This window comes from Terrabacter sp. Ter38 (genome assembly GCF_024519435.1).
Lineage (GTDB): Bacteria > Actinomycetota > Actinomycetes > Actinomycetales > Dermatophilaceae > Terrabacter.
Window position 1 is genome coordinate 1 of record NZ_JALJRZ010000002.1, and the last position, 110,797, is coordinate 110,797.

Annotated in this window: 115 protein-coding genes, 1 pseudogene and 1 riboswitch (1 of these 117 cut by a window edge); of the genes and pseudogenes, 54 read left to right on the forward strand and 62 right to left on the reverse strand. The window is 71.2% G+C overall.

The window, feature by feature from the left end; all coding sequences use genetic code 11:
- Positions 1-144 precede the first annotated feature (144 nt).
- Positions 145-1,020: a CPBP family intramembrane glutamic endopeptidase gene (locus NR112_RS04865; RefSeq protein ID WP_256792862.1), complete on the reverse strand. Its 876-nt coding sequence runs from the start codon at positions 1,018-1,020 to the stop codon at positions 145-147.
- 389 nt (positions 1,021-1,409) lie between these two features.
- Here NR112_RS04865 and NR112_RS04870 point away from each other — a divergent pair, with 389 nt between their 5' ends.
- Entirely contained in the window at positions 1,410-1,802 is a 393-nt protein-coding gene (locus tag NR112_RS04870) for a hypothetical protein (protein WP_256792863.1), read from the forward strand.
- Positions 1,803-1,821: 19 nt separating this feature from the next.
- Here the strand turns inward: NR112_RS04870 and NR112_RS04875 are convergent, their stop codons facing one another.
- Together NR112_RS04875 and NR112_RS04880 are read right to left on the reverse strand one after the other, a co-directional pair.
- The gene (locus NR112_RS04875; protein ID WP_256792864.1) at positions 1,822-2,145 is read right to left on the reverse strand and encodes a hypothetical protein; all 324 of its coding nucleotides are present in this window, start codon (positions 2,143-2,145) and stop codon (positions 1,822-1,824) included.
- Positions 2,146-2,438: 293 nt separating this feature from the next.
- A complete protein-coding gene (locus NR112_RS04880) occupies positions 2,439-3,281 on the reverse strand; it encodes a uracil-DNA glycosylase (RefSeq protein WP_256792865.1) in 843 nt (280 codons plus the stop codon).
- 351 nt (positions 3,282-3,632) lie between these two features.
- Here NR112_RS04880 and NR112_RS04885 point away from each other — a divergent pair, with 351 nt between their 5' ends.
- Together NR112_RS04885 and NR112_RS04890 are read left to right on the forward strand one after the other, a co-directional pair.
- Positions 3,633-4,121 carry a sigma-70 family RNA polymerase sigma factor gene (locus NR112_RS04885; RefSeq protein ID WP_256792866.1) on the forward strand — a complete coding sequence of 163 codons (489 nt, stop codon included), beginning with the start codon at positions 3,633-3,635 and terminating at the stop codon, positions 4,119-4,121.
- On the forward strand, positions 4,118-4,810 hold the full coding sequence (locus NR112_RS04890) for a zf-HC2 domain-containing protein (protein ID WP_256792867.1): 693 nt from the start codon (positions 4,118-4,120) through the stop codon (positions 4,808-4,810). Before NR112_RS04885 ends, NR112_RS04890 begins: the two co-directional genes overlap by 4 nt.
- Positions 4,811-5,028: 218 nt before the next feature.
- On the opposite strand, the gene NR112_RS04895 is transcribed toward NR112_RS04890, so the two are convergent.
- The 6 genes from NR112_RS04895 to NR112_RS04920 are packed head-to-tail and all read right to left on the reverse strand — an operon-like array spanning position 5,029 to position 13,087.
- Positions 5,029-6,063: a glycoside hydrolase family 43 protein gene (locus NR112_RS04895; RefSeq protein ID WP_256792868.1), complete on the reverse strand. Its 1,035-nt coding sequence runs from the start codon at positions 6,061-6,063 to the stop codon at positions 5,029-5,031.
- Positions 6,060-8,381, reverse strand: a complete 2,322-nt coding sequence (locus tag NR112_RS04900) for a family 43 glycosylhydrolase (RefSeq protein ID WP_256792869.1) — start codon at positions 8,379-8,381, stop codon at positions 6,060-6,062. The genes NR112_RS04895 and NR112_RS04900 overlap by 4 nt, the downstream gene beginning before the upstream one ends.
- 9 nt (positions 8,382-8,390) lie before the next feature.
- Positions 8,391-9,218, reverse strand: a complete 828-nt coding sequence (locus tag NR112_RS04905) for a carbohydrate ABC transporter permease (RefSeq protein ID WP_256792870.1) — start codon at positions 9,216-9,218, stop codon at positions 8,391-8,393.
- Entirely contained in the window at positions 9,215-10,186 is a 972-nt protein-coding gene (locus NR112_RS04910) for a carbohydrate ABC transporter permease (protein ID WP_256792871.1), read from the reverse strand. Before NR112_RS04910 ends, NR112_RS04905 begins: the two co-directional genes overlap by 4 nt.
- A gap of 4 nt (positions 10,187-10,190) precedes the next feature.
- Complete coding sequence (locus NR112_RS04915) at positions 10,191-11,555, reverse strand: ABC transporter substrate-binding protein (RefSeq protein ID WP_256792872.1); 1,365 nt, start codon at positions 11,553-11,555, stop codon at positions 10,191-10,193.
- The gene (locus NR112_RS04920; RefSeq protein ID WP_256792873.1) at positions 11,552-13,087 is read right to left on the reverse strand and encodes an alpha-N-arabinofuranosidase; all 1,536 of its coding nucleotides are present in this window, start codon (positions 13,085-13,087) and stop codon (positions 11,552-11,554) included. Before NR112_RS04920 ends, NR112_RS04915 begins: the two co-directional genes overlap by 4 nt.
- Positions 13,088-13,382: 295 nt before the next feature.
- Here NR112_RS04920 and NR112_RS04925 point away from each other — a divergent pair, with 295 nt between their 5' ends.
- Positions 13,383-14,399: a LacI family DNA-binding transcriptional regulator gene (locus NR112_RS04925; RefSeq protein WP_256792874.1), complete on the forward strand. Its 1,017-nt coding sequence runs from the start codon at positions 13,383-13,385 to the stop codon at positions 14,397-14,399.
- A gap of 9 nt (positions 14,400-14,408) precedes the next feature.
- On the opposite strand, the gene NR112_RS04930 is transcribed toward NR112_RS04925, so the two are convergent.
- The 4 genes from NR112_RS04930 to NR112_RS04945 all read right to left on the reverse strand — a co-directional run bounded on the left by NR112_RS04930 (position 14,409) and on the right by NR112_RS04945 (position 16,704).
- Positions 14,409-15,059 carry a hypothetical protein gene (locus NR112_RS04930; RefSeq protein WP_256792875.1) on the reverse strand — a complete coding sequence of 217 codons (651 nt, stop codon included), beginning with the start codon at positions 15,057-15,059 and terminating at the stop codon, positions 14,409-14,411.
- A 153-nt stretch (positions 15,060-15,212) separates the two neighbouring features.
- Positions 15,213-15,794, reverse strand: a complete 582-nt coding sequence (locus NR112_RS04935) for a DinB family protein (RefSeq protein WP_256792876.1) — start codon at positions 15,792-15,794, stop codon at positions 15,213-15,215.
- Positions 15,795-15,843: 49 nt separating this feature from the next.
- Entirely contained in the window at positions 15,844-16,011 is a 168-nt protein-coding gene (locus NR112_RS04940) for a hypothetical protein (protein ID WP_256792877.1), read from the reverse strand.
- A 9-nt stretch (positions 16,012-16,020) separates the two neighbouring features.
- Positions 16,021-16,704 (reverse strand): alpha/beta fold hydrolase, encoded by a 684-nt coding sequence (locus NR112_RS04945; protein ID WP_256792878.1) that lies wholly within the window; start codon positions 16,702-16,704, stop codon positions 16,021-16,023.
- A 53-nt stretch (positions 16,705-16,757) separates the two neighbouring features.
- Here NR112_RS04945 and NR112_RS04950 point away from each other — a divergent pair, with 53 nt between their 5' ends.
- Positions 16,758-17,006 carry a DUF2630 family protein gene (locus NR112_RS04950; protein WP_020141871.1) on the forward strand — a complete coding sequence of 83 codons (249 nt, stop codon included), beginning with the start codon at positions 16,758-16,760 and terminating at the stop codon, positions 17,004-17,006.
- Between the two features lie 16 nt (positions 17,007-17,022).
- Here the strand turns inward: NR112_RS04950 and NR112_RS04955 are convergent, their stop codons facing one another.
- From NR112_RS04955 to NR112_RS04990, 8 genes are all read right to left on the reverse strand, one after another.
- A complete protein-coding gene (locus tag NR112_RS04955; RefSeq protein WP_256792879.1) occupies positions 17,023-18,849 on the reverse strand; it encodes a glycoside hydrolase family 3 protein in 1,827 nt (608 codons plus the stop codon).
- Between the two features lie 40 nt (positions 18,850-18,889).
- Positions 18,890-20,515, reverse strand: coding sequence for a glucoamylase family protein (locus NR112_RS04960; protein WP_256792880.1), 1,626 nt, complete (start codon positions 20,513-20,515; stop codon positions 18,890-18,892).
- A gap of 34 nt (positions 20,516-20,549) precedes the next feature.
- Positions 20,550-21,449, reverse strand: coding sequence for a carbohydrate ABC transporter permease (locus tag NR112_RS04965; RefSeq protein ID WP_256792881.1), 900 nt, complete (start codon positions 21,447-21,449; stop codon positions 20,550-20,552).
- A 1-nt stretch (position 21,450) separates the two neighbouring features.
- Positions 21,451-22,461, reverse strand: a complete 1,011-nt coding sequence (locus NR112_RS04970) for a carbohydrate ABC transporter permease (RefSeq protein ID WP_256792882.1) — start codon at positions 22,459-22,461, stop codon at positions 21,451-21,453.
- 4 nt (positions 22,462-22,465) lie between these two features.
- Entirely contained in the window at positions 22,466-23,719 is a 1,254-nt protein-coding gene (locus NR112_RS04975; protein ID WP_256792883.1) for a sugar ABC transporter substrate-binding protein, read from the reverse strand.
- Positions 23,720-23,852: 133 nt separating this feature from the next.
- Entirely contained in the window at positions 23,853-24,884 is a 1,032-nt protein-coding gene (locus NR112_RS04980) for a LacI family DNA-binding transcriptional regulator (protein ID WP_256792884.1), read from the reverse strand.
- A 314-nt stretch (positions 24,885-25,198) separates the two neighbouring features.
- Positions 25,199-25,729, reverse strand: coding sequence for a pyridoxamine 5'-phosphate oxidase family protein (locus NR112_RS04985; RefSeq protein WP_256792885.1), 531 nt, complete (start codon positions 25,727-25,729; stop codon positions 25,199-25,201).
- Positions 25,726-26,064: a VOC family protein gene (locus NR112_RS04990; protein ID WP_256792886.1), complete on the reverse strand. Its 339-nt coding sequence runs from the start codon at positions 26,062-26,064 to the stop codon at positions 25,726-25,728. Before NR112_RS04990 ends, NR112_RS04985 begins: the two co-directional genes overlap by 4 nt.
- Positions 26,065-26,180: 116 nt before the next feature.
- On the opposite strand from NR112_RS04990, the gene NR112_RS04995 reads away from it, so the two are divergent.
- From NR112_RS04995 to NR112_RS05015, 6 genes and pseudogenes are all read left to right on the forward strand, one after another.
- The gene (locus tag NR112_RS04995; protein WP_256792887.1) at positions 26,181-27,101 is read left to right on the forward strand and encodes a sigma-70 family RNA polymerase sigma factor; all 921 of its coding nucleotides are present in this window, start codon (positions 26,181-26,183) and stop codon (positions 27,099-27,101) included.
- A 54-nt stretch (positions 27,102-27,155) separates the two neighbouring features.
- Positions 27,156-28,175 (forward strand): patatin-like phospholipase family protein, encoded by a 1,020-nt coding sequence (locus tag NR112_RS05000; RefSeq protein ID WP_306216836.1) that lies wholly within the window; start codon positions 27,156-27,158, stop codon positions 28,173-28,175.
- Between the two features lie 82 nt (positions 28,176-28,257).
- Positions 28,258-28,683 (forward strand): annotated as a pseudogene (locus tag NR112_RS23165) (DNA polymerase IV); the annotation flags it as partial.
- 374 nt (positions 28,684-29,057) lie between these two features.
- Positions 29,058-29,327 (forward strand): hypothetical protein, encoded by a 270-nt coding sequence (locus NR112_RS23170; RefSeq protein WP_374511521.1) that lies wholly within the window; start codon positions 29,058-29,060, stop codon positions 29,325-29,327.
- A gap of 33 nt (positions 29,328-29,360) precedes the next feature.
- Positions 29,361-30,185 (forward strand): arylamine N-acetyltransferase, encoded by an 825-nt coding sequence (locus tag NR112_RS05010; RefSeq protein WP_256792890.1) that lies wholly within the window; start codon positions 29,361-29,363, stop codon positions 30,183-30,185.
- A 31-nt stretch (positions 30,186-30,216) separates the two neighbouring features.
- Positions 30,217-31,815 carry an MFS transporter gene (locus tag NR112_RS05015; RefSeq protein ID WP_256792891.1) on the forward strand — a complete coding sequence of 533 codons (1,599 nt, stop codon included), beginning with the start codon at positions 30,217-30,219 and terminating at the stop codon, positions 31,813-31,815.
- Positions 31,816-32,034: 219 nt separating this feature from the next.
- Here the strand turns inward: NR112_RS05015 and NR112_RS05020 are convergent, their stop codons facing one another.
- The 3 genes from NR112_RS05020 to NR112_RS05030 all read right to left on the reverse strand — a co-directional run bounded on the left by NR112_RS05020 (position 32,035) and on the right by NR112_RS05030 (position 35,797).
- Positions 32,035-32,445 (reverse strand): VOC family protein, encoded by a 411-nt coding sequence (locus NR112_RS05020; RefSeq protein WP_256792892.1) that lies wholly within the window; start codon positions 32,443-32,445, stop codon positions 32,035-32,037.
- 282 nt (positions 32,446-32,727) lie between these two features.
- Positions 32,728-34,224 (reverse strand): HNH endonuclease signature motif containing protein, encoded by a 1,497-nt coding sequence (locus NR112_RS05025; RefSeq protein WP_256792893.1) that lies wholly within the window; start codon positions 34,222-34,224, stop codon positions 32,728-32,730.
- Between the two features lie 151 nt (positions 34,225-34,375).
- Positions 34,376-35,797, reverse strand: a complete 1,422-nt coding sequence (locus tag NR112_RS05030; RefSeq protein WP_256792894.1) for a triacylglycerol lipase — start codon at positions 35,795-35,797, stop codon at positions 34,376-34,378.
- Between the two features lie 207 nt (positions 35,798-36,004).
- Here NR112_RS05030 and NR112_RS05035 point away from each other — a divergent pair, with 207 nt between their 5' ends.
- On the forward strand, positions 36,005-36,637 hold the full coding sequence (locus tag NR112_RS05035) for a hemerythrin domain-containing protein (RefSeq protein WP_256792895.1): 633 nt from the start codon (positions 36,005-36,007) through the stop codon (positions 36,635-36,637).
- Here the strand turns inward: NR112_RS05035 and NR112_RS05040 are convergent, their stop codons facing one another.
- The 3 genes from NR112_RS05040 to NR112_RS05050 are packed head-to-tail and all read right to left on the reverse strand — an operon-like array spanning position 36,638 to position 40,267.
- On the reverse strand, positions 36,638-37,855 hold the full coding sequence (locus tag NR112_RS05040; RefSeq protein WP_256792896.1) for a benzoate/H(+) symporter BenE family transporter: 1,218 nt from the start codon (positions 37,853-37,855) through the stop codon (positions 36,638-36,640).
- Between the two features lie 7 nt (positions 37,856-37,862).
- Entirely contained in the window at positions 37,863-38,663 is an 801-nt protein-coding gene (locus tag NR112_RS05045; RefSeq protein ID WP_256792897.1) for an inositol monophosphatase, read from the reverse strand.
- Positions 38,664-38,692: 29 nt separating this feature from the next.
- A complete protein-coding gene (locus tag NR112_RS05050) occupies positions 38,693-40,267 on the reverse strand; it encodes a hypothetical protein (RefSeq protein WP_256792899.1) in 1,575 nt (524 codons plus the stop codon).
- 455 nt (positions 40,268-40,722) lie between these two features.
- Between NR112_RS05050 and NR112_RS05055 the strand changes: the two genes are divergently transcribed.
- The 4 genes from NR112_RS05055 to NR112_RS05070 all read left to right on the forward strand — a co-directional run bounded on the left by NR112_RS05055 (position 40,723) and on the right by NR112_RS05070 (position 44,176).
- Entirely contained in the window at positions 40,723-41,943 is a 1,221-nt protein-coding gene (locus tag NR112_RS05055) for a GNAT family N-acetyltransferase (protein ID WP_256792900.1), read from the forward strand.
- Between the two features lie 108 nt (positions 41,944-42,051).
- On the forward strand, positions 42,052-42,606 hold the full coding sequence (locus tag NR112_RS05060) for an SRPBCC family protein (RefSeq protein WP_256792901.1): 555 nt from the start codon (positions 42,052-42,054) through the stop codon (positions 42,604-42,606).
- On the forward strand, positions 42,603-43,634 hold the full coding sequence (locus tag NR112_RS05065; RefSeq protein WP_256792902.1) for an NAD-dependent epimerase/dehydratase family protein: 1,032 nt from the start codon (positions 42,603-42,605) through the stop codon (positions 43,632-43,634). The genes NR112_RS05060 and NR112_RS05065 overlap by 4 nt, the downstream gene beginning before the upstream one ends.
- Before the next feature lie 176 nt (positions 43,635-43,810).
- Positions 43,811-44,176: an antitoxin gene (locus NR112_RS05070; RefSeq protein WP_256792903.1), complete on the forward strand. Its 366-nt coding sequence runs from the start codon at positions 43,811-43,813 to the stop codon at positions 44,174-44,176.
- 88 nt (positions 44,177-44,264) lie between these two features.
- On the opposite strand, the gene NR112_RS05075 is transcribed toward NR112_RS05070, so the two are convergent.
- A complete protein-coding gene (locus NR112_RS05075; protein WP_256792904.1) occupies positions 44,265-45,146 on the reverse strand; it encodes a DUF4097 family beta strand repeat-containing protein in 882 nt (293 codons plus the stop codon).
- A 207-nt stretch (positions 45,147-45,353) separates the two neighbouring features.
- Between NR112_RS05075 and NR112_RS05080 the strand changes: the two genes are divergently transcribed.
- The 5 genes from NR112_RS05080 (at position 45,354) to NR112_RS05100 (ending at position 48,497) form a co-directional block, all read left to right on the forward strand.
- A complete protein-coding gene (locus NR112_RS05080) occupies positions 45,354-45,788 on the forward strand; it encodes an NINE protein (RefSeq protein ID WP_256792905.1) in 435 nt (144 codons plus the stop codon).
- Positions 45,789-45,975: 187 nt separating this feature from the next.
- A complete protein-coding gene (locus tag NR112_RS05085) occupies positions 45,976-46,527 on the forward strand; it encodes a DoxX family membrane protein (RefSeq protein WP_256792906.1) in 552 nt (183 codons plus the stop codon).
- Positions 46,528-46,611: 84 nt separating this feature from the next.
- Positions 46,612-47,067, forward strand: a complete 456-nt coding sequence (locus NR112_RS05090; RefSeq protein WP_256792907.1) for a hypothetical protein — start codon at positions 46,612-46,614, stop codon at positions 47,065-47,067.
- Between the two features lie 48 nt (positions 47,068-47,115).
- On the forward strand, positions 47,116-47,826 hold the full coding sequence (locus NR112_RS05095; protein ID WP_256792908.1) for a dienelactone hydrolase family protein: 711 nt from the start codon (positions 47,116-47,118) through the stop codon (positions 47,824-47,826).
- A 224-nt stretch (positions 47,827-48,050) separates the two neighbouring features.
- Positions 48,051-48,497 (forward strand): hypothetical protein, encoded by a 447-nt coding sequence (locus NR112_RS05100; RefSeq protein ID WP_256792909.1) that lies wholly within the window; start codon positions 48,051-48,053, stop codon positions 48,495-48,497.
- A 21-nt stretch (positions 48,498-48,518) separates the two neighbouring features.
- On the opposite strand, the gene NR112_RS05105 is transcribed toward NR112_RS05100, so the two are convergent.
- The 6 genes from NR112_RS05105 to NR112_RS05130 all read right to left on the reverse strand — a co-directional run bounded on the left by NR112_RS05105 (position 48,519) and on the right by NR112_RS05130 (position 53,485).
- Positions 48,519-49,214: a phosphodiesterase gene (locus NR112_RS05105; protein WP_256792910.1), complete on the reverse strand. Its 696-nt coding sequence runs from the start codon at positions 49,212-49,214 to the stop codon at positions 48,519-48,521.
- Positions 49,215-49,223: 9 nt separating this feature from the next.
- Positions 49,224-49,844 (reverse strand): isopentenyl-diphosphate Delta-isomerase, encoded by a 621-nt coding sequence (idi, locus tag NR112_RS05110; protein ID WP_374511536.1) that lies wholly within the window; start codon positions 49,842-49,844, stop codon positions 49,224-49,226.
- Entirely contained in the window at positions 49,841-50,956 is a 1,116-nt protein-coding gene (locus tag NR112_RS05115) for an NAD(P)/FAD-dependent oxidoreductase (protein ID WP_256792911.1), read from the reverse strand. Before NR112_RS05115 ends, idi begins: the two co-directional genes overlap by 4 nt.
- Complete coding sequence (locus tag NR112_RS05120) at positions 50,953-51,504, reverse strand: isoprenylcysteine carboxyl methyltransferase family protein (RefSeq protein WP_256792912.1); 552 nt, start codon at positions 51,502-51,504, stop codon at positions 50,953-50,955. Before NR112_RS05120 ends, NR112_RS05115 begins: the two co-directional genes overlap by 4 nt.
- A gap of 12 nt (positions 51,505-51,516) precedes the next feature.
- Positions 51,517-52,587, reverse strand: a complete 1,071-nt coding sequence (locus NR112_RS05125) for a 3-oxoacyl-[acyl-carrier-protein] synthase III C-terminal domain-containing protein (protein ID WP_256792913.1) — start codon at positions 52,585-52,587, stop codon at positions 51,517-51,519.
- A gap of 82 nt (positions 52,588-52,669) precedes the next feature.
- On the reverse strand, positions 52,670-53,485 hold the full coding sequence (locus NR112_RS05130; RefSeq protein WP_256792914.1) for a UbiA family prenyltransferase: 816 nt from the start codon (positions 53,483-53,485) through the stop codon (positions 52,670-52,672).
- 122 nt (positions 53,486-53,607) lie between these two features.
- Between NR112_RS05130 and NR112_RS05135 the strand changes: the two genes are divergently transcribed.
- From NR112_RS05135 to NR112_RS05155, 5 genes are read left to right on the forward strand one after another with little or no spacing between them, the layout of a single operon-like run.
- A complete protein-coding gene (locus tag NR112_RS05135; protein ID WP_256792915.1) occupies positions 53,608-54,903 on the forward strand; it encodes a hypothetical protein in 1,296 nt (431 codons plus the stop codon).
- Entirely contained in the window at positions 54,903-55,349 is a 447-nt protein-coding gene (locus NR112_RS05140; RefSeq protein WP_256792916.1) for a hypothetical protein, read from the forward strand. Before NR112_RS05135 ends, NR112_RS05140 begins: the two co-directional genes overlap by 1 nt.
- Before the next feature lie 9 nt (positions 55,350-55,358).
- Positions 55,359-56,060 (forward strand): hypothetical protein, encoded by a 702-nt coding sequence (locus NR112_RS05145; RefSeq protein WP_256792917.1) that lies wholly within the window; start codon positions 55,359-55,361, stop codon positions 56,058-56,060.
- Positions 56,057-57,016 (forward strand): hypothetical protein, encoded by a 960-nt coding sequence (locus NR112_RS05150; protein ID WP_256792918.1) that lies wholly within the window; start codon positions 56,057-56,059, stop codon positions 57,014-57,016. Before NR112_RS05145 ends, NR112_RS05150 begins: the two co-directional genes overlap by 4 nt.
- Positions 57,017-57,027: 11 nt before the next feature.
- Positions 57,028-57,822 carry a hypothetical protein gene (locus NR112_RS05155; protein ID WP_256792919.1) on the forward strand — a complete coding sequence of 265 codons (795 nt, stop codon included), beginning with the start codon at positions 57,028-57,030 and terminating at the stop codon, positions 57,820-57,822.
- On the opposite strand, the gene NR112_RS05160 is transcribed toward NR112_RS05155, so the two are convergent.
- From NR112_RS05160 to NR112_RS05170, 3 genes are all read right to left on the reverse strand, one after another.
- Positions 57,761-58,945 (reverse strand): NAD-dependent epimerase/dehydratase family protein, encoded by a 1,185-nt coding sequence (locus tag NR112_RS05160; RefSeq protein WP_256792920.1) that lies wholly within the window; start codon positions 58,943-58,945, stop codon positions 57,761-57,763. The genes NR112_RS05155 and NR112_RS05160 overlap by 62 nt on opposite strands.
- A complete protein-coding gene (locus tag NR112_RS05165; RefSeq protein WP_256792922.1) occupies positions 58,942-60,927 on the reverse strand; it encodes a hypothetical protein in 1,986 nt (661 codons plus the stop codon). Before NR112_RS05165 ends, NR112_RS05160 begins: the two co-directional genes overlap by 4 nt.
- A gap of 79 nt (positions 60,928-61,006) precedes the next feature.
- Positions 61,007-61,408, reverse strand: coding sequence for a PPOX class F420-dependent oxidoreductase (locus NR112_RS05170; protein WP_256792923.1), 402 nt, complete (start codon positions 61,406-61,408; stop codon positions 61,007-61,009).
- A 180-nt stretch (positions 61,409-61,588) separates the two neighbouring features.
- On the opposite strand from NR112_RS05170, the gene NR112_RS22420 reads away from it, so the two are divergent.
- Positions 61,589-63,790 (forward strand): ATP-dependent DNA ligase, encoded by a 2,202-nt coding sequence (locus NR112_RS22420; RefSeq protein WP_308336358.1) that lies wholly within the window; start codon positions 61,589-61,591, stop codon positions 63,788-63,790.
- Positions 63,791-63,823: 33 nt separating this feature from the next.
- Here the strand turns inward: NR112_RS22420 and NR112_RS05185 are convergent, their stop codons facing one another.
- Positions 63,824-64,165: a hypothetical protein gene (locus NR112_RS05185; protein ID WP_256792924.1), complete on the reverse strand. Its 342-nt coding sequence runs from the start codon at positions 64,163-64,165 to the stop codon at positions 63,824-63,826.
- A gap of 127 nt (positions 64,166-64,292) precedes the next feature.
- On the opposite strand from NR112_RS05185, the gene NR112_RS05190 reads away from it, so the two are divergent.
- Positions 64,293-65,309, forward strand: a complete 1,017-nt coding sequence (locus NR112_RS05190; RefSeq protein WP_256792925.1) for an acetylserotonin O-methyltransferase — start codon at positions 64,293-64,295, stop codon at positions 65,307-65,309.
- A gap of 38 nt (positions 65,310-65,347) precedes the next feature.
- Here the strand turns inward: NR112_RS05190 and ptsP are convergent, their stop codons facing one another.
- The 5 genes from ptsP to NR112_RS05215 form a co-directional block, all read right to left on the reverse strand.
- Entirely contained in the window at positions 65,348-67,066 is a 1,719-nt protein-coding gene (gene ptsP, locus NR112_RS05195) for a phosphoenolpyruvate--protein phosphotransferase (protein WP_256792926.1), read from the reverse strand.
- A 5-nt stretch (positions 67,067-67,071) separates the two neighbouring features.
- The gene (locus tag NR112_RS05200; RefSeq protein ID WP_256792927.1) at positions 67,072-67,341 is read right to left on the reverse strand and encodes an HPr family phosphocarrier protein; all 270 of its coding nucleotides are present in this window, start codon (positions 67,339-67,341) and stop codon (positions 67,072-67,074) included.
- A gap of 76 nt (positions 67,342-67,417) precedes the next feature.
- Positions 67,418-69,493 carry a fructose-specific PTS transporter subunit EIIC gene (locus NR112_RS05205; RefSeq protein WP_256792928.1) on the reverse strand — a complete coding sequence of 692 codons (2,076 nt, stop codon included), beginning with the start codon at positions 69,491-69,493 and terminating at the stop codon, positions 67,418-67,420.
- Between the two features lie 58 nt (positions 69,494-69,551).
- Positions 69,552-70,496, reverse strand: coding sequence for a 1-phosphofructokinase (gene pfkB, locus NR112_RS05210; RefSeq protein WP_256792929.1), 945 nt, complete (start codon positions 70,494-70,496; stop codon positions 69,552-69,554).
- The gene (locus NR112_RS05215; protein WP_256792930.1) at positions 70,493-71,254 is read right to left on the reverse strand and encodes a DeoR/GlpR family DNA-binding transcription regulator; all 762 of its coding nucleotides are present in this window, start codon (positions 71,252-71,254) and stop codon (positions 70,493-70,495) included. The genes pfkB and NR112_RS05215 overlap by 4 nt, the downstream gene beginning before the upstream one ends.
- Before the next feature lie 255 nt (positions 71,255-71,509).
- Between NR112_RS05215 and NR112_RS05220 the strand changes: the two genes are divergently transcribed.
- Positions 71,510-72,436 (forward strand): alpha/beta hydrolase, encoded by a 927-nt coding sequence (locus NR112_RS05220; RefSeq protein ID WP_256792931.1) that lies wholly within the window; start codon positions 71,510-71,512, stop codon positions 72,434-72,436.
- Between the two features lie 80 nt (positions 72,437-72,516).
- On the opposite strand, the gene NR112_RS05225 is transcribed toward NR112_RS05220, so the two are convergent.
- A complete protein-coding gene (locus tag NR112_RS05225) occupies positions 72,517-74,301 on the reverse strand; it encodes an alkaline phosphatase (RefSeq protein WP_256792932.1) in 1,785 nt (594 codons plus the stop codon).
- A gap of 492 nt (positions 74,302-74,793) precedes the next feature.
- On the opposite strand from NR112_RS05225, the gene NR112_RS05230 reads away from it, so the two are divergent.
- Positions 74,794-74,982: a hypothetical protein gene (locus tag NR112_RS05230; protein ID WP_020141819.1), complete on the forward strand. Its 189-nt coding sequence runs from the start codon at positions 74,794-74,796 to the stop codon at positions 74,980-74,982.
- A gap of 35 nt (positions 74,983-75,017) precedes the next feature.
- On the opposite strand, the gene NR112_RS05235 is transcribed toward NR112_RS05230, so the two are convergent.
- The 3 genes from NR112_RS05235 to NR112_RS05245 are packed head-to-tail and all read right to left on the reverse strand — an operon-like array spanning position 75,018 to position 78,546.
- On the reverse strand, positions 75,018-76,634 hold the full coding sequence (locus tag NR112_RS05235; protein ID WP_256792933.1) for a DUF4389 domain-containing protein: 1,617 nt from the start codon (positions 76,632-76,634) through the stop codon (positions 75,018-75,020).
- A gap of 5 nt (positions 76,635-76,639) precedes the next feature.
- The gene (locus tag NR112_RS05240) at positions 76,640-77,125 is read right to left on the reverse strand and encodes a hypothetical protein (protein ID WP_256792934.1); all 486 of its coding nucleotides are present in this window, start codon (positions 77,123-77,125) and stop codon (positions 76,640-76,642) included.
- A complete protein-coding gene (locus NR112_RS05245; RefSeq protein WP_256792935.1) occupies positions 77,122-78,546 on the reverse strand; it encodes a cyclic 2,3-diphosphoglycerate synthase in 1,425 nt (474 codons plus the stop codon). The genes NR112_RS05240 and NR112_RS05245 overlap by 4 nt, the downstream gene beginning before the upstream one ends.
- A 186-nt stretch (positions 78,547-78,732) precedes the next feature.
- Between NR112_RS05245 and rocD the strand changes: the two genes are divergently transcribed.
- Entirely contained in the window at positions 78,733-79,953 is a 1,221-nt protein-coding gene (gene rocD, locus NR112_RS05250) for an ornithine--oxo-acid transaminase (protein ID WP_256792936.1), read from the forward strand.
- A 109-nt stretch (positions 79,954-80,062) separates the two neighbouring features.
- On the opposite strand, the gene NR112_RS05255 is transcribed toward rocD, so the two are convergent.
- From NR112_RS05255 to NR112_RS05265, 3 genes are all read right to left on the reverse strand, one after another.
- Positions 80,063-80,638, reverse strand: coding sequence for an SRPBCC family protein (locus NR112_RS05255; protein ID WP_256792937.1), 576 nt, complete (start codon positions 80,636-80,638; stop codon positions 80,063-80,065).
- A gap of 321 nt (positions 80,639-80,959) precedes the next feature.
- Positions 80,960-82,108 (reverse strand): hypothetical protein, encoded by a 1,149-nt coding sequence (locus tag NR112_RS05260; protein WP_256792938.1) that lies wholly within the window; start codon positions 82,106-82,108, stop codon positions 80,960-80,962.
- 93 nt (positions 82,109-82,201) lie between these two features.
- Positions 82,202-82,726: a 2'-5' RNA ligase family protein gene (locus NR112_RS05265; RefSeq protein ID WP_256792939.1), complete on the reverse strand. Its 525-nt coding sequence runs from the start codon at positions 82,724-82,726 to the stop codon at positions 82,202-82,204.
- 249 nt (positions 82,727-82,975) lie between these two features.
- On the opposite strand from NR112_RS05265, the gene NR112_RS05270 reads away from it, so the two are divergent.
- From NR112_RS05270 to NR112_RS05295, 6 genes are all read left to right on the forward strand, one after another.
- Entirely contained in the window at positions 82,976-83,137 is a 162-nt protein-coding gene (locus tag NR112_RS05270; protein WP_256792940.1) for a hypothetical protein, read from the forward strand.
- Positions 83,112-83,501, forward strand: a complete 390-nt coding sequence (locus NR112_RS05275; protein ID WP_256792941.1) for a hypothetical protein — start codon at positions 83,112-83,114, stop codon at positions 83,499-83,501. The genes NR112_RS05270 and NR112_RS05275 overlap by 26 nt, the downstream gene beginning before the upstream one ends.
- Entirely contained in the window at positions 83,498-84,850 is a 1,353-nt protein-coding gene (locus NR112_RS05280) for a hypothetical protein (protein WP_256792942.1), read from the forward strand. Before NR112_RS05275 ends, NR112_RS05280 begins: the two co-directional genes overlap by 4 nt.
- A 72-nt stretch (positions 84,851-84,922) precedes the next feature.
- Positions 84,923-85,318, forward strand: a complete 396-nt coding sequence (locus NR112_RS05285) for a PPOX class F420-dependent oxidoreductase (protein WP_256793330.1) — start codon at positions 84,923-84,925, stop codon at positions 85,316-85,318.
- Between the two features lie 61 nt (positions 85,319-85,379).
- Complete coding sequence (locus tag NR112_RS05290; protein ID WP_256792943.1) at positions 85,380-86,342, forward strand: oxygenase MpaB family protein; 963 nt, start codon at positions 85,380-85,382, stop codon at positions 86,340-86,342.
- A gap of 111 nt (positions 86,343-86,453) precedes the next feature.
- Positions 86,454-86,972, forward strand: coding sequence for an ACT domain-containing protein (locus NR112_RS05295; RefSeq protein ID WP_256792944.1), 519 nt, complete (start codon positions 86,454-86,456; stop codon positions 86,970-86,972).
- 318 nt (positions 86,973-87,290) lie between these two features.
- On the opposite strand, the gene NR112_RS05300 is transcribed toward NR112_RS05295, so the two are convergent.
- From NR112_RS05300 to NR112_RS05310, 3 genes are read right to left on the reverse strand one after another with little or no spacing between them, the layout of a single operon-like run.
- Positions 87,291-87,722 (reverse strand): type II toxin-antitoxin system VapC family toxin, encoded by a 432-nt coding sequence (locus NR112_RS05300; protein ID WP_256792945.1) that lies wholly within the window; start codon positions 87,720-87,722, stop codon positions 87,291-87,293.
- Positions 87,719-87,979, reverse strand: a complete 261-nt coding sequence (locus tag NR112_RS05305; RefSeq protein ID WP_256792946.1) for a type II toxin-antitoxin system Phd/YefM family antitoxin — start codon at positions 87,977-87,979, stop codon at positions 87,719-87,721. Before NR112_RS05305 ends, NR112_RS05300 begins: the two co-directional genes overlap by 4 nt.
- Positions 87,980-88,014: 35 nt before the next feature.
- Positions 88,015-88,521, reverse strand: a complete 507-nt coding sequence (locus tag NR112_RS05310; protein ID WP_256792947.1) for a hypothetical protein — start codon at positions 88,519-88,521, stop codon at positions 88,015-88,017.
- 166 nt (positions 88,522-88,687) lie between these two features.
- On the opposite strand from NR112_RS05310, the gene NR112_RS05315 reads away from it, so the two are divergent.
- From NR112_RS05315 to NR112_RS05360, 10 genes are all read left to right on the forward strand, one after another.
- A complete protein-coding gene (locus NR112_RS05315; protein WP_256792948.1) occupies positions 88,688-89,191 on the forward strand; it encodes a hypothetical protein in 504 nt (167 codons plus the stop codon).
- 29 nt (positions 89,192-89,220) lie between these two features.
- Positions 89,221-91,149, forward strand: a complete 1,929-nt coding sequence (locus NR112_RS05320; RefSeq protein WP_256792949.1) for a glycoside hydrolase family 15 protein — start codon at positions 89,221-89,223, stop codon at positions 91,147-91,149.
- Between the two features lie 67 nt (positions 91,150-91,216).
- Complete coding sequence (locus NR112_RS05325) at positions 91,217-91,771, forward strand: RNA polymerase sigma factor (RefSeq protein ID WP_256792950.1); 555 nt, start codon at positions 91,217-91,219, stop codon at positions 91,769-91,771.
- The gene (locus tag NR112_RS05330) at positions 91,768-92,706 is read left to right on the forward strand and encodes a hypothetical protein (protein WP_256792951.1); all 939 of its coding nucleotides are present in this window, start codon (positions 91,768-91,770) and stop codon (positions 92,704-92,706) included. The genes NR112_RS05325 and NR112_RS05330 overlap by 4 nt, the downstream gene beginning before the upstream one ends.
- Positions 92,703-93,602, forward strand: a complete 900-nt coding sequence (locus tag NR112_RS05335; RefSeq protein ID WP_256792952.1) for an ATP-binding cassette domain-containing protein — start codon at positions 92,703-92,705, stop codon at positions 93,600-93,602. Before NR112_RS05330 ends, NR112_RS05335 begins: the two co-directional genes overlap by 4 nt.
- Complete coding sequence (locus tag NR112_RS05340; protein WP_256792953.1) at positions 93,602-94,555, forward strand: hypothetical protein; 954 nt, start codon at positions 93,602-93,604, stop codon at positions 94,553-94,555. The genes NR112_RS05335 and NR112_RS05340 overlap by 1 nt, the downstream gene beginning before the upstream one ends.
- Complete coding sequence (locus NR112_RS05345; RefSeq protein ID WP_256792954.1) at positions 94,552-95,154, forward strand: hypothetical protein; 603 nt, start codon at positions 94,552-94,554, stop codon at positions 95,152-95,154. Before NR112_RS05340 ends, NR112_RS05345 begins: the two co-directional genes overlap by 4 nt.
- Before the next feature lie 96 nt (positions 95,155-95,250).
- A complete protein-coding gene (locus NR112_RS05350; RefSeq protein ID WP_256792955.1) occupies positions 95,251-95,865 on the forward strand; it encodes an isochorismatase family cysteine hydrolase in 615 nt (204 codons plus the stop codon).
- A 97-nt stretch (positions 95,866-95,962) separates the two neighbouring features.
- Positions 95,963-96,517 carry a hypothetical protein gene (locus NR112_RS05355; protein ID WP_256792956.1) on the forward strand — a complete coding sequence of 185 codons (555 nt, stop codon included), beginning with the start codon at positions 95,963-95,965 and terminating at the stop codon, positions 96,515-96,517.
- A gap of 193 nt (positions 96,518-96,710) precedes the next feature.
- Positions 96,711-97,304, forward strand: a complete 594-nt coding sequence (locus NR112_RS05360) for a cysteine hydrolase family protein (protein ID WP_256792957.1) — start codon at positions 96,711-96,713, stop codon at positions 97,302-97,304.
- Between the two features lie 43 nt (positions 97,305-97,347).
- Here NR112_RS05360 and NR112_RS22845 read toward each other — a convergent pair whose 3' ends face one another.
- A complete protein-coding gene (locus tag NR112_RS22845; protein ID WP_256792958.1) occupies positions 97,348-97,545 on the reverse strand; it encodes a DUF4177 domain-containing protein in 198 nt (65 codons plus the stop codon).
- A gap of 440 nt (positions 97,546-97,985) precedes the next feature.
- Between NR112_RS22845 and NR112_RS05370 the strand changes: the two genes are divergently transcribed.
- Complete coding sequence (locus NR112_RS05370; protein WP_256792959.1) at positions 97,986-98,246, forward strand: response regulator transcription factor; 261 nt, start codon at positions 97,986-97,988, stop codon at positions 98,244-98,246.
- A complete protein-coding gene (locus NR112_RS05375) occupies positions 98,246-98,656 on the forward strand; it encodes a response regulator transcription factor (RefSeq protein ID WP_256792960.1) in 411 nt (136 codons plus the stop codon). The genes NR112_RS05370 and NR112_RS05375 overlap by 1 nt, the downstream gene beginning before the upstream one ends.
- Positions 98,657-98,798: 142 nt before the next feature.
- Here NR112_RS05375 and NR112_RS05380 read toward each other — a convergent pair whose 3' ends face one another.
- From NR112_RS05380 to queC, 8 genes are all read right to left on the reverse strand, one after another.
- Positions 98,799-99,272: a PASTA domain-containing protein gene (locus tag NR112_RS05380; RefSeq protein ID WP_256792961.1), complete on the reverse strand. Its 474-nt coding sequence runs from the start codon at positions 99,270-99,272 to the stop codon at positions 98,799-98,801.
- A gap of 125 nt (positions 99,273-99,397) precedes the next feature.
- Positions 99,398-99,706 carry a hypothetical protein gene (locus tag NR112_RS05385; RefSeq protein WP_256792962.1) on the reverse strand — a complete coding sequence of 103 codons (309 nt, stop codon included), beginning with the start codon at positions 99,704-99,706 and terminating at the stop codon, positions 99,398-99,400.
- Complete coding sequence (locus NR112_RS05390; protein WP_256792963.1) at positions 99,703-101,724, reverse strand: DUF3293 domain-containing protein; 2,022 nt, start codon at positions 101,722-101,724, stop codon at positions 99,703-99,705. The genes NR112_RS05385 and NR112_RS05390 overlap by 4 nt, the downstream gene beginning before the upstream one ends.
- Positions 101,721-102,212: a cyclic-phosphate processing receiver domain-containing protein gene (locus NR112_RS05395; RefSeq protein WP_256792964.1), complete on the reverse strand. Its 492-nt coding sequence runs from the start codon at positions 102,210-102,212 to the stop codon at positions 101,721-101,723. Before NR112_RS05395 ends, NR112_RS05390 begins: the two co-directional genes overlap by 4 nt.
- Before the next feature lie 36 nt (positions 102,213-102,248).
- A riboswitch (SAM riboswitch) is annotated at positions 102,249-102,366 on the reverse strand.
- Between the two features lie 98 nt (positions 102,367-102,464).
- The gene (folE2, locus tag NR112_RS05400; RefSeq protein ID WP_256792965.1) at positions 102,465-103,250 is read right to left on the reverse strand and encodes a GTP cyclohydrolase FolE2; all 786 of its coding nucleotides are present in this window, start codon (positions 103,248-103,250) and stop codon (positions 102,465-102,467) included.
- Entirely contained in the window at positions 103,247-103,618 is a 372-nt protein-coding gene (queD, locus tag NR112_RS05405) for a 6-carboxytetrahydropterin synthase QueD (protein WP_256792966.1), read from the reverse strand. The genes folE2 and queD overlap by 4 nt, the downstream gene beginning before the upstream one ends.
- Positions 103,615-104,250 carry a 7-carboxy-7-deazaguanine synthase gene (gene queE, locus NR112_RS05410; protein ID WP_256792967.1) on the reverse strand — a complete coding sequence of 212 codons (636 nt, stop codon included), beginning with the start codon at positions 104,248-104,250 and terminating at the stop codon, positions 103,615-103,617. The genes queD and queE overlap by 4 nt, the downstream gene beginning before the upstream one ends.
- A complete protein-coding gene (gene queC, locus NR112_RS05415) occupies positions 104,247-104,942 on the reverse strand; it encodes a 7-cyano-7-deazaguanine synthase QueC (protein WP_308336372.1) in 696 nt (231 codons plus the stop codon). Before queC ends, queE begins: the two co-directional genes overlap by 4 nt.
- 513 nt (positions 104,943-105,455) lie before the next feature.
- On the opposite strand from queC, the gene NR112_RS05420 reads away from it, so the two are divergent.
- The 5 genes from NR112_RS05420 to dpdE form a co-directional block, all read left to right on the forward strand.
- A complete protein-coding gene (locus NR112_RS05420; RefSeq protein WP_256792968.1) occupies positions 105,456-105,917 on the forward strand; it encodes a hypothetical protein in 462 nt (153 codons plus the stop codon).
- Positions 105,914-107,047, forward strand: coding sequence for a DGQHR domain-containing protein DpdB (gene dbpB, locus NR112_RS05425; RefSeq protein ID WP_256792969.1), 1,134 nt, complete (start codon positions 105,914-105,916; stop codon positions 107,045-107,047). The genes NR112_RS05420 and dbpB (NR112_RS05425) overlap by 4 nt, the downstream gene beginning before the upstream one ends.
- Positions 107,044-108,282, forward strand: a complete 1,239-nt coding sequence (gene dpdA, locus NR112_RS05430; protein ID WP_256792970.1) for a tRNA-guanine transglycosylase DpdA — start codon at positions 107,044-107,046, stop codon at positions 108,280-108,282. The genes dbpB (NR112_RS05425) and dpdA overlap by 4 nt, the downstream gene beginning before the upstream one ends.
- Complete coding sequence (gene dbpB, locus NR112_RS05435) at positions 108,275-109,381, forward strand: DGQHR domain-containing protein DpdB (RefSeq protein ID WP_256792971.1); 1,107 nt, start codon at positions 108,275-108,277, stop codon at positions 109,379-109,381. The genes dpdA and dbpB (NR112_RS05435) overlap by 8 nt, the downstream gene beginning before the upstream one ends.
- Before the next feature lie 298 nt (positions 109,382-109,679).
- Positions 109,680-110,797, forward strand: the start of a protein-coding gene (dpdE, locus tag NR112_RS05440) for a protein DpdE (RefSeq protein ID WP_256792972.1). It continues 2,095 nt past the right edge of the window; the window shows 1,118 of its 3,213 coding nt (coding positions 1-1,118); its start codon is at positions 109,680-109,682; its stop codon lies off the right edge, out of view.

A 110,797-nucleotide genomic window follows, 5' to 3' on the forward strand; every position in this document is an offset into this window, starting at 1 on the left:
CGGCGCAGACCACCAGCCCGACTCGGGCGCCGCTACCCCGCGCCCTCCGGTGGCACCCTGCACCCGCACCTCGTCGACTTCACCCCGACCTGAGGGCGTGGTCGCCTCGCCTGACGCAAACGGGGGCTCAGGCCCACATCGGCATCAGGCCTGTGTGGCGCCGATCCGCTCGGCGGCCGTCACGTCGGTCCGCTCCCCGACGCGTCCTCGGACGAACCACACGAGGACCAGGCCCGCGACGATGATGATGAAGCTGAACGACCCCGCGACGGTCAGCAGGGTGTTCTGGGTCCCGTTCGTGCCCACCTCGTCGATGCCACCCGTCGACAGCAGGACGAAGGGGTCGGTCAGCCCGTGGAGCACGATCGCCGGGATGATCGATCGCGTCACGCGCATCGTGAGGTACATGCAGACACCGAACCCGAAGGTGTAGGCCATCGTGACGCCCACGGTCGAGACCGCTTGACCGCTCAGCAGGTTGACCGAGTGGAGCGCCGCGAAGACCAACGAGGAGACGAGCGCCACGACCCGCTCCGAGTGACCCGCATCGCGCAGCATCTTGACGGCGATGCCGCGCGTCAGCACCTCCTCGACGAGTCCGACGAGCAACCCCGTCACGATCGTGAGGACGATGACGGCGATGCCGTACTTCCCGTAGTCCGGGCCGATCACGCGCAGCACGATCGGGATCGTCACGAGGAGCGGGCCGATCCACATCCACCGCGACCCACCGATCGGCTGCGGGCCGAAGATCTCGCGCGTCCAGCCCATCGCCCACAGGAAGACGCCGAGGACGACAGCGCCGACGATGAGCGCGAAGGTGACGTCGACGAAGACGCTGCCGACGGTCGTCAGCAGCTCCTCCTCACTCTGTCGGGCGAAGACCGTCGACGCGAGCAGGCCCGCGCCGAGGTAGATGGCAAGGTAGACGACGACGAGGGGCACGAGCCGCCAGAAGCCGCCCCGGTCGAAGAACGAGCGCAAACGGCCCCTGAGTGCTGTGGCTGAGACGTCGGACATGTGGACCTCAACTCCCCTGTCGCGCGATGAGGCTGACACGTCGGCGGGTCAGCGAGTCACCACGATCATCGCGCATCGCTTTGCTCGATGCCATGCGGGATCGTCACGCCGCGGCGCCCGCCTGCGCCATGCTCCCCACGTGACAGGGGAGGAACTGCGGCCCGCCGTGCGCGCCCGGACCGGCTGGGTGCTGGCCGGTGGGTAAGCCCCGAGGCCGCCGGTTCTACGAGAGGCACGGCTGGCGGCCGACCGGCGAGAGCAGCAGGAGCTCGTTCGCGCCCTGCCCCGAGCTCCTCGGCTACGCGCGCTCGCTCTGAGCACGCCTGACCGCCCAGGTCGAGTACGCATACGGACGCAGGCCACGACAGGGAGCCGAGAGGATGGCGGCCATGAGCGCGGCTGATTCGCAGGAGAGTCGGTGGGGACTCAGCCTGCCGTGGTGGTCACTGGCCATCGGCGTCCTGACGACGGTGTTCCTCGTCGGTCTGACCTTCGCGCTGCTCGTCCTGCACGCCCTGACCTACGGGTTCACCTCTGTCGCCGGTCTCGGTTCGGTCGACGAGCCGGACGTCGGCCGCTACGAGCTGGTGCTGGCGATCGGCATCGGTGTCAACGTCTTCGGCGCACTGGGCCTGTCGCGACTGGCCCTCCGGACGCGGGCCGCCGCGTGGCCCCGGGTGCTGACGGCTCTGCTGATCGCCGCGGTCACCGGTCTGCTGGCCACGGCCGGGATGTTGGCCGTCCTGGGGATCGACCCGCGGCTGCTCGTCGACGGCGTCTGACGCCGGAGCACGGCCAGCGTCAGCCCTGGGGGTCGCCGGCCTCGCGGCTCTCCGCGGCCGCGGCATCGTCGCGCCCGGCGGCGCGTCGGTCTCGGTGGGCGCGGACGACGGCGATGACGAGGCAGGCCACCATGCCGAGGAGGAAGAGCGGCAGGGCCGCCAGGTAGCCGAGGAAGAGGACGGCGTCCGAGGGTGCCGGGGCGCAGCCGAAGCCGAGACCGGTGCACTGCCCCGAGGCGTTGTAGTCGGGGAGGGTCAGGTGCAGCACGAGCACGAGGACTGCCGGGACGACCCAGAGCAGGCCGAGCGCGATGATGTACGGGCGAACGCTGCGTGGCTCCACGCCCCCAGCCTCGCCCATGACCGCCAGTCGCGCATCGTCGCCCCTACTCAGTGCCGCCGACTACCGCCTCGCCTCGCCTCGAGGTCACCGGAAATCCGCCAAGAACCGGTTGCACAGGGACATCCGGGTCGCGGGGAGGGTCCGTGGGACCCCGCGGAGCGCTAGCGCCTCATCCGCGCCAGGGTGCCCGAGCTCGTCGCCCTCGGCGCGACCGCCGTGCGCGAGGAGACCCTTGGGTGCGGAGTCAGGTCCGCGTGTCCGACCCACGCACCCATGGCCCGGTCGCGCCGCGCTCAGAGGCGCGCGATGACCTCGTCCAGCATCGCCTCGGTGAGCTTGCCCGTGAAGGTGTTCTGCTGGCTCACGTGGTAGCTGCCGACGAGGCGCACCTGCCGCCCGGCGGCGGTCGCCAGCACGGCCTCGGCGCCGTGGCCGAACCTCGGCTTGGGTCTCGGCACGTTCCATCCGCGGCGGCGGGCTGCCCCGAGTGCCGCGTCCCAGGCGATGGACCCGAGGGCGAGCATCGAGCGCAGCCGCGGCTCGGAGAGCTCGAGGTCCCGGTCGAGCCACGCCGCGCACGTTGCCTTCTCCTCGGTCGTGGGCTTGTTGGCGGGCGGGGCGCACCGGACGGCGGCGACGATGCGCAGGCCCGTCAGCACGAGCCCGTCGCCCGAGGCCACCGACATCGGCTGGCTCGCGTACCCACCCCGGTGGAGGGCGGCGTACAACCAGTCGCCGGAGCGGTCGCCCGTGAACATCCGACCGGTCCGGTTGGTGCCGTTGGCCGCCGGAGCGAGGCCGACGACGAGCACCTCCGCGTCTAGGTCCCCGAAGGAGGGCCCGGGCCGCCCCCAGTACGGCTGGTCCGCGAACGCCGCGCGACGTCCCTCCGTCGCCACCGACTCGCGCCATCCGACGAGCCGCGGGCACGCGCGGCACACGCTGATGCGGGCATCGAGCTCGCGTATGCCGTCCGCACCCCGGGCGAGCCGGCGCACCTGCGCCGGGGTGGCCGCGACCGGCGTCTCGGGCGTCGCCGGGTCACCCGGCCAGCCCGAGCCCGCCGGCACCGGCGACAGGAAGAGGCCGCCGGTGACGGGGTGCTGGGCCGGGTTCGGCAGGTCGGCGGGGCACATGGTCCCACGCTAGGCCGCCGGAGCCCCGTCCGTCGGTTCCAGGGCTTGGTCCTGATCGGTGATCCGGCCCAGGGGTAGAGCGGCCGTCCACCCAGGGTGAGCTGCTTCTTGCCGTGACGATCGTCCCGAGTGACGAGCTCGCCGTCGTGAGCGCGCACCTCGGCGGCGAGCGCCGTCGTGCTGATGGATCGGGTTCGCATCGTGATGACCTCCTCGATCTCGACGCCCGGGTGGCGTCCACCTCGGACACGTCTCCCGGCGTGAGACGGTTCAGGGGTCGACAGAGTGAACCGGACGCGCCCGGCAGGCGTCTCTGGACGGTGGAGCACCACGTGAGGAGGTGGCTGCGGGATGCCGCTCGACGACGAGGCGGTCGCTGAGATCTACCGCGAGCACGGGCCGATGCTCCGACGCGTCGTCTGGCGCGCGACGAGCGACGCCAACCGGGTCGAGGACATCGTCCAGGAGGTCATCCTGCGCGTCTGGAAGCAGGCGCCCGAGGCCGACAACCTGCGCGCCTACCTCATCACGACCGCCCGCCACCTCATCGTCGACCAGCACCGTGCCGCCGGCCGGCGGCCCCAACAGGCGCAGCTCGTCGACCTGGCCGAGGCGGACTCCGCCCTCGACCGCGCCCTCGACCAGGTGCTCGTCGAGGAAGCCCTCGGCCGCCTCCAGACCAACCACCGTGAGATCGTGCGCTACCTCTACTTCGAACGCCTGACCGTCGCCGAGACATCCGTCCGCGTCGGGGTGCCCGAGGGCACCGTGAAGTCGCGGGCCTACTACGCCGTGCGCAACCTGCGCGTCATCCTCGACGAGATGGGAGTGACGAGATGACCACCGGATCGGACGACCTGCACGTGCTGCTCGGCGCGTACGTGCTCGGTGGCCTGTCCGACGACGACCACCGTGCCTTCAGCGAGCACCTGCGCGCGTGCCGGCAGTGCCAGACCGAGCTCGGCCAGGTCTCCGGGATGCCGCGTCTGCTCGACCTCGCCGGCCCCGAGGGTGGTCCGCACCTCAGCGACACCCCCGTCGCCGTGCCCGCTCCCCTCATGACCGACCACGACGACGAGCACCTCGTCACCCTGCTCGGCGAGGTCGGCCGACGCCGCCGCCGACGTCGCACGTGGATGTCCGTCGTGGCCGCCGCGGCCGCGGTCGTGCTCTTCGCCGCCGGCGCCTGGCTCGGTCCGCAGCTGCTGACATCGACCACGCCCACACTGCCGACGACGCATGTCGCGGCGGCCGCCGTCGCGGGCAGCCAGGTCCGCATCGACATCGCCCTCGTGACGCGCGGCTGGGGCACCCAGCTCGACGTCAACTGCGAGGACATGCCGACCGACGGTGAGCTGGCCCTCTGGGTCATCGACCGGAGCGGCAAGGCGACGAGCGCCGCGTCGTGGCGGGCGACGACCACCGGCTACTCCCGCGTCACCGGGGCGACGGCGCTGCGGCCCAACGAGATCAAGGCTCTCGAGGTGCGCACCGGCACCGGGCAGGTGCTCGCCTCGGCCCGCACCTGAGACCACGTGGGGCGATCACGTCGCCGTCCGGGGACACGCCTGAGGGCCCGGCTCGCGACTGATCAGGTCTGCGATCCCGGGCCCTGATGGCGGTTAACGTACCTCAACGGGCCAGCCGCCCAAGCGATTCGGGGTGTGGTGCGGGGCAGCCCCCCTGCCCCGCACCGTTTCCCCTGACACTCAGAGCCGCGCTCACGGTGGTTGATACACCGCAGACCTCACAACCCGGGCGGCAGCCGCGTCGCCGGTGGTGTCACCGAGACCGTCTTCCCGTCGATCGTGACCTCGCTGAGCCACATCGTCCGCCCGGGCACCTCCGAGCCGATCGAGTCGGGCGCCCACGCGTGGTAGACCATGAGCACGCGCCCGTCCTTCTCGAGGAGCGCGCAGTGGCCCGGGCCCGCCGCGACGTCGCTGCTCGTCAGCACCGGAGCGGGGTCCTTCGTGAACGGCCCGGTCGGGGACGCCGCGGTGGCGTGCCCCACGGCGTACCGGTCGCTGCCGTAGTCGTTGGCGGAGTAGAAGAGGTGGAAGACGCCGTCCCGCTCCCAGACGAAGGGCGCCTCGACGAGCTGACCCTCCCACGGGAGGTCCTGTCGGACCAGCCGCTTCGGTTCGCCCTCGAGTCGCAAGCCGTCGGCCGAGAGTCGCTGGACGGAGATCCACGTGTCCCTGCCGACCGCGTTGCCGTCGTTCTTCCAGTAGAGGTATGCCGTGCCGTCCGTCGCGACGAAGGGTGACGCGTCGATGGACCCGCCCTCGTCCTGCTCGCAGACGAGGGGTTTGGTGCTCGTGTCCCGGTAGGGGCCCTTGGGGTCGTCGGCGACGGCGAGACCGATGCACTGGAGGGCGGGGTCGGGCGCCATCGTCGTGTAGTACATGACCCACCGGTCACCGAAGCGGTGCGCCTCGGGCGCCCAGACCTTGCCGGGCGTCGTCCACGACGCGAGCTCGGGCAGGGCGTCACTGCCCTGGGTCCACGTCGTGAGATCGTCGCTGACGAGGGTCTGGACGTTCATCCCGTTGCCGTTCGTGGCGATGGCCACCCAGCCGTCGCCGTCCGGGAGGATCTGCGGGTCGGGGAAGTGGTTCGGCCAGACCGGGTTCGTCGCGGCCGGTGCTGCCTGCGTAACGGGGGTGGTCACGGTGCCTCCGGGGTTGGTGGACAGGCTGGTCGGGGTCCCGCCCCCGCAGCCGGCGAGGAGCACGGCTGCGAGGGCGACGGTCGGGGTGCGGGCGAGGACGCGCCTCATCCGGCGCCCGGGTCGGCCGGCCAGCTCGACGCGTAGAACCGCAGGTGGTCGACCGCCGCCGTGACGGCCGGGCTCGCACCACCGTGCGCGACGAGCCCGATGCGCGGGTGCGTGTCGGCGCGGAAGGTCCACGTCGCTCCCCACGTCCAGTGCACGCCGTCGCGGCTCGTGCCGGCCCGGTAGAGGTGCTCGCCGGCGGCGTTCCGGTGGTGGGCGAGGCGCAGCCACAGGGTCGGGGTCGAGGTGCCGATGACGGCACCCCCGTAGCTCGTCGGGCCGTCGGGCGCGCCCGGGTCGGCCGCGGTCTCCCGACCGAACTCGGTCTGGCGCGTGTTCCAGATCGCGACGTTCGAGAGGCGCGCGAAGTCGTCGTCGTCCTCGTAGGCGACGAGCCCGACCTGCTGGTAGTTGCGCACGGTGTCGACCCCGAGGTCGAGCGTCGTCTTCGCCTCGGCGATCCAGTCGCCGTCGCCCGGGGTGTCGTGGAGCAGCACGCTTGCGGTGTTGCCCCCACCGACGAGGTCGGACCCCTCGACCGGCCAGCGCAGGCTGCCCCCCGAGACGGTGACGGCCGGGTTGCGCCGCACCCACGTGAAGCCGGTGAGGCTGGGGTCGTCGAAGTCGTCGGACTCGAGCAGGGCGCCGGCGACGGGCACGGGAGCGAGGGACGTGGCATCCCGGGCGGCCGGGTTGACGACGACGTTGTCGACGACGGCGCGGCTGCTGCTGAGTCGCACCGGGGCGGCAGCCGGCGTGACGTCGCCGGGCACCGTCACGCGCGCGACGACGTCGGCGAGGTCGCTCTCGGTGACCTCTGCGGTCAGGTCGTCGGCCGTCGCCTCGACCGTCAGCGTGCGCCACGCCCCGGCAGGGAGGGGTGGCAGAGTGGTCGAGGACGAGCGCACGGTGCCGTCGCGGTCGACCTGGGCGGTCAGGCGTGAGCCCCTGGGGTCGAGCGAGACCTTGATCGACGGGTCGCGACCGAGCAGGACCCGCAGCGGCTCGGTGCCGCGGTGGTCGAGGCGCACGTGGAGCGGGCCGGTCGGCGCCGAGGCGGTCGTGGAGGCGGTGCCGTGGACGAGCGCCGTCCGGCCGGCCACCTGATCCGTCGGCCCTGCGTCCAGACCCCTGAAGCCGCTCGCAGACGGGTCGGTCGTCGTGATCCCGAGCCCGGAGGCCAGCGATGGCGCCGGCTGGGGCGTGTCCGACGGCCCGGCCCCGGCACGGGTGCGCGGCCAGCCGTCGACCCAGTCGAGGCGGTCGAGGAGCATCGGTCGACGGTTGATGCCGAAGGTCGTCGTCAGCCACGGGTTCGTCCGGTCGATCGCGTGGTAGGCGATGAAATCACGCCCCTCGGCATCCGTGACGACGGCGTGGTGACCGGCGCCGACGAAGCGGTTGCCGTTCTGCGTCAGGACCGTCGTGCCGCCGACGCGCGACGTGAGGAGCGAGGTGCCCTCGGCGTCGACGAACGGCCCGAGCGGCGACCGCGAGCGACCGGCGAAGACGGAGTAGCCGGTCGTCGGACCCGCGCAGCAGTTCGCGGCCGAGCCCATGAGGTAGTAGAAGTCGCCGTGGCGCACCACGTAGGACCCCTCGTAGCGGTTGTCGACGGCGACCTGCGTGGCCGGGCCGACCGGGGTCAGTCCGTCGGCCGACATCCTCGTCACCCAGAGGCCGCCGAAGTAGCTGCCGTAGTAGAGGTAGCGCTGGCCGGCGACGTCCGTGAAGCCCGCCGGGTCGAACGTCCAGAGGAACCCGCCACCCGACGCCGGCCGGGGTGGGACGGCCGGCGCGGGGGCGGGAGTCCAGGGACCTGCCGGGGTGGGCGCCGTCGCCGCACCGATCGCGGAGTCGTCACCGGGGTTGAGGGTCGTGTCCGTCACGGTGAAGTAGAGGACGTACCGGCCTGCGACATAGCGGACGTCGGGCGCCCACAGACCCGACGTCGCGGTTGCCCACGAGGGACGGTTGCCGGCGTCGAAGACCGTGCCGAGATACTCCCAGCTCGACCAGTCCCGGGTGCGCGCCAGGTGGATCGCGCCCGGAGCGTCACCCGCGCGCAGCGGGTCCGACGTCGCGTACGCGTACCACCAGCCGTCGCGTCCGCGGATGACGGACGGGTCGGCGAAGGTGTCCGAGAACGCGTCCGAGACCGCGTTGTCGTAGGTCGCTGGGGCCGCGGCGGACGGCATACGACCGGCGGACGCGGAGGCCTCAGGGACCGCGGCGCTCACGCCAACGGCAGCGAGGAACGCTGCGAGACAGGCGGTTCCGCGGCGAAAGGCTCGGCCACGCAGGAAGGTCAGGGGACGCATACGGACTCCTCAGCCCTTGACGCCGCTGCTGGCGACGCCCTCGATGACGTAGCGCTGCACGAAGACGTAGAGCGCGAGGACGGGGATCGCGGCGAGCATGGCGCCCGCCATGACCACGGGGTAGTCGATCGTGTACGCGCCCTGGAGGCGGCTCAGGCCGGCGGGAAGGGTGAGCCGCTCCGGCGAGAAGAGGACGTAGATCGGCCAGATGAAGTCGTTCCAGTTGGCGAGGTAGCTGAGCACGCCGAGCGTGACGAGCGCGGGCCGCGCGTTGGGCAGCACGATCGACCACCACGTGCGGAAGGGCCCGGCGCCGTCGAGCCTGGCGCTCTCCTCGAGCTCCCTGGGCAGGCCCAGGAAGAACTGCCGCATGAAGAAGACCCCGAACGCCCCCGCCGCCCCGGGCACGACGAGCGCCCAGATCTGGTCGAGCCAGCCGAGCTTGTCGAGGAGCAGGAAGTTCGGCATGAGGAAGATGAAGCCCGGCACGAACAGGGTGAGGATGATGGCGCCGAAGATCGCCTTCTTGAAGCGGAACTCCATGCGGGCCAGGGCGTAGCCGGCGAGCGAGCAGACGACGAGGACGAGCGCGGCGTGCATCGTCGCGGCTGCCATCGAGTTGAGGAACCACCGCAGCACCGGGCTCGCAGCGTCCTGGAAGAAGAGGACGTCGAAGGCGCGCAGGCTCCACTCGGACGGGAAGTACGTCGGCGGCACGGTGCGCGACTCGCTCTGCGACTTGAACGCCGTGAGCAGCACGAGCAGCAGCGGCCCGATGAAGATGACGCTGAGCACGCCCATGCCGAGCCAGAAGAGGGGTCCGTTGCGGCGCTTCACGACTTCTTCTCCCTCAGGGCCCAGACGTTGACGAGGGAGACGAGGGCGAGGAAGACCGCGAGCACGTAGCTCATCGCCGAGGCCTGGCCCATCCGGTACTGCGAGAGGCCGAGGTCGGTGATCTCCATGATCGCCGTGCGGGTCGAGTCGCCCGGTCCGCCCTTGGTGATGAGGTAGCTCTGGCCGAACATGTTGGCGCTGGCGAGCACCGTGGTGACGACGACGAAGACGAGCACGGGCCGCAAGCCGGGGATCGTGATGTAACGCAGCTTCTGCCAGGCGGTCGCTCCGTCGATCTCGGCGGCCTCGTAGTGCTCGGCCGGGATGTCGGCGAGGCCTGCGAGGTAGATGACGGCGTTGAAGCCGATGGTCCACCAGACGGTGACGGCCGCGAGCGAGATCCACGCCCACGGCTGCTCGGTCGTCCACGCCGTGTCGCCCGGCAGGCCGAGCGCGGAGAGCACACCGTTGACCATGCCGAACGACGGGTCGAGCAGGTAGCGCCACATGAGGCCGACGACAGCGACCCCGAGCACGAACGGTGCGAAGAAGACCGCCCGGAAGAACGTGCGTCCGGGGAACCGACGATTGAGCAGGATCGCGAGCAGCAGCGGCAGCACGACGAGGAACGGCACGCTGATGACCACGAAGATGCCGGTCGCCTTCATGCCGTTCCAGAACGGCTCGAACTGCGGCGACCCGCTGTCGAAGAGGTCGGCGTAGTTCTGGCCCCCCACGAACGGCTTTTTGGGCAGCAGGAAGTCCCAGTCGTGCAAGGAGATCCAGATGCCGAGGAGGCCTGGGACGGCGACGAAGGTGATGAAGAGGAGCAGGAAGGGCGACAGGAAGAGGTAGGGCGTCCACCGGGACCCGTGGATGCCGGATGTCGCTCCCCGGGAGCGACGCGCACCCGGCGCAGGCGTCGCTCCCGAAGGCGGTCTCGTGGGCTGTGTCGTCGTCACAGCCATGGCGTCAGCCGCCGTACTTCTTGGCGTTGGCCTCGAGGATCTTCGTCGCGCGGCCGGCTGCTTCGGACAGCACCGTCTTCGGGTCCTGCCCGCCGAGCACCGCGGCGTTGACGGCCTTGTCGAACTCCGGCATGGCGTCGCCGATGCCGGCGACGGCCGGCGTGAAGTGCAGGTCGTCGATCTGGCTGGCGAGCGTCGCCTGCTCGGTCAGGGCCTTGAACTCGGCCGACTCGCGGACGGAGTTGCGGGCCGGCACCTGGCCGCCCTTGGCCCACTCGAGGCTCTTCGTGCTGATCCAGTTGAGGAAGACACGGGCCGCGACCTGCTTGTTCGGGTCGGGCGTGCGCATCGTCGGCAGGACGAACTGGTGGGAGCCGGCCCAGGCGGCCTTGGTGCCACCGATGTCGGGCAGCGGCGCCACGCCCCACTGCAGGCCGGACTTCTCCTTGAGGGTGTTGATCGTCCAGATGCCGTTCCAGTTGAAGGCGGTCTTGCCGTTCTGGAGCGCGACGATGTCGGCGTCCTGGGCGATCTTCCCGGCCGAGTATCCCTTCGTGACGAGGTCCTGGAACCACGTGAGCGCCTTGACGCCGGCGTCGTCGGCCCAGAGCACCTGCTTGCCGTCGTCGGAGAAGAGCGAGCCGCCGAACTGGTAGATGAGCGACTGGATCGACAGGCCGCCGGTGAAGGGGAACGGGCTGGCCCAGTGGCCCTCGATGCCCTTGCCCTTCATCGTCTCGAGGGCCGCCATGTAGTCGTCGGCCGTCATCGGCGGCTTCTCGGGGTCGAGGCCGCCCTGCTCCATGACGCTCTTGTTGTAGAAGAAGCCGAGCGGGTGCACGTCGAGCGGGATCGAGTAGCGCTTGCCGTTGTAGACGCCGGCCTTCCACGGCACGGGCGCGAAGTCGCTCTCGTCGAGCTTGAGGGCGGTGGCGACGTCGTCGAGCGGCTGGACGACGTTGCGTGCGGCGTTCGTCGCGACCGAGTCGACGTGCATGATGCCGATGTCGGGGCCCTTGCCGGCCGCGACGGCGGCCGGGAGCTTGGCGTAGTAGTCGGCCCACTGCATCGTGTTCATGCTGACGGCGATGTTGGCGTGCTCCGTGTTGAACTGGTCGACGAGGCGCTTCATGTACGGGCCGTCGCCACCGGTGAAGCCGTTCCAGAACTGGAGGGCCACCTTCGGGCCGCTGTAGCCGGTCGCTCCCCCGCCGGCCGACACGGCAGGAGCCTGGCCGGGGACGCCGCTCGAGCCGGAGCCGCACGCGGCGAGGCCGGCGACGCCGGCGATCCCGAGCGCTCCCGACAGGATCGTGCGCCGCGAGAGCGGGGTGAGGGGTGACTGCGGGCGGGGCGTGGTGTTCGTCATTGAACGGTCCCTTCGGTGAGGCGGATGCAGTGCCAGGAGGTGGGCGGCAGGGTTGCCGTGAGGGTGGTGCCGGTGGTGACGTCGACCGCGGCGTCCCCGGGGCGCGGGGTCACCCGGTCGGGGTGGTCCTCGGTGTTCGTGGCCGAGGGATCGTCGTCGTGCACCTGCAGGTGCTCGACGAGGGCGTATGCCGTGGGGTGGCCCCCCACGGCGGCCGCGACGTCGAGCGTCAGCTCGGCCGTCTCGGTGCGGCTCCGGTTGACGACGAAGACGGTGAGGTCTCCGGTGTCGGGGTCGTGGGTCGCGGTGACGACGAGCGCGTCGACGGGCCCGAAGGCCTGGGTCGGGGTGGCGTCGCAGACGACGGCGGGGCGCAGCACGGTGCCACGGGCATACCTCGCCGTGAGCGCGAAGGGGTGGAAGATCGTCTGCTTCCACGCGGCGCCGCCGGGGCGGGTGGCGATCGGGGCGATGACGTTGACGAGCTGCGCCTGGCAGGCCATCGAGACGCGGTCGGTGTGCTGGAGCAGGGTGATGAGCAGGCTCCCCACGACGACGGCGTCGGTGACGTCGTAGACGTCCTCGATGAGCTCGGGCGCCTCGCGGATCTCGAGCGAGCTCTCGCCGTGGAAGCGGTCCTGGAACCACACGTTCCACTCGTCGAAGGAGACCATGATCCGCTTGTCGGAGCCCCTGACCGCGGCGACGTGGTCGGCCGTCGCGACGACCGACTCGATGAAGCGGTGCATGTCCTCGCCGCTCGCGAGGAAGGACTCGACGTCGCCGTCGACGGGCTCGTAGTAGGCGTGCGCCGAGATGTGGTCGACGAGGTCGAAGCAGCGCTCGAGCACGACCCGCTCCCACGTGCCGAAGGTGGGCATGCCGCGGTTGGACGAGCCGCAGGCGACGAGCTCGAGGCCGGGGTCGACCCGGCGCATGGCGCGCGCGGCCTCCTCGGCGACCCGGGCGTACTCCTCGGCCGTCTTGTGGCCCATCTGCCACGGACCGTCCATCTCGTTGCCGAGGCACCAGACGCGGATGTCGTGGGGCTCCGTGTGGCCGTTCTTGGCGCGCCGGTCGGGCCACGACGTGCCGGTCTCGGCATTGCAGTAGAGGAGCAGGTCGATGGCCTCCTGGACGCCGCGCGTGCCGAGGTTGACCGCCATCATCGGCTCGACGCCGACGCCGCGGGCCCAGTCGACGAAGTCGTCGGTGCCGACCTGGTTGGTCTCGACGGAGCGCCAGGCGAGGTCGAGCTGGGTGGGGCGGTCGGCCTTGGGCCCGACGCCGTCCTCCCAGCGGTAGTTCGAGACGAAGTTGCCGCCCGGGTAACGCACGACGGTGACCCCGAGCTCGCGGACGAGGTGCGCGACGTCGGTGCGGAAGCCCAGCTCGTCGGAGTCGGGGTGGTCCGGCTCGTAGATGCCGGTGTAGACGCACCGGCCCATGTGCTCGACGAAGGACCCGAACGTCCTCGGCCGCACGGGGCCCACCGTGTAGGCGGGGTCCAGCCGCACCGTCGCTCGTCCCATGCGGTCCTCCTTGACCGTCGGTGTTCGGGTCGCACCGTCTTTGCAACGGTTACCCATTTGCGTCTGGCCTGAAAATTACAACGGTTACCGAAAAGTGTCCAGAGGTGTCCGGAGGTCATCACGCCACGCGTCGGCGGGCGCTAGCCTGTTCCTCGACGGGGGCCCACCGAGGGCCCACCGGGGCCCACCGAGGGCCCACCGGGGGCCATCGGAAGCCCACAGGGCATTCAGGGCATTCAGGGGCCGGCAGGGCTCCGCACGGACGGAGGCACGGTTGGCGGCGCGGCTGCGGGACGTGGCGGAGCGTGCGGGAGTGTCGGTCAAGACCGCCTCCAACGTGCTCAACCACCATCCCCACGTGAAGGCGAGCACGCGCGAGCGCGTCGAGGCCGCGATGGCCGAGCTGCACTACCGGCCCAACCTCTCGGCGCGCAGCCTCAAGCACGGTCGCGCCGGGTTCCTCGCCCTCGCCGTGCCGGCGATGGACTCCCCCTACTTCGCCGAGCTCGCGGCTCGCATCACCGAGGAGGCAGCCACCCTGGGCTTCATCGTCCTGCTCGACGTGACGGGCGGCGATGCCGACGCCGAGCGGGTCGTCCTCGAGGGGATGCGGTCGCACGTCATCGACGGCGTCATCTTCTCGCCACTCGCCCTGTCCCCCGACGAGATCAGCCGACGGGCCGACAGCCTGCCGATGGTGCTGCTGGGCGAACGTCCCGTCCCCACCGGCTTCGACCACATCGCGGTCGACTCCGTCGCAGCCGCGCGCGCCGCCACGGAACACCTTGTGGCACAAGGGCGCCGACGCATCGCTGCCGTCGGGCGCGAGACGACGAGGGGCACTGCGTCCATGCGCCTGCGCGGCTACCGCCAGGCCCTCAAGGCGGCCGGGCTCGCCTACGACGCCGACCTCGTCATCGGCGTGCCCCACTTCGAGCGCGCCGACGGCCACGCCGCGATGCAACGGCTGCTCGCGCTGCCCGAGCCTCCCGACGCCGTCTTCTGCTTCAACGACCTCATGGCCATCGGGGCCCTGCGCGCCTGCGTCGAGGCCGGCGTGGACGTGCCGGGCGAGGTCGCCATCGTCGGGTTCGACGACATCGCCGAGACCCGCTACTCCAACCCGACGGTCACGACGATCTCGCCTGACCTCACCGCCCTGGCGCGTGCCGCGCTCGAGCTGCTGTCACGCCGCATCGACGGCGACCACGGTGACGCCGAGGAGGTCGAGGTGGCGTGGACGCTCGAGGCGCGCGAGACGACGCTCGGGGTCCCGGCCCGCCAGCACCGTGAGACGTCGGCGCCGGACTGAGGCGACCGTTCAGCCGACCGGGTCCGACGCCGGCGCAACGGGTTCGGCGAGGGCGGCGGCGGGCGCGGCAAACGGTGGCTGCACCGGGAGCGTCACGCGGTAGGTCCGGGTGACACTCGTGCCGACACAGGCCCTCGCGGCCTGGCCGACGCCGCTCGAGGTCGCCGTGTAGCTGGCCGTGACGTCTGCCGTGACGACCTTCGCGGAGGAGAAGGCGGGCACGAGGACGCGCACGGCCGTGTAGTCGCGCACGGACGCCGCGAGACGGTCCTGGCGGTAGAAGGACGAGTAGGCGCCGGTGTTGACGGGGTAGCCGACGTCGGCGCCGACCGCCGCCACCGTGACGGAGACGGAGCAGACCGGCGCATCCGTCGTCCACGGGATCCGCACCCACGACTGCTGTCCGGCGACGACGGCTCCCAGCGCCCGAGTGACGGGGCGCAGGCCGGTGGAGACGCCGGCGTCGACGAGGTCGCTCTCGGGGACGAGCGTCGTGACCGGTGCGGCCGGCACGTTGCTCACCGGTGCCGCGACGCGAGGCGTCGGCGTGGTTGCCGGGCCCATCGACTGGGCGCCGAGGACGACGGCGCCGGCACCCACCGCGACCAGGGCGACCCTGCCGAGCAGCGTCCGGCGTGGGGCCTGGGCGGGGGCAGACATGGGCGGTCCTCCGGGGACGGTCGGTCAGCAGTGGCGCCGGGACCGGCGCCACGACCCCAGTGTGTCGACGCCGCCGCAAGGCCGGGCGCCGGAAGCAGCAGGAATCCCGCAAGGTCGGCGCAAGAGCAGCTGGTCGCGCGGTGAGCGCCTCCGTCAGCCGCCGGATCCCGCTGCGCGTGCCGCCAGCTCCACCCTCTCGCGATGGGCGGCCCAGTCAGCGGCGTCGTCGCTCGTCGAGACGGCGCCGTCGCCGACGACGCCGTCGACCTGCTCCCGGAGGATGTCCGCGTGGCCGACGTGGCGGCTGGTCTCGGTGAGGACGTGCACCATGAGGTTGAAGAGCATGACGTCCGGTCGCGGCCACCACGGGACGTGGCCGGGGGCGTCGATCGGAAGCGCCTCGATCGTCGCGTCGGCATGGGCGCAGGCACGGCGGTAGCGCTCGACGACCTCGGTCCGCGACTCGTCCGCCTTGACCCACAGCTGGTCGCGGCTCACGAAACCCGGGTCGTCGAACTGGGGCAGCGGCTCGGGGAAGGGCCGTCCCACGATGCCGCCGAGGTAGCGCGCCTCGGACAGCGTGAGGTGCTTGACGAGTCCGAGCAGGTTGGTGCCCGTCGTCGTCAGTGGCCGGCGCGCGTCGTACTCCGAGACCCCGTCGAGCTGCTGCAGCAGGGACGTCCGGACCCATCGCAGGTTGTCGTGGAGGTATGCCTTGGCGACGTCGTCGATCACGGACCCAGCCTCGCACGCAGGCCGGCCGCGCACCCGCCGTGCGGCGCGGTCACACGGACCGGAAGAACCTCAGGTAGAGGGCCCCGAACACGAGGACGATGCCCACGTTGACCATGAGCCGCGCCCACGCGTGGTCCCTGAAGAAGAGGACGTCGACGGCCACGACCACGGCCACCATGACGAGCGCGTAGAGCACGCCGAGCCAAGGCCTTCCCATCCCCCAGTCCTACTCCCGATGTCCGCCGAAAGCCATGAGGTATGCCGTGAGCTCGGCCGGGTGCGAGAGCGCGGCCAGGTGCCCGCCGGGCACGACGTCGAGCTCGAGTCCCAGCCGCTCGCGGGCCACCCGACGTTGGAGGTCGACCGGGAAGAAGCGGTCGTCGGCACCGGCGACGACACGGGTCGGCACGTCGGGCCATGCGTCGATGGCGCACGGTGTCTCGAAGGCGCGCTCGGCCTCGGGTCGCTGGTGCTCCTCGCCGCTCGCCGCGACCGCGGGGTCGACGTCGTGGAGGAAGTAGGTGTCGAGGTCGATCTCCTCGGTCCACCCACCCGCGCGGGCCGCCGCGACCCGCGCCTCCTCGGACCGCACGGCGTCCCACCATCGGCCCGCGGTCTCGCCGGGGAGCGGGACCATGGCGTTGAGCAGCACGATTCCGGCAACCGGCCGCCGCGCCGCGACCATCGGCACCGTGAAGCCGCCCATGGACTGGCCGACGACCACGACGTCGTCACGCCCCTCGACCGCGGAGGTCACGAGGGCGGCATACTCCGGCAGCCCGGCGTCCGGGTCGTCGGCGGGCAGGTCGACGGCGACGGCCTCGTGGCCGGCCTCCTCGAGGAGCGGCACGACCCGGTGCCAGTACCAGGCGGCGCCGCCGGCGCCGGGGACGAGCGCGAATGTGGTCACTGTCCACATGCTAGCCCTCGACGGCACCCACGGGGCCGTGCGATCGTGGCCCCATGGCTGACGACCCCTCGATCCAGGACCGCATCGGCTCGCTCATCGACGAGGAGCACCGGCTGCGCTCGGCCCTGCAGGCCGGCGACATCACCGTCGACGAGGAGCACGCCCGACTGCGCAGCGTCGAGGTCGAGCTCGACCAGTGCTGGGACCTGCTGAGACAGCGACGGGCCCGGCGCGAGTTCGGCCAGGACCCCGACGGTGCCGAGGTGCGCTCCGAGCGCACCGTCGAGGGCTACACCGGCTGACCGCTCCGATCGCGCGTCAGATCGTGAGGCCGTGACCGAAGGCGAAGAGCGGGTCGTCGTAGCCCGGCACGTCCTCCCCGTGCGCGCGCACCTGGTCCATCGACCGCGGGAGGTCGAAGGGCAGTCGGCCCTCGGGGGCGATGGTGCCGGTGACGGCGTCGAGCAGGGCGTCGTCGCTGCTGCCGTAGCTGCCGACGACGGCCGACGCGAAGCGCAGCAACGGGGTGACGACGGCCGGCCGGTCGAGCACGACGTCGACGACGAGCGGGCACACCGCGGCGATCCGCTCGAGCCGGGCGATGAGGCCGGGTGGGAAGTCGAGCGAGCCCTGGTGGAACCACGACTCGAGGAAGAGGTCCGAACGCGGCTCGAACGGGGCGGTGAGCCGCACGACGGCCACGTCGGCGTCCTCGGGCCGGTCGACGAGCTTGCCGTGCCGCACGACCGCCTCGGGTGAGATGCGCTCGGCGTAGATGCGCAGGCCCTGGTCGAGCGGGAGCCGACCGTCCTCGTTGTGCAGCACGGTCACCGAACGTGCCTGGGCGGCATACCCCTCCTCGCGGAAGTCAGCCCGACCCACGGTCGTGGCGGCGGCGTCCTCGTCGACGTAGGGGTCCTCGAACAGCCCGAGCCGGAACTTCACCGCCAGGATGCGGCGCGCCGACTCGTCGACACGGGCCTCGGTGACCCGACCCGTCGCGACGAGGTCGAGGAGGATGTCGACGCACTCCTCCCCGCCGAACTGGTCGGCACCGGCCTGGAGGATCAGCTCCATCCGACCGTGCGGGTCGAGGTGCTCGACGCCCCACGCGCGCGCGGGGAGCACCTGGTCGCCGACGTGATTGTCGTTGACGAGCTCCCAGTCCGTGACGACGACGCCGTCGTAGCCGAGCTTCTCGCGGAGCAGCCCGGCGACGACCTGCTGGTTGTAGCCGAAGCCGATCGGCTCGATCGGGGCGCCGTCGACGACGAGATCGACCGGCATGCCGTAGTACGGCATGATCCCCGCGGTGCCGGCCTCGATGATCGGCGGGAACGGCTTGAGGTGGTCGGCGAACCGCCCACCGGGATAGACCTGCTCGCGGCCGTAGGGGAAGTGCGCGTCCTCACCGTCCTTCTGCGGACCGCCTCCGGGGAAGTGTTTGCTCGTGCACGCGACGCTGCCCGGGCCGAGCGAATCGCCTTGGAAGCCCTTGAGATACGCCACTCCGAGCTCGGTCACGAGGTCCGGGTCCTGGCCGAAGGTGCCGGCTTGGCGCGCCCAGCGCGGCTCGGTCGCGAGGTCGAGCGTCGGGTGCAGGGCGGCACGGATGCCCACGGCGGCATACTCCTGGCGGGCGATGTCGGCGAAGCGACGCACCGCGTCCGCGTCGCGGAGCGCCGCGAGCCCCAGCGGCTCGGGCCACTGCGAGAACGCCCCGGCGGAGAACGACACCCCGACGTTCTCGATGAACGCGTGCCGCGGGTCGGTCGACACCGTCACGGGTATGCCGTGCGGCGTGCGCTCGGCGAGCGCCTGCAGGGCGTTGCTCCAGCGGGCAGCCATGCGGGGGTCGTCGAGGGCGTGGACGTTGAAGTGGGTGAGGTGCTTGTCGAGCACGACGGTGCTCGTCGGGGACTTGCTGATGGTGCCCGGGCGCTCGAGCACCGTGCCGTCCGCGCCTGTCTCGATGACGGTCTGGAACATCAGCCCGACCTTCTCCTCGAGGGACAGGCGCCCGAGGAGGTCCTCGACGCGTGCCTCGACGGGCAGCCGTGGGTCCTCGTAGGGGTCCATCCGGCCGTTGCCGTTGAGGTCGCGGTAGGCGACGCCGTCCTCGGTGGTGCGAAGCTCCGGGCGCACGAGTCAGGCCTTTCGTCGATGAGGGAGGTTCTGAGGCGTCTCAGGCGATCGGGCTGGCGCCGAACTCCTCGATGCCGATGACGGGCTTGAGCGCGCGCGTCACGGCCGGGGTGCTGAAGCCGCGACGGATGACGTCGTTGCCGAGCACGTTGCCGATCGTGCCCATGACCATGGCCTGGTCGAGCGAGAGGTAGCGGCGCGCCACGGTCCCCGACCGGACGGCGACGGCGTCGAAGAAGCCACCGCGGTCGTAGGAGTGGAAGTCGGCCTTGAGGTTGGCCAGGTTGGTGAAGGCCTCGTCCGGCTCGTGCATCATCGCGAGGAACGCCGCGTGCGGCGTGGCGACGCCGTCGCCGTAGGTCGGGTTCGGGTTCGTCGCCGCACGGCAGTCGCCGAAGCCCGGGTCGTAGTTCGTGCTCTCCTGGTCGGACATGTAACCGGTCGGGTTGAGCCCGAGCGCGTCGACGCCGTACTCCCGGTAGCCGCCGGCCGGGTTGCTCGACGGGCTGAAGCCCCAGTAGCCGTAGCCGGCGTCGACGAGCCCGTGCTCACGCTGGGCCCGGACGTGGAGCGGGTGGTTGCGACCCCACGAGCGGGGGGCCCAGGCAGCCTCGTCGACGAAGACGTCGGGCATGAGCTCCTCGAACATGGAGCCACCCCAGCCGGGCACGATGTGCATGCCGCGGTAGGTGTAGGCGCCCTCGTAGACGTCGAGGCCGTAGTACGTGCGGTTCTCTCCGACGGGCTGCATCTCGTGCCATGACCAGTCGCACGTCGCGGGGAAGGTGCGCCACATCGCGAAGTACTGCTTCGCGGGGACCTGACCGGTGATGATGCCGAGGTAGCTCGTGATGCGCGTCTCCGACACCGTCGTGTCGTAGTGGTGCGTCGTGAGCCAGACGGGGTCGCCGCCGATGTGGGTGCCCTGGTAGGTGCCGCCGGGACGGCCGTCCTCGTAGGGGTAGAAGCCGCCGTGGATGAGGCCGCCCGGGCGCACCTGGTGCGCGGGGTCGCTGTTGTCGTTGTAGAAGGAGTCCCAGCGCATCCGGTCGAAGATCCGCCTGGCCCACGGGGCGGCGGCCCGGTCGGAGCCGGCCACGACGAGCAGCGCCGCCCCGAGCCAGCCGTTGTCGACGCTCGAGGCGAACGCGTAGACCTTGTCACCCGAACCCGGCCAGGACGTCAGGGCCTTGCCGGTCTCCTCGTCGTACCAGTTGTAGTACATGCCGCTGGGGACATGGTGCTCCATGCGGTAGAGCGTCTTCAGCGTGCGGATGAGCCGCGCCGTGGCCTCACCGCGGCTGATGATGCCGAGCTCTCGCGCCGCAATCGTCGACCAGAGGTAGCCGCCGACGTTGGTGGGTGACGTGTAGCCGGAACGGTCGCCGGGCGCGAGCGACTCGGGGATGTTGTCCGCCGGCAGGCCGGTCTGTGGGTTCGTCATCGCGACGAGGCTGCGCCACGTGTCGGCCGCCCACGTGCGCACCGTCGCGCTCTCGAGGGAGCGGACGCCGTTCGGGCCCGTCGACCGCAGGAAGGCGGGCGCCTGGCGGGCGCCGGAGGCCGTCGCGGACGCCGAGGGTGCGAGCGCGAAGGCGGCGACGGAGGCGGCGCCGCCGACGATCAGCGAGCGGCGGCTGGGCGTGTAGAGCTTCTTCTCGGACATGGTGCAGTGCTCCTGTTTCCGGGGTGGGGAGGGCTTACTTGAGGCCGGTGGTGGCGATGCCCTCGATGAAGCGCTTCTGGAAGATGAGGAAGACGATGAGGATCGGGATGATGACGACGGTGGCGCCCGCGAGCAGCAGCCCGTAGTTCGTACTGTTCTGCCCGGTCGAGTAGAGGGCCAGGGCCACCGGGAGGGTGTACTTGTCCTCGGACTGCGCCACGACGAGCGGCCACAGGAAGTTGTTCCAGCTGCCGAGGAAGGTGAGGATGCCCAGCGTCGCGAGGGCAGGGCCACAGAGCGGCAGGATGATCTTCCAGAAGATCCGCAGCTCACCTGCCCCGTCGACGCGGCCGGCGTCGAGCAGGTCCCTCGGCAGTCCGAGGATGAACTGGCGCATGAGGAAGACGCCGAACGGGCTGACGAGGAAGGGCAGGAAGAGGCCGGGCAGCGTGTCGATGAGACCGGCGTTCGCGACGAGCACGAAGAGCGGCACGAAGGTCACGACGCCGGGGATCATGAGTGTGCCCATGACCGCGATGAAGATCGCCTTCTTGCCCCTGAAGTCGAGCATCGCCAGCGCGTAGCCGAGCATCGAGCAGAAGACGAGGTTGCCGGCCGTCACGACGACGGCCACGACGATCGAGTTGGTGAAGAACTGGCCGAAGTTCAGCTTGCTGAACAGCTGGGTGTAGTTGTCGAGCGAGGGGTTGTCCGGCAGCCAGGTCGGCGGGACCTGGCGCAGCTCTCCCTCCCCCTTGAAGCTGCCGAGCACCATCCACACGAAGGGTGCGATGACGGCGAGCAGTGCGACGGTCAGGATGACGTAGAGCCACCAGCGGCTGCCCTGGCTGGAGCCGACCATGCCGGACCCGGTCCGGGCCGCCTTCGGTCCGGGTGCCCGCGTCGTGGGCCTCGGTGCGGTGTCGACGGACATGTCAGGTCCTCTCTCGCAGCAGCCGGAACTGCAGGGCCGTGACGATCGCGATGACGACGAAGATGAGATAGCTCATCGCCGATGCGAGGCCGTAGTTGCCGAAGCCGAACTGCTGGTAGGTGTTGTACGAGACCGTGATCGTGCTGTTGAGCGGGCCGCCCTTGGTCATGACGAACGGCTCCTCGAAGACCTGGAGGTAGCCGATCGAGGTCGTGACGAGGACGAAGAGCAGCGTCGGTCGCAGCAGCGGCATCGTGACGTGGCGGAACCGCTTCCAGGCATTGGCCCCGTCGATGGCGGCGGCCTCGTGCAGCTCGGCAGGCACGGCCTGCAGGCCGGCCAGGAAGATGATCATCGCGGTGCCGAAGTTGCGCCACGCGGCCATCATGATGAGCGCCGGCATCGACCAGTTCGGGTCGCCCAGCCAGTTGGGCCCGGTGATGCCGAACCACCCGAGCACGGTGTTGATGAGGCCGCCCGGATCCTGCAGGAGGAAGCGCCACACGACGGCCACGGCGACGATCGAGGTGATGACCGGCATGTAGAAACCGAGGCGGAACACCGCTCGGAACCGGGTGATCCCCTTGTCGAGCGCCACCGCGGCGGCGAGCGCGAGGACGAGCGTCAGTGGCACGCCGACGAGGACGAAGTACGCCGTGTTGGCGGCGGCCTTGCGGAAGATGGGGTCCGACAGGGCCTTCGTGAAGTTGTCGAGACCGACGATGTTGACGCTGAACGGGTGTCGCAGGTCCTTCGCCTTGGTGTCGGTGATGCTCATGAAGAGCGACTGGATCACCGGCCATGCCGTGAAGGCGAGGAAGAGCAGGCAGAAGGGGATCGCGAGGATCCAGGCCGCCCGCCCCTCCCGTCGCCGGGCCGAGCCGACCCGGCCGGGGGAGCCTCCGTCGCCCGCCCCCCGGGACGACCCGGTGTCGAGTCGTCCCGGAGCGGTGACCGGAGATGGCGTCACGGGTCCGGTGGAGGACCCGGTCGTGCCGGTCTGGGCGGTCACCGGATCACATTCCCGTGCCGATGGACTCGGCCTGCTGCTGCGCCGTCTTCAGGCCGGTGGCGGGGTCCTCGCCCGTCTTCGTGATCTTCTCCAGCTCGGTGTCGAGGCCCTTGACGGCCTGCTCCCAGGTCGGGAACGAGGGCGGCGCCTTGGCGGTCTCGAGCTGCTTGCCGAAGACGGCGAGCTTCTTGTCCGAGGCGAGAGCCGGGTCCTGCCAGGCGCTCTTCACCGACGGCAGGTCGGTCGAGAGGGTGTACCACTTCGACTGGACCTTCGGGTCGGTGAGCCAGCTGACGAACTTCCAGGCCGTGTCGCGGTTCTGGGTGTTCTTGAAGACGACGAAGTTCGAGCCGCCGACGAAGGAGGACGAACCCGCCGAGCCTGCGGGGATCGGGGCGACGTTGTACTTGTCCTTGAAGCCGGCGCCGCCCACCTTCTCGACCGCGGACATCATCCAGGGACCGGAGATGAACATCGGCACGGTCCCCTTCGCGAAGTCGGGCTCGGTCGTCGGGGTCGCCGGTGCGCTCTTGTTGGAGATGCCGTCGGTGAAGAAGGACTGGTAGTACTGCGTGGCCTTGAGCATCTGCGGGCTGTCGAAGTTGTAGGCCTTGCCACCGTCCTTGGTGAGGTCCGCTCCCTCGCCCCACGCGAACGGCATGAGGGTCTGCCACGAGCCCTCTCCGCCGGCCTGCAGGCCGATGCCCCACTTCGCGCCGGCCTTCGTCTGCATGGCCTTGGCCATGTCGTGCAGACCCTGCCAGTCGGTGGGAACCGTGTCGTAACCGGCCTTCTTGGCGAGGTCGCTGCGGTAGAAGACCACTCGGGTCTCGACGTACCACGGGATGCCGTAGGACGTGCCGTTGACCTCGGTCGTCTTCTGCGCGCCATCGAAGAAGGCGGACTTGTCGATCTGCGCAGGGGTCGGGTCGAGCGCGTCACTGCTCGCGAACTCGCCCATCCACGTCGTGCCGACCATGGCGACGTCCGGGGTCTTGCCGGCCGTGATCGCCGTCGTGAACTTGTCGTGCGCGGCGTCCCACGGGATCGCCGTGACCTGGACCTTGACGCCGGGGTTGGCGGCCTCGAAGTCCTTCGTCAGCTTGGGCAGGTTGTCCCCCTCGGCACCCATCGCCCAGACGGTGATCGTGCCGGTGGCCTTGCCGGTGCTGACCGCGGCGCCCGTCTGGCCGGCACTGGTGCCGCCGTTCTCGGCGCTGCGACCGCAGGCGGTCACGGTGAGGGCCGCTGCAGTCATGCACACGACCGTGATGGCTGTGGTGCGTCTCATCGGTGTCTCACTTTCTCGGTGTCTCCGACGTCTGTGTCGGGGTTTGGGGGGCGGGACGGTGGGGGGCGGGGGATGGCGGTGGGGGCGTCGCGGGTGCTGGTCAGCGGGTGGGGCAGCCGCAGGACCCGCGGATGACGACTTCCGTGGGCAGGATCTGGGGCTCGAGCCGGGGCTGGCCCCCGGCGACGCGCTGGTGCAGGCGCTCGGCAGCGAGGACGCCGAGCTCGCGGACGGGCTGGCGCACGGTGGTGAGGCCGGGCCGTACGTAGCGGGAGGTCATGACGTCGTCCCAGCCGACGACGGCGATCTCGCCGGGGACGTCGCGGCCGGCGTCCTGGAGGTGGCTCATGATCGCGAGGGCGAGCTCGTCGTTGGCGCAGACGAGGGCGTCGGCCTCGATCTCGCCGGCGAGGATGCGCTCGGCGACGGCCGCGCCCTCCCCCTCGCGGAACGGCACGCGGACGGGGGCGGCGGGCTCGAGGCGGCGCGCCCGGTGGGCGTTGACGAAGCCGGCGTGGCGCTCGGCGATGTCGGGTGCACCCTCGGGGTCACCGACGAAGAGGAGGCGCGTGCGCCCGTGGGCCAGCACGTGCTCGGTGAGCTGCTCGGCGCTGTGGGCGTTCTCGGCGCGGACGCTCTCGATGCCCTCCTGCGGCGTGCCCGCGATGATGACGACGGGCTTCTGGCCGTGCAGGGCCCGGGCGACGGCGGGTGGCATGGCGGCCGAGCCGAGCACGGCGATGGCGTCGACCCGGGTGGCGAGCTGGCGCACGGCGCGGGCGAGATCGGCCTTGCCGTCGGCGAGCATCAGGGTGACGCTCTGGCCGAGCTCGGCGGCCCGCGACTCGAAGCCCATGAGCAGCTCGGAGTAGTAGGGACCGGTGAGCTCGGGCAGCACGAGACCGTGTGCCTCGTGGTGGCGGACGGCGAGGCTGCGGGCGGCACCGAGTGGCACGTAGTTGAGCTGGTCGACGGCGTCGAGGACCTTCTGCGCCGTCGTCGTCGACACGGTGCCGGCGCCCTGGAGGACGCGGGAGACGGTGGCGATGGAGACGCCGGCGCGCTCGGCCACGGAGTAGATGGTGGCGCCCGCCGAGGCCGCGCCGTCCGGGTGCTTGCGTGCTGTCGCCATGGGTCCCACCTCTCGCGTCTCGTCGTTGAGTGATGTGTCGCGACCAGGCCCCTGACCGGGTCACCCCGGCTCTGTAAGCGCTTACATCCGCACCTCCATAGTGCACAGGCCGGCGCGGGGGCGCAAGACCTCCCCCGCGCCGCAGGTAGCCGTGAGGGGCCGGGCGGGCATCGATGATGCACCCTCCCGGCCCCTCGTCACACGGCGTCACCGACGCCGATCGCGTATGCCGTCACGCCCGCGGGAGCCCTCGCCCCGTCAACCTGTGGCTGGCGTGGGATCGACTGCGGCACAGTCGATCTCGACAACCCCGGTCAGTCGTCGGACGCGATCCACCGCCCGTCGATCATCACGTCGCGGCCGCGCAGCTCGTTCTCCTCGCGCCAGGCCTGGATGCGGCTCGGGACGACCCGGAAGAAGAGGTACGAACCCGAGGTCTCCCGCGGGTCGAAACCGGTCCGCTGGGCGAAACGGTCGGCCTCCGCGGGCTCGAGCGCGGCGGTCGGGACGACCTCGACGGACCCGTCGACCATGACGACGTCACGCGTCGCGCCCAGCCCGATCCGCACCCCTGCGCCGGACGCGAGACCACGTCCCGCGGCGCTGCGCTCACCGGTCGAGAGCAGCATCGTGCGGCCGTCCCAGTCGAACGACAGGGGCACGAGGTGCGGTGACCCGGTGGCGGGGTCGGTCGTCGCGACCCAGCAGTCGATCTCCCGGCCCAACAGCTCCCGGGTGTCCCGGACCCGCTCCTCGGTGGGGCGCGGCGGAGGAGGGGGCGCGGGCGCCTCGGCGGGCCGGCGGCATACGCCCTCGCTGCCGTCGGTGACGTCGTCTGCCGTCATCCCTGCATCACGCCGATCATGTTGCCGTCGGGGTCGGACAGCACGGCCACGGTGCGACCGCCACCGACCGCGGTCGGCTGCTGGCTGACGGTCGCGCCGGCCGCGGTGAGTGCCGCGACCGTCGCCTCGAGGTCGTCGACCGACCAGAAGGGCGTCGCACCGGTGATGCCCTTGCGGTAGCCGCTCGGGTCGAGGGCGATCTCCTGGCCGCCGACGGAGTAGCCGACGTAGTACGACTCGTCGGTGTGCGGTTCCGTGTCGAGCAGGGTCGTGAAGACCTGCTTCGCGGCGGCGAGGTCGGAAACGGGGTAGATGAGGGTGTTCACGGCGGACATCGTGGTCTCCTGGGTGGTCTGGCGCTGGTGGTGGTGGGTTGTCGAGCGGCGATGTCACATCCGGTGGCGCCGGCTCGTCAGTGCTATGACGGATCACGACCGGAGGATGTGACGAGATGGACGACGAGACCCGCGAGCAGTGGCTCGCCCGGGAGTTCGAGCAGCAGCGGCCGCGGCTGCGAGCCGTGGCCTATCGCGTGCTCGGCTCGGCCGCGGACGCCGACGACGCCGTGCAGGAGGGGTGGCTGCGCCTCAGCCGCAGCGACACGACCGAGATCAGCAACCTCGCGGGCTGGCTCACGACCGTCGTCGGGCGGATCAGCCTGGACATGCTGCGGTCGCGCAGCTCGCGCCGCGAGGACAGCTGGGACGCCGGCCTCGCCGAGCTCGTCGCCGGTGGCGACGTGCGCACCGCGCCGACCCAGCCGACGCGCCCTTCCCCCGATCCGGCGAGCGAGGCCGAGCTGGCCGACAGCATCGGTCTGGCCCTGCTCGTCGTCCTCGACACGCTCGCCCCGGCCGAGCGGCTCGCCTTCGTGCTCCATGACCTCTTCGGCATGCCGTTCGAGCAGATCGCCGACATCCTCGACCGCTCCCCGGCTGCGACCCGCCAGCTCGCGAGCCGTGCCCGCCGGCGGGTGCGCGCGGCCGACGCGGACGAGACCGGCCCGGCCCGCACCCGGCAGCGCGAGGTCGTCACGGCCTTTCTCGCCGCCGCACGCGGCGGCGACTTCTCCGCCCTGCTCGAGATGCTCGACCCCGACGTCGTGCTGAGCGCCGACGAGGCGGCGGTCGCGATGGGCTCGCCCGACGTGCTCCGCGGACCCGAGGCCGTGGCCCAGCGGTTCAACGGCGGTGCCAAGTCGGCACGGCTCGCGGCCTTCGACGGGGGCATCGGCGCAGTGTGGACACTGCGGGGCGAGGCCATGGTGGCCTTCCGCTTCACGGTGGACGACCGCGACCTCGTCACCGGCATCGAGATGGTCGCCGACCGCGCCCGGCTCGACGAGATGGAGATCTGGTTCCTGACCGCCTGACCGGCGCGCGAGCCGTCCGCGAGGCGGGCTATCGTCGAGGACGTGGCTGAGGGGATGCGTGCAGCGGTCGTGCTCGGGTCGGGCGGCGCGCGCGGTTACGCCCACATCGGCGCGCTCGAGGTGCTCGCCGAGCGCGGCTTCGAGATCGTGACGATCGCGGGCACGTCGATGGGCGCACTCGTCGGCGGGGTCGCGGCCGCCGGCAAGCTCGACGCGTACACCGACTGGGCCCGGAGCCTGACCCAGCGCGAGGTGTGGCGGCTGCTCGACCTCAGCATCACCTCGCCGAACGGCGCGATCCGCGCCGAGCGGATCATCGCGAAGGTCGGGGAGATCCTCGACGGCGCGACGATCGAGAGCCTGCCGATCCCCTACACGGCCGTGGCGACCGACATCAACGCGCGCCGTGAGGTGTGGTTCCAGCGCGGGCCGGTCGAGCACGCGATCCGCGCCTCCATCGCCATCCCCGGAGTCATCACCCCCGCCGTCATCAACGGCCGGGTCCTCGTCGACGGGGGCCTCATCAACCCGATCCCCATCGAGCCGACCGCGGCGGCGTCTGCGGACCTGACCATTGCCGTCTCCCTGTCGGGCATGCGCGCCACCGGCGGCCCGACGACCCCCGTCAAGGAGTCGTCGGAGCCCGTGTCGCGCGAGGAGTGGACGACCCGACTGCGGCGCGGCGCCGCCGAGGTGCTCGAGTCCGAGCGGGTCCGCGCCATCACGAGCCGCTTCGGTGGGCACGCCCGCGACCACGACGTCGAGCACGACGTCGAGCACGACGTCGAGCACGACCAGCCGATCCCGCCGGAGGCCGTCGACCGGCTCCCGCAGACACCCACCGATGCGCTCGTCGTCCGGTCGGCCGACGTCGGGCTCGTCGACCTGCTCAACATGTCGTTCGAGACGATGAGCGCCCTCATCTCGCGCTACCGGATGGCGAGCAACCCGCCCGACGTGCTCGTCACCGTGCCGTCGAACGCCGTGCGGACGCTCGACTTCCATCGGGCCGCGGAGATGATCGAGCTCGGTCGGCAGCTGACGACCGAGGCGCTCGACCACGCCGGCTACTGAGCGCCCGTTGTGATCCGGCGGATCGTGACGCGGACGATGCCGTGTCTGGTGGGGTGGTCACCCCACCCGGCGCAACCCCATGATGCACGCCATCCGTCGGGCTGTCGGTGGCCGGCCTGAGACTGGCACGGTGGTGATCCTGCACGCCGACGCCGACGCGTTCTTCGCCTCCGTCGAGCAGCGCGACGACCCGGCGCTCCGCGGGCGGCCGATGGTCGTCGCCCACGAGGTCGTCGCGTGCCCGTCCTACGAGGCACGTGCGCTCGGCATCCACGCCGGCATGCCGCTGCGCCAGGTCCAGCGCCGCTGGCCGCACGTGCTCGTCACCGGCTACCGCGCGGAGGCCTACGAGGAGGCGTCCGTCCGGCTCTTCGAGGTGTTCCGCCGCTTCACGCCCCTCGTCGAGCCGGGATCGGTCGAGGAGGCGTTCCTCGATGTCACCGGGCGTGACCGCGGCGATCCGCGCGGGATGGCGGTGGCCCTGCGCGCGGCCGCCCGTGCGGAGGTCGGGCTCCCGGTCTCGGTCGGCGTCGGACGCACCAAGCTCATGGCCAAGCTCGCGAGCCGACGCGCCAAACCTGACGGCCTCGTCGTCGTCGATGCCGAGCTCGAGGCGCGGGTCCGGCCTCGTCTGCGCCTCGACGAGCTCTGGGGTGTCGGTCCGACGACCTACGAGAAGCTCCACGCCGCAGGGCTGTTCGTCGTCGCCGATCTCCAGGGTCTCGACGAGGACGACCTCAAGCGCCTCGTCACCACGGCGATGGCCCGGCGTCTCGTCTCCATCGCGCGCGGCACCGACGACGCGACGATCCGCCTGCCGGGCCGCGCAGGTCGGTCAGCGCGAGCCGGTCGCTGCCCGCGACGCGGACCCGGTCCAAGGTCGTGCCGGTGCTCGAGGGCTGTGTCGATCGTGCGGTCGCGCGGGTGCTCTCGCTCGACGGGCCGCCGCGTCTTCCCCGCCGCCTCGAGGTCCTCGTCCGCTACGACGACGGCACCCAGGTGCTCGAGCGCGGCCCGCTCGAGGCCCCGTCGCTCGACCCGGCCGTCCTGCGGTCCGCGGCCGGAGACCTGCTCGAGCGCACGGCCTACGAGTGGGACGGGCGAGGCGTGACGATGGTCGGCGTGACGCTGCCACTTCCGGCGCCCGCTTGACCTCGAGGTGGCTCGAGGTCGCAGGATGACGGGGTGACCTCACCGACGACGACCGACGCGCTGACGGCGACCGAGGCGACGGCATACCTCCGGCGCATCGGGGCGGCGGCTCCCGAGTCCCCGACGCTGGCGGCGCTCGCGTCGCTGCACCGGGCGCACCTGCTGGCCGTGCCCTTTGAGAGCCTCGACATCTCGCTCGGCCGCCCGATCCGCCTCGACCGCGCGTCGCTGCTGGCCAAGGTCGTCGGTGCCCGGCGCGGCGGTTACTGCTACGAGCTCAACGGCCTGTTCGCCCTGCTGCTGCGCAGACTCGGGTATGCCGTCGCCCTCGTCTCCGCGCGCGTGGCCACGGCGGACGGCGGGCTCACCGACGAGTTCGACCACCTGGCACTCGTCGTGTCGGGTGGCCGTCTCGAGGAGCCGGTGCTCGCGGACGTCGGGTTCGGCGAGGGGCTCGTCGACCCGCTCCCGTTGCGCGACGGCTTCGAGCGACGCGAACGCGGCCACCTCGTGGGACTCCTGCGGCGCGACGACACGTGGGTCTCTCGCGAGCGCCGCGACGGCGAGGACTGGTGCGACCGCTTCGTCTTCTCGACGGTGCCCCACCCGCTGTCCGACTTCGCGGCGCGCAACGAGTGGCAGCAGACCTCGCCCGACAGCCACTTCACCCGGTCGCGCCTCGCATCGGTGCTGACCCCGACGGGACGGGTCACCCTGAGCGGCGACCGGCTCATCACGACGACGCAGGGCCGACGCGAGGAGACCGCGCTCGCCGACGAGGACGCCGTGCGCGCCGCCCTCGCCGACCGCTTCGGCATCGTCCTCGATCGACGGACGTCGGCGGGTCCGCCTCTATAGACTCACGCCATTCGGCCACCGAGAGGGCGACATGAGCCAGGACCCCACACCCGATTCCGATCCTGATGCCTCAGGGAGCCGACGCCTGATGCTCCTGCTGGCCATGGCGATGTTCGTCCTCGTGGTCGACACCTCCTTGATGAACGTGTCCATCTCGGCCGTCATCACCGACCTCGACACGACGGCCAGCGGGGTGCAGTCGGCCATCGCGCTCGAGGCGCTCGTCTCGGCCGCCTTCATCCTCATCAACAGCAAGGTCGGCGACCTCATCGGGCGCAAGCGGGCCTACGTCCTGGGTCTGCTCGGATACGCCGTCGGCGCGCTCGCGATGACGCTCGCCCAGAGCCTCACGGCGATCATCATCTTCTGGGCGATCATCGGAGGCCTGGGAGCCTCGTTGCTCCTGCCGGCGATGCAGTCACTGATCCACGGCAACTTCGCCGGGGCGGCCCAGAAGCAGGCCTACGCGCTCGTCGGCGCCTCAGCCGCCATCGCTGCCGCGATCGGCCCGCTGCTCGGGGGATTCGTCACGACGTACCTGTCGTGGCGGGTCGGGTTCGCACTCGAGGTCCTCATCATCGTCGTCGTGCTGAGCCAGATCCGACTGGTCCGGGACGTCGAGTACACCGGCTCGCGCCAGATCGACGTGGTCGGCGCGATCCTGTCCGCCCTCGGCATGGGTGGGGTCGTGCTGGGCATCCTCGTCTGGCAGGAGGGGGGTCAGTACGTCGGCCTGCTCCTCGTCGTCGGGGCGACGGCGCTCGTGCTCCTGGCCCGGTGGCTCCGCCGCCGCAAGCGCGCCGGACAGGTGACCCTGCTCGACCCGGACCTGTTCCGGCACCCGAACTTCACGGCCGGCGTCTCGGGCCAGCTGCTGCAGCAGGTCACTCTGGGCGGCGCCATGATCGCCCTGCCGCTCTACTTCCAGATGACCCTGGAGTACAACGCCCTGCAGTCCGGTCTGTCGCTGGCACCGCTGTCGCTGACGATGTTCGGGGCAGCCCTGCTGGCCGGACGCAAGGCCGGTGACCGGCGACCGGCCTCGATCATCCGCACCGGCTTCGTCCTCACGAGTCTGGGTGTCGCGATCATCCTCCCGCTCGTGCCCCGCGCCGACAGTGGCTGGTGGTTCGTGCTCCCGCTGGCCATCACCGGCTGCGGGCTCGGCCTCCTCGTGTCGCAGCTGAACAACTACACCCTCGCGCCGGTCGAGGAGGAGCGCGTCAGCGAGGCCGCCGGCGTCAACTCCGCCGCCGGGTCCTTCGGCCTCTCCTTCGGTCTCGCCATGGCGGGCGGACTGATGCTCGCCGCGCTGTCCGTCGGTTTCACCCAGATGGCGCAGAACAGCTCCGTCATCCCGGCCGCACAGCAGCAGCAGATCGCCCAGGCTCTCGAGCACGACGCCGAGATCATGAGCAACAGCCAGCTGGAACAGCAGATCTCGGGCCAGCCGCCCGAGGTGGAGGCCGAGGTGCTGGCCATCAACGAGGACGCCCGCAACCGCTCTCTCCAGATCGCGCTGCTCGTCCCGCTCATCGCCGGCTTGCTGGGCCTGCTCAACTCGTTCCGCATGCTGCGGCTGCCCGACCAGAAGCCGTCGGCATCCCTCGACGGACTCGACTTCGGCTGACCGTCTCGGGCGGCAGGGCGTGAGGGGCTCAGCCGAGAGGGCCCGCCCGGAGGGAGCTCCGCCGGAGGCGCTCCGCCGGATGGGCTCCTCGGGAAGGAGCTCAGCCGGAGGGAGCACAGCCGGAGGAGCACAGCCGGAGGGAGCTCCGCCGGGAGGGGCTCTTCGGATGGGCTCAGCCGGAGAGGGCCCAGCTGGAGGGAGCTCCGCCGGAGGGACCCTTCAGCCCCAGGCGTCCTTGGTCGGACGGCACAGGCAGAACGGGTGGCCGGCCGGGTCGGCGTACACGCGGAACCCGCGGTCGGGCGCCGGTCGGGGCGGCTCGACGGGGTCGAGGGCCGCGCCCCCGAGGGCTAGCACCCGCTCGTGGGCGGCGGCGATGTCGGCGACGACGAAGTCGAGGTGCGCCTGCTGCTGGCCGCGGGGCCAGTCAGGGGACTCGTGCCCGGGTGCGAGCTGGGTCGCGATGCGCGGCCCGTCCCACAGCACGTTGAACCAGTCCCCGTCGGGGTCAGCCTCCACGCGGCCGCCCAGCAGGTCGGCGTAGAAGCGCGCCACTCCTGCCGCGTCCGCGCAGTCGAGCGCGACGCAGTCCCAGCTGATCGTCGATCCGGTGCTCTTCTCTGAGGTCATGCCCACCACCCAACCACCGCCTGACGACAGCGCGTCAGACCGACGGAGCGGGGATCGACAGAACGGGACCGACAGAACGGGATCGTCCAAGGCCCGGCCGGCGGCACCCCGCGCGTGGCGACGCACGACATCGCGGGGTCGGAGAGCGTCCGCGCGCCGGGGGCGGCCCGCACCTGGACATCGCCCCAGCCCTTCGCTCGCCACCTGCTCCCGCCGAGCAGGGGTCATCGCCACCGGAATGGTCCGGGACCATCCCGTGCACGTGCCCCGGCCCGCGCCGGGTCAGGGCCGTCGATGCTCGCGCGGTGGCTGCCAGATGACGTGACTCGGCGTGACGATCGCCGTCACCCCGAGCTGGTGGACGATCGTGTGGTGCCTCCCACAGAGGAGGGCACCGTTGGACAGGTCAGTCGCTCCGCCGTGAAGCCAGTGCACCACGTGGTGCGCCTCGCACCACTGCGGAGGTACGGAGCACCCCGGGTAGCTGCAGCCGTGGTCACGCTGCGCCAGCGCCAGCCTCTGGGCGGGAGTGAAGTAGCGATCCTCGCGGCCGATGTCGAGCGACTGGGACGGGCCGCCCAGCACCATCGGGATGACCTCGGCCTCGCAGGCCACCCGGCGCACCGTCGCTGCGGACAGGACCTCGTCGTTGTCGGCCAGCCCGGCACCGCGCAGTCGGTCGAGCAACGCCTCCAGCGACATCGTGACCACGAGCTTCGTCCTCGGCGTCCGGGTGACGCCTTGGGGCGCCGCGACGGCGCGTCCGATCAGCTCGAGCAGGGCGTCGGCACGGCGCGTCGCCGCCGACCGGGGATCGACGGACCCGCGCTGGACTCTCGCGCCGCCAGCCTCCGCATCGATGCCCCGCGCGCGTCGGCCAGCCGCCCCACCAGCCGCCCCACGCTCGGCGGCTGACCCTCGGCAGATCCGGCCAGATGATTCTTCGCTGCCGGGCAGCGTGGGCCAACGACTCCAGTCCAGATCAGGGCGCGGCCGCGCCAAGGCGTCGATCGCAGCGTCGACGATCGCCGATCCCTCGGGGTCGAGCCTCCAGAGGTACTCCGTCATCCCGGCACACCGGCCGATCTTCGTCAGCGAGCCTGCCGCGCGGAGTCGCTGGTCGTCGTCCTCGACGACCGCCGGGGCTCGCAGGCTCGCCCGGCCGTGCGCTGCCAGTCGCCGCAGCTCCTTGAGGCCGAGCGCCGGGGCGCCCTCGACCATCGCGTCGACGACGCCGTCGACCTGGGCTGCATCGGCGAACCGGATGACGTCGTCACGGAAGCGCACGATGACCGCAGCCTTGTCGACCGAGAGCGAGCCTGCGCGGACGCCTCCTGACAGAGCAGCCCACCGGGGCTCGTTCATGGCCGCGCCCACCGCGGTCAGAGCGGCCGACGCACCCGCAGCCAGGCCGGGAGCGTGTCCAGCGACCCAGTCGTTGCGGGAGAGCCCGGAACGGTCGGGAAGTCCTCGCGCGCTCACCTCGGCGGCCAGCACCGCCGACAGGTTGTGCGCCATCTCGCGAAGCGCCTGAGCCTGCTCGATCGCGTCACCGAGCCCCGTCTCGGCCATCGCCCAGAGCGGGGTGGTGCGTGCGACGAGCCGGAGCTCCGCAGCCATGGAGGCCAGTCGTGCCGCGAGCCCCGGGAGGTCGGTCAGCCCCATCACCTCCGCGACGGCGGCCTCCCGCTCGCCGCCGGGACGCGGCAGCCGATCGGAGGGAGGGACACCCTCGTGGCGCACGCCACCCCCGGGGCGCTCCTTGGTCGCTGCGATCATGATTCGATCATACGTTCGACTGGCGACAGCGCTCTCCGGCTGTCCACAGGCCCAGAGACCCAGAGACCCACAGGCCCGCAGGCCCACAGGCACTCAGGCCCGCCGTCGACGAGCCCGTCCACGCACGACGGTCGACGGCGGGCTCGATCCCTCAGCGGGTCGGCTTCGGCCAGACGAGCGTCGTCGAGGTGATGGGTCGCACCGTCGTGGCGGGTCCGGAGCCGCCCACGGTCACGGTGTGCGTGCCAGGGGGAAGGTCGTCGAAGGTCGCGACGCCATGGCCCTTCCGCAGGGTCGGCTCGACGCTCGCGAGCACCGTGCCCTGCTCGCTCGTGATGGTGACGGTCACGGCCTTGCGCGGCGGGTCGGCCCCGGGGTCGTCCGCCTCGAGGTCGAAGGCCACCTTGAGGGCCTGGCCCTGCGTCACGAGGTCGGGCACGACGGCACGTACGTTCGTGTCGGTGATCTCGCGACGACGGACCGGCTGGGCGGTGAGGATCTCCTGCACCTGGTCGAGGACGAGCTGGTTGCACTGGAGGTTGGTGTGCTGGTCGGGCACCCGCACGGCCAGGTTCGTGTCGAGAGCCTCGCCGAGACCGACGGCCCCGGTCAGGGGCACCGTGCCGTCACCGAAGTCGTTGTCGGTGCCGAAGTCCTGGTAGGCCGTGGCCGTGCCACCCGAGAGCTGGACCGTGGTCGCGGTCGGCTGCCGGATGCCGACGATCATGTGCGAGGAAGTCCGGCTCCCCGGGCGGCCGGACTCCGCGGCCTGGAGGTCGGTGTGGAAGGCCATCGCGTCGGCGACCATCGCGGTGCTGACGTTGGGCACCGACACCTCGGTCGTCTTCGCATAACCCCCCGCGTTGCCGATGCAGGCGAACTCCGGCAGCAGCTGGAAGAGCGAGGGCATGCTGCGCGAGAAGTCCGTGAGGTCGATCGACAACGGACCGATGCCCTTCTTGACGCCGTTGACGAGCTGCGTGAGCGCGTCGGTCGCACCACGCCACGGGGTGCCGAGGGTGATGAGCTTGCGGGTCACCTCGGCGCCGCCGCACTTCTCGATGTACCAGCGGGCGACGAGCCCACCCATGGAGTGGCAGACGAAGACGACCTTCGCATCGGCATACGCCCCGCCCTGCGCCCGCAGCTGCTCGAGTGCCGGCTCGACGATGGTCTTGAGTCGCGCGCCGTTGTAGCGGTTGGAGAGGCGCCAGTCGTACGCGTACGTGATGAGCGTGGCCGGATTGCCGCCGGTGCCCCGCTGGTACCCCTGCTTCTCCAATGCGGTGACGAGCACGTCGTAGCCGCGGATCGGCGTCCAGATGCCCGGCAGGACGTGGACGTCGGGCATGAGCGCGACGGGCTCGACGCCGTCGCCCGGGTGGTCGTCGCCGATCCCCTCCGGCAGGACCTTCTTGAGGATCGACTGGCCGCCGGTCAGCAGCTTCCAGACGGCGCCGGCGCTCGGGGCCCAGATGAGGTTCTCGCTCGCCGGTGACCCGTCGTCACCCCGGACCCCGAGTGTGCTGCCGGTGATCCCCGGAAGCACCACGACCAGGTCGTTGCTCGTCATGCGGACCCACCACCCATCCCTACTCCGCTGAACTGCGTCATGAGCTACGTCGGAACTGCGTCGATGAACTGCGCCGGACAGTCCCGACCAACCAACGGTGGCACCAGCGGGGCCCGGTGATACGCGAAACGGCCAAGCCCGCGACGGCATCGGGTATGGATGCGGCACAGTGGTTCCGGAACCCGCCGGACGACAGAGAGGCCTTTCGTGGACATCACCGACGTCATCCTCCGCCAGCACGACGAGCAGCGACGGATGTTCGCCATGCTCGAGGAGTGGCCGCGCGACGACCACGAGGGCCTCGCCGCCGTCTGGAAGCGTCTCGAGATCCTCCTCGAGACGCACGCCGAGGCCGAGGAGCTCTACTTCTACCCGGAGCTGCTGCGCATCGGCACGGGCGGCGCCGACGCCGAGTCCGTCGACGAGGAGGTCGAGGACGCCGTCAAGGACCACAACGACATCCGCAGGTCCGTGCGCAAGGTCAGGCGCTGCCGCACCGGGTCCGACGCGTGGTGGACGGCCGTCGTCGACGCCAACGTCCACAACAGCGACCACATGGGTGAGGAGGAGCGCCAGGACCTCGCCGACTTCCGCCAGCGCGCGAGTCTGGAGCTCCGTCACGAGATCGCGGTCCAGTTCCTGCGCTACGAGGCCGTCCGCTGGGCCGACGGGATCACCCCGAAGGACAAGGACCCCGAGCGCTACGTCGCCGCGAAGAAGACGACCAAGGCGTCGGCCACGGCGAAGAAGGCCGCCCGCGACGCGAAGAAGGCCGCCAAGACCGCGCCCGCCCGCGCGGCCCGCTCCAAGAAGGCCTCCGCAGGCGCCTCCGAAGAGTGACTACGCGGTGAGCCGGTCGCGGCGGCGACGTTCGAGTCGGAGGGCGACGAGGACGAGCACACCGGCGACGAGCCCCCAGAAGGCGGCGCCGACGCCGGCGACGGTGATGCCCGACGCGGCCACGACGAGGGTGACGGCGCCGGCCTCGCGGGTCGAGACGTCGGTCAGCGCGGCCGCTGCCGCGCTCGCGAAGGTGCCGAGCAGGGCAAGACCGGCGATGGTCTCGATGAGACCGGCGGGCGCCGAACGCGCTGCCGCCGTGACGATCCCGGCGAGCGGGCCGAAGGCGAGGTAGGTGACGCCGCACGCGACACCCGCGACCCAGCGCCGGCTCCGGTCCGAGTGCGCCTCGGGGCCCGCGGCCAGCGCCGCGGAGATCGCGGCGAGGTTGATCGCGTGCGCGCCGCCGACGGCTCCGAGGGCGCTCGCGCCACCGGTGTAGAGCAGGGGACCTCGGATGCCGGGCCGGTAGCCGAACGACGCGAGCACGGCCATGCCGGGGATGTTCTGGCTCGTCATCGTGACGATGAAGAGCGGGATCGCCACGGCGAGAAGGGTGGTCGCATCCCACGTCGGTGCGACGAGCACGATGGACGGCACCGCCGACCCGAGGTCGAGCCGCGCGAAGACCCCCTGCACGGCCATGACGACGAGGGCCGCGACGAGCGCGCCGATGACGGCCCACCGCCGCGCAACCGCGACGAGGACGAGCCACGTGACCATGACCGGCGCGATGGCGGCCGGCGTCGCGACGACCGCGCGGAACGGGGCGACGCAGAGCGTCAGCAGCACCCCCGCGAGCATCGCGCTCGCGAGCGGACCGGGGATCGCCTCGACGAGCCGCTCGAGCGGTCGCACGAGGCCACAGAGGGCCAGCAGAAGTCCACAGACGACGAAAGCGCCCACCGCAGAGGCGAACCCACCGGCCGGCACCGCCGCTGCAGCGAGCAGTGCGGCGCCCGGCGTCGACCACGCCATGGTGATCGGCATCCGCAGCCGCCACGAGAAGAGCACGCAGCCGAGGCCCATCGTCACGCAGAGGACGAGCAGGCCCGAGGCCGCCTGCTCAGGGTCCGCGCCGACGGCGCGCAGGCCCGTCAGCACGACGGCGAACGAGCTCGTGAAGCCGACGAGCCCGCAGACGACACCGGCCAGCACCGCGTGTGCCGTCGAACCGGACGGGACGGACGAGCCCGACGGGCGGTGGTGCGACGTCACCGCCGGCTCAGCGCAGGTGGCTGCTGGCGGCGAGCGCACGGCATACGCGGTCGTATGCCGTGGGGCTTCCGGCGGCGACGAGCCCCGGGGGCGCGATGTCGCGCGGTGAGTACGTGACGCCCGCGGTCGTGCCGAGCAGGCCGCCGGCCTCGGAGAGCAGGAGCGAGCCGGGCACGTGGTCCCACGGCGCGGCCTTGGCGTAGACGATGTAGTCGGCCGCGCCCTCGACGAGCTTGGGGTAGTCGATGCCGCACGACACCCACGTCAGGGTCATCGGCTCGAGGCCGTCGAGCGACTGACCGATCCACGCGCGGCGGGAGGTGCGGCCGCGCAGGGCGCCCTCCGGCCGCTCGGGGACCGTCAGGCGACGCGACCCGTCGGCGTCGTGGCGCCACGTGCCGGCCCCGCGTTCGGCGACGAAGCCGAGCTCGTGCTGCGGCTGCCAGATCCACGCCCGCACGGCCTCGCCGGCGACCGTCTCGGCGACCATGACGGCATGGTCCTTGGAGCCGTGGACGAAGTTCTTCGTGCCGTCGACGGGGTCGACGGTGAACGCGTGGTCGGCGGCGGCATACCGCTCCATGAGCGCGGGGTCGCCCGCGAACGTCTCCTCCCCGAGCACGACGGCGTCGGGGTAGGCGGCGACGAGGGCTGCCGTGATGAGCACCTCGGCCTCCCGGTCGGCGTCGGTGACGAGGTCGCCGGGTCGCTTCTCGTGGATCTCGCCGGCCGCGAGCGCCCGGAACCGCGGGTTGATGACCTCCTCGGCCACGTCCTTGAGCAGGCTCAGTACCTCGTCGGTCTCCACGCCCACAACCTAGCGAGCGACAGGCGACCTCAGCGGAGCGGTCTCAGGTGCTCGGGCACCTCGAGCCACCAGACGAGCGTGGCGCGAGCCTGCTCGGTCATCGCGAGCGGGTCGGACCCCGGCTGCGGCAGAGCGTCCACGAGAGCCGCGACGAGGTCCTGGCGCCCCCGCATGCCGAGGGCGTAGACGAGGCCGCGGAGCAGCTGGACGTCGGGCTCGGTCCGGCCGGTGGCGACGATCTCGGCGATCCGCCGGGCGACGGCCTCCTCCCGCTCGTCGCGCCGCCGACCCCGCGGCTCCACCGTGTTGCCGATGACGTAGCCCGCCTCCTTGGCGACGTCCGGGGCGGAGGCCGGCGACAGCGCGACCCGCTCGAAGAGGTCGAGGTCCTCGACCTGGGCCATCCAGGTCAGCACGGTCAGGCTCTCGTGCGCTGCCACCGTGTCGTGGCGCGCGAGGGCGTCGGCGAACGCCGCGGCGTGGACCCGGCCGACGATCCGGCTCTGCGGCGACAGCATGAGGATGCCGAGGGCGTAGGAGCGGTCCTCCTCGTTCGTCTCGCCGAGCGCCGTCTGCAGCAGGTCGCCGAGGATCGGCTCGTGGGCGGTCGCCTGCCCCTCGGCCGCCTCGAGCTCGCTCCGGATGCGCAGGTGCGCCTCACGGATCGCCTGGGCCGTGATGGCTCGACCGTGGCGGATGATCGAGGCAGCCGCACGACGGTCCTCGGCCGTGAGCCCCGTCGCGACGCGGTGGCCGTCGGGACCCAGCGTGCGCACGAGGTTGGCGGCGCCGCGGTGCACGAGATAGGGGTGGGAGGGGTCGCGCAGGTGCTCGACCGCGAGCCGGACCGCTTCGAGCCGGGTCTCGGGGTCGAGGCCGGTGCCCCGCACGAGGGTCGTCAGCACGCTGAGGCAGGCCCGCAGCGAGCTGGCGTTGGTGGGCTCCCGCAACTGGCCCACGAGGACGGCGTAGCCCCGCGGGGCCTCCATGAAGCGCAGCAGGCTCAGGGTGTCGACGTAGAACTGGGCGTCGGGACGGTCCACGACCTCCGCGGCCAGCGAGGCCACGACGCCGGCGCTGCGCGGGTGCCCGGCCAGGCGCGCGATGGCCTCGGCCCGCTGCACGTAGTCGAGGTCGAGCCCGAGGCTGACCTCCTGGAGGAGTCGTCGGATCAGCCCCTCCCAGTCGCCGGCCCGCACCATCGCGTGCGGCATCCGGCCGAGGTGGTCCGAGAGCCGGTCCCAGTCGCCGCCGCTCATCCGCTCGTCGGCGAGCGCCCGCTCGAGCAGGAGCAGCGTCGCGTCGACGTCGGGCGGGGTCGGCGGAGGCAGCGTGGCGCACGGGCGGACGGGCTGGTACGAGCGCGAGAAGAGGTCGACGGCGGCGAGGAGCCGGCCCTCGCGCAGATCGAGCACCCTCTCGTAGCGGCGCACGAGCGACCGGGTCACCTCGACGCGGCCGTTCTCCCAGCGCCCGACCTGGGCCCGGTGCACCGGCTCGGCCCGACCCGCGCCCTGGGCGAAGCCCGCGGCGCTGCGCAGGGCGGGGTCGGCGGCCTGCAGTCGGGCGTTGCGCAGCACCCACTGGACCTGTTCGTTCAACACGGCGACGCCCAGGCGTGGCGCCCTGTTGCGCGTGGCGCCCACGTGCGCAACGAGGACCCGTCACGGCTCTCGACCTTCGTATCGTGACGTCTGGCACCGGTGGGCCGGGGCGGGAGTCGACGACAGGGGGAGACTCCCGCCCCACCACCGGCCTGTCGTCGCATGAGCGCCGGGCGTCGCCCGCCCCGCTCGTCCCCTGTCTCCACGGCACCCCTTCCTCGCGTCGCGAGCCGGTCGGCTCCCCCGCATCCTCCCCCGAGGTGCGTGGTCACGGGCTCCCCGCAACGCGTGTTCGTCCGGGCGGCCCATTGGGTACGGTAGGTCTCGGTACGCAGCCTGTGGAGGGGAAGCGGGCCAAGGGACCGGGAGCCAGCACGCTGGCTTCCGGTCCTTCACCGTTCCGGGCGCTCGAATCGCGGGTGACGAGGGCGTATGCCGGCTGGCAGGCTGACGCCGTGACCGACGCCTCCCAGCCGCCCGCCGTGACCTCCCCCGTGACCTCGCCCGTGACCTCGCCCGTGACCTCGCCTGTGACCTCGGCCGTGACTCTGCTGACCGACGGCGTCGTGACGCTGCGCGCCCACTCCGTCGACGACGCCGACGCGATCGTCGAGCAGAGCACGGACCCCGAGAGCCTCAGATGGACGACGGTCCCGCGGCCCTACGGCCGCGAGGACGCGCTCGGCTGGGTCGAGCGGAACCTCGGCGCCTGGGGTGAGCCCCGGGGCACGCGGTCGTGGGCCGTCGAGTGGACCGACGCGACGGGCACACCCCGCTACGCCGGCACCATCGACCTGCGTCCCGGCGCGGCGCCGTCGGCCGGCGAGCTCGGCTTCGGGCTGCACCCGGACGCCCGCGGGCACGGCCTCATGGCGCGCGCGGTCCGGCTCGTCGTCGCGCACGCCTTCGCGACACCGGTCTGGGGCGCCGCAGTGACCCGCGTCCACTGGCGCGCCGTCGTCGGCAACTGGGGCTCGAGGCGGACCGCGTGGTCCACGGGCTTCACCTTCCACGGCACGATCCCGGGCAGCCATCCCGACCCCGAGGGCGGCACCGAGGCGCTCGACACGTGGACCGCCAGCATCACTCCGGGCGTCCCGCTCGAGCCCCAGACACCGTGGTTCGCCGCGGTCCCGGTCGAGGGCGACCGCGTCCGGCTGCGGCCCTGGCGACCCGCGGACGTCGACGCGATCGAGCCACGCGACGACCCCGAGCACTGGATGCCGTCCCGGTCGATCCTGCGACGCGAGACCTTCCCCGCGTGGCTGCGCACCCGACAGGAGAGGATGTCCGAGGGCACGGCGGTCGACTGGTGCGTCGCCGACCTCGGCACCGACCGAGCCCTGGGCGGCGTCACCGTCTTCAGCCGCGGTGGGGCCATCACCGACACCGCCGAGCTCGGCTACCAGTTCTTCCCGAGCGCCCGCGGCCGTGGCGCGGCCAAGGAGGCGGCCCGTCTCGCCGTCGCCCACGCGCTGGCCCCGACGAGCGACGGCGGGCTCGGCGTGCGCCGCCTCGTCGCAGAGACGGCCGCCGACAACGAGGCGAGCAACGGGGTGCTCCGGTCGGTCGGCTTCGTGGAGTTCGGTCGCGAGCACGCGGTCGACCGCGTGGCGGACGGCGGCTGGGGCGACGGCCTGCACTGGGAGCTGCTGCCTCCCGGTTCGACCGACTGAGGCCACGCTGGACAGAGGCGCCCCTGTCGGGGGCCGTTCGGGTATGCCACGGTGGACGAAGCGCCGCCGGTCAGCCACCGGGCGGCGCGCCTGACGGAAGGACACGCGATGAGACTCGCGCACGAGCAGGAGCTCGACGCGCCCCCGAGCGTGGTCTGGACGAACTTCATGGACCTGCGCCGGATCGGCCGCTGCTTCCCGGGGGCCGAGGTCACCCAGGTCGACGGCGACGACTTCGTCGGAGAGATCAGGGCCAAGCTCGGGCCGGTGTCGATGTACTTCGACGGCACCGGGTCGATGGTCGAACGCGACGAGAAGGCCGGTCGTGCGCGCCTCACGGCCACCGGCCAGGAGCGTCACGGCCTCGGCAAGGCGACCATCGACATCGCGCTGACGCTCCACCCGGTCAAGGGCGACGACGACCGCACCCGCGCACACCTCGTGACCGACCTCGTCTTCCTCGGCTTCCCGATGGACTTCGGCACCGGCCTCGTCCAGCGCGCCTCCGACCCGCTCATCGAGCGCTTCCTCACGTGCATGTCGGTGTCGGGGCCGGTCCCGGACGCCGAGGCGGACGACGACAGCCCGCTCGACCTCGTCCGCTCGGCGACCGACCTCTTCGGCTCCTTCCGGCGCGACCGGCGCGAGCGCAAACGGCGATGAGGGTCGCCGTCGTCGGCGCGAGCGGCTACGTCGGGTCCCGGCTCGTCCCGGAGCTGCTCCGTCGCGGCCACGAGGTCGTGGCCACCCACCACCGGAGCCCGGCGACGGCATACCCGTGGTCCGGCGACGTGGAGTGGCGACGGGTCGACGTGCACGACGAGGACCGCGTCCTCGAGGCGCTCGAGGGCGTCGACGCCATCTGCTACCTCGTGCACGGCCTCGACGCGGACGACTTCATGCAGCGCGACCGCCAGGCCGCCGACAACGTCGCGTACGCCGCGGGCGTCGTCGGTGCGAGCCGCCTCGTCTACTTCTCCGGGATCGTGCCCGACCTGCCCGACGACGAGCTCTCGGACCACCTGCTCTCGCGGCTCGAGGTCGAGGAGATCCTCGCGACGGCCGACTGCCCGGTGCTGACCCTGCGCGCCTCGATGGTCGTCGGGGCGGGGTCGACGAGCTTCGAGGTGATGCGCCAGATGTCGACCCGGCTCGGCCTCGTCCAGACGGTGCCGGCATGGATGGGCAGCTCGGTCATCCAGCCGGTGGCGGTCGCGGACGCGGTGTGGTTCCTCGCCGAGGCGCTCGAGCGACCCGACGTGACGGGTCACCTCGACGTCGTGGGCCCCGACCGGCTGAGCTACGTCTCGCTCCTGCGGACGTATGCCGCCCGCGCCCGGCTGCTGCGCGTGCAGGTGCCCGTGTGGCTGGCTCCCGTCGAGACGGTGGCGCGCGTGGCCGGCGCCCTCGTCGACGTCCCGAACGGGACGGTGGAGTCGCTCATCCCGAGCCTCGGGCACGACATGGTCGGCGAGCGCGACGCCGCCGACGTGCTCGGCGAGCCGCCGGCTGGACGGCTGGGCGTCGCCGACGCGGTGACCCGGTCCCTCGCGACGACCCGGGCCGGCGACGGCGCCCCTGACGGGGCGGCGGTCGACGGGGACCCCCAGGCACCGTCGGTCGGTGACCCGACGTGGTCCCGGCACCGGTCGGCCCTCGACTGGGCGTGGTCGACCGCTCGCGGCCGCTGACGGGCGATGCTCGAACGGGATGCCCCGCGCGCGGGAGTCGGCCGCGCGGGCTGATGAATCAGGGTCGATCGGGGTCGATCTCGGGGTCGACCCGGGTTGCGTGAGACGGTCCCCGGGTACGACTGTGGATGCAGTGAGCCGACGAGGGTCGGACCAGTGCGAGATGAGGAGACACCGTGTCGTTCGGTGAACAGCTGAAGCACAAGGCGGACGAGGTCCACCTGCAGGAGAAGGCCAAGGACTTCGGCGACGCAGTCGTCGAGATGGCCAAGGCCGTGATGTCGGTCGCCGCGGGCTACGCCCACGACAACCGGGGCAAGGTCGACGGGGCCCTCGACAAGGCCGAGGCCACGATCGTCGACAAGACCGGCGGCAAGCACGCCGACACCGTGACCAAGGTTCGTGCCTCGGTCGACAAGGGCATCGACAAGCTCGTCGAGCATCACGACCAGGCGGCTCCTCCCACCCCGGGCGCCTCTGCCGTGCCCGACGACAAGCACAGCGCCTTCGACGAGGACACCCCCGCCGGCAACCCCACCTGAGCCAGCACCTCCCAGGGCCGTATGCCGCCGAAACCCCCTCGGCGGCATACGGCTTCGTCGTGCGGCAGTGGGTCCCGGGCGTACGCGCTCAGGGTCGGTCGACGGAGATGTCGCCGGAACCGGTGCGGATCTGCAGGCTCGAGACGCTGCTGGGGTTGGTGGGGACGCCGACCTCCGTGTCACCGGAGCGCGTCTCCGTGTCCACCGCGTACACGGCGTCCTGCGCCAGGCGCACGGAGACGTCGCCCGAGCCGGTCCTGACCACCACCGGCGATGACCGGCCCGCGAGCTCGAGGTCGACGTCGCCGCTGTCGGTCTTCGCCGTGAGCGACAGGACGTCGAGGTTCGATCCGTCGATGTCGCCCGACCCGACGTCGAGGCTGACGCCGCCGAGGGCACCGCTCACGGTGACGTCACCGGAGCCGTTGCGCACGATGACGGTCGTCGCGTCGGGGACGGTGACGACGTAGTCGATCGAGCACGACGACAGGAACGCGCCGCCGCAACCGGCGTCGACGGTCAGGTCGCTGCCGGCCCACGTCTCCTTCGGCGCGGGCCGCGACGCGCCCGGTCCCCAGCTGAGGTGCCGCTCGAGGTGGACGGTCCCCGCGGGACCGCCGCCTCGGACCTCGACGTCGCTCGACCCGCCGGCGAACGTCAGGTCGGTCACTGCACGGCGGTACGTCTGCTGCTCGTCGGCGCTGTGCCACAGGCCGCCGGTGGCGGCGCCCCACGTCGTGACCCCGGCGGCGCTCGCGAGCACGAGCGTCGCCCCGAGCCCGGCGACGAGCCACCAGCGGCGTGCGGACGGCGCGGGTGGAGGCGGCGGGGCCGGTGACTCGGCACGCTGGGACGCCAGGGTGGGCCGCAGCCAGGAGTCGCCGTACGGTTCACCCCCGGAGAGGGAGTCGCCGTGGACGCGGTCGTCGGGGACCGGGGTCGGCCCGCTCGCCCCGTTCGGTTCGTTCATCGGGCGCACCGCTTCGGGCGGGCACGGATCGTGGTCACGCGACCACGGTAGAGGTCGACGGGTGCGCCGGGCCATGACGAGCGGGGCCGTCCGGGATGGGAAAGGGACTGGGAAGGACGGGGGCGAGGGGGCTGCCACCTCCCGGCGATGTCCACCATGCTGGGAGTCCGACACCGCCCGACGTCCACCCACGCCTCGGAGGCCACCATGACGCAGCAGCCCGACCAGCCGATCGCCCCGGCACCGCGCGAGATCCCGGCCGGCTGGTACCCCGATCCCGAGGGCAAACCGCAGTCGCGCTACTGGGACGGCGACTCGTGGACCGACCAGCTCGGTCCGCTGCTGCCGCCCGCACCGGCGCAGCCCGTCCCCGCGGCACCGTCCCTCGCGGCGGCCTTCGCGCCCGTGGCGCTCGACGCTGACGGCATGCCCGTCAGTGACCGGTCGCGGCTCGCGGCGGCGCTGCTCTGCTTCTTCGTCGGCGTGCTCGGCGTGCACCGCTTCTACGTCGGCAAGGTCGGCACCGGCATCCTCCAGCTCGTCACGTTCGGCGGCCTCGGCATCTGGGCGCTCATCGACCTCATCCTCATCCTCGTAGGGACCTTCCGCGACAAGCAGGAGCGGTTGCTCGTCAACTGGTGAGCACTCGGCATCTCGCGAATGCGCCGTGGTGTCAAGTGAATTGAGGCGGCACTGGCACGCGTCCGTTTTGCCCGCGTGGGCCCGGGTTTGGTCTAGGTAGATCGACTCAACCCGGCCGCCAGGCGTATCTTCCGGCGGTCCTGCTCCTTCTGAGGTCTCGACAGTTCGACCTCAAGGAGCAACCACCATGTCGCAGTTCGTCCTCGACCGTCCCGGAGAGCCCGGAGCCCACCGATCCATCCCGTCCGGCCGCCTCGGATCCCTCCGCGGGACCGTCACCGGCGCAGCCACCACGGCCGTGGACCGCCTCCAGGCGTTCCTCGTGGCCTACAGCCTCCAGGCCCTGCGGATCAGCCTCGGGCTGGTCTTCCTCGGCTTCGGCGTCATCAAGTTCGTGCCGGGCCTCAGCCCGGCCGAGGCCATCGCCTCGGCGACGATCGACCGGCTGACGTTCGGCCTCGTCTCCGGCCACACCGCGGTGCTGCTCACCGCCGTCACCGAGACGGTCATCGGGCTGACGCTCGTCACCGGCAAGTTCCTGCGCGTCGGCATCGTCGTCCTCGGCGGAGCCCTCATCGGGATCATGTCACCGCTCGCCCTCTTCACGGCCGAGCTCTTCCCGCACGGCCCGACGCTCATGGGCCAGTACGTCCTCAAGGACATCGTCCTGGCCGCCTCGGCCCTCGTCGTCGCCGCCTACGCCCTCGGGGCCCGGCTGCACGCCGACGCGGACGACTGACCCGAACCGAGATCACGCAGCCGCCGCTGGGTGCACCCTGATGGTGATGGGGTGCACCCAGCGGCCGAGTGAAGGAGCCCGCAGATGACCGCCCTGACCACGAACCCCGCGCCTGCTCTCGGCGCACCTCGACCCCACCTCGCCGACGTCCCCACGGACCACCGGCTGCACGGGCGCGGTGGCCGCCGCGACACGCACCGCTTTCCGGCCGCGACCTACCTGTGCCGCAGCGTCGCCCGTGAGGAGCGCGACGTCGCCCAGCAGGCGCTCGCTGCGACGGACCGTTCCGCGTCCCGCCGTATCGGCGGCCTCGGCGGCGTCGTCGCCCTGCTCTTCACCGCCGCGCTCCTCGTGCTCGCGACCGGTCGTGCCGACACGCGCTCGGGCGTGCTGGCGCTCGTCGCCCTCGGTGGGCTCCTGGTCGTCGCGATCGTGACCCTCGTCGCGGTGCTGCGCAGCCACGAGCGCGAGCACGACGTCCTCGCCGAGCGGGTGCGGATGTACGACGCCCGTCTGCTCGAGCTGCGGCCCCGCCGCTGACCGTCCAGCCTCCCGGCCGTGGGGACGGACGGTCGACATACTGACGGCATGACCGAACACGTGACCATCACGACCGACGCCGGCGAGATGCCCGCGCACGTCTGGCTCCCGCCGACCGGGCTCGGGCCCGGGATCGTCGTGCTCCAGGAGATCTTTGGCGTCAGCGACTACATCCAGCGCCGCGCCGCCCAGCTCGCCGAGCAGGGCTACGTCGTCGTGGCCCCCGAGATCTTCTGGCGCCTCGGTGTCACCACGCCCGTCGAGGGCGACGACGCGCTCCAGCAGGGCATGGGTCTCGTGCAGCGCCTCGACTGGGCGGCGGCGGTCTCGGACGCCGCCGCCACCGTCGAGTGGCTGCGCGACCGTGACGAGGTCACGGCCGGAGTCGGCGCGGTCGGCTTCTGCTTCGGTGGCGGCCTCGGCTTCAACGTGGCCGCCCATCTCGAGTCCGACGGCAGTGCGCCCCTCGACGCACTCGTCAGCTACTACGGCTCGGCCCTGCCGGGCCTGCACGAGGCGATGACGGTGACGGCCCCGAGCCTGCACCACTTCGGCCTCGCCGACTCCTTCGTCGACACCGAGACGGTGCGCCGGATCGAGGCGTCCGTGACCGAGCAGCCCGGCACCGTCTTCGAGACGTATGCGGGCGCCGACCACGCGTTCGACAACGACGACATGCCGTGGCACGACCCGGCATCGTCGGCACTCGCGTGGGCGACGACGACGGAGTTCCTCCGCGAACGGCTGCCCGTCGGCTGAGAGCCAGGAGCACCGTCGGGCATCGACGGTCCGTTCAGCGAGGCCAGGGAGGGCTCGGCGGCACGTGGCTCGGTGCGGCGGTGGAGGCCGTGTGCGGTGTTCGTGCCGGCCCGGGCGCCCACCTTCCGGACCAGCGGCCGCCGACCGGGTGTGCGGGCACGGGAGCGGGTATGGCCCCGTGGGCTGTTTCTGCCGCCGCGCCCCTGACCGTCGAGGAGTTGCCTGTGAAGCTGGACCCGGTCGAGGCGGTGGCTCCCGCCCTCGCCGCGCGCATCGCGGGCGCCGAACGTGGTGACGCCCGGCGGTTCGCCTTCCGTGTCGCCCGCCTCGCGTGCACGGTCGCCCGAGTGCACGACCGGAACGCGCTCGAGGTCGCTCGCGGCGGTCTCGAGCACTATCCGGAGATCGAGGACGTCGTGGCCCTGTGGGACCTCGAACGCGACCTCGACTCCGCCTGTGAGGCCCACCTCGGGACCCACCCCAGCACGTGCAACCTCGACCGGATGCGCCTGTACGACGAGTGCATCGAGGCGCGTGCCGTCGCCGCCGTCATCGCGGCCCTCAGGCCCGACCCGCTCGTCGCCGCTCGTCAGGCCACCCAGGAGGCCCTTGCCGCCGGGTGCGAGACCGCGGCGCTCGAGGCGCTCGCCGACCAGGTGCTCGTCAACTGACCCCTGCCCCACGGGGCAGGGTCAGGCGTGCCGCCGACCGAGCCGTCGGGCCCACCGATAGGCGGGCTCGCGCAGGGCGACGACCCAGGCCGGCGGGGTGGTGCCGGCGAGCTCGTTGACGACCGGGTCGAACCGCGTGGCGGCGTCAGCCTGCTCGCGGAGCAGCTGCAGGAGGCCGACGGCTCGCCAGGGGCCGCCGTCGAGGGAGACGGCCAGCTCGAACTCGCGCGCCACGGCCTCGTCGCCGATCGGTCTCGCGAGCAGGGCGAGCGAGTGCTCCCCCGACCTCGTCGGCAGCAGCGTCGTCAGCGGTCGTCCCGTGGCCCGCCGGACGGGACGCAGGACGTAACGGCTGACCCGTCCGGTCCCGGTCGTGGCGAGGAGCAGGTCGGCGGGCCCGCCGGAGGTCCCGGCCGCGGGCAGACGCACCGCGAGGCCACCGATGTCCCACCAACCGGGCCTCGTGCTCATGGCGCGGGAGACCCGCGCCGTGCACGGGTGCACGCCGCGGTCGACGAGCAGCGGGACCCCCACGTGTGCGGCCGGCTCGTCGATGCGCAGCTCGGCGTCCCAGGTCCTCCCGACGGCATGAAGGGGCTTGCGTCCGGAGGCCCACGCGACGAGCCCGAGTCCTGCGGCGAGCACGACGCCGGCAGCACGCTCGGGAGGGGTGGGCATCCGGGGCGGAGCGGGTCGCGCGAGGGGGGTGGCGGTCACGAGGTCCACCTACCCAGTCGAGCGGGAGGACATCGCTGGTGGGAGGGCGGCGGCGGCGCCGGTGGGCCAGTCCGCCGGCTCGGGGCCGAGGGCGGCCAGCTCGGCCACCTGCTCCCGGCACCACGTCGACACGTCGCGCCGCCCGGACCTGACGTCGGCGGCGAACTCGCGCCACGGCACCCACTCGGCAGCCTCGACCTCGGCCGGGTCGAGGCCGGGCCGGGGTGCGACCCCGCTGACCTGGCCCACGAGGACCGGGCAGAGCTCCCACTCGACGACGCCGTCCATCTCGGCGCGGTAGGAGAAGCGGGGCAGCACGAGGCGCAGGCCGTGCACGTCGAGGCCGAGCTCGTCCCGGGCGCGGCGCCGCACGGCGTCCTCGACGGGCTCACCGGGCGCCGGGTGTCCGCAGGCGGAGTTGGTCCAGACGCCGGGGAAGGTCGCCTTGGCGAGGGCGCGCTGCGTCACGAGCAGGGAGCCGGCGTCGTCGAGGAGGTAGACGGAGAAGGCGAGGTGGAGCGGGGTGTCGGCATGGTGGACCGTCGCCTTGGGCGCCGTGCCGATCGCCTCACCGTCCGGGGAGACGAGGACGACGAGCTCCTCGGCAGCGTCCCGCATCACGACGGTCACCGACCCGGCCTCGCGAGCTCGTTGACCGCCCCGCGGAAGACCGGGGGCAGGGTCGCGGCGGCGGGGACGAGCAGCCGCCGGGTCCAGGCCGGTCGCGTGACCTGGACGAGCGCGTGGGTGAGCAGCGTGTAGCGCCGGGTGGCCGCACGCCACGACCGCTCGTAGGACTGCGGGTCGTCAGCGACGACCGCCGCGACCGCCGCCCGCGCGTGGGCGAGGCCGAGGGAGATGCCCTCTCCCGTCAGGGCGTCGACGTAGCCGCTCGCGTCCCCCGCGAGCAGGACGCGGCCCGCGACGCGGCGCGTCGTGCGCTGGCGCAGCGGTCCCGCGCCGCGCACCGACGTCACCACCGGTGCCCCGTCGAGGCGATCGCGCAGCTCCGGGAACTCGGCGAGACTCTCGGACAAGGGGTTTCGCTGCTTGCTGAGCACCGCCACCCCGACGAGGTCGTCGGCGACGGGCGTCACGTACGCCTCCCCGTGAGCGCCCCAGTGCACCTCGACGTGGTCTCCCCAGGGGCGTATGCCGTAGTGCTGGCGCAGCCCGTAGCGGCGCAGGGGACGCGCGTCGGCGGTCCGAGCGACGCCTCCGCTCCCGCTGGGGAGGCGGCGGACGGTGGTGTGGTCGCGGTCGAGCCCGAGCGAGCGGCGGGTCGGCGAGTGCAGTCCGTCGGCGGCGATGGCCCACGGCGCGGTGAGTGTCGGCCCGTCATCGCCCGAGTCGTCGGTGCGCACGGTCACGCCGGTGTCGTCCTGCGTCACCTCGGTCGCGCCGAACGGGAGCACCTCGACGCCGGCGGCAGCGACGGCCTCGCTCAGGGCGGCGTGCAGGGTGGTTCGCCGGATGCCGCGGCCGGGGCCGGCCGTGAAGTCCGCCTCCGCGACCCGGCCCCGGGCGACGTAGCGGATGCCGCGGAGGTCGTGTCCGTCCGGGTCGACCCCCAGGCCGGCGAGCGCCTGGAGACCGCCGGGCATCAGACCCTCGCCGCAGGCCTTGTCGATGGAGCCGGCCCGCGGCTCGAGGACAACGGGTGACAGGCCGGAGCGGACGGCATACAACGCCGTGGCGAGACCGACGGGCCCGCCGCCGATGACGATGACGTCGACGCTCACGGGGCGGCCCCGCTGGGAGCGTCTGCGGGCGAGGCGATCTCGCGGAGGGCGGCGTTCTCGACGCGGATGCGGACGGCGAGCAGGGCTGCGTTGGCGACGGTGAAGACGAGCGCCGTGACCCAGGCGGTGTGCACGAGCGGCAGGGCGAAGCCCTCGACGACGACGGCGACGTAGTTCGGGTGGGGGATGACGCCGTAGGGCCCTCGGCGGACGAGCGCGAGCCCCGGCACGACGATGACGCGCGTGTTCCACTGGTTGCCGAGGGTCGTGATGCACCACCAGCGCAGGGCCTGGCTGGCCACGACGAGCGCGAGCATGATCCAGGCGAGGGCCGGGACCAGCGGGCGGTCGGCGAGCCACACCTCCGCGACGGCGCCGACGAGCAGCCCGGTGTGGAGCACGACCATGACGGGGTAGTGCGACTGGCCGCGCTCGACGCCACCGCGCGAGAACGCCCACGCCGCATGGCGTTTCGACACGACGAGCTCGGCGAGGCGCTCGAGGCCGACGAGCAGGACGAGGCCGGTGAAGAGCCACTGGGACGTCATCGGCCACTCCTGTCAGTCGGCCGCGCGGAGCAGGACGAGCTCGAGGCAGAAGCCGGGGCCCATCGCCATGAGCACGCCCCACGAGCCGGGCGCGGGGGTGTGGTCCGCGAGGGTGTCGGCGAGCACGTGGAGCACGGAGGCGGAGCTGAGGTTGCCGATGCGGTCGAGCGAGCTCCACGTGACGCCGAGTGCCTCGCGCTCCACCTCGAGGGCCTCCTGCATCGCCTCGAGGACCTTGGGGCCGCCGGGGTGGGCGACCCACCAGCCGATGTCGGCGCGGGTCAGGCCCTGGCCCGCGAGGAAACGGTCGACGTCGTCGCGGACGTTCTCGCGCACGAGGTCGGGGACCTCGGCGCCGAGGACGATGCGCAGTCCTGTCGCGCCGACGTCCCAGCCCATGGCGCGCTCGGTGCCGGGGTAGAGCCGGCTCCGGGTGGCGACGACGCGCGGCTGGTCGGGCGCGAGCGCCGCGGCGCGGTCGGCCCCCACCATGACGACCGCGGCGGCCCCGTCGCCGAAGAGGCCGCTGGCGACGAGGTTCGCGGTCGACCGGTCGTCGCGCTGGACGGTGAGGCTGCACAGCTCGACCGAGAGGAGCACCGCGACGTCGGCGGGGTGGCCGACGAGGTGGTCGTGCACGCGGGCCACACCGGCGGCGCCGGCGACGCACCCGAGCCCGACGAGCGGGACGCGCTTCACGTCGTCGCGCAGGCCGATCTCGGCGGCGACGCGGGCCTCGATCGACGGGACGGCGAGGCCGGTGATCGTCGTCGACATGATGAGATCGACGTCCTGCGGGGTGAGACCGCACGCCGCGAGCGCCTTGGAGACGGCGTGTGAGCCGAGCTCGGTGGCGACCCGGATGAACTCGTCGTTGGCCGCCCCGAAGTCGGCGAGCTGCCAGTAGCGCTCGAGGGGCAGGGCGAGGTGACGCTGGCTCACCCCGGCGTTGGCGTGGAACCGCTCGAGGAGCGCTCGGTCGGAGCCGGTGGAGCCGAGCACGTCGGCGAAGGCAGCCGTGACCTCGGCCTGCGCGTAGCTGTGCTCGGGCAGGACGCCGCGGACGGCCGCTAGGTGGCTCACCCTGCCCACCCTAGGTGGCCCGTGGCCCGACGAGGTCCTGACGCTGGACACCCTTGCGTCCCTGGCGCTGGCACCTGCCATCTCAGCGACGAGCGACGAGGGCCACGACATTGACGAGCGCGATGCCGATGGCGGCCACGAAGGGGAGCCGGCCCCGTGCGAGGACCGCGACGGCGGCGAGCGCCCCACAGACGCCGAGCACCAGGACGCCCGCGGCATCCAGGCCGGGGCCGGAGGCCGCCACGACGGTCCCCGCGAGCAGCACGACGGGGGCCAGCCAGCGCACGGTCCGTGCGCCCAGCCGCTGCGGCAGTCCCTTGACCCCCGTGGCCTCGTCGTCGGCGAGGTCCGGCAGGGCGTTGAGCAGGTGCGCCCCGACGCCGAGGAGCGCGCCCGTCACCATGACCCAGGCCGCCGGCCACACGGGCGCGGGGAGCGCGAGCGTCACGACGGCGGGCAGCGCGCCGAAGGCGATGGCATACGGCAGCGGGGAGAGCACGGACCGCTTGAACCAGAGGTTGTAGGCCCACCCCGACGCGACGCCCAGCAGGAGGTGGACGAGCCCGGAGGCGAGGCCGCACGCGAGCGACAGGACGGTGCAGGCGGCGAGCGCGACCCCGGTGGCGACGCGCACCGTCCGCTCCGACACGACGCCGCGTGCGATCGGCTTGTCGGCGCGGCCGACGGCCCGGTCCCGGGCGGCGTCGAGCAGGTCGTTGCTCCAGCCGATGGAGAGCTGGCCCGTGAGGACCGCTGCGGTCACGAGCAGACCGCGCTCGAGCGTGTGCCCCGCCGACCACGCGAGCAGGGCCGTGAGGACCGTGACGGCGAGCGTGGGCCCGGGGTGGCACGCGAGCGCCAGACCCTGCAGCGTCGCTCTCCCTCGCCCGGCCGGCACCCGCCGAGCCTACGGCGCGAATCCCCGTTTCCCGGCAGGGCGCCACGGCCCGGCGCTAGCCTGAGGAGTCGGCGTGACGACCGTGCGCCGGACCCGCGGAACCGAAGCAGTCGGGGCTGCCGATGCGTGAGTACCCCTACGCGTTCCACGTCGCCCTCGACGGGAACGGCCTGAACGGCCTCGAGGGGCGGGCTGGCGTGTGCCTCTTCCGCTACGACCCCGTGACCGGCGACCACTCCTACAAGGTCAGCTACTTCCACGGGGCCTCCGGGGGCCACGCGCCGAGCGTCGACCCGAGCCGGCGGGTGGGCTTCCTCGGCAACACCGGTCAGCACCTGCTGTTCTACGACCTCGCCACGCTCGAGGAGGTCGACCGGGTCTCGACGCTGCGCTTCGAGGTGCCCGACACGACGATCAAGGGCAGCACCCACCTCGTGTGGCTCGACGACACCCAGTTCGTCACGGCGATCGGCGAGCACCTCTGGCGCTTCGACGTCAACCGGCTCACCAAGGCGGAGGTCGTCGCCCCGCACGGCCTCAAGGTCCCGCACGCGATGAAGCGGACGGCGTCGGGGCGATACATCGTCTACGGCGGCATGGACCACCCCTCCCGCGGCGAGGCGCGCGAGGTCGGCATCCTCGACACGGTCTCGGGCGAGGTCCGCACCCTGACGCTGCCGACGACCTGCTGGCACGTCGTGTGCCACCCGGTGCTCGACGTCTTCTACGCCGTCTCCTTCCGCGTGCACCCGGCTGACCGGAGCGACTACGCGCACTGGGGCATGGCGTGGCTGCGGCAGTACGCGTTCGAGATCGACGCCGAGCAGGGCCAGGTGCTACGCCACTGGGTCGCCGACCGCGACGTGCCGGCGCACATCAACTCCGACGTCACGATCTCGGACACCGAGCTCATCTTCTGCACCGGGGGCAGCCACACGGTCGTCCTCGTCGACCTCGAGACGATGACCCACCACCGCCTCGTGGACGAGCACCCCGGGAGCCTCGAGTCGTGGGCCTACCCGCGCCAGTCGCTCAACACGCTCGCGGAGTCCTTCATGCGGGCCAACGTCGTCAGCAACGCCAACCTCTTCGCCGAGTCGTTCCGCGTCAGCCGCGGCTCGCTCATCGACGGCATCTACGCGTGCCAGCTCTCGGCCGACCAGACGCTGCTCTTCACGGCCAACCGGGGGCAGAACCACATCAGCGTCTACGACTACCCGTCGCTGGAGCTGCGCGACCGCATCGTCATGCCGGAGCTCGGCGAGATCGACGCCGGCCTGTCGGACTGGTCCGACCCCCGACTCGGCTTCCACCACTCCTACCTCGTCAGCCCCGACACGCCGGAGAGCCCGGACAGCCGGGACGGACCCGACAGCACGTCCCACCCGCAGCGCACAGCCCAGGCAGGAGAGCTCTGATGGCCACCTACTCGATCGACACCGCTCTGAGCGGGAGCGTCAACAGCGACGTCATGGCCGACGTCACGAGCCAGCTCGCCGGGCTCGACGACATGAAGCTGACCCTTGCCGGCGACAACACCGTGCACACCGACTCCAGCGTCGCGCTCGCCCCGGTGACGACGACCTCGACCGTCGACTCGACCGCCAAGCTGGACTCGACGTCCACGCTGGACACCGCCTCGAAGATCGACTCGGCGGCCGTGGTCGACCTGCGGCCCGTCGCCGTGGACTCGTGCGTGCGTCTCGAGCTGGCGCCACCGCCCGCGACGGAGGTGTCGACGCCCTACGAGCAGCAGTGGAGCTGGTCGGTGCTGGGCCTCGAGGTCTTCGGCGTCACCGTGCGCGGCCGCACCTCGACGCACGTGCGCCCGGTCCCCGGCGGCCCCGTCGTCATCGACCTCTGAGGTGTGGCCATGCCGACCCCACGTCGCAAGCCGACCGCCGCGAAGTCCCCCTCGACCGAGAGCCGGCCACCCCGCCGACGACGTCCTGCAACCAAGCCCGACGACGCCGTGGTGCTCGCGGGACCGCCGGGCCGGCTCACGACCACCGTGACGGTCGAGAACCTCACCGCCGACCGGCTCGTCGTCCGGCGCCCCACGCTGCACCTCGACGGCGAAGCCGTGACCGGCGCGGCGAGCGCCGTCATCCGGGCGGGCCGGACCGTCGAGGTCCCGGTCGTCGTGCCCCTGCCTGCCACCACCCCACCCGGTCGTCACGAGGCCGAGATGGAGCTCGGCGGCGTGCGCCACCGCGTCGTCGTCGAGGTGGCCCCCCACTTCTCGCTCGAGCTGAGCCCGCGCCGCGTCCTCGCGGTCGAGGGGAGCCAGGACGTGGCCCTCGTCGTCACCAACACCGGCAACGTGCGTATGCCGCTGGCCGCGGTCACGATGGCCCGCACCGACGACGGTGGGCCGGACCCGGGCCCCGACGTCGTCCTCACGCTCGACGCCCCTGTGGTCGTCGAGCCCGGCGAGACCGTCACGCTGGCCGCTCGTCTCGAGGTCCCCGCCGGGCTCGAGGCCGCACGGCGGCACACCGCCTCCGTCCCCGTCGGCACCGCCGACCTGGACGTCGTCATCCTTCCGCGAGACCGATCGGAGTCGGAAACATGAGCACCTCAACGCCTGACCTTTTCACCACGTTGCGCAACGGCTGGGTCGATGCCGTCCAGCAGTGGTCCGACGCGTCCCAGTCGCTCTGGGACGAGGTCGCCGCGCCGTTCACGGGTGGCGGCAGTGCTCCGTCCGGCTCCGCGTGGACCGCGTGGCCGGCGTGGGGCCAGCAGCGCTCCCGGCCTGCCCACGGGCACGACCACGGGCACCACCACGGGCACCACCACGGGCGCCACGACGGTCCGCACCACGACGAACGACACGACCACGAGCACTGGCACGACGATCACGACCACAGGCGCCATGGGAAGGACCACGACGGCTACGGGTGCGGCTGTGGTGGCGGCTGCGGTGGCGGCTGCGGCTGCGAGGAGCGGGGCGAGGCCCACGGCAGCTCGACGTGCGGCTGTGGGGGTGCCTGCTCCTGCTGCGTCCCCGACGCCGACGTCGTGGTCCACACCCGCGTCGGCGAGCGGCGCATCGTCCCGCTGGCCCTGCACAACTCGTGGCGTCGCGAGCGCCCGGTCACCCTCGCTGTCGGTCCTTGGCACCTCGGCAGCGGCACCGACCTCGCGGTCGTCGCGGTGCTCGAGGAGGAGCAGGTGACCCTCGCGCCGTGCGAGGACCGCATCGTGCGTCTTGTCATCGGCGTCACGACCACGGGCGACGGTGGGGGCAAGCCCGGCGACGGCAACGGCAATGGCAATGGCACGGGCGGCACCGGAGGGGGCTCCGACGCGAACGGCCCGAGCGATGGGAAGGGCGGCTCCGACATCCACCTCGACACGCATGTGGGGATGGGTCAGGGCCGGATGCCCGGCGACCTCGACGCGTGCGCGTCCGCCTATGCCGACGTGCGCTTCGAGGGCTGCTCACGGCCCCTCCGGGTCGCCGTGGTCGTGAGCCCGGCGCCGTGCCATCCGGTCGAGGCCGGCTGCGACTGCGGCTGCTGCTGAGGAGGCGCGCGATGTCGTCGAACTCGAGGAGCCAGGACGAGATGCTGGCGAGGATCACCGAGCTGGCGCGCGATGCCTGGTCGGCGCAGGCCAGCCTCGCCCGCCAGTCGATCGAGCTGGGCCGTGCCACGCTCGCGTCCGAGGTGGACCCGACCGCCGCGGGGCGGGCGTGGATGGAGGCGGTGAGCCGTGAGGGCGCCCGCTACTGGAAGGACGTGGGTGAGCTCGGCCTCGACGTGGCCGGCAGCCTCGTCGCCATCGGCAGCCGGAGCATGGCCCGGGTCATCTCCGACACCCGGTCCGCGACGCGGGCGGCCACCCGGGCCGAGCCGGGGCGACGACCCGCGGCCGGCCCGGCACCGCACCGGGCCCACCGGGCCCACCGTGACGGTCGCGATGATGGCGACGATCCCGCCGACGTCGTCGTCACCGGTCCGGCTTCGGAGGGCGACGGGGCCGGGGCGCAGGGGGCCGGGGACGGCAGCCGGCGAGCCCGGGTGACGCTGCGCGGGCGACCGGGAGAGACGGCGACCGGCACCATCACGCTGTCCAACGCGCACCCTCGGGCCCGCAAGGTCCTGCTGTCGGCCGGCGCGCTGCAGCCCGACACGGGTCGGCACGTCGAGCTCGGGCTGCGGCTCGATCCCGAGGGCGTCACGATCCCGGCGGGCTCCGAGCACGACGTCCTGCTCGAGGTCGACCTCGCCCCTGACGTGGTGCGTCCGGGTGAGCGCTACACGGGCGTCATCCAGGTGACGGGCGGCGTCGAGGCGGAGCTGGACGTGGTGGTCGTCGTCGAGGAGTGACGGTTCGGCCCGACGTCGACCCATGGCCGTCCGACCGTGGCCCTGCGTCGGGCGCGACCTCCGTGAGCGGCCGGGGCTCGAGCGGACGGGCCGCCCGCACCGCCGGAGCGAGGCGCAGCGACTCCCGCACGACCCGGGGCAGGTCGGGTCCGACGGCCAGCCACGCGAGAGAGCCGGCCACGGCCTCACGGGCTGGGCGGGCGGCATACCCGATCTCGCGGGCCCGGTCCGAGGCGTACCAGTAGTAGCGCCCGACCGTCGTCGCCTCCTCGCGGGTCGACAGCGGAGGCGTCGACGTGAGCAGACCCCAGGCCTCGCTGGCACCGGCCGCCAGCCAGGCCGCTGCGGCGGGAAGCTCGAACACCGGCCGACCGACGCCGGCCAGGTCCGCGACGAGGCCGTGCAGCGTGTGCCACGAGACGTCCTCCCCACCGATGAGGTAACGCTCGCCCGGCAGACCGCGTTCGAGCAGTGTCACGTGACCCGCGCCGACGTCGCGGGCATCGACGACGTTGCAGCCGCCGGGGAACGTGCTGCGGGTGGCGTCGAGGAGGTAGCGCAGCACGATGGCATTGCTCGGGCCCAGCCGGTCGTACGGTCCGCCGAGGACGACGGTCGGCAGGGCGAGCACCACCTCGAGCCCGGTGCGCTCGGCGACCTCGAGGGCTACCTGCTCCTGCAGGACCTTGCTCGCGTAGTAGGCGGGGGCCGGTTCGGTGCCGAGGTGGTGGCTCTCGTCGCGGGGCAGTGGTTGCAGGCTCGATCCGCGGGTCACCGCGGAGCTCGTCACGACGACCCGAGTGGCACCGGCAGCAGCCGCCGCCTCGAGGACGGCCCGGGTCCCGGTGACGTTGACGTCGGTGAGGTGGGCCGTGGCGGCGGAGTCGTAGGAGTAGATGGCGGCGCAGTGCACCACGGCGTCCACGCCCTCGAAGGCACGGGTGAGGGAGGTCGCGTCGGTCAGGGTCGCGCGCGCCTGGCCCACCGTGCCGAGGGCGAGCAACCGCTGGGGCGGCCGGCGCCCGGGGCGGGTCACGGCCACCACGTCGTGGCCACGGGTCACCGCGGCCGCGACGACGTGGTGGCCGACCAGACCGGTGGCACCGGTGACCGCCACCCTCACGGCGCCGCCCCGGCCCGGGTGCCACGCACGTGCCGGAAGCCGTGCTGGTCGAGAGCGGGGTCGGGCGCGCCGGCCGGTTGGGCGCCGCCCCTTCCTCCACCGTCGCCGCTGCCGATGCGAGAGGTGAGGGCGTCGACGAGCATCCGCACCGACTCGGTGAGCAGGGGCTCGGACGGGTCGGGCGGCGGACGGCCGATGCGATGCTCGCGGCCCTCGAAGCAGGCCTCGAGGTTGTCGAAGGTCGAGGTGAAGAAGCGGCGGTAGGCCTCCTCGAGGAGGGGCCGGTGCAGCTCGGGCACCGAGGGTAGGTCGACCGCCTCGAGCGCCGTGGGCAGCGTGAAGAGCTGCCGGCCCCGGATGGTCACCATGGTGCCGGACCCACCGGCACGGTCGAAGGTGAGGGTGCCGTCGTCGTGCACGGCCGAACCGTTGGGGCTCGAGACGGTCCGCCACAGCAGCCGGTGGCGGTCCGGGCCGCGTTCGACGAGCTCGATCTTGCAGACGTCGATGGGCTCGCCGCCCCACGCGGCCAGGTAGTTCGGCTGCGGCAGGTAGAGGTTGCGCTCGGCCTGACGCTGTCGTGCGTCGCCTCCCCCCTCGGCTGGCACGGCATCCCCGACGAGCACGCGCCGGCCGCCGATGTAGTCGGCCATGAGGCTGATGCCCTCGGCGACGTCGACACGCTCGACCCACGCGTCGAAGTCGCCCGGGACGAGCCGGCGGACCTCGAAGAGGGTCGCCCCGTTCACGAGGCACCACCGCAGGGCGTCGGGGTCGTCCGACATCGGCAGCCGGTCGATGACCGCGTCGACGCGGGCGAGCTCCTCGGGGAGCCCGTCGTAGTCCGCAGCGGAGTGCACGCCGGGGTCGAAACCGAGGGAGACGACCCGCCGCTCGACCCGTGACTTGTCCATCGTCGCGGCCCAGGTCTCGCCGCCCGCGGCCAGTGTCGCGGCCAGACCGAGCAGGGCCACGAGGCCGGCCTGTCCGACGGGGTCGGTGGCGGCCCGGACCGCCTCGGTCACGACCGGCCGCAGGGCCGCGAGCACGGGGTCGGCCCGGACCGACCCGGCATCCGGGCCGCCTGTCGCCGCGCTGAGGACCCGAGCCAGGCGAACGTCCCGAGCCACCCGACGGACTGCCCTGACGGCCAGCGGGTGGGCGCGGGCGACCCCGCGGAAGGGCCGATGGTCGCCCTCCAGCGTCCCGGACGGCGCCCCGATCGCTGCCACGGCTCCCTTGACCAGCGACGAGCTCGACGGGTCGACCCCGAGCAGGCCCGCGAGCGTGATGTCCGCCAGCACCGGATCGCGCGCGACGACGACGGTGTCCGTTTCCGTCACGTCCGGGAGGCGGCCACCGTCGGCGCCGCCGCTCGTCGAGAGGGCGTCGAGCAGCGCGAGGTGCGGGCCGAGGTGCCGGACCACCTCGACGGCCACGTCAGCGGGCTCGCACCCGGCGACCTCCGGGGCGGCACGGAGCAGCGCGTCGAGGCACCCGGCATACGTGTCGACGAGGTCGGTGACGGCACGGCCGACGACGACGCGGGTGCCGGCGGTCAGCCACGCCCTCGAGACCGGCTGCGCCTCGAGGGCGCTGGTCCCGGGGGCCGGTGAGGGAACGAGGTCCTCGGCGAGGTCGATGACGGCATACGACCGTCCCCGATCCGTGGTGCCGGTGAGGCCCGCAGCGTGCGCGAGCGCCCCCACCTCGCGGTGCCCGCGGTCGCGGTCCCGGCTCGTCAGCAGGCCCGCGACGGCCACCTCGCACCCCGCCTCCACGAGCACGTCGACGACGACGTGCACGACGGTCGCCGACACCGGGGTCGGCGGTGAGAGCCGAACGAGGACGACCGCCGTGCCCGGTAGGGGCGACGGCGGCAGCACCCGGCGCACCGCTGCTGCGAGGAGCGCGGGGTCACGTCCTCGGACGACGATGGCGTCCGGAGGGTCAGACGTTTCGGCGAGGCCGGCGGGCCACATGCCTCCTATGAAACCAGCGCCGCGTCCAGCCCAGTCAGAATCGGCCGGAAAGGGCCGAGGGTTCCTTGCCGGTTGCGCGTCAGGGGGTCGGGACGATCCGGACGACGACGCGGGTGCTGTTGCCGCGACGCACGACCCACTCGATGGCCATGAAGATGCGGAACTCGACACCGTACTTGCGGCTGAGCCGGCGGTTCACGGCCTCGGAGGCGGCCGAGTCGCGGATGATCTCGGCGCGGCCCTCGACGACGGGCGCGTCGGGCTTGACGTTGCCGCGACGGTCGCACGGCTGGAGCGTGACGCGCGGGTCGTTGCGCAGGCGCTTGAGCTTGCCGGCACCCTCAGGAGTGCTGACGATCGCGGCGCCGGCGTCGGGCAGCACCCACACGGGGGTCGGGACCGGCTCGCCGTTGCGGCGGTAGGTCGTCAGCAGCACGAAGCGTTCGCCGCCGAGATTGTGGAGCGTGGGCGCCTGGGTCATGGGCACGACGTACCCGCTCCGGCCGCGCCGCGAGCGGGGGCCCCGGTCGCCACGCTGTGCATTGGGTCACCCCGTGACTCACGGCCCCTTCGTCCTGCTGCCGCGGAGCCGAGTCATCCCCTGACCGATGCACAGCGCGTGGTCCGTCCCGTGGTCGCACCTCGTGGCTACGATCGGCGGGTGAGCGCCAAGCCCGTCGTCGTCGAAGCGCCCAGTCCGTCGAGCCCGTCGGGCGTGCGGGAGGTCCGCGTCTCGAGCCCCGACCGGGTGCTGTGGCCCGCGGTGGGGATGGCCGACGGGCAGCCGGTCACGAAGCTCGACATGGCGCACTACCTCGTCGCCGTCGCCGACCCGATGCTCCGGGCGCTCGGCGACCGGCCGGTGACCCTCCAGCGCTTCCCGGAGGGCATCGAGGGCGAGGAGTTCTTCTCCAAGAACCCGCCCAAGGGCGTGCCCGAGGGCACGCGCACCGTCATGTGCACCTATCCGTCCGGCCGCAAGCACCCGCAGCTCGTCATCGACGAGATCGCCGACGCCGTGTGGGCCGCGCAGATGAACACCATCACCTTCCACCCGTGGCCGGTCCGCACGGGCGATGTCGACAAGCCCGACGAGCTGCGGATCGACCTCGACCCGCAGCCGGGGCGCGGCTTCAAGGACGCCGTCGAGGCGGCGGTCGCGCTGCGGGAGGTGATGGCCGAGATCGGGCTCACCGCGTGGGCCAAGACGTCGGGCAACCGGGGCGTCCACGTCTACGCACGGGTCGCGCCGACCCACGAGTTCCTCGACGTGCGCCACGGCGTCATCGGCATCGCGCGCGAGCTCGAGCGCCGGCTCCCCGACCTCGTCACCACCTCGTGGTGGAAGGAGGAGCGCGGCGAGAAGATCTTCGTCGACTTCAACCAGGCGTGCCGCGACCGCACCATCGCCTCGGCCTACTCGCCCCGGCCGCTCCCCGGCGCGCCGGTCTCGACGCCGGTCACCTGGGACGAGCTCGGGTCCGTCGACCCGAGGGAGCTGACGGTGCGCACCGTGCCGCAGCTCGTCGCCGACCGCGGCGACGCCTGGCGCGGCATCGACGACGAGGTCGGCGACGTCGCAGCCGCGATCGCCCTCTGGGACCAGGACGTCAGCGAGCGTGGCCTCGGCGAGCTGAACTTCCCGCCGGACTACCCCAAGATGCCGGGTGAGCCGCCGCGCGTGCAGCCCAGCAAGCGGCGTCAGGACAAGGCCGACACGGAGTACATGGCTCCCAAGGCGGAGCGCGACGCCGACCTGCGCACGACGTGGGGTATGCCGGTCGTCCCTCCGGTGTCCCCGATGCTCGCCAAGCCGGTCAAGGACTTCACGGCCGTCAAGGTCGACGTGCTCTACGAGCCGAAGTGGGACGGCTTCCGGTCGATCATCTTCCGCTCCGGAGACCTCGTCGAGATCGGGTCGCGCAACGAGAAGCCGATGACGCGCTACTTCCCCGACGTCGTCGAGGCCGTGCTCGCGAACTTCCCCGACAGGTGCGTCATCGACGGCGAGATCATCCTCGTGTCACCGGAGTCGGGTGACCGTCTCGACTTCGACCTGCTCCAGCAGCGCATCCACCCGGCGGCCTCACGCGTCAAGAAGCTCGCCGCCGAGACACCGGCGTCGTTCGTCGCCTTCGACCTGCTCGCGCTCGGGGAGGAGTCCTACCTCGACAAGCCGTTCGCCGAGCGCCGGGCCGCGCTCGAGAAGGCCCTCGCCACGACCGAGGCCCCGATCCACCTGACGGCGGCGACCGCTGACCGCGAGGTCGCCAAGGGCTGGTTCACCCAGTTCGAGGGCGCCGGGCTCGACGGGGTCATCGCCAAGCCCGTCGACGTCGCCTACGAGCCGGACAAGCGCCTCATGTTCAAGATCAAGCACGAGCGCACGGCCGACTGCGTCGTGGCCGGCTACCGCGTGCACAAGAGCGGACCCGACGCCATCGGCTCGCTCCTGCTCGGGCTCTACGGAGAGGACGGACAGCTCGCCTCGGTCGGCGTCATCGGCGCCTTCCCCATGGCTCGCCGCAAGGAGCTCTTCGAGGAGCTCCAGCCGCTCGTCGCCGAGTGGGGCGAGCACCCCTGGAACTGGGCGGCTCCCGCGGAGGACACCGGCGGCGTACGCACTCCCCGGTCGTCGGAGTACTCCCGCTGGAACAACCAGAAGGACCTCTCGTTCGTGCCGCTCCGGCCCGAGCGGGTCGTCGAGGTGCGCTACGACCACATGGAGGGCACGCGCTTCCGGCACACGGCGCAGTTCGTCCGGTGGCGCGAGGACCGCACCCCCGAGTCGTGCACCTTCGACCAGCTCGACGAGCCCGTCAGCTACGACCTCGCCGACGTCCTCTCCGCCGGATCCGACTGAGCGCCAGCGCGCGTTCGACCGGTTGGTGCCGTATCAGTGACGGGGCTGCCGGGGACGGCGGTCGTGGTGGCGGTCGGCGGCCTCGCGCAGCTGGGAGACGACCTTGGCCTCCGCGTCTTTGAGCGCGGCCTTGGTGTCGGTCAGGTGTGAGACCCCGATGACGGTCGGCAGGCCGCTGACGCAGACCTCGACGGAGGTGTGCATGCCCGGCTGCCCGCGGTCCTTGACCCGGAGCCCGATGTGGACCATCGACGGGTCGAAGCGCTCCAGCTGGGTGAACAGCTGGCTCAGCGCGTGCTCGATGAAGGGGAGGTCGTCCGCGTGGTAGCCGTCCTCGAGACGGACCCGATCCATGAAGAGGCTGGACGTGCTCATTGCCGAGCTCCTTTGCCGCGTGGGCGTCGGTGTCGACGTCCACCTCGAGTCTATCGAGCCGCCTTGGCCTGCAACCGTTCCAGACCTATGAGGGTGGTCACGGCCCTTTCTGGAGGACGATGGCGAGATGGACCTCACGCCTGACCTCAGATCGTTGATCACCGGCTTCCGCACGTCGGCGGCAGTCAGTGCAGCCGCCGAGCTGGGGCTCAGTGACGAGCTCGCCTCCGGGCCGTTGTCCCTGACGCAGCTCGCCCGACGCGTGGGCGCCGACGAGGACACCCTCGGCCGCCTCATGCGGGTGCTCGTCGCACTCGAGCTGTATGCCGTGTCGGCCGAGGGCGCTTACGCCGCAACGCCGCTCGGAGCCGGCTTGCGTGCCGACGTCACTGGTTCGCTGCGGCCTCTGGCGCGCACGCTCCAGGACCCGGCGACGTGGGCGGCCTGGGGGCGCCTCACCGACAGCGTGCGGACCGGCGACAACGCGTTCGAGGCCCTGCACGGCGAGGACGTCTGGACCTACCGGGCCTCCCACGCGGAGGCGAACGCGATCTTCAACGACAACATGACGGCCCTGACGTCGAGGGTGGCTGCGGCGGTGGCTCGCGCGTACGACTTCGGCGGGCTGACCTCGGTCGTCGACGTCGGCGGTGGACACGGGGTCCTGCTCGAGGCCGTCCTGGCCCGGCACGAGCACCTGCGCGGCACGGTGTTCGACCTGCCCCAGGCCATACCAACCGGGCCGTCCTCGACCGTGAGCGAGTCCGTCGCGTCCCGATGGTCGGTCGCGGCGGGCAGCTTCTTCGAGGCAGTCCCATCCGCCGATGCGTACCTGCTGAAGAAGGTGCTGCACGACTGGTCCGACGAGAGGTGCGTCGAGATCCTGCGCACGTGCCGTCGCTCGCTCGAACCGGGCGGAGTGGTGCTCGTCGTCGAGCTCGTGCTCGACCGGCCGGGCCACGAGCTCGAGTCCGCCCTGTCCGACCTCAACATGCTCGTGCTGCCGGGTGGGCGCGAGCGCACGGCGGCGCAGTTCGACGCGTTGTTCGTCGCCGCCGGCTTCGGGCCCGCACGCCTGGTGGAGACCGACGCCGACGTCGTGATCCTCGAGGCACGCGCGACGCCAGCGGCCGCCACGGGCTGAGGCCCTTAGGCCTCGACCACGACCCGTCCGAGGGCGGCTCAGAGCAGGTCGGTGAGCTCGGTCCGCGCGGCCTCGCGCACGGCCGTGAGGGCGTCGACGGCGGTGCGCGCACCCCGGGCCGCGGCCGCGAGGGCCTGGCACTCGGCCACCGAGTGGAGCGACAGGGCCAGCCGCACGACGGGCACCTTGCTCGGTGCCATCGACAGCGACGAGACCCCGAGGCCGACGAGGACGAGGGCGAGCAGCGGGTCGCCGGCCGACTCGCCGCAGACCCCGATGGGACGGCCGGCACGGGCAGCCCCCTCGCACGCGAGTCCGACGACGTCGAGGACGCCCGGCTGCCACGGGTCGAGCAGGTCGGACAGCGCGCCCTGCATGCGGTCGGCGGCCATCGTGTACTGCGCGAGGTCGTTGGTGCCGAGCGAGCCGAAGTCGACCTCGCCGAGCACGTCGTGGGCCCGCAGTGCGGCCCCGGGCACCTCGATCATGACGCCGGCCTTGGGCAGGCCGTTCTCGCGGACGCGCCGCGCGAACCACGCCGCCTCCTCCGCCGTGGCGACCATCGGGGCCATGACGCGCACGTCGGCCCCGGTCTCGCGGGCGGCGACGGCGAGCGCCTCGAGCTGGGCGTCGAGCAGGTCAGGGCGCTCGGCCGAGAGCCGCAGACCGCGGCGGCCGAGGGCGGGGTTCTCCTCCGGGCCGAGGTCGGCGAACTTGAGCGGCTTGTCGGCGCCGGCGTCGAGGGTGCGTACGACGACGCGTCGGCCCTCGAACGGCGCGAAGACGCCGCGGTAGATCTCGGTCTGCTCCTCGACCGTCGGGGCCTGGGTCGCCGAGAGGTAGACGAACTCGGTGCGGAAGAGCCCGACCCCCTCGAGGTCCTGGGCGCCGGCCGCGACGGCGTCCTCGACGCCGCCGATGTTCGCGAGCAGCGCGACCTCGGCGCCGTCGGACGTGCGACCAGGACCGGAGAGGTGCGACAACGCCTCTGCCCGGCGCGCAGCCCGCTCCCGCTGGGCCGTGACGAGCTCCATGTCGGGGTCGATCGTCACCTCGCCGGTGTCGCCGTCGAGCGCGACGGGCGTGCCCGGGGCGATCTGGGTGGCCCCGGCGAGCTGGACGACCGCAGGGATCCCCATCTGCGCGGCGAGGATCGCCGTGTGGCTCGTCCGGCCGCCGGCCTCGGTGATGATCCCGACGACGAGCCGCCGGTCGAGCGTGGCCGTCTCGGCGGGCGCGAGGTCCTCGGCGACGATGACGCTCGGCTCGGTGAAGGAGGGTACGCCGGGGGCCGGGACCCCGAGCACCGCTGCGACCGCGCGTGACCCGACGTCCCGCAGGTCGGCGACCCGCTCGGCGAAGTAGCCGCCGAGCGCCTCGAACTGGGCGGCATACGTCTCGACGGCGTTCTCGATGGAGTGCGCCCGCCCGTGCCCGGCCGCGAGCTCCTTGGCTGCGGCCTTGACGAGGCCCTTGTCGCGGGCGATGAGGGCCGTCGCCTTGAGGATCTGCTGGGCCGTGTCGTCGACCCGGGTCGCCCGCTCCTCGAGCGAGACGGCGACCGACTCGAAGGCCGCGCGTACGTCGGCGAGCGCTGCCTCCTCGTCGTCGACCGCGGTCTCGTCGGCCGGCGGCCGGACCGGCGGTGCGACCTGCACCACCGGCCCGTACGCCGTGCCCGGGCTGACACCGATGCCGTGCCTGGTCTCCGAAGAGGGCTCCGAAGAGGGCTCCGAATGGGTCTCCGACTCGGCCATCCTCGTTACTCCGCGTCGAGGTCGCGCGAGAGGAGGTCGACGAGCGAGTCCAGCGTCTCGTCGGCGCCGTCGCCCTCAGCCGTCAGGACGACCTCCTCGCCGTGCCTGGCCCCGAGGGCCATGACGCCGAGGATGCTCGTCGCGTCGACGGGGTCCTCGCCGGGCTTGGCGATCTCGACGTCGAGCCCGGACGCGCTCGCGGCCTCGACGAAGAGGGCGGCCGGACGGGCGTGGAGGCCCACCGAGGAGGCGATGGTGACGGTGCGGGTTGCCATGGACGTGCTCCTTCTATGGATTCAGAGTGGTCGTGCTGTCGATGTGGATCAGACGGCGATCGAGCTCACGCCCTGATCAGACCGTAGCGCTCGCCTCGACCTCTGCAAGGTGGGTGTCACGCGACTTGAGGGCGACGACGATCGACGCCATGACGAGGACGCCGATCACCAGCGCCAGCAGGAAGAGCAGGAAGTTGCCGATGAGCGGCAGCACCCAGATGCCTCCGTGCGGGGCTCGCAGCGTCGACCCGAAGACCATGACCAGCGCTCCCGTGATCGCCGAGCCGACGACCGAGCCGGCGATGACGCGGATCGGGTCGACGGCGGCGAAGGGGATCGCGCCCTCGGAGATGAATGACGCTCCCAGCAACCAGGCCGCCTTGCCGTTCTCGAGCTCCGGCTCCGAGAAGAGCTTCGGACGCACCGTCGTGGCGAGCGCCATCGCGAGCGGGGCGACCATGCCGGCCGCCATGACGGCCGCCATGATCTTCAGCTGCGGCGCGTCGGTGGCGGCACCTGCGGCGGCGAGACCGGTCGTGGCGAACGCGTAGGCGACCTTGTTGACGGGCCCACCGAGGTCGAAGCCCATCATCGCGCCGAGGATGACGCCCAGGATGATCGCGCTCGCGCCCGACATGCCCGTCAACCACGTGTTGAGCGCGTCGGTCAGGCCCTTGATCGGGCGGCCGAGCACGGTGATGAAGAGTCCGATCGTGATGAAGGACGACAGGAGCGGGATGACGACGACGGGCATGATGCCTCGCACGCCCTTGGCGACGTTCCAGTTCGAGACCCACCGGGCGACGAGACCGCCGAGCACACCGGTGACGAGGCCACCGATGAATCCGGCACCCATCGTCGAGGCCACGGCGCCACCGACGATGCCCGGGACCAGACCGGGCCGGTCGGCGATGGCGAAGGCGATGAAGCCCGAGAGGATCGGCACGAGGAAGCCGAAGGCCGCGTTGCCGATGACGAAGAGCAGGGCAGCCCAGGACGTCAGGCTCAACGCGCTGAAGGTCTGCGCGATGTTGTACTGGTCGGTCGAGGTGAGGTTGTACTTCACGATCTCGATCGGGCCCTGCTCACCGATCGCGACCTGGGCGAGCATGAACGACAGGGCGATGAGGATGCCGCCGGCCGCGACGAACGGGATCATGTAGGAGACACCGGTCATCAGCCACTGGCGGATCATCGTGCCCGTGCTCGAGCCGCTCTCGACCTTCGAGACGAGCCCGCCGGACGGACCTGCAGCGGCTGCGGCGGCGACGGCGGCCTCGCGCTTGCTCGGGTCGGCGTCCCACTCCGTGACGAGCTGCTCGGCCTGGGAGACGAGGGCCGGGCCGTCGGAGATGCCCTTCTTGACGCCCACGTCGACGAGCGGTTTTCCGGCGAAGCGGCCGGCGTCCTTGACCGGCAGGTCATGGGCGAAGATCACGGCGTCGGCGGCGGCGATCTCGGCCGCGCTGAGCGGCTTGGAGCCCGCCGAGCCCTGTGTCTCGACCTTCATCGTGTGGCCGGCGGCCTTGGCGGCGTTCTCGAGGCCCTCGGCCGCCATGTACGTGTGGGCGATGCCGGTCGGGCACGAGGTGACCCCGACGAGGGTGAGCGCGCGCTTGGCCGCCGGCGCTGCGGCGCCGGTCGTGTCGGTGCGGGCAGCACCGGCACCGGCACCGGCTCCGGCGGCCGCGGCCGCCATGACGGGCTGGTCGAGCTCGACCTCGGCACTGACGATGCGGACGACCTCGGCCTCGGTCGTCGCGGCTGCGAGCGCGGCCTTGAAGTCCTTCTTCATGAGGGCGCGGGCGAGCCTGGGCAGCATCTGCATGTGCGCGTCGCCGCCGGCCTCCGGCGCGGCGATGAGGAACACGAGCGTCGCAGGACCGTCCTTGGCGCCCCAGTCGATGCCGTCCGTGCGGCCGAAGACGAGCGACGGCTCGGTGATGGCGGCGCTGCGCGCGTGGGGGATGCCGATGCCGCCGGGAAGCCCGGTCGCCATCGTCTCCTCGCGCTTGCGCACGTCGCTGAGGAAGGTGTCGAGGTCGGTGCACCTGCCGGACGCGACGAGGCGCTCGCCGAGCATCCGGGTCGCCTCGTGGCGGTCGGCACCGGTGAGGTCGAGGACGACCTGGTCTTCGGTGATGAGGGACATGCGTTTTCCTTTCGGAGGATGAGGCGATCAGGTGTTCGGCATCAGTGGTCGTGCCGTGTCAGGAGAGGACACGGCCGAAGTCGGGCTCGCGGGTCAGCTCGGCGCGTATGCCGTCGAGGTCCTCGGGTTTGGGCACCCGGCTTCCGGGGAGGGTGACCGCCGCGGCACCCCACGTCACGCCCGTCAGGAGCGCGCCGGCCGGGTCCTGACCGGTCGACAGGCCGTGGAGCATGCCGGCCAGCATGCAGTCGCCGGCGCCCACGGTGGACAGGGGTGCCGTGATCGACGCGTGGCCGTGGGCGCAGTCGTCGGCCGTCACGAGCAGGGCCCCGTCACCGCCGAGGCTGACGGCCACGACGTCGATGCCACCGGCGACGAGCTCGCGGGCCGCGTCGCGGACGTGGCCCAGGGTGGGCAGCTCGTGGTCGACGAGCTCGGCGAGCTCCTCGTGGTTGGGCTTGATGAGGTGCGGCTTCGCGGCCACGGCGGCTGCGAACGGTGCGCCTGACGAGTCGATGGCGATCCGCCCGCCGCGCTCGCGCACGCGCCTGACGAGGCCGGCGTAGAGGTCGGTCGAGGCGCCGGGCGGGAGGCTGCCGCAGCCGACGACCCACTGCGCGCCGGTGGCGCGATCGAGGGTCGTGGCCAACAGCGCTTCCACCTCGGCGGCGGACAGGTCGGGGCCGGGCTCGTTGAGCTTCGTCGTCGTGCCGTCCGGCTCGAGGACGCTGATGTTCATCCGGACCGAACCACCGACCGGCACGGACGCGTAGGCGACGCCGGCGCTGTCGAGCAGCTGCTCGAGCAGGTGACCCTCGGGCCCGCCGCTCGGGATGACCGCGACGGTCGAGCTGCCCTGGGCGGCGAGGACGCGGGAGACGTTCACGCCCTTGCCACCCGGGTCGATGCGGCTGCTCGTGGCGCGGTGAACCTCGCCGGGACGGAGCACGTCGATGAGGACGGCCCGGTCGATGCTCGGGTTGGGCGTGAACGTGACGATCATGCGGTCACCACTTCCGGTCCGGCCGCTCGGATCTCGGCGGCGACGTCGTCGTCGAGGTCGGTGTCGCTGATGACGACGTCGACGTCGGCGAGCTGGGCAAATCGGTGGAGGTGGTCGTCGCCGGCCTTGCTCGAGTCGGCGAGGACCACGCACTTGCGGGCGGCGGTGACCATGGCGCGCTTGACGAGGGCCTCGGACTGGTCGGGCGTCGTGAGGCCCCGGACGACGGACAGGCCGTTGGTGCCGATGACGGCGACGTCGACGACGACGTCGGCGAGGGCGCCGGTGGCCCAGTCGCCGACGGCGGCGCCGGTCGTGCCGCGGACGCGTCCACCGAGGAGGTAGAGCGTGATGCCGGGATGGGTGGAGAGGACCGTCGCCGCGGCGAGGCTGTTGGTGAGGACCGTGAGGTCGAGGTCGGGCGGGAGCATCTCGGCAACGGCCAGGGTGGTCGAGCCGCCGTCGAGGATGATGCTGCCGCCGCTGGGCAGCTCGTCGAGCGCACGGGCCGCGATGCGACGCTTGACGTCGGCGAGGCGGCCGGACCGGGTGGCCAAGGTCGGCTCGACCTCGAGGCGCTCGACGGGGATCGCGCCACCGTGGACCCGGCGCAGGGAGCCGCGGCGTTCGAGGGCGGTGAGGTCGCGGCGCACGGTCTCGGCGGCGACGCCCAGCGAGTCGGCGAGGGCGGTGACCTCGACCCGGCCGGCGCGACGCGCCTCAGCGATGATCCGCTGCTGCCGCTCCGCTGCGTACATCGGACTCCTTCGTCCTGTGTGGTCCCATCGTGCCCTCTGGGGCTCGTCCCCCAAGGAAACCACCGGTGCGGCGTGAAGTAAATAGATTCGGGCACCCGTTTCTGTGGTTTCCACTCGGCGATGTCGGCGAACCGGGCAATGCGGGCACCCGGCTCGACGCCCGAGCCACGTCGTGGGCAGACGCTCCCCTACGACGCGGCGGACGGCATACGCTGCCGCTCGACGGCCAGTCACCGAGCAGATCGAGGACGATCCATGCAGAGCAGCACGTTCACGCTGACCACTCGCGACGGCACCGACGTCTTCGTCAACCGGTGGCTCCCCGACGGTGCCGCGCGGGCGATCGTCCAGATCGCGCACGGCCTCGCCGAGCACTCGAGCCGCTACGCCCGCTTCGCGCAGCGCCTCACCGATCACGGCTACGCCGTCTACGGCTCCGACCACCGCGGGCACGGCAAGACGTCCAGCCCACGCGGCTCCTTCGCCGAGCGCGACGGGTGGCAGACGGTCATCGACGACCTGCACGCCGTCACCGCCAAGGCCCGCGAGGAGCAGCCGGGCCTGCCCGTCGTGCTCGTCGGCCACAGCATGGGCTCGTTCATCTCGAGGGGGTATGCCGCCCAGTACGGTCCCGAGCTCGCCGGCCTCGTGCTGACGGGCACCGCCGGGGGCGCAGGGGCCATCGGCAAGGTCGGCGTCTTCCTCGCCTCGACCCAGGCCCGGCTCCGCGGGCACGAGCACATGAGCGGCCTGATGAACACGCTGAGCTTCGGGCAGTACAACTCGGCGTTCAAGCCGACCCGCACCGACTTCGACTGGCTCTCGCGCGACCCGGCCGAGGTCGACAAGTACGTCAACGACCCCGACTGCGGATTCGTCTTCAGCGCAGGCGGATTCGCCGACCTGCTGCGTGGGCTCGAGTCGGTCAACACCGACCGCGTCGCCTCGCGCATCCCCAAGGACCTACCGGTCCACCTCGCCTCGGGCGACCAGGACCCGGTCGGCGCCAACGGCAAGGGCGTCCAGCGCGTGGCCGACCAGCTGCGACAGCTCGGCGTCCAGGACGTCACGGTGACGCTGTGGCCGCAGGCCCGCCACGAGATCCTCAACGAGACGAACCGCGACGAGGTCGAGACCGAGATCGTCGACTGGATCGACGCGCACCTCGCCGCGCAGGGCTGACCCACACCGCACCCGCACCGCACGCGCACGGCAGCGCCCACTCGGCCACGAACGTCGAGGGGGCGCTGCCGTGCCGGTGGTCAGCCGCCGCGGGGCACGTCCGAGCGCGGGCCGACCGGCCCGGTCGCCGGCGAGAGGCGGCGTGTGCCCGCGAGCGTCTGGAGGCTGCGCGTGTAGGTCGGCACGATCGTCGGGACCACGCGCGGGTCGGGCTGGGCGCTCGTCGGCACCGGGGTGTGGTGGTAGTCGGCCTGCACGCGCTCGGGCGTCACGTCGATGACGACGTAGCCATGGCTGACGCCGTCGATGTAGCGCAGCCACGGGTTGAGCTGCTGCGCCGCACCGATGGCCTGCCGGGTCACGGCGACGACGACCTCGGGTGGCTGGCCGGCGAGCTGCGGCGTGCCGCCGAGCACCTCGAAGAAGCCGTCGCTCGTCACCGACGGGCAGACGAACTCGACCCCCGCAGAGGCGTATGCCGTCTGGCCGGGTGACGAGGTGACGGGCAGGTCGCACGAGAACGACGCGTGGATGTCGCCGGTCAGCACGACCGCGTCGCCGGCGGCCGGGGGCTGCGCGGCGAGGTGGTCGAGCAGGCTCCTGCGGTCGGCGGTGTAGCCGTCCCACTGGTCGGCGTTGACGAAGGTCAGACCGGGGGCGCCGAGCGCGGCACCGGGGTAGAGGACCGGCGCGACCATGACCTGGTTGCCGAGCAGGTGCCACTGGCGACCCTGCTCGGCGAGGCCGTCCTTGAGCCAGCTCAGCTGCTCCGGTTCGGGCAGGTGCCGGGCCGGCGAGGCGATGGCGCCGTCGATCGCCGGGCTGACCCCGATCGGGACGAACCCGTCGAACGGCACGTTCGGCACGGTCACCTGGGCGCTGCGGTTCTGCCTCGTCTCGAGGATCGACAGGTCGCCGAGGGCGCCGAACGTGAACCGCTTGAAGAAGCGCGTGCCCCGGTGCGGGACGGACTGGTCGGGCATCCGGAACGGCATCCACTCGAGGTAGGCCTGCATGGCCTGGGCGCGGCGCGCGAGGTAGTCGCCCTCCCCGGCCTGGTGGTTCTGGGCGCCGCCGGCCCACGCGTTGTTGGCGACCTCGTGGTCGTCGAAGATCGTGATCCACGGCAGCTTCTGGTGCGCGGCCTGCGCGTCGGGGTCGGCCTTGTGCAGCGCGTGCCGGAGCCGGTAGCCGGTCAGGTCGATGGTCTCGGTGGGCGGCTGGCTGTCGCGGACGCCGACGAGCGCGGCAGGGCCGTAGCGGTCGGCGCCGTTGCCGTACTCGTAGATGTAGTCACCGACGTGGAGCACGAAGTCGAGGTCGTCGCGGGCGGCGATGGCGCGGTAGGCCGTGAAGAAGCCGCCCGTGTAGTTGCTGCAGCTGACGAGCGCCATCCGGAGCGCATGGGTCTCCCCCGCGATGTCGGCGGCCGTCTGGGTGCGCCCGACGTCGCTGAACTCGCCGAGCGACTGGAAGCGGTAGAAGTAGCGCGTGTAGGGGTCGAGCCCGGTGACGTCGACCTTGACCGTGTGGTCGCTGTCGGGCGAGGTCATGACGGTGCCGTGGGCGGCGATCCGCGTGAAGCGCTGGTCGCGGGCGACCTGCCAGCGCACCGGGATCGACCGGCCGAGGCCGCTGCCCGGGGTGGCGACGGGCTGCCCGGGTCGGGCCGGTGGGGTGGCCCGGGTCCAGATGATGACGGAGTCGGCGGTGGGGTCGCCGCTGGCGATCCCGTAGCCGAAGATGCCCCGACTCGCCGGCGCCGCAGCGGCGGCCGGGTCGAAGACGCGGGGGACGGCGAGGGCGGCGGTGGCCGCGGCCACACCCTTGAGGAGGGTGCGCCGGTCGAGGGACGACGTTGTCATGGTCGGAGGCTATGCCGAGCCGGTGACCGGCAGGGGTGTAGGCGTCGACCAGCGTTGGGCGACCGCGTGACCACCCCGGGTCGCGAGGTCGCCCTACGTCACTGCCCCACTTAACGGAGCAGTGACGTAGGTGGCTGGGTCGCTCGGGCCCCGCCCGCTACGTCAGTGCTCCCCGGGCGGGGCAGTGACGTAGGGAGCTGGGTCGCTCGGGCACCGCCCGTTACGTCAGTGCTCCCCCGGGCGGAGCAGTGACGTAGGAGGCTGGGTCGCTCGGGCACCGCCCGCTACGTCAGTGCTCCTCTGGACGGGGCAGTGACGTAGGGAGCTGGGTCGCTCGGGCACCGCCCCCTACGTCAGTGCTCCCCGTGACGGAGCAGTGACGTAGGGCTCGGCGGGCGGCATGCGGCCTTGACGGTCCCGGGGATCGTGGGGTGACGCGGCGGGCGCGGGGACGTAGCGTCGGCACATGAGCACCTACCTGCGGGTCCGGTCATGACCCGCCCTGTCCGCGTCATCGTCGGCGTCCTCGTGCTGCTCGTCGGGGCGCTGTGGACGCTGCAGGGTCTCGGCTACGTCGGCGGGAGCGCCATGTCGGGCAACACGCTCTGGGCCGTCATCGGACCGATCGTCGCCGTCGCGGGTCTCGGACTCGCACTGTCGCGACCTCGCCGCCGCCCCTGACCGAGGCGGCAGGAGCGCTGCGGCGAGGTCAGCGGTCAGCTGACCCGGGTCGGGCCGGTCGGGCGGACGGCGTCGTCGGCCACCGGCGGCGCGAGCGTCGGGGGTGGCGGCGGTCCCGGCAGTCCCAGGGGCACCTCGGCACCACCCTCGTCGAGCTGGAACGGCGGGTAGACGTCTGTCATGAGCGCGGCGTAGGCGATGACGCGGTAGACCCACCGGTTGAGGCCGGCGACGAGGTCGAAGAGCGCTCGCGGGTAGTGGCCGGCGAAGAGGAGCGACAGTCCCGCGACGAGGACGAGCAGTCCGAGCAGGCCTCCGCTCAGGATGTTGAGGCGACCGTTCCCGTCGGCGTCCCTCGCCCAGGTCCACGCCCACGAGCCGCCACCGACGAGCAGGCCGACGATGAGGTAGTGCGGGATCGCGAGCAGCCACCACTTGACGAGGACGAGGCCCCGCGAGAGCCGGTCCGGGTAGGCGATGTCGAGCCGCGCGGGATAGTCGGGCTCGTCGTCGAGGCTGAACGGCGGGTAGCGGTCGGTGCCCAGGCCGCCGCTGCTCGCGTAGTAGGACACGCGCCAGGTCCACCGGAGCACCCCGAGGTTGAAGTCGAAGAGTCCGCGGGGGTAGCGCCCGGTGACGAGGATCGCGAAGAACGCGAAGACACTGACGACCGAGAACGCGATCCACAGGAAGCCGAGCACGATGACGTGCGGTATCGCGAGGAACCACTTGACGAGCCACAGCCACCGCGAGAGCGGCTCGTCGAGGCGCGCGTCGAGCGCGACCGGACTCACGGCTCGGGGGTGCGTCGGCAGCGACGCCGGTGCGGCGACGGGGGACGCCTCGACGGTCGGGGCGGGCAGGCCGCCGTACGGCGGCGCGATGCCGCCAGGCTGGGGCGACCTGGTGCCGTTCGCGCCGCGGACGATCAGGGCCACGGCGATCCCCGTCAGGACGAGACCGATTCCGAGCATGACGAGAGCGAGGGGCAGGAGGAAGCCGGCCCGCACCCCGACGGTCGCGGCGACGGCGACCCCGGCGCTCCCGTCGGCGTTCATGATGACGGCGGCCCACTGGCCCCCGGTGACGCGCCAGGACAGCTGCTGCTGTCCGGCGCCGGTGGCCGAGGTGGTCCAGAAGGTCTGCGTCGTCGGGGCGGCTACCGTCGAGGCGCCCGGAGTCGCCCGCAGCACCGCGGCGCTCGCGCTCCCGTCGCGGGCCCGCGCGATGCCGACGACCTGCTCGTGGGCGACGCCCTGGAGGTATGCCGTGAGGTCGCCGGACGGTGCGACGCCGAGGAACACGTCCGTCCCGGACGCGAGCGGACGTGCCGTGAGCCGGAGGTCGAGGTCGAGCCGGTCGAGCACCCAGGCGGGCACGTCGGGACCGGTCTCGACGACGATGTCCTCGGCCGTGATGGCCGGCGACTGGCTCGTGAGGGCGGGGAGCGTCAGGGAGAGGTAGCCCGCGTCGTCCCGCCCCACGGCATACGTGATGGCGAGGCCGGCGCCGCCGAGGAGCAGGCCGAGCCCGGGCAGGATGAGCAGGCAGCCGATGACGAGGGCCGCGATGTGGCGCCCAGCGGGATGGAACCCACCCGCCGGGCCCGGAGGGGCCATGGGGCCAACGGGGTTGGGACTGGGGGCGGTCACGACGATCACATCCTCGGGAAGCGGCCCGTGACGAGCCGCACGATGGCCTCGACGATGCCGACGACGCTGCCGACGACGCCGATCGCGAGCAGCACGCGCGCGACGACCTCCCAGCCGGTGCCGATGACGTCGAGCGGGAAGACCTGCCACATCTGCACCAGGGCGATGAGGCCGAAGCCGATGGAGATGATGTCGCCGAAGGCCCGCGGTCGTGGCTGGTCGACGACGACGTTGACGAGGTCGGCGATGGCTCTCGCGATGATCGAGGCGTTGACCGCGCCGATGACGAGGACGGTGCGCGGGGTGAGGAACGGCACGACCTCCCAGCCGGGCCAGACGTTGATGAGCAGGAGCAGGACGAGGCTGGTGAGGAGCGACCCGGCGTAGCCCGCACGCCGGCCTCGCTGGGGTACGGGCGCACGGGGGTCGAGCTCGTGGCCGGTCCGGTGGTCGCGCGAGTCGGAAGGCAGGTGTTCGGTCGGCGTGGTCATGACGCGCTCCCGGCGAACGTGGAGCCCGCGTGGGTGCCGAGGACGTCCTGGACGTCGAGGGGCAGCGCGGTCCGGAGCGCTGCTGCGAGGCCACCGGGAACGATCTCGCGCAGCTCGTAGCGGGCCCGCACGAGGGGGGCCTGGACCGTCAGCACCCGGGTCAGGTCGATGGGTGTGCCGCTGACGACCGCCTCGCACTCACCCGCGACGACGGCCGACCGGATCGTCGCCTCGAGGTCGCGCACCTGGTCACCGCCGTAGCCCATGGCCGGCAGGACGCCCCGCGCGTTCGGGTACGTCGCGTAGGTCGCGGCGATGGACCCCACGGCATACGGGGTCGGGTCGACGATCAGGGCGGCACCGGCCGCGCGGGCGCCGACGACGCCGGCGCCGTAGGTCATCGAGCCGTGCGTCAGGGTCGGCCCGTCCTCGACGACGATGACGCGGCGGCCGCGCACGGCGGCGGGGTCGTCGACGGTGACCGGGCTGTCGGCGCGCAGGACGGTGGCCCCCGGGTTGAGCGAGCGCACCGAGGCCTCGACGGCCTCGATGTCGGCCGGCCGGGCCGAGTCGCACTTCGCGATGACGACGACGTCGGCCATCCGGACGTTGGCCTCGCCGGGGTGGTAGGCCGCCTCGTCGCCCGGCCGCAGCGGGTCGGCGAGGACGACGTGGAGGTCGGGCACGTAGAAGGGGAGGTCGTTGTTGCCGCCGTCCCAGAGGATGACGTCGGCCTCCCGCTCGGCCTCGCGGAGGATCCGCTCGTAGTCGACACCGGCGTAGACGACGACGCCCGCGTCGAGGTGCGGCTCGTACTCCTCGCGCTCCTCGATGGTGCAGTCGTGGCGGTCGAGGTCGGCGTAGGTCGCGAAGCGCTGGCACGCCTGGGCGGCGAGGTCGCCGTAGGGCATCGGGTGCCGGACCGCGACGACGCGCTGTCCGAGGTCGAGGAGCAGCCGGGCGAGGTAGCGTGTCGTCTGGCTCTTGCCGACCCCCGTGCGCACGGCGGTGACCGCGACGACCGGCTTCGTGCTGCGCAGCATCGTGCGCCGGGCGCTGTGGAGGCGGAAGTCGGCGCCGGCGGCGATGCACCGCGAGGCGAGGTGCATGACCTGCTCGTGTCGCACGTCGGAGTAGGCGAAGACGACGACGTCGACGTGCTCCCGATCGACGAGGTCGGGCAGCTCGGACTCAGGGACGATCGGAATACCTTGCGGGTAGAGGGATCCCGCGAGCTCTGGCGGATAGCGTCGTCCGTGGATGTCCGGGATCTGTGTCGCGGTGAAGGCGACGACCTCGTAGGCCGGGTCGTCGCGGAAGACGACGTTGAAGTCGTGGAAGTCCCGGCCGGCCGCGCCGAGGATGACGACGCGAGTCCGGGCTGCACGGGGAGTGTCGGTGCTGGGGCTGGTGGTGCTCATGGCCATCTCCACGGCTGGGCCACCGACGTGACCGACACACCTCACCACGGGTAGTCCTGGCTGCGGGACCCGCCTCTCCGAGTGTCCCACCGGGGCGTCGTGGCGGCGATGGTCCGAGAGCGGGATCACCCCGGTTTCGAGTCACATTCGGCCGCCACCGAAGCGGGCCGGTGACACGATCGAAGGGTGAGCGACACGGCGGCACGAACCGGGACCACGCACGAGCACGTCTCCTTGGCGCAGAGCTGGATCGCCGACAACTACAGCCCGTTACCCGTCGTCATCGCGTCTGCCGAGGGCGCCTGGATGACCGACGTCGACGGTCGCCGCTACCTCGACGCGCTGGCCGGCTACTCGGCCCTCAACTTCGGTCACCTCCACCCGACGCTCGTCGCCGCGGCCCGGTCGCAGCTCGACCGGCTGACACTGACGAGCCGCGCCTTCCACAGCGACCGGCTCGGACCCTTCTGCCGGGACCTCGCGACCCTCGCCGGCAAGGAGCTCGTGCTGCCGATGAACACCGGCGCCGAGGCCGTCGAGACGGCGATCAAGACGGCGCGACGGTGGGGCTACGAGGTCAAGGGCGTGCCGGACGGACGGGCCCGGATCGTCGTCATGGCCGGCAACTTCCACGGCCGCACGACGACGATCATCAGCTTCTCCGACGACCCGCTCGCACACGACCACTACGGCCCCTACACACCCGGCTTCGACCTGGTGCCCTTCGGGGACCTCGAGGCGCTCGAGTCCGCGATCACCGACGAGACCGTCGCCGTGCTCCTCGAGCCGATCCAGGGCGAGGGCGGCGTCATCCTCCCGCCCGACGGGTGGCTGCGCGACGTGCGCCGGCTCACCCGGGACCGGAACGTGCTCCTGGTCGCCGACGAGATCCAGTCGGGACTCGGCCGCACCGGCACGACCTTCGCCTGCGACGTCGAGGCCGTCGTGCCCGACATCTACGTCCTCGGCAAGGCGCTCGGCGGCGGCATCGTCCCGGTGTCGGCGGTCGTCGCGGACCGTGACGTGCTCGGCGTCTTCACGCCCGGCAGCCACGGGTCGACCTTCGGCGGCAACCCGCTCGGGGCTGCGGTCGGGCAGGCGGTCGTCGGGCTGCTCTCGACCGGTGAGTTCCAGCAGCGGGCGCGGCACCTCGGTGCGCTGCTCGAGGAGGGACTGCGCGACCTGCTCGGGCACGGCGTCGACGCGGTGCGCTGCCGCGGCCTCTGGGCCGGCGTCGACCTCGACCCGGGCCGCATGACCGGACGCGACGCGTCGCACCGACTTCTCGAGCAGGGCGTCCTCGTCAAGGACACGCACGGATCGACGGTGCGCATCGCTCCCCCGCTCGTCATCGGCGAGATGGAGCTCGAGATCCTCCTCGACGCCTTCCGCGCGATCCTGCGCTGAGCGGACCACCACGTAGTCAACCCCCGTGGCGCCGTGACGCGGGGATGCGCGGCCTACGCGGTGGCCGCGCGCTCGGCGCGGTCGCAGATGCCGCGGAGCATCTTCTGGCTCATGACGGACCCGCGACCGAGATCGGCTCGACGAGCAGCGGCGACCAGCGGTGGGTGTAGGCGAAGCGCTCGCGGGTGATGAGCCGCGTCGCGCGGTGCGGGTGCCGCCGCAGGACGAAAGACCACGTGAAGTCGTACGGCGCGGCGTCCGGGTCACCGGGCACGGCCGGCGCGGCGTGCAGCACGAGTGAGCGACCGGGGTCGACCGAGGCGACGGCGAGAGCGACCTGCGGGTGGAGGCGCACGAGGTCACCGACGGCGAGGTGCTGCCAGTCCGGGACGACGGTGTCGGCGCTGTGCAGTCGGCAGCCGGCGAGGTTCTCGAGCCGGTCGTAGCTGTAGAAGCCGCCGCGGTCGGCGCCGAGCTGCACGACCCACGGCCAGACGGCCTCGGGCGGCGCCTCGATGGTGATGGCGCGCGTCGCGACGAGGCCGGCGACCGGGAGGATCTCGTCGCCCGGGAGGTGCTCGCGCGTCTCCTCGGTCGTCGCACCCCAGTGCAACGCAGACCAGCGCAACGTCACCACGGACAGGACCGCGGCGCCGGCGACCAACGGTGCGACGAGGCGCCTCATGATCTTCACGGTAGTCCGGAAACCGTTGGCGCGCGGCGAGATCCGCGTCACCGTCGAGTCGGGCACCGGGGCGGCGCCGGGGTGGCGTCGACACGAAACACCCCGGAAAGTGTTGGAGCCCGGCTCGCGTTCGCGAGTCCGGGCTACCAGTGACGGTTCACGTACCACAACGGGCCAACCGTCGAAGTCTTGGTCTTCCTGGGAACGAGTGTCCCGCCCCAGGGCGACCGCGACAGAGTGACACGCCGGTGTCGGCGCAGTTCGTGGAAATGACGCAAGATGGCACAAACGGACCAGAAGTGACTAGTCCCTGAAGCCTTCTCAGCTGATCGGCGACCCCGTCGCGAGACCGGCGAGGGCGCCGTCGGGGACGACGCGGACGCAGCCCCACTCGAGGCCGAGTCGGTCCATGACGGCCTGGCTCGTGACGTGACGCAGGCGGCCGCCGTCGACGAGCCACACCGGGTCGGCGGACCGCTCGCGCAGCAGGGTCCGGTCGAGCGGCATCTGGCGCAGACCGGAGAGCGACCCCTGCGGTGTCTCGCGGACCGTGCCCCAATCGAGGCCGAGACCCTCGAAGACCTCGGGCGACGGGATCCAGAAGGCCTTGCCGCCGTAGACGACGTGGATCGGGTCGGTGCCGCGCTCGCGGACGAGCGTGCCGTTGCCGGGGTGGGTCGCGACGTGGGCCATCGACCCGGGCTTGGCCGACACGACGGCGTCCCAGCGCAGCCCGCACGCGTCGAACTCCGCGGGGGACGGCACCCAGAACTGGCCGCCACCGCGGATCACCATGATCCGCGGGTCGGTCGAGTCGTGGATGACGCGGCCGTCGGCGAGGTAGCCCGGCGCCTTGCGGGTGTAGCTCTCGACGAAGAGCCCCCGCCACGTCTTGCCGTTGCTGCCGGTGATGGCGCGCTCGGCCGGGTCGTCGACGGTGGTGAGCTTGAGCCGGACCTCCTGGCCCGGGTTGTTGTTGTCGTAGACGAGGACGTAGGTGTAGCGGCTGTCCTGCTCCCAGCCGTACGCGACGACCTGGTGGTCGTTGCCGAGCTCGGTGACCGAGCGGGCCTGGGTGAGGCCGAGCAGGACCGGCTGGCCGGAGTTGAGACGCGCCTTGAGCTTGGGCAGCTCGTCCTCGCGGGTCATCCGGGCGACGCCCTTGCCGCGCAGCCAGGTCGGGTGGTCGAGGCTCGTCGCGTACTGGACGAACGTCAGGCCGTTGTCGACGAAGGTGTCCATGAGCCGGGCGTAGATGTAGTCGGCGACGAGCGAGCCGTCCTGCGGCAGAGTGCCGTTCGTCGACATGGCGAGGCCGGCGTACCAGTAGTCCATGGCGGCGGCCGCCATGCCGCCGCAGCGGCCGCGGGTCGTGATGTCGACCCCGACGGCCGGGATCCGGAGGACGTGGTTGGTGAAGCCGTTGCTGAAGGCGAAGCCGTTCTCGGCGGGCGTGAAGCTGATGCGCATGGTCGTGTGTCTCTCCCCGAAGGTTTGTTGGTCGGGGAGAAGAGACACGGGCGCCCCTGTCGATACTGGGCACCGGTACTCATACCGGCCTCGTCAGGGCACTCCGGACAGGTCCCACGTCGTGCCGTCGGTCGTGTCGATGAGGGCGGCCCGGTCGCACCGCAGCGTCAGCGGCAGCCGGTCGGACACCGCGTCGACGACGGTCTGCAGCCGCGCGCCGGGCACCCCGGTCGTCGCCGACACGTGCGGCATCCAGTAACCGGGCTCGTAGTGGCGGTGGATCGTCGCGCCGGTGGCACGCAGCCCCTCGACCGCCCTTGCCTGTCGGCAGGCGAGAGCGACCGAGGCTGAGCCGGCGAGCGCCACGCGTCCGCGCGGGAAGACGACCGTGCCCTGCACCGAGACCTCGACCGGCCCCCCGTCGCCCAGGCCGACCACGGCGGCGCGGGCTGCCTCCTGCTCCCAGGCCAGCAGGACGGCATACGACAGGTGGGGCACGTGGTGGCCGTGGGTGTGGGTGAGCAGCGTCGGGACGCCGTCCTCCTCGAGCCGCTCCCAGAGCGCGCGGACGGCACGGTCGGACCTGCGGTCGAGCAGCAGGCAGAGCGCGAGCGCCATGGCCCATTGTGTGCACGACGCTGGGCGACCGGGGGCCGACGGGGCCCGTCGCCATGTATCACCAACCGGGCTCGACCGTCCGATCAGAAGGGGCGCCGTCGAGGCGCCCGGCACGAGGAGGGCGAGCCCGATGCCCGAGCACCTGGACCACCACGACAGCACCTCGCAGCCTCCGGGCCGGACCCGGCGGCGCCGGACCGCGATGCTCGCGCTAGCCGCGGTGACGGTGAGCCCGTTGTTGCTCACCGCGTGTTCGTCGGCACCGCCGGGGGCGACGCCGAGCCCGGCGACCGTCACGGTCACACGCACTCCAGCGCCGCCCCCGACGTCGACTCCAGCCCCGGCACCCACCTCGACCTCCACCCCGACCTCCAGCCCGGCGCCCGTGCCGGACGCGGCCGTCCCGGGTGAGCTCGCGGGCACGTGGCAGAGCCTCGACCAGGGATCGGCCGAGGTGCTCTACACCTTCCGGCCGGACGGCCGGTTCGAGCGAGCGGAGGTGCTCATGCAGTCGCGCTCGAGCGGCACCTTCGAGTTCGACATCGGCACCAAGGGCGTGGTCGACGTGACGGGCTCGACGCTGGTGCTGACCCCGCAGGGCGGCACGCAGACCCTGCACGACCCGGACTCGCCGTCCGGCAGCTACGACGGCCGGCCGCTCGACGACCTGTCGAAGGAGACGTACACGTGGTCGCGCCAGGGCGAGAACCTCGTCCTCGTGGGCACATTCGGATCAGTGAGCTACGAGCCGATGACGCAGGAGGCGCCCCGGTGAGCGTGCCCGACTCCCCGGCCGAACGTGCCGCCGGACGTCTGGACGGGTGGGCGGCGCGGATCCGCTCGAACCCGGCGCAGGTCGCCGCCTCGGTCCTTGTCGCGGCGCTGCTCGCGGGCGGCACGTGGCTGGCTGCCCAGGCGGGCGGCGACTGGCTGCAGTCGACCCGGCTCGAGACTCGCTCGATGGCGCTGACCGTCGAGGAGGTGCGTCACCTCTACCAGGACCAGGCTCCGGTCGCGCTCGACCTCGCGCTGCTCGAGGTGCGGGCCGACGCCTTCCAGGACGCGTCCGACGCGGTCACGTCGCGGGGTCTCGCCACGCCCGGCAGCCGGCTCGCGGCCGCGGAGGCGGCGACGCTGCGCAAGACCGCCGGCGAGCTCCGGGCCGGGCTGCAGCAGGCGGGCAGCTCCCTGCTGTCCGCGGACTACGAGCGAGGCGACCACGGGTATGCCGTGAGCTCGCGTCTCGCGGACGCGCTCACCCTGACGGGGGCCGACCCTCAAGGCGTCGTGGACGCCGTCGCCGACGGTGACGCGCGAGCGGCGTGGGCGTTGCGGCTCGCGGCGATGTCGGTCGTCGCCGCGGCCGCGTTCGTCGTCGTCCGCACGGCGGGCAACCGTCACCGGGCGCAGGCAGCGACGCGCCCGCACGCTCCAGGCACGCCGGACGGCGACGACGACGTCGGGCTCGTGCCCCAGCCGTGGCAGGAACGGACCCGAGCCCAGCGCCTGGCCGCAGCCGTCGCTCTCGTCGCGTGGCTGCTGCTGCCGGTCCTCACCGCGGCCCAGCTCGTGCTCTCGAGCGGCTCGGCGCGCGACGACGCCGAGTCGTCACGGCGGGCAACGACCATCACGGGCTCCCTGCTCGCGAGCCAGCTCTACAGCTCGTTCGCGCTCCGGAGCCAGCAGGAGCAGGTGCAGCTCGGGATGCTCTCTCTCGCACGTCAGTTCGTCGCCGTCGGAGACGACGTGCCGGGCCAGCCCGAGCTCGCGAAGGCCGACGCCGCCGCGGCGTCGACGTGGGCGCGGGTCGCGGGCGCGATGACGGAGCCGCCCACCGAGTCCGACGGGGTCCCGGCCGACGTCGTCGCGATGGTGACGTCCGAGCCGGCGGACTACGACCGGCTCCTCGCCGCCCAGCACGAGGCGGTCGACTCCTCGCAGCGACGCGGGGACGCGGCGAACCTCATGACCCTCGGGCTCCTCCTCGCCGCGTTCACGGCGACGGCCGCAGCGTTGGCGCGACGGCCGGGACGGGCCGGCACGACGGCGACGACGACCGCGGCGCTCATGGCGGCGACGGCCCTCGCCATCGGTGTCGTCGCGGTGGTCCGGTCGCTCGCCTGAAGACGTCGTCGGGGCACGTCCTCGGCACAGGCTGGGACCGGCGACCCGGCATACGCTGACGGCGTGAACCCGATGCCGGACGACCTCGACGTCGTCAACGCCAACCGCTACGTGTCGCTGACGACGTTCCGCCGGACGGGGGCCCCGGTGTCGTCAGCCGTGTGGATCTCGCGTGACGCGGGCGATCTCGTCGTCATCACCGTCGACCCGAGCGGCAAGCTCAAGCGGCTCGCGCACACCTCGCGGGTCGAGCTGCGGCCGTGCGACGTGCGTGGGCGCGTGCCCGACGGGGCACCGACGTATGCCGGCACGGCCGTTGTCGACCGCAGCCCGGAGGGCGTCGCCGCGGTCAAGCGCGCCATCGGCCGCAAGTACGTCATGGCCCGCCTGGGCGATGCCGTCGCAGCGGTCACCGACCGCGTCCGGCCCCGTGGTCCGCGCGCCGGCATCCGCATCACACTGGGGTGACTCAGCAAAGGTTGTACAGGCCGTTAACGGACGCCGCTGACCTGCGCCTATGTTGTCGACCATGAGCCACACCGCAGGTGCCCAGCTGGTCCAGCGCCGGCTCGGCCTCATGCTGCGTAGCAAGGTCGCGGGCGATGAGGCGCCCGCCCGTGCGCAGCGGATCTGGGGCGCCGAGGGCGAGCGGTGGTTCACCCCCGAGGACCCGGTGTGGCGCGTGCACGCCGACGCGTCGATGTTCCCGGCCGGTGTCACGTCGCTGCTGCTGCAGATGCTGCACCCGATGGCGATGGCCGGGGTCGCCGGCCACAGCGGCTACAAGAGCGACCCGTGGGGCCGGCTCCAGCGCACGAGCCACTACCTCGCGACGACGACCTTCGGCACGGTCGAGCACGCCGAGGAGGCCATCGCGACGGTTCGCTCGATCCACGAGCGGGTGCGCGGCAAGGACCACCTCGGGCGGCCCTACCGCGCCGACGACCCGCACCTGCTGATGTGGGTGCACGCCGCCGAGATCGACTCCTTCCTCCGGGGCTACCAGACCTTCGGCGACGCGCCCCTGACCGAGGCTGAGGCCGACGTCTACGTCGCGCAGGCCGGCATCCCGGCCAGGCGCCTCGGCGTCATCGACCCGCCCACCTCGGTCGCCGAGCTGCGGGCCGTCCTCGCCTCCTACCGCCCGGAGCTCGAGACGTCGCCGGCCGCCCGCGAGGCCGCGCGCTTCCTCCTGCTCGACCCGCCGCTGCCCTTCTACGCTCGACCGGGCTACGGGACGCTCGCCTCCGGGGGCGTGTCCCTGCTGCCCGGGTGGGCGCGCGAGATGCTCGGCATCCCGTTGCCCGGTGTCGTCTCGACGCTCCTGGCGCGGCCGCTCGGGCACCTCGGCACGGCGGCGGTGCGGTGGGGCATGGCCGGCCTGGCCGAGCGCCGCCCGTCCGACACCCCTCCCGATCCCGACCACCTGTCGGGCTCCCCCAGATCCCCCGACGAGCCGGATGACCTCGTCGGGGCCCAGGCCGCCAGCTGAGCGGCCACCTTTGACCGGGCCGGGTTGCACTCAAAAAGCGGGTGCACCCGGCCCGGCGCCTTCCCCCGCTTGCGTATGCCGTGTGGCGCGGTCGGTCAGTAGGCTGCGGATGTGCCCAGACTCGTGCTCACCGTCATCGGCGACGACCGCGCCGGCCTCGTCAGTGCCCTCGCGGACGTCGTCACCGCGCACGACGGCAACTGGGAGGACAGCCAGCTCGCGGAGCTGGCCGGCAAGTTCGCCGGCATCGTCGTCGTGGGTGTGCCCGGTGAACGGGTGGATGCGCTGACGGCCGCGCTGCGCGAGCTCGACGGCCTGCTCGAGGTGACGTCGCACCCGGGGGCCGAGGCCTCGGGCATCGCTGATGACGCCGACGCGCAGCGGCTGACGATCGACCTGCTCGGCAACGACAGCCCCGGCATCGTCCGCGAGGTGTCGTCGGTGCTGAGCCGGCACGAGCTGTCGATCGAGACGATGACGACGGGGACGCGCGAGGCGCCGATGGCCGGCGGACTGCTCTTCGAGGCGCACGTCGTCGTGCGGGTGCCGGGTGGGTCGGACTCGGCCGCACTGCGGGCGGACCTGGAGCGACTGGCCGCCGAGCTGCTCGTCGACATCGCCGTCGCCTGACGCCTGTTTGGCTGATTCGCTCGTTGGCTCGTTGGCCGGTTGGCCGGTGGGCGCCTGCGTCACTGCCCCACGGGGCGGAGCACTGTCGCAGGGCGCGCCCGGGATGACAATGGGGCCCGCCTCGCGATGCGAGCTCGGGCCCCGTGACGGTTCACGTACCACAACGGGCCAACCGCCGAAGTCTGCGTCGTCGGTGGACGACTCACTCCAGTGGAGACCCGCGCACGCGCGCGAATGTCCGAATTCGTGGGACCTTGCGGGACTCTTGCGGGGCTCTTGCGGAAGCGGACGGCATACGCCCTCGGTGCGTCTGGCGTCCTACGTCGCGGCGCCGACGTCGCAGGTCGCGAGGTGCGCGGCCTGCCAGGTCGCGAGCAGCGAGCGGTCGCCCGAGGCGGCCAGCCCCTCCTGCCCGACGACCAACAGGGCAGTGGCGGCATGGACGGCGTCGTGGCCCCGGAGGCCGTGGGTCGAGGCCAGGTCGGCTGCCTGCCTGGACAATCGGTCGTCGACGACCACGAGGTGCATCTGCCCGATCAGCTCGGCCAGGTGGTCGAGCAGCTCGGTGTGCTGACCGGCGCTGATGCGACCGGAAAGCTGGGCTCGCCACAGAGCGGAGGCGGCCTCAGGTCGCAGGGCCACGGAGGAGACGACGTCGTCGGCGTCGTCCCAGAGCCGTCGGCAGCGGGCGGAGGTGGGTTCGGCGACGAGCAGGGGCACGACGGCCGACGTGTCGAGGTAGAGGATCACCGGCTCTGGTCGCCGACGAGGTCGCCGATCCCACCGTCGACCGCCAGGGGTTCGGGTGACGGACGCTTGGGGTGTGCGCGCGTCGCGAGTCCCTCATCGAGGAGGGTCTCGAGGGCCGTGCGGCCGGACAGCGGGCGGATCTCGGCGACAGGTCGGCCGCGGTCGGTGATGACGAGCGTCTCGCCCGCTCGGGCACGGTCGACGTACTCGCTCAGCCGGCTCTTCAGCTCACGGATCCCGACCCGCTGACCGCTCATGGTGACCACCTCATGAGGCGTTGTAGTCATCTGACTCACCAACCCGAGGGATCACCGGCGACGAGCGTCTCGGTGGTGATGACGTTGTCGACGACACGGATCAGGTAGAGCTCGCGCGTGTCCCCCCGCTCGGCCGCGATGACGCCGTTGACGACGTGGTCGAAGGTGAAGTCCTGGAAGTCCGGGCGCGCACCGCGGGCCAGGCCGTCGGGGCCGAGGAAGTGGCCGACGAGGTGCTCGAGCCACGGCACGGCGTGGTTGGACTTCTCGGCCTCACGCCAGCGCAGGCAGCACCCTTCGACACAAGGGGCCCAGTCGCACATCCCCCACGGGGTCAGGATGTCCGGGTCGCTCAGCGTCGCAACGCCCCTGCCCGAGCCGCGCGCCCGCTCGGTTCTCTCGGCCCGCGGGTTCATAGGGACGTCGTAGCCCTGCTCTCGCGGATCGATGAGCTCGGCGTAGGCACGGAGCCATTCGATCTCCGGCTCGCGCAGGCGCGGCCTGATGTCGAGTCGGCCGAGATAGTGCGTGCTGTATCCCATCGGTCCTCCGTGCCGGTCGCAGAAGCAGTAGTGCTGGCGTCGAGCCAACCAGCGCGAGCCGCTCGTGGGCGGGCGTCATCCACAGGCGATCAGCGACCGCTGTGCGGCGGCGCGCTGCTGGGGACAACCTCGACAGGAACACCCGGGTGGCTGGCACGGTCGAGCCATGACCAGATCTCGTGAGCGTTGGGAGCTCGAGGACCCAGAGCTCGTGCTGCAATCCATCGATGACGTGTGTTCGTTGGTCTCGGGGCGCGTCGTGGTGGCGGCCCTGGAGCTCGAGACCCAGGAGGTGGTCGGCGCCTCCGTGGTGCCGGATCCGGCCGAACCACAGCCGTGCTGGGACCCGTATGACGCAAGTGCTCGGCTGCGCGGTGTCGCGGTCGACCTCGTCCCGGAGCGGACAGGCACTCCGCGGGGCCGGAGCCCGATCACTCACCTGCTCGTGACGGTCGTGTGCCGCGAGGGCCGGGTCATCGACACCATCGCCGAGCACCGATGGTTTCAGGCGTGGCGCTACAGCAACCACCTCACCAGTGCGATCGATGGTGACGTCTACGTCGTGACTCCTCACGGCTGGACGGGCGTCATGGACCAGCGCGGAGGCCACCTCCCTCGGCTCCGCCCGCGCCTCGCCCTGGCCGTGGATCGGTCGACGCGGGTCTTGTGATGCCGGCGGGTGCCGAGGATTCTGAGGACATGGACGCAGCTGCCGACATCGCGATCTCGCACGCCCCGACGAGCGCACCGGGCGCGGCGGGGCCGACCAGGCACGTGAAGGCGGTTCCGATCGCGGACTACGGGTTCCTGTCCGACGGTGAGGTGACGGCCCTCGTGGCACCGGGCGGTGACGTCGACTGGATGTGCGTGCCGCGCCTCGACTCCCCGAGCGTCTTCGGGGCGGTGCTCGGGCGGCACTCGGGGCGCTTCCGGCTCGGGCCGTCCGACGTCAGCGTGCCGACGGCGCGGCGCTACCTGCCGGGCACCATGGTTCTCGAGACGAGCTGGGGCACGCCGACGGGCTGGATCATCGTGCGCGACGTGCTGCTCATCGGGCCGTGGCGCCACGACGAGGACGTGTCGCCGAAGCACCGGCGCACGCCGATGGACTACGACGCGGAGCACACGCTGCTGCGGACGATCCGCTGCGTGTCGGGCGAGGTGCAGACGGTGATGGAGTGCGAGCCGGTGCTCGACTACGGGCGCCAGCCGGTGACGTGGGACTACACCGACCTGGGCTACCACCAGGGCCGCGCGACCGGCGCGGGGTCGGATGTGGTGCTCACGCTGACGACGGACCTGCGGCTCGGCTTCGAGGGCGGGCAGGCTGCTGCGAGAACCCTGCTCAGGGAGGGCGACGTCCGTTACATCGCACTCTCGTGGGGTGAGAAGGCGCCGCCGACCGACTTCGGGCAGGCGTACCAGCGACTCGTGTGGACGGCCCACCACTGGCAGCACTGGCTTGCCCGCGGTCGCTTCCCCGACCACCCGTGGCGCAGCTACCTCCAGCGAAGTGCCCTGACGCTCAAGGGACTGACGTATGCGCCGACGGGCGCCATCGCCGCCGCGTCGACGACGTCGCTGCCGGAGACCATCGGCGGAGAGCGCAACTACGACTACCGCTACACGTGGATCCGTGACGCGACGTTCGCGCTGTGGGGGATGTACTCGCTCGGGTTCGACTGGGAGGCCGTGGACTTCTTCTCGTTCATCGCCGACATGGCCGAGCGCGACGAGGACCTGCAGATCATGTACGGCATCGGCGGGGAGCGCGAGCTGCCAGAGTTCGAGCTCGACCACCTATCGGGGTATGCCGGGTCGCGGCCCGTGCGCATCGGCAACGCCGCGCACTCCCAGGTGCAGCACGACGTCTGGGGCGCGCTCCTCGACTCGGTCTACCTTCACTCCAAGGTCGCCGACCACCTCGACGGGCGCATCTGGCCGATCCTCGGCAAGCAGGTCCGGTCGGCGCTCAAGCACTGGCAGGAGCCGGACGCCGGCATCTGGGAGGTGCGCGGCGAGCTCAAGCACTTCACGTCGTCGAAGATCATGTGCTGGGTCGCGGTCGACCGCGGGGCGAAGCTCGCATCGATGATCGGCGAGGACTCGCAGGCCGCGGAGTGGGAGCTGGCCGCCGAGGAGATCATGGCCGACATCCTCGAGCACGGGGTCGACGAGCGTGGGGTGCTGACGCAGTACTACGGGGCGTCGGCTCTGGACGCCTCGCTGTTGCTCGCGCCGCTCGTGCGCTTCCTGCCACCGGACCACCCGGTGATCCGGGCGACGGTCCTCGCGATCGCGGACGAGCTGACCGTCGACGGGCTGGTGCTGCGCTATCGCGTCGACGAGACGGACGACGGCTTCTCCGGCGAGGAGGGGACCTTCACGATCTGCTCGTTCTGGCTCGTGTCGGCGCTGTCGGAGATCGGCGAGCACAAGCGGGCGCACGAGCTGTGCGCGAAGCTGCTCTCCTTCGCCGGGCCGCTCGAGCTGTATGCCGAGGAGATCGACACCCACACCGGGCGCCACCTCGGCAACTTCCCGCAGGCGTTCACCCACTTGGCCCTGATCAACGCGGTCATGCACGTCATCGCCACCGAGACGGGCGGCGAGCTGCCTCCCCGCTGACGCCCCGGCACCGCACTTCGCCGCCATACCGAGAACCGATCCGGCCCTCCGGGTCGACAGTAGAGATGTGGCACCACTCGTCGCTCCCGACGACCAGTCCCTCCTCGAGGCGCTGGCCTCCGGGGACGTCGGCGCCCTCGAGAGGCTCTACGAGCGTCACGCACCGTGGCTCTCGGTCCGGCTGATGCGACGCTGCAACGACCGTGAGGTCGTGGCCGATGTCCTCCAGGACACCTTCGTGGCCGTGTGGCAGGGGGCCCGGCGCTACCAGGGGACGGGCGAGGTCGGCGCGTGGATGTGGGGTATCGCGATCAGACGGCTCGTCAGCCGGCTCCGGTCGCGCCGGGACGTCGTGCTCTTGCGCGACCCGGCGGCCTCCGGCGCTGCCTCGCCGACCGCCGAGGACGAGCTGCTCCTCGGCGTCGAGTACGGCGACCTCGGTCGGGCGATGGCCACCCTGTCCCCCGAGCTGCGCGCCGTCATGCAGGCGACCGTGCTCGACGGCCTCACCACCCGCGAGGCCGCGCGCCTGCTGGGCATCCCCCAGAACACCGTCAAGACGCGGGCCCACCGCGCGAGGGCGCGCCTGCGGGCGAGCCTCTTGGAAGGAGCGTCGTCATGAGTACGCGCCACGTGCGGCCGGACGACCTGCGCGCCTGGGTCCGCGGCGAGGCCGACGCCGTCACGTCGATGTCGCTCGAGCAGCACCTCGTGCGGTGCCCGCAGTGCCAGGCGGGTGTCGCGGCCGAGCTGCCACCGATGGCGTATGCCGTCAGCTCCCTTCCCGACGTCACGCCCCTCTCGGACGCAGCGGGTCCCGGGCAGCCTGAGCCACCAGCGCTTTCCGAGGTTCCGGACGCGCCGGACCTGCCGGACCTGCCGGACCTGGCGGCCGTCTGGGGCGCCGTACGCGACGAGATCGAGGTGCCACGCGTGTCGCTGCTGGAGCGGCTCCTCGTGCGGATCGGCCTGCCGCCCGGCGACGCGATGCTCGTGGCCGCGGCGCCGGCGCTGCGCGGGTCGTGGATCTGCGCGGTCGCCCTCGCCGTCGCCTTCGCGGTCGGTGGGGCCGTGGCCGCGCGCAACGGCAGCGTCATGGTCTTCCTCGTCGTGGCGCCGATCGTGCCGGTGCTCGCCGTGGCGACGGCCTTCGGGCCGGAGGCGGGGCCGGCGCTGGAGCAGGAGAGCTCGACGCCGTACCCGCTCGCACGTCTGCTCCTGCTCCGTACCGCCGCCGTGCTCCTCGCCGCGCTCCCCGTCGTCCTCGTCGGCCAGTTCGTCTTCCCCGAGTCGGCGGCGTGGGTGTGGCTCCTCCCGGCACTGGGCTTCACCGCGGCGGTCCTCGCTCTCTCGACGTGGTTCGGGCCGTGGCGCCCGGCGAGCGCCATCACCGTCGTCTGGGTCATCGCCACCGGCGCGGCCTCCCGCCTCGACACGATCTGGGCCGTCTTCGCGCCTCAGTACCTCGTCCTCTACGTCCTCATGCTCCTCATCGGGCCGCCCGTCCTCGTCCTTCGAGCCCGGCGACTCGGCACGATCGGAAGGATCGCGTCATGACCGCAACCAGCTCGACCCCGGTCTCCCTGCGCGGTGTCACCAAGCGCTACCGCTCCCTCGCGGCCCTCGACGACGTCGACCTCGACCTCGGGCCCGGCATCACCGGCCTGCTCGGTCCGAACGGCGCCGGCAAGACGACGATGCTCCGCGTCATGGCGACGGTGCTGCGACCCGACGCCGGCGAGGTGCGGCTCCTCGGCCGCGACCCGAGCCGGCCGGATGCCCGCACCGAAATCAGGCGGCGGCTCGGCTACCAACCGCAGGAGCTCGGCTTCCCGCGCGGGTTCTCCACCTTCGCCTTCGTCAACTACATGGCAGTCCTCAAGGAGTGGGCCGACCGTGGGACTCGCACCACCGAGGTGAGACGGGTGCTCGACCTCGTCGGCCTCGGCGACGTCGCGACGAAGCGCATCAGTCGTCTCTCGGGTGGGCAGCGGCGCCGGGTCGCCCTGGCCCAGGCCCTGCTCGGCACACCGGAGCTGCTGGTCCTGGACGAGCCGACGACCGGGCTCGACCCCGAGCAGCGCGCGTCCTTGCGGGGCGTGCTCGCCGACATCGCCGCGACGTCGACGATGGTCATCTCGACGCACCAGACCGAGGACGTCGCCGCGCTGTGCCGCCGGGTCGTCGTGCTCGATGCCGGGCGGGTGCACTTCGACGGCACGGTGCCCCAGCTGGTGTCGCTCGCGGCCGGACGTGTCTGGATGGCCGCTGCGCCGGATGCAGCGGCGCAGGCGTCGTGGCGCACCGCGTCCGGGCGCTATCGCAACGTCGGGGAGTCAGTGCCGAGAGGCGCCGAGCTCGTCGAGCCCAGCCTCGAGGACGCCTACCTGCTGCTCCGGGGCGCAACGGCCGCCGCCACCGCTGACGCCACGACCTCGGCGGAGGTGGCGTGATGACCAGCACCCCGCAGGACGCCCTTGCCGTGACGACCGCCCTCGCCCCGCGCGGCGGCTACCGGAGCCCGTTCGCCGCGCTCGCCCGCATCGAGGCGTGGCGCTTCGCGCGACACCCGATGTTCCTCGTGGGCACGGCGCTCGGCGTCGTCTTCACGGCCATGGCCCTCAACGAGGAGGCACACCAGGTCACGAGCGACTCGCTCAGCCTGCCCGTCGTCGCCCTGACGGTGGGGGTTTCCTCGATGATCACCGCCTACCACCTGACGCGGTCCTTCCACGGGGCCGGTGAGCTGCTCGAGGCGTCGCCCACCTCCGTCACGACCCGGACGGCCGCGCTCTGCCTGATGGCTGGTGTCCCTGCGCTCGTCGCCTCGGCGTGGCTCGTCCTCTACTACGCCATCGGCCCGTCGGCGTTGGGCGCGCCGGCCTGGATGTATGGCCCCTTCTCGCCCGCAGCGGTCGCGACGGTCCTCGTGCAGAACTCGATCGCCTGCTCCGTCGGCGGGACCCTGCTCGGCGTCGCTGCCGGCCGGTGGTGGCGCTTCCGCGGCGCGTCAGCCGTCCTCGTGCTGGCGGTGGTGGTGTGGACCTTCGGCGTCCTCGGCGTCTTCACCAACACCGAGTCAGCACCAGCTGAGTGGTACCGCTGGGTCAGGCTGTTCGAGCCCCTCGGCATCTTCACTAACGCAGCGCAGGGTTACGTCGCGGTCACCAGCCTGACCGGGTCGCCGGCGTGGTACCTCGCGTGGACCCTCACGCTCTGCGGCCTTGCCGCCCTGGCCGCGTTGCTGTGGCGGTCGGAGGGTCGGACGCGGCGGCGTCTCGTCCGGATCGGCGTGGTCCTCGTCGCCCTCTCCGTCCTCACCTACGGCTTGGCCTCCGCCGGCGGGCTCAGCGAGCCGGTGCGCTCCTACCCCGACGGCCACAGCGTCGTCCTCGTCTCGAAGTGAACGCGACTCGCACGCTCGGGCCGGCAGCGGGCATCCCGTGGCGGCCCGTGGCGGCCCTGACTGTCGCCGGGCTGCTCCTCGTCGGGGTCGCGGCGACGTGGACCACCAGCGCCGTCGCGGGCACCACGCTGGTGGTGGGCGTGGCCGTCCTCGCGGCCGCGACGGCATACGTCCTCGACGAGGCGGCGGCGGAGGCCGTCGGGGGAACGCCCACGTCACTGCGACAGCGCAGTGGAGCCCGACTCCTCGTCGCAGGTGGGGTGCTCGTCGTGGGGACGCTCGGGGTCGGGGTCCTGACGGTCAGGAGCGGGGTGAGCGCTCGGTTCGGGGTCATGCTCTGGCTGACGGGCTGCGTGCTCGTGGCCGTCGCCTCCGCCGCCACGTTACGACGGCACTTCGCCGAGCCCGGGGACGCGGTCGGTGGCGCCCTGCTGACGGTGGTCATCGCGCTGGCCGTCGTGAACCCGCTCTCGCGTTGGGTCGACGTCTTCCCGAGTGAGCCGGACGCACGGTGGGCAAGCTCGTTCGTGCTCTGGGGTGGCGTGGGCGCCCTCTGCCTGGCGGTGCTGACGCGCGCGACCCGGGACCCGCTCGACTGACGAGTGGCGGCGCTGCTGGTCTGATTCGTCGGTGGCGATGGGCCGGCGAGCCGTAGCGTGCACCCAGGGGGCCGAGGCGACCGAAAGGCGCGCACCATGATGCAGTTCGAGGTCGACCCGAGCCGGATGGCCCTGCTCAACATCGACGTCCAGAACGTCTTCGTCGAGATGGCGTGGGATGCGCCTGCCGTGGTCGATCGCATCAACCGCCTGGCGGAGGTATGCCGTGTGGCCGGCATCCCGGTCATCCACGTCCGGCACGCGGTGGCCGAGGGCGCCGATCTCGGGATCCTCGGCGAGATGTTCCCGCCGGTGCGAGAGGGGATGTTGGACCGCACGTCCCACACTGCCGCGTTCCACGAGTCGCTGGTCATGGACCCGTCCGACCACGTGCTCGAGAAGCCGCACTTCGGCGCCTTCCAGGACACCGACCTGCTGACGCGGCTCGAGCTGCTCGGTGTCGACACCATCATCATCACCGGCATCGAGACGAACGTCTGCTGCGAGACGACGGCGCGCGAGGCGATGGTCCGCGACGTGCGCGCCTTCTTCATGAGCGATGCCACGACGACGGGTGGGGTGCCGGGGATGGAAGTCGCCGAGGTGCAGCGCGCCTCGCTGGCCACGGTCGGCACCTTCTTCGCCCAGGTCGCCACGACCGACGAGATGATCGACTGGATCGGTGCTGCGTCTGAGCCCACCGAGCGATAAGCGGATGACTCGTCAGTGGGTGGGTGACGGCCGCCGAGGCGAAGGGTGGAGACTGGGGGTTCGGCGACTGCACCACGAAGGAAGCGGATGACTGCCCATGTCTGACCAGGAGACGTTCGTGACTCCGAAGTTCGCCCAGCCCTACTGGGCGAAGCACGCCTACGAGGTGCTCGTGGAGACCGCGGGTCGCTACAACGCCGTCATCACCTACTCCGAGCTCGCGGAGGAGGTCCAGCGCCGCACGTCGCTGCGGACCAAGTCGCAGATGCGCAACTGGATCGGTGCGCTGCTGGCCGATCTGGTGAAGGTCAACCACGTGCGCAACGAGCCGCCGCTCGCGTCACTGGTCGTCCGCAAGGACGACGGCCAGGTCGGCGCCGGCTACGACGAGGCGCTCCGTGTCGCTGGCAAGGCCCCGATCACCGACCCACTCGAGCGCGAGAACAGCGCGGCCGCCGCACGGCTCGAGTGCTACCGACACTGGGGAGCCGACGTGCCCGCCGACGCGGTGCCGACGCTGACGGCTAAGGCCCGGGTGGTCCGCGCGAGCACGCCGCGCGCGACGGCGGCGACCGAGGCTCGCCGCGGTGCGGTCTGCCCGACCTGCTTCATGGAGATGCCCGTCTCCGGCCCCTGCCCCAACTGCGACTGACTCGAGCAACCGCCACCTGGTCGGCGTCGCCGCGTACCGAGCAAGGCAGGCCACACGGCATACGCCATCTCGGTCGACCGTGTTGACTGGGCGATTCCCTGAAGGGACGCCCCTCGCAGCCCTAGCCTGTTCCTACGGTCGGCCGGCACCCGGAAGGCGCAGCATGATGCAGTTCGAGGTCGCGCCATAGCGTATGGCGCTGGTAAACATCGACGTGCAGAACGTCTTCGTCGAGATGGCGGTCGACGGCTTGGCCGTCGCCCAGCGCATCAACCGCCTCGCCGCGGCGTGCCGCGCCGCCGGCATACCGGTGATCCACGTGCGGCACGCGGTGGCAGCCGATGCTGACCTCCGCATCCTCGGTGAGCAGTTCGATGTCGTGAGGGAAGGCATGCTGGAACGCTCGTCGCAGACGGCGGCGTTCCATCCGGACCTGGTCATCGACCCCTCGGACCAACTGCTCGAGAAGCCGCACTTCGGTGCCTTCTACGACACGCACCTCGAGGAGCGTCTGGGCCGGCTCGGCGTCGACACGATCATCGTCACGGGCATCGAGACGAACGTCTGCTGCGAGACCACCGCACGAGAGGCCATGGTCCGCGACATTCGGGTCTTGTTCGTCAGCGACGCCACGACCACCGGCGGCGTGCCCGGGCTGTCCGTGGACGAGGTGCAGCGTGCCTCCCTTGCGACGGTCGGCACGTTCTTCGCCGAGCTCGTGACGGCCGACGAGTTGGTCGCCCGCATCGGGGACGCACCGGTAGGCGCCACGGTGGTGTCGGGGTAGCCGAACACGCGGCGTCGGGCGCCGTCAGGGAGGTGCGCCCAGGTCAGTCGGCCTTCTCGAAGGTCACGAGGACGCCATTGACGCCGCCTGGTCCTATGCGCCCCTTGACGTCGACGGACGTGATCGCTTTGAGCGACCAGCCCTTCGAGCCGTAATCGTTGAGCACCTTCTCGAGCTTGTCGCCCGACATCTTCCCGCCGAGCATTCCCTCACGAAGCTCGACGACCTTGTACTGCGGCACGGCGCACCTTCTTCCCTGTCGATGTCCTTTGACCGTATGTCGTGTCGATCGCGCCCGCTGCCCAAAGGGCAGGGGCAGGACCCGGCCACCCGTCGGAGTACTTCTTGATGGTGGCGGTGACGAAGGAGTCAGCGGCGACCTTGCTGCCAGCCTCAAGGTCCTGGGCCAGCACCACCCAGTTCCTGTCGAGGACCGGCACGCGGTGGGAGCCAGTCGCGTCGTTTGCCGGGGCGACCTGAAGGCCAGCCGCTTCCAGCCTCACACGGACACCGGGGCCGACGCACGAGGGCCGGCGCGGCGAGGCGTCGGGCTGAGCGGCGTCCGCGAGCGGGTCGAGCACTATCGCGGCGACATGACCGCGGGCGTGGACACCGACGGCGTCTTCCGGGTGTCCATCCGGCTGCCGTTGCACCAACCCGACCGAGACAGGGATGCGATCCATGACTGACGACCAGCGCCGGCCACCGATCCGCGTGATGCTCGTCGACGACGACCCCGTGGCGCGGACCGGCCGGCGCTTCATGCTCGGCGCGGCCGGCGGCCTCGAGGTGACGGCCGAGGTTAGCGACGGCGACGAGATGGTCGGTGCCATCCAGGCGCGCCGGCCGGATGTCGTGGTGCTCGACGTGCGGATGGCCCGCGTTGGCGGCATCGAGGCGATCGCCGCGATCAAGGCGCGTCCCGAGGCCCGAAGGTGTTGATGTTCACCGTGTTCGACACCGACGTGGCGCGGCGGGCGGTGGCGGTATGCGCCGACGGGTTCCTGCTCAAGACGGCGTCGCCCGAGGAGATCTGCGGCGGCATCCGCAACATCGCCGGCGGACTCGGAGCGGTGTCGCCGAAGACCGCGGCGCAGCTGTTCACTCACGTCCGTGAGGACCCGCTCGCAACGCAGCGCGCTGAGGCTGCCCGGCTCGTCGCCACGCTGACACCACGCAAGCGCGAGGTGGCCGCGGGCCCGGTCCGTGGGCTGTCGAACGCCGAGCTGGCGCGCGAGCTCTACGTCAGCGAGACCACGGTCAAGACGCACGTCGCGAGCGCCTGCATCAAGCTCGGCGTCGACAACCTCGTGCAGGCCGCCGTCATCGCGGACCGCGCCGGCGTGGCCTGAGACGCATCATTCGCCGAACGACACCCGAAGGCTGGCACCGTGGGCTCTACGGTTCGACAAGGTAGCCGCCGAACGCCTCGGGTCCCGCTCTGAGAGGGGGCGGGACCGAGGCGCTGTCACCGGTTGGTGAGCCGAGCGATGATCACCCGTCGGTGTACTTCTTGATGGTGGCGGTGATGAAAGAGTCGGCAGCCACCTTGCTGCCAGGCTTCAGGTCCTGGGACAGCACCACCCAGTTGGCATCGAGAACAGGAATCCGGTTCGCGCCGGTCGCGTCGTTTGCCGGAGCGACGTGGAGGCCGACCGCTCGCCATGCATCCTGCGCGTCCTGGTAGTTCATGCCGACGCCGTCGGGGACGGTGACCTTGCTCGGCACCGCCGGACTCGAGTCCACGACCGCGTCGGCGGTCTCGGGCGCTGGGGCCGGCGCCGTGGCCTCGACCGTCTCAGTGACGGTCTGGACCGCCGGGACGGCGACGGTCTGGGTGACGACGACGGCCGGAGGGGTGCTGGTCCCGCAGCCGGCGGTCGCGCCGACCACCAGGACCGCTGCCGCGGTCGCGACGAACCTGACCGTTGACCGTGTTGTGCTGTGTGTGCTCATGTCCTTCTTCACTTCGTGGGGGTGAGGGCCATGCGATCCTGCCTGATCCCTCCCGCAAGGTCTTGAGAATGCACAAATCGGGCGGAACATGGTCCTGTGCTCGGCGCCTGCAGCGCACCCGCCGGCCCCAGCACAGGTCACGTGCACGCGTCGAAGCCGCGATGGCCCGCACCGCCCTCCGCAACCTTCGTGATCCACCTGTGCTGCAGAACCACTCGCTCCGCGTCGAGCGCGTCGTCGAACGGACCGTCCCGATGGAGGCAGTCTTCGCAGAGCGTGTAGTAGCGGTTGTCTCCGCCGATGCAGACTGCGACAACGTGACAGGGCCACGGCTCGACTCCCTCCGAATGCCCGGGTCCGGGAGGTAGGTCTGCGAGCTGTTCAGCGAGCTCGACGAGGACGTCGTCCGGCAACTTGTCCCGGTAGCCGTCGGGCAACGTGCTCATCGCGCTGCCTCCTCGTCGCCGGACACCCACTGCAGCCGGTACAGGTCGCCGGTGAACCCGGACTCCGACGCTTGCTCGAGCGCTGCCGCGAGTGCTCGGCCCAGCTTGCTGTCCGGGTGGCGGACGGCCTCGCGCGCCGTTGCGTAGTCGGGATCCTTGGACAGCCGACGTCGGAGCGCCTCGCGGGTCACGTCGTCGAGTCCGAGGTCCAGCGAGATCGACACGTCGTACCAAACGAGCCACTGCTCGTCGTCCGGCCACGGTTCGAGCACGAGCGCCGCCACGGTCTCGAGGTCGGACTCTGTGACCCAGCGGGCGACCACACCGGCGCGGCCCCTCGCGGACGCTGGCCACGAGACGAACTCGCGGCTGTCACCGAGGTCGCCCCACTGCCTGATGACCGCGAGCTTGGGGGCCACGACCCCGATCGATCCGCCTCCGTCCCAGCTGATCGGCGCGCCGCCGGACTCGCTGAACCAGCGGTACTCGACGAGGGCCTCACTGACGAGCCCGCCGTTCTCGATCTCGTCGTCGCCGACTGAGAGCCATTGCCATCCGTGGCCGTTGCGGACCGCGACGACGGGCTGGCCATCGACCGTGCAGTGCACCAGGCGCGAAGGCACCCCCTCGACGAGACGAGCGATCTCGTCCAGGTCGAGCCCGGCCGCTTCGGCCGCCTCTTCGTCGACACCTTCGGCACCCGAGAGGACACCGACTCGCGGGATGCGCAGGTGCTCCAGCAGGTTGAGCTGGCTGTCGCGCGCGGCGTTGACCTCACAGACGATGTCGGGACCGAGGGTCGACAGCTCGCGCACACCGGCCAACGCGGCCTCGGTGGTCGGGAAGACGCCGACGATGGTGCTCGTCCATTCACGCGCTGCTGCCGGAGCCGCGTCCCAGCGCTCGACCCGGACTGCACCATCCCCGTCAGGCACCACCAACCACCGCTCGCGCCTGCCGTCCGGGAACTTTCTCTTGACGGAGACCTGCGTCGAAGAGGGCGCTTGCGGCCACCTGCCCAGCGCTATGTCGGAGAGGGTGTCGCCCCACCCCGCCAACTCCTCAGGGACACCGACGGAGTTGGGCAGGCTGGTCGCACTCCTGATCGCCGCCGCCGCATCGAGGACGTCCGAGGCCGACCAGCCCTCCCCCGAGCAGCGGACGGCCCCCTGGAGGTCTCCGCCGAGCTCGACCCACTTCTGGACGTGGCGAGGCCTCCAGTCCCGAGGCCACCCTGCCTCGACGTGCTCATGGTGCTGGGCCGAGTTGCGCTTGCGCGCTGCCGCCTGGCCAGCGCGGCGTTCGTCGCGCCGCTCCTCGGAGGCGCGCGCCGCTGCCGCCGCCGCTCGGTGCGCCTCGCCTTGTTGCTCCCTGCGCTGGAAGTAGCGCACTTGGTCCGCCTCGACGCGCGGAGCCCAGTAGTCCGCCGCGAACCCGAGGAAGACGTCGTTGAGCTGCGCGGCCTGCGACTCATCCGCCACCTCGACCCCGAGGGCACGGTCCAGCGCCGTGCTGGCGGCGGCGATCGGCACATACGGAGAGGCGAGCCCGAGCTCCCGCCATGCCCGGTCGGCGCCGACGGCCCGCACGTCGGGCGTGATCTGGCGCCAGCCGAGCGTCACCGTGGAGTCGTCATTGCACGAGACGACGTTCAATACGTCGGCCGTCCACTCGAAGATCGCGTCCTGCTTGAACCGCCGCCCGAGGTCGACGGCCTCCTGCCGCATGAGCCCGACGATGGCGACGCTGGGTTCGACGTGCAGCCACGCCGGGTCTGCTCCGGCCGCGGGGTAATGCGACACGCTCGCGGCGTCCAGCTGCTCGATGAGAGCTTGCTGAGCGCGCCGGTTGTCCGTCTCGTTGGTCTGACGGCCGTACAGGTCGTATGCCGTGATGATGTGGACCGGCTGCGCAGGTGCGTCGCCGGCAGCGATCCCCGGCTCCGCGCTCTGGATGACGACGAGTCCGGCAGGGCGGTGAAGACGCAGCTGCACCGAGAGGTAGGCATCGCGAATCATGCGTGGAGGACCTCCGTGGTCTCGGCCTGCTCGTACAGCGAGTCGTCTGGATTGCGATTACCGAAGACGCCGCCACCGGCTCCGGGTCGCCACTCGCAGTGGATTGCTGCGTCGAATCGCATCCAGATGCCCTGCGCGTAGCACGGTCGTGCGGGATATCCAGCGCGCCTCAGACGCTGGGTGACCTCGAGTCCTTCGGTGACTCGTGCCGAGTGGACCTCGATCGTCCCAACGCGCAAAGGGGTTCCGCGCTCGGCCCGCGAGACGAGATGGTCAACAGCCGCGGCGGACGTAGTTGCGTCCAACAGGCCGTAGTCGAGCCACAGCCCGTCGACCTGCCGATCATCGACCAAACTGAGGAGTGCGACCGCATTGTCGCCGCGCCGCACCTGAAGGTGCGGACGTCGGTCACGGAAGGCGCGGGTGTCGTCGACGAGAACGACCAGCGAACCTGCCCGGCGAAGCCCGGGAAACAGGGGTGCGTGCATCGACAGCCCTTTCGGTCCAAGGAGCCCCTGAACCGAGGCCCGCTCTGGCCAGGCCGACGGATGCCGGCGCGGCCGGGTCTTCCTTGGACGGCACCGGGGCGGACCGGTTGCCGGGCGACCCCTCCAAGGTGGGTAACGGTCGCGCCTCTTGACCTACAAGTGATGATGACAGAGGGCGCCGACAGACGGCTCGTAACCCGCCGCCAACTCGTGCGTGCCCACCATTCGCTATACGAAGGTGAACGAACTACTTCATGTGCCGGGACACCACGAGACGGCGGTGACGGCATCGTGACTGTGAATGCTCTCCAGGTTGCGAATGCGCACCCTGTGGCCCACATCCTGGGTCCTCAATTGGCCCGAGAGATCTCGTGCCATGTCCTCGACGAACGCCGGATGTTCAAAGGCCGTCATCGTGATCGAACGCTCATCGGGGCGTTTTACGATCGGATAAACCGGGCATGACCCCGTGCCGCGGATTAGGTCCACCAAGGCTGCAATTGGGACTGGATACGGGGTGTCGTCCTGACCGTGCACATCAACGGTGACGACGCTGCGCTGGTTGTGCGCCCCATAGTCACTGATTGCCTTGCTGCAGGGGCACAGACTTGTGACTTCGCTCGAGACCGTGGTCACCAGTTCGAAGGCGCCCCCTCGCAGCGTGGCGCGCAGGCTCAGATCACTGGCTTGCCACGACTGGATGCCGGACGCAGGCGAGGTCACGCGCGTTGCAAACGGAAGACCGATGCCGATGGATGCCTCAGCAACATCCAAACGGGACGCCACCTGCTTCAGAACGGTAGCGAGTTCGCGAGGATCGATGATCTGCAAGTGCTCGTGCACCAGTTCGACCATGCGACTCATGTGCGTGCCCCGCCGGTCCGCGGGCAATTGCACGAGGATCTCGAACGACGCAACGCCGGCTTGGACCGTAGCCCCGTCCGAGAAGGTGCTCGGCATCCTCACGCCGTCGATACCGACCTCATCGAGCGGGATGCCGCGCAGATCCACTTGATTCTGAATATCAGGCAGGATCATCGTGCGCCCCGGTAGATGCAACCGGACGTACATGTCTCTCGAACCTGGACGGCACTGAGATTGTCGATTTCACCAACTAGTCGATCCCAGATCCAGCGAGCGAGCACTTCGCTCGTCGGGTTCTCTAGGCCGTCGATCTCGTTGAGATAGTTGTGATCCAACTGATCTTCGAGAGGCTTGAAGGCGGCCTTGATGTCGCCAAAGTCCTGCACCCACCCGGTCTGGGCGCCGACGATACCAGTGACGTGCACCTGAACACGATACGAATGCCCATGCAGACGCCCACACTTGTGATTCTGTGGAACGTTCGGTAGACGATGCGCAGACTCGAAGGTGAACTCGCGGTAGATCTCGGCGGTGTGGCTCACGGGATTCCTAAGTACTTGTGCGTTTGAAGGCTGAGGTTCCAGTTGGGGTGGTCGAGGCAGAATTTGACCGCTGCACTCACGTTGGCGTCTAGATCAGGACCGTCCATTGGCTGCACTCGGTAACTCTCGAAGTCCAGCGATTCGAACTGCAACGGGTCGGCGTTCAACTGTGGGTACACGAACTTAAGTTCCTGCCCGCCGCTGACGACCAGGTCCGCCCCAATCTTTGGGCTGACGCACAACCAATCGATGCCGGGTGGCGGCACCCGTGTGCCGTTGGTTTCGACAGCGACGTAGAAACCGCGGGCCTTCAGTGCCTCGACGGCCGCCTCGTCCAGTTGCAGCAACGGCTCGCCGCCCGTGCAGACAACCATTCGGTCCTTGGTCCACCCCGAGGGCCACGCAGCCTCGACTGCGTCGGCCAGATCATCAGCGCTCTTGAACCGGCCACCACCTTCCCCGTCGGTTCCAACGAAGTCCGTGTCGCAGAACTGACAGATCGCTCGGTCACGATCCTCTTCCCGCCCCGTCCACAGGTTGCAGAGGCTGAATCTGCAGAACACGGCTGGCCTGCCCGCGTGGGCGCCCTCGCCCTGGAGCGTGTAGAAGATCTCCTTGATTTTGTACGTCATGCCGACTCTTGATAGCTGATCGGGTCGACCGATCCCGCTTCCGCGAAGCCTCTGAGACGCAACAAGCATGAATCGCAATGCCCGCAGGACCGACCGGCCTCATCAGGGTCGTAGCAGGAACTCGTAAGGCCGTAATCAACGCCCAGGGCCAAGCCCATTTCAACGATCTGCGCCTTGGTCTTGTCCATCAGAGGCGTGTGAATCTTCAACGTCGAGCCCTCAACCCCGGCACGCGTCGCGAGGTTGGCCATGTGTTCGAAGGCCTCGATGTACTCCGGACGACAGTCCGGGTAGCCCGAGTAGTCGAGAGCGTTCACGCCGATGAAGATGTCTGCCGCCCCGACCACCTCGGCGTACGCCAGGGCGAACGAGAGAAAGATGGTGTTTCGGGCAGGCACGTATGTGACCGGGATGTCTTCGGCCACTTCCTCTGCGGTGTCGTGCTTCGGAACATCGATGTCGGCGGTCAGAGCCGATCCGCCGAATGCCGTGAGGTCTATGTCGCAGATGGTGTGGCCCTCAACCCCTTGCGCCGCGGCGACGCGACGGGCAGCCTCGAGCTCGACAGCGTGCCGTTGGCCGTAGCGAAAGCTGAGCGCGTACGGCTCATAGCCCTGACTCTTCGCGTAGGCCAACACAGTCGTTGAGTCGAGCCCGCCACTGAGGAGAACTACGGCCTTCATCTCATCCACCAACCTTCATAACCAACGCCGGGCGTGCGATCTGACTCTACGATTTACTGTGGTCTACAGTAGCGTCAACACACCGACAGTTTCCAAGTCAGGGGCCGAGACGTGACCAACCAGATGACGATCGTCGTCACGTGCACTGACCGCAAGTCGCTCCCGGTGTCCGATGACCTCAGGATCCGAAACCTCAAGCCCGGCACGGTTGAGTCCCGCGCATCCGCCTGGGACGAGAGTCTAGGTCGGGCCACTGACCAGAGGACGCTCCGCGAGTTGTACCAGGGCGAGGCATGGTCTCAGGTGCCTCGTCTCGAGGGTGCCGCCCGTGCGGCGGGCTACACCCCGGTTGTTCTAGTTGCTTCCGCTGGCTTGGGCCTTCGCCCACTCGACCACAGGGCGCCTGCCTACGCAGCGACGTTTTCCACAGGCCACGATGACTCCGTCGCGTTGACCGTCGAACAGGCGCAAGACTGGTGGCAAGCAATCAGCACCGACTCGCCCTCAACGTTGAGTGGACCCATGATGTGGGTGCTGTCAAAGGACTACTCGAAGGTGATCGCTGACGACATGCTCGCCCGAACAAATGGCGATCCACTGCTAGTGTTCGGCGGCTCAGTGGATGTTCCATCCGATCGACGCGTCCCATCCAATCGGCAACTCCGCCGGGCCCTTGGGGGCACAGCTAATAGTCTGAATTTGCGGATGGCTGTGCAATGGCTGGAACTTTCAAGCGCCTGCGGGGCCTTCTCCGCGGAGGCGCCTGAACGGTGGCATGACTGGTGCACCGAGGCGGAACGCCCTGAGTCGTATAATCGGGCCCGGCTATCTGATGAAACCATTCTCGAACTGATCCAAGCTTTTCGCGAAAAAGACCCCGACATCACCAAGTCCCGGGCCTTGCGCCAGTTGCGCGACTCACAACTTGCATGTGAACAACGGCGATTCGGAACTCTCTTTCAGCAGGCGGAGAAGGTCTCATGAGCGAAGGTTGGCTCGAGAGACGCGCGTTGAAAGTGCTGCAGAACGCTGAGGTCCCACTATTCCTCTTCACATTGGCGGCTGAGGAGATCGATCTGGTTGCCGACGTCTCTCGGATTGGTCGCGACGAGGCCGGCAAGTTGATTGGCTACCAGAGACCCGAGAAGCAGAAGCACGTCAAGCAGATCCTGGACTACCTCGACTCCGGCGACGTGCTGTTCCCGAATGGGCTCATCCTTGCGCTACCGCCAGAGACACGTTTCAAGTCCAGCCGTGGCCCCGGCACCAGTGATGGCCTGGCCGTCTCTGGCACCTTAGAGATTCCGATTTCTCCCGAGGGTGAAGGCCCACGCCCGGCCTGGATCGTGGATGGACAACAGCGCAGTCTCGCGCTTTCACGGACCAAGAATCGTCGCATGCCAGTGCCGGTTGCGGGCTTTGTGACGCAAGATCTGGACGTTCAAAGAGAGCAATTTCTGCGAGTCAATACCGTGCAACCCCTACCAGTGGGTTTGGTCACCGAACTGCTGCCTGAAATCGCGCGCGTCCCGTCGGCCCGGATGGCGACCAGGCAACTCCCCTCCGCTCTCGTCGACATGCTGAACCAAGATCCCGACTCTCCCTTCTACGGCATTGTCCGACGAGCGTCCACGTCCACGGACAACAAGCACGTGGCGGTGGTGACTGACACGGGCCTTGTCGAAGCCTTGCGCGAGTCGATCGAGTCGCCGTCGAGCCTGCTGTTTCCGTACCGAAACATCGCCACGGGAACGACAGATACGGAAGGCATCCGCCGTGCACTTCTCGCGTACTGGGGCGCCGTGCGTCAAACCTTCCCGGGAGCCTGGGGATTGCCTCCCACAGAGTCGCGTCTCATGGGCGGGGTGGGCATCAGAGCGATGGGCCGACTCATGGACCGCGTGATGGCACACGTAGACGCGAATGCCGCCGATGCCCGCGAGCAAGCCACCGCCGAACTGGCCCTGATTGCGCACAGATGCCGCTGGACGGACGGCACGTGGGAGGACCTAGGGCTCACATGGAACGACCTGCAGAACACGCCAAGACACATCAGCGCACTTTCGAACTACCTCGTACGCATCTACTTGTCCGAGCGGATGCGTAGAAGATGAGGTTCTACTTTCCCGACAGCCAGGACCTCGTCAGCCCCACGTATGACTTCCAACGTGACGAGTACTCCCCACTACGGGTGAGGCAGCGCGATGACCGTTATGCCCACGAGGTGCTGGAGGAGCATCCCTACCACGGACTTCTGGTGAGCAAGTCCATCGTCGATGGCTCGATTCGGGGCGCTGGCAAGTACACCGGAGCACAGCGAGCACGCCTGTATCGCTTGGGCGTTCGCGAGTTCTTCCGACTGACGCCCGAACTCGTGACACTCGGCGACAACGGCGCGTTCAATTACGCTGACGAACTCGTTCCTCCCGTCAACGTCGATGAGACGCTCGACTTCTACGAAGGGTGCGGCTTCGACGCCGGGGTGAGCGTTGACCACATCATCTTCGGCTATGCACCCGAGGCGGACTTCAACACGGTCGATCCTGCTTGGGCCCAACGACGACTGCTGACCCTCCGACTCGCCGAAGAGTTCATCACGCGGGTCGCCGACCGGGGTACCGACCTGGAACCTGTCGGCGCCGCCCAAGGCTGGAGTCCAACGAGCTACGCGGACAGCGTGAAGCAACTCCAGGCCTTCGGGTATCGTCGCATTGCCCTCGGCGGCATGGTGCCCCTCAAGACTCGGCAGATCGTAGAATGCCTTGAGGCGATCGACGGAGTGCGCGCGCCCGAGACGGAATTTCATCTCCTCGGCATCACGCGGGTCGACTCGATGGGGCGCTTCGCTGAATTTGGGGTGACGAGTTTCGATAGCACCTCCGCGTTCCGGCAGGCCTTCATGGACGACCGCCTTAACTTTCACACCCGTGATGAAGCGTTTGTGGCCTTGCGAGTCCCGCAGGTTGACGGCAATCCAACCCTTCGCAGAGCCGTCTTGGCTGGCAGGGTGTCACAACGAGATGCTGTGAGCGGTGAGCGCGAATGCTTGCGGGCACTACGCGCGTATGACGGATCCGAATCCAGTATGCGTGAGGCTCTGGCGGCGCTCGCCAGGTACGAGATGATTTGCCAGAGCAAGAAGAGCTACCTCTCCCAGTACGAAAGGACCCTGCGCGCCGCGCCCTGGGCGAGCTGCTCATGCTCGATCTGTCGCGAACTCGGCATCGAGGTGGCCATCTTCCGAGGCACCGAGCGCAATAAGCGTCGCGGATTCCACAACCTGTCAGTGCTCGCCCATAAGATTCAGAACCTCGCACGTCCCCATCCAACCGAGGAATCACATGGCTGACCGTTACGAACTGCGCCTTCCGGCTTTGAGGATTAGGCAGGGACAGAAGTACATCTATTCATTCGCAGTTGATGGTAAGCGCATCCACGATTTCGCCACTGTCTCGCGGGTCCACCGAGACGATGCGAACCTTAAGGGATACCAGCGGCCGGAGGTGCTCACGCACATTCGGGCCATTCGCCGGTACCTCGAGTCCGATGGTCCACTCCTTCCCAACGCGGTCGTCTTTGCCTTTGACGACCGTGTGCAGTTTGAGGCGTTCAGCGAGAAATCTGCGGTCGACTACTCATCGATCGGCGAGCTCGTGATCCCGATCGACGAATCAATCCCCGAAGAGGCGAGGCCCGCTTGGCTTGTCGATGGCCAACAACGTAGTGCCGCGATTCGCGACGCGGACCTTGCGGAGTTCGCGGTCGCAGCCGTCGGATTCATCGCTGATGGCGAGGAAGAGCAGCGTTCGCAGTTCATCCTTGTGAACAACACAAAACCCTTACCCAAGGGCCTGATTCACGAACTGCTGCCTGACACCACGGGACATCTACCCCCCGCCTATGCCAGGAAACAATTGCCAGCGCAGATCATGACACGACTCAACGCCGGTCCGCGCAATTTGAAGGGCCAGCCCTTCGCGGGTCGAATTGCTACGCCGACACAGCCGGATGGGTATATTAAAGACAACAGCGTCCTTAAGATGATTGAAAACAGCCTGTCCGATGGCGCGCTCTATCAATACCGAGACCCTGCGGACGGATCAGCGAATGTGGACAAGATGGTTGCCCATCTCGTCGCCTTTTGGGACGCGGTTCAGACTACGTTCTACGATCCGTGGCAACTCGAACCCCGGAAGTCCCGTCTGACGCACGGCGTTGGAATTCAATCCCTCGGCTATGTCATGGATGCCCTGACGGAGGGCTTCAACGTCGACGAACTCGATGACCTCGATCTCACGGGCCAACTCGTGCAACTTCTTCCCTACTGCGCTTGGACCGCGGGAACCTGGGCATTCGCTGAAGACGATATCCGCCGCTGGAACGGCCTGCAGAACACCCCAAGCGACATCAGACTGCTAACTGGTCACCTGCTCCGCACCCTCCGCTAGGAGACATCCGACCCAGATCCCCCTCGAGGTCTGACTTTGGGGTTACTCTCCCGGGAGTCACCGATCCGATCAGGGGGTACTGGTGAGCGACCACGTTCGCTGCCCGCGCTGCGATGCGCCCATGGTGATGCAGTTTGCTTCCCGAGGCCGTCAGGCGGGCCAGTCGTTCTGGGGTTGCTCCCAGTTTCCCCGCTGTCGCGGCTCACGGGACCCCGATGGCAACGCGCCACAGTCGCGTCAACCGCGAAAGAAGGCAACTCCCTCCCCCATCCCCTCGATCGGGCGGCGTACCACGTCCTTGAGTCGCGGCGACCTGCTGCTGTCCTCGGACAACGGTTTCGGCCCCGGCAAGTTGGTCGCCCGCGAGGGTGACAAACTTGTGCTTGAGTACTTTGATGCGCCTGGTCAGGTGCCGTCGGACCGCTACCGCGAGGCGGTATCGCGTGCGAGTCTCACCCGCCTGGCCCTCTCCCCAGAATTGCGTGTGTTTTGGCAGGACGCGAACGAACGTTGGCGCTCCGGTCGCATCATTGAGGTCTCCGCGCACAACGACATCCATGTGCGGGGCCATGAGTGGGAGGGGTTCGTACCGGAAGAGCGCCTCTTCGTGCGGTGGAACAAGCCACTGACCGACCCGGTGGGGTTTGGCGCGGTGGGCATGCTCGAATCACCCATGCTCGCTGAGCTGCGTTTACCCTTCCTCCGCAGCATCCTTGAGCAGCGCTCGGCAACTCATGGCATGCGAGCCGTCCTATCGAGTTGCATCGAACTCCATGCCCATCAGGTGGAGACGGCTTGGCGCGTTCTACAGGACCCTGTTCAACGCTATCTGCTTGCCGACGAGGTCGGCCTCGGCAAGACCATCGAAGCGGGAGTCATCATTCGCCAGATGCTGCTGGACAACCCCAATCTGCGAGTCCAGTTGATCTTGCCTCCGTTTCTGCTCGACCAGTGGAAGCGTGAGTTGATCCAGAAGTTCCGAGTGCAGGACTTCCCCCTGGCGCAGGTCCGCTTTAGTCGCGATGATGAGCCGTCGGCGTGGGACGTGGCAGACCTCGTGGTAGTCGACGAGGCACACAACCTTGCACGGATGTCAGTCAGCCCGGATCCCAGCCTCGCCTTGCGCTTCGGACGGCTCCGTGAGGTCGCCCTTGCAAGTCCGCGCCTATTGCTGCTTTCCGCTACACCCGCCCTGCACAACGAAAATGCCTTCCTCGCGATGCTCAAGTTGCTTGATCCCGCGGTTTACGCCGACACCACAGCCGAACAGCTTCGGGCTCGCCTAGAGGCTCGCGCGGGCCTAGGCCGTGTGTTTCTCGGGCTGCAACCCAGCCTCCCAGGCGTACTCCTGAAGGGGCGCCTCGCGGAGATCGAAGGGTCTTTCCCGGACGACGCCGAGGTCGTCGACCTGATTGC

What these genes read in the sequence shown, in the direction of transcription:
- NR112_RS05285 (WP_256793330.1), top strand. Translation starts at nt 84,923, where the DNA reads ATGCCGGACGACCTCGACGTCGTCAACGCCAACCGCTACGTGTCGCTG.
- dbpB (WP_256792969.1), top strand. Translation starts at nt 105,914, where the DNA reads ATGAGCGAAGGTTGGCTCGAGAGACGCGCGTTGAAAGTGCTGCAGAAC.
- NR112_RS05310 (WP_256792947.1), bottom strand. Translation starts at nt 88,521, where the DNA reads ATGGGATACAGCACGCACTATCTCGGCCGACTCGACATCAGGCCGCGC.
- NR112_RS05320 (WP_256792949.1), top strand. Translation starts at nt 89,221, where the DNA reads ATGGACGCAGCTGCCGACATCGCGATCTCGCACGCCCCGACGAGCGCA.
- NR112_RS05060 (WP_256792901.1), top strand. Translation starts at nt 42,052, where the DNA reads ATGAGACTCGCGCACGAGCAGGAGCTCGACGCGCCCCCGAGCGTGGTC.
- NR112_RS05095 (WP_256792908.1), top strand. Translation starts at nt 47,116, where the DNA reads ATGACCGAACACGTGACCATCACGACCGACGCCGGCGAGATGCCCGCG.
- NR112_RS05220 (WP_256792931.1), top strand. Translation starts at nt 71,510, where the DNA reads ATGCAGAGCAGCACGTTCACGCTGACCACTCGCGACGGCACCGACGTC.
- NR112_RS05025 (WP_256792893.1), bottom strand. Translation starts at nt 34,224, where the DNA reads ATGATCGCAGCGACCAAGGAGCGCCCCGGGGGTGGCGTGCGCCACGAG.
- NR112_RS05170 (WP_256792923.1), bottom strand. Translation starts at nt 61,408, where the DNA reads ATGACCCAGGCGCCCACGCTCCACAATCTCGGCGGCGAACGCTTCGTG.
- NR112_RS04950 (WP_020141871.1), top strand. Translation starts at nt 16,758, where the DNA reads ATGGCTGACGACCCCTCGATCCAGGACCGCATCGGCTCGCTCATCGAC.
- NR112_RS05240 (WP_256792934.1), bottom strand. Translation starts at nt 77,125, where the DNA reads ATGACCACGCCGACCGAACACCTGCCTTCCGACTCGCGCGACCACCGG.
- NR112_RS04960 (WP_256792880.1), bottom strand. Translation starts at nt 20,515, where the DNA reads ATGTCCGAGAAGAAGCTCTACACGCCCAGCCGCCGCTCGCTGATCGTC.
- NR112_RS04965 (WP_256792881.1), bottom strand. Translation starts at nt 21,449, where the DNA reads ATGTCCGTCGACACCGCACCGAGGCCCACGACGCGGGCACCCGGACCG.
- NR112_RS05255 (WP_256792937.1), bottom strand. Translation starts at nt 80,638, where the DNA reads ATGAGGCGCCTCGTCGCACCGTTGGTCGCCGGCGCCGCGGTCCTGTCC.
- NR112_RS04995 (WP_256792887.1), top strand. Translation starts at nt 26,181, where the DNA reads ATGGACGACGAGACCCGCGAGCAGTGGCTCGCCCGGGAGTTCGAGCAG.
- dbpB (WP_256792971.1), top strand. Translation starts at nt 108,275, where the DNA reads ATGGCTGACCGTTACGAACTGCGCCTTCCGGCTTTGAGGATTAGGCAG.
- NR112_RS05030 (WP_256792894.1), bottom strand. Translation starts at nt 35,797, where the DNA reads ATGACGAGCAACGACCTGGTCGTGGTGCTTCCGGGGATCACCGGCAGC.
- NR112_RS04880 (WP_256792865.1), bottom strand. Translation starts at nt 3,281, where the DNA reads ATGTGCCCCGCCGACCTGCCGAACCCGGCCCAGCACCCCGTCACCGGC.
- NR112_RS05330 (WP_256792951.1), top strand. Translation starts at nt 91,768, where the DNA reads ATGAGTACGCGCCACGTGCGGCCGGACGACCTGCGCGCCTGGGTCCGC.
- NR112_RS04975 (WP_256792883.1), bottom strand. Translation starts at nt 23,719, where the DNA reads ATGACTGCAGCGGCCCTCACCGTGACCGCCTGCGGTCGCAGCGCCGAG.
- NR112_RS05090 (WP_256792907.1), top strand. Translation starts at nt 46,612, where the DNA reads ATGACCGCCCTGACCACGAACCCCGCGCCTGCTCTCGGCGCACCTCGA.
- NR112_RS04915 (WP_256792872.1), bottom strand. Translation starts at nt 11,555, where the DNA reads ATGACGAACACCACGCCCCGCCCGCAGTCACCCCTCACCCCGCTCTCG.
- NR112_RS05225 (WP_256792932.1), bottom strand. Translation starts at nt 74,301, where the DNA reads ATGACAACGTCGTCCCTCGACCGGCGCACCCTCCTCAAGGGTGTGGCC.
- NR112_RS05205 (WP_256792928.1), bottom strand. Translation starts at nt 69,493, where the DNA reads ATGTCCCTCATCACCGAAGACCAGGTCGTCCTCGACCTCACCGGTGCC.
- NR112_RS04885 (WP_256792866.1), top strand. Translation starts at nt 3,633, where the DNA reads ATGCCGCTCGACGACGAGGCGGTCGCTGAGATCTACCGCGAGCACGGG.
- NR112_RS04895 (WP_256792868.1), bottom strand. Translation starts at nt 6,063, where the DNA reads ATGAGGCGCGTCCTCGCCCGCACCCCGACCGTCGCCCTCGCAGCCGTG.
- NR112_RS05165 (WP_256792922.1), bottom strand. Translation starts at nt 60,927, where the DNA reads ATGTGGCCCGCCGGCCTCGCCGAAACGTCTGACCCTCCGGACGCCATC.
- NR112_RS05230 (WP_020141819.1), top strand. Translation starts at nt 74,794, where the DNA reads ATGACCCGCCCTGTCCGCGTCATCGTCGGCGTCCTCGTGCTGCTCGTC.
- NR112_RS04930 (WP_256792875.1), bottom strand. Translation starts at nt 15,059, where the DNA reads ATGTCTGCCCCCGCCCAGGCCCCACGCCGGACGCTGCTCGGCAGGGTC.
- NR112_RS05155 (WP_256792919.1), top strand. Translation starts at nt 57,028, where the DNA reads ATGTCGTCGAACTCGAGGAGCCAGGACGAGATGCTGGCGAGGATCACC.
- NR112_RS05080 (WP_256792905.1), top strand. Translation starts at nt 45,354, where the DNA reads ATGACGCAGCAGCCCGACCAGCCGATCGCCCCGGCACCGCGCGAGATC.
- NR112_RS05340 (WP_256792953.1), top strand. Translation starts at nt 93,602, where the DNA reads ATGACCAGCACCCCGCAGGACGCCCTTGCCGTGACGACCGCCCTCGCC.
- NR112_RS05260 (WP_256792938.1), bottom strand. Translation starts at nt 82,108, where the DNA reads ATGCGCATCAGCTTCACGCCCGCCGAGAACGGCTTCGCCTTCAGCAAC.
- NR112_RS05350 (WP_256792955.1), top strand. Translation starts at nt 95,251, where the DNA reads ATGATGCAGTTCGAGGTCGACCCGAGCCGGATGGCCCTGCTCAACATC.
- NR112_RS04990 (WP_256792886.1), bottom strand. Translation starts at nt 26,064, where the DNA reads ATGTCCGCCGTGAACACCCTCATCTACCCCGTTTCCGACCTCGCCGCC.
- pfkB (WP_256792929.1), bottom strand. Translation starts at nt 70,496, where the DNA reads ATGATCGTCACGTTCACGCCCAACCCGAGCATCGACCGGGCCGTCCTC.
- NR112_RS05075 (WP_256792904.1), bottom strand. Translation starts at nt 45,146, where the DNA reads ATGAACGAACCGAACGGGGCGAGCGGGCCGACCCCGGTCCCCGACGAC.
- NR112_RS05135 (WP_256792915.1), top strand. Translation starts at nt 53,608, where the DNA reads ATGCGTGAGTACCCCTACGCGTTCCACGTCGCCCTCGACGGGAACGGC.
- NR112_RS05265 (WP_256792939.1), bottom strand. Translation starts at nt 82,726, where the DNA reads ATGGCGCTCGCGCTCTGCCTGCTGCTCGACCGCAGGTCCGACCGTGCC.
- NR112_RS05335 (WP_256792952.1), top strand. Translation starts at nt 92,703, where the DNA reads ATGACCGCAACCAGCTCGACCCCGGTCTCCCTGCGCGGTGTCACCAAG.
- dpdA (WP_256792970.1), top strand. Translation starts at nt 107,044, where the DNA reads ATGAGGTTCTACTTTCCCGACAGCCAGGACCTCGTCAGCCCCACGTAT.
- NR112_RS05355 (WP_256792956.1), top strand. Translation starts at nt 95,963, where the DNA reads ATGTCTGACCAGGAGACGTTCGTGACTCCGAAGTTCGCCCAGCCCTAC.
- NR112_RS04870 (WP_256792863.1), top strand. Translation starts at nt 1,410, where the DNA reads ATGAGCGCGGCTGATTCGCAGGAGAGTCGGTGGGGACTCAGCCTGCCG.
- NR112_RS05190 (WP_256792925.1), top strand. Translation starts at nt 64,293, where the DNA reads ATGGACCTCACGCCTGACCTCAGATCGTTGATCACCGGCTTCCGCACG.
- NR112_RS05020 (WP_256792892.1), bottom strand. Translation starts at nt 32,445, where the DNA reads ATGACCTCAGAGAAGAGCACCGGATCGACGATCAGCTGGGACTGCGTC.
- NR112_RS05420 (WP_256792968.1), top strand. Translation starts at nt 105,456, where the DNA reads ATGATGTGGGTGCTGTCAAAGGACTACTCGAAGGTGATCGCTGACGAC.
- NR112_RS05185 (WP_256792924.1), bottom strand. Translation starts at nt 64,165, where the DNA reads ATGAGCACGTCCAGCCTCTTCATGGATCGGGTCCGTCTCGAGGACGGC.
- NR112_RS05395 (WP_256792964.1), bottom strand. Translation starts at nt 102,212, where the DNA reads ATGCACGCACCCCTGTTTCCCGGGCTTCGCCGGGCAGGTTCGCTGGTC.
- NR112_RS04980 (WP_256792884.1), bottom strand. Translation starts at nt 24,884, where the DNA reads ATGGCGACAGCACGCAAGCACCCGGACGGCGCGGCCTCGGCGGGCGCC.
- NR112_RS04890 (WP_256792867.1), top strand. Translation starts at nt 4,118, where the DNA reads ATGACCACCGGATCGGACGACCTGCACGTGCTGCTCGGCGCGTACGTG.
- NR112_RS04985 (WP_256792885.1), bottom strand. Translation starts at nt 25,729, where the DNA reads ATGACGGCAGACGACGTCACCGACGGCAGCGAGGGCGTATGCCGCCGG.
- NR112_RS04910 (WP_256792871.1), bottom strand. Translation starts at nt 10,186, where the DNA reads ATGGCTGTGACGACGACACAGCCCACGAGACCGCCTTCGGGAGCGACG.
- NR112_RS05370 (WP_256792959.1), top strand. Translation starts at nt 97,986, where the DNA reads ATGACTGACGACCAGCGCCGGCCACCGATCCGCGTGATGCTCGTCGAC.
- NR112_RS05290 (WP_256792943.1), top strand. Translation starts at nt 85,380, where the DNA reads ATGAGCCACACCGCAGGTGCCCAGCTGGTCCAGCGCCGGCTCGGCCTC.
- NR112_RS05315 (WP_256792948.1), top strand. Translation starts at nt 88,688, where the DNA reads ATGACCAGATCTCGTGAGCGTTGGGAGCTCGAGGACCCAGAGCTCGTG.
- ptsP (WP_256792926.1), bottom strand. Translation starts at nt 67,066, where the DNA reads ATGGCCGAGTCGGAGACCCATTCGGAGCCCTCTTCGGAGCCCTCTTCG.
- NR112_RS05215 (WP_256792930.1), bottom strand. Translation starts at nt 71,254, where the DNA reads ATGTACGCAGCGGAGCGGCAGCAGCGGATCATCGCTGAGGCGCGTCGC.
- NR112_RS05015 (WP_256792891.1), top strand. Translation starts at nt 30,217, where the DNA reads ATGAGCCAGGACCCCACACCCGATTCCGATCCTGATGCCTCAGGGAGC.
- NR112_RS05200 (WP_256792927.1), bottom strand. Translation starts at nt 67,341, where the DNA reads ATGGCAACCCGCACCGTCACCATCGCCTCCTCGGTGGGCCTCCACGCC.
- NR112_RS04920 (WP_256792873.1), bottom strand. Translation starts at nt 13,087, where the DNA reads ATGGGACGAGCGACGGTGCGGCTGGACCCCGCCTACACGGTGGGCCCC.
- NR112_RS05390 (WP_256792963.1), bottom strand. Translation starts at nt 101,724, where the DNA reads ATGATTCGCGATGCCTACCTCTCGGTGCAGCTGCGTCTTCACCGCCCT.
- NR112_RS05000 (WP_306216836.1), top strand. Translation starts at nt 27,156, where the DNA reads ATGCGTGCAGCGGTCGTGCTCGGGTCGGGCGGCGCGCGCGGTTACGCC.
- NR112_RS05245 (WP_256792935.1), bottom strand. Translation starts at nt 78,546, where the DNA reads ATGAGCACCACCAGCCCCAGCACCGACACTCCCCGTGCAGCCCGGACT.
- NR112_RS04900 (WP_256792869.1), bottom strand. Translation starts at nt 8,381, where the DNA reads ATGCGTCCCCTGACCTTCCTGCGTGGCCGAGCCTTTCGCCGCGGAACC.
- queE (WP_256792967.1), bottom strand. Translation starts at nt 104,250, where the DNA reads ATGACGTACAAAATCAAGGAGATCTTCTACACGCTCCAGGGCGAGGGC.
- NR112_RS05065 (WP_256792902.1), top strand. Translation starts at nt 42,603, where the DNA reads ATGAGGGTCGCCGTCGTCGGCGCGAGCGGCTACGTCGGGTCCCGGCTC.
- NR112_RS04940 (WP_256792877.1), bottom strand. Translation starts at nt 16,011, where the DNA reads ATGGGAAGGCCTTGGCTCGGCGTGCTCTACGCGCTCGTCATGGTGGCC.
- NR112_RS05360 (WP_256792957.1), top strand. Translation starts at nt 96,711, where the DNA reads ATGGCGCTGGTAAACATCGACGTGCAGAACGTCTTCGTCGAGATGGCG.
- NR112_RS05150 (WP_256792918.1), top strand. Translation starts at nt 56,057, where the DNA reads ATGAGCACCTCAACGCCTGACCTTTTCACCACGTTGCGCAACGGCTGG.
- NR112_RS05120 (WP_256792912.1), bottom strand. Translation starts at nt 51,504, where the DNA reads ATGACGTCCCAGTGGCTCTTCACCGGCCTCGTCCTGCTCGTCGGCCTC.
- NR112_RS05140 (WP_256792916.1), top strand. Translation starts at nt 54,903, where the DNA reads ATGGCCACCTACTCGATCGACACCGCTCTGAGCGGGAGCGTCAACAGC.
- NR112_RS05085 (WP_256792906.1), top strand. Translation starts at nt 45,976, where the DNA reads ATGTCGCAGTTCGTCCTCGACCGTCCCGGAGAGCCCGGAGCCCACCGA.
- NR112_RS04865 (WP_256792862.1), bottom strand. Translation starts at nt 1,020, where the DNA reads ATGTCCGACGTCTCAGCCACAGCACTCAGGGGCCGTTTGCGCTCGTTC.
- folE2 (WP_256792965.1), bottom strand. Translation starts at nt 103,250, where the DNA reads ATGATCCTGCCTGATATTCAGAATCAAGTGGATCTGCGCGGCATCCCG.
- NR112_RS05305 (WP_256792946.1), bottom strand. Translation starts at nt 87,979, where the DNA reads ATGAGCGGTCAGCGGGTCGGGATCCGTGAGCTGAAGAGCCGGCTGAGC.
- NR112_RS05145 (WP_256792917.1), top strand. Translation starts at nt 55,359, where the DNA reads ATGCCGACCCCACGTCGCAAGCCGACCGCCGCGAAGTCCCCCTCGACC.
- NR112_RS05375 (WP_256792960.1), top strand. Translation starts at nt 98,246, where the DNA reads ATGTTCACCGTGTTCGACACCGACGTGGCGCGGCGGGCGGTGGCGGTA.
- NR112_RS05385 (WP_256792962.1), bottom strand. Translation starts at nt 99,706, where the DNA reads ATGAGCACGTTGCCCGACGGCTACCGGGACAAGTTGCCGGACGACGTC.